Below are 113,195 nucleotides of genomic sequence, written 5' to 3'. Positions count from 1 at the left end.
TGCAGAAATCCGAAGCCTTTCTCCAACTCCCCGGGGATCAGCCCACGCAGCGACACGTCGTTGACCAGGCCCACGAGCTGGATGTGGCCCGACGCCTGCGACGGCGTGGCGGCCATCGGCACGTCATCGGTGATCACCACCACCTCGGCCTCAAGGTCGATACCGTAGTCTTCGCTCGTCACCACCACCGGATCGCGCGGCCCGAGGAAGCCGGCGCTGGTGGCCTGGTACATGAGCGGATCGACGTAGAACGACTCGGGCACCTTGGCCCCGCGGGCGCGGCGCACGCGCTCGACGTGCGGCAGGTAGGCGCTGCCGTCGACGAACTCGAACGCGCGCGGGAGCGGCGCGGCCAGGTGAGTGACGTCCAGGGCGAACGCGCCGTCGGCACGGCCGTCGTTGAGGTCTTCGGACAGGGCATTGAGCCGCGGCGCCACCGCGTGCCAGTCATCGAGCGCGGCCTGCATCGTGGCGGCGATGCCGGTGGCCTTCACGGCGCGGGTGAGATCGCGACTGACGACCACCAGGGTGCCGTCGCGACCGCCTTCCTTAAGCGAAGCGAGTTTCATGGGTTTCCTTTTCGCTCAGCCGGCGGGATCGAAGTGCTTCTTCAGATCGCGCCAGCATTCGTAATAGTTGCCCTGCAATGCCGTCGAGGCCAGCGCCTGGCGGCTGGGCCGGATGACCTTGCGGGTCTCGAACATGAACGCCATGGTACCCGTGATGTGGTCGGGCTTCGTGACATCCGCGTGCGAGGCCTTCTGGAAACTCGCCGCGTCGGGGCCATGCCCGCTCATGCAGTTGTGCAGGCTCGAACCACCGGGCACGAAACCGCCGGCCTTGGCGTCGTAGGCGCCATGGATCAGGCCCATGAATTCGCTGGCGACGTTGCGATGGAAATACGGCGGACGGAACGTGTGCTCGGCCACCAGCCAGCGCGGCGGGAAAATCACGAAGTCCATGTTGGCCACGCCCGGCGTATCGCTGGCCGAGGTCAGCACGGTGAAGATCGACGGATCCGGATGGTCCACCGCGATCGAGCCGATCGTGTTGAACCGGCGCAGGTCGTATTTATAGGGCGCGTAATTGCCGTGCCAGCCGACCACGTCCAGCGGCGAATGGCCGATGCGCGCCTGCCAGAGCGTGCCCTGGAACTTGGCCACCAGGGTGAAATCGCCCTCGAGATCTTCGTAGGCCGCCCGCGGCGTGAGGAAGTCACGCGGATGGGCCAGGCCGTTCGCACCGATCGGGCCGAGGTCCGGCAGGTGCATCGGCGCGCCGAAGTTCTCCGCGACGTAGCCGCGGGCTTCGCCGTCGGGCAGCTCCACGAGAAAACGCACGCCGCGCGGCACCACCGCGATCTCCATCGGCTCGACGTCGACCACGCCGAGTTCGGTGCGAATGCGCAGGCGGCCCTGCTGCGGAACGATCAGCAGTTCGCCGTCGGCGTCGTAGAGGTAACGCCCTTGCATCGACCGGTTGGCGAGGTACTGGTGGATGCCGACGCCCGCCTGCTCCGCCGGTCCGCCGTTGCCACCCATGGTGTAGAGGCCATCGAGGAAATCCGTCGGCGCCGCCGGCATCGGCAGCGGATCCCAGCGCAGCTGGTTCGGCGTGGCCGGCGCCTCGTCGAAGCGGTTGTGCCACGTGGCATGCGCCATCTCGTCGAACGGCGAGTGCTGCGCGGCCGGGCGAATGCGATAGAGCCAGCTGCGCAGGTTGCGGTGGCGCGGCGCGGTAAACGCGCTGCCGCTCAACTGCTCGGCGTAAAGGCCCTTGCCCACGCGTTGTGGCGAGTTCTGGCCCGTGGGCAGCACTCCCGCCACCGCCTCGGTAGCGAATTCGTTGCCGAAACCGGTCTGGTATCCGTGGGTATCGTCGGTGTGGCTCATCGTGAGGGTCCTGATGACGATGGTTGCCTGCGATCGAGGGAGCGCGCCGGTGGCGATGGACAGGCCATCGCACGGGGCGCCCCCTCCAACGGGATCAGAGGACGCCGCGGCGCATCTGGTCGCGCTCGATCGACTCGAACAGCGCCTGGAAGTTGCCGTTGCCGAAGCCCTCGTTGCCCTTGCGCTGGATGATCTCGAAGAAGATCGGACCGATGTTGTTCTGCGTGAAGATCTGCAGCAACAGCTTGGTCTTGGTTTCCGGATCGGCGTCGATCAGCAGCTTGTTCTTGCGCAGGCGCGGCACGTCCTCGCCGTGGTTCGGAATGCGCTCGTCGATCACCTCGAAGTAGGTGTCCGGCGTATCGAGGAAGGCGACGCCCTGCTCACGCATGGCTTCGACCGTCTCGTAGATCGTGTCGGTGAAAAGGGCGATGTGCTGGATGCCCTCACCCTTGTATTCGTTGAGATATTCGTTGATCTGCGACTTCTCGTCGGACGACTCGTTGAGCGGGATGCGCACCAGGCCGTCCGGCGCCGTCATCGCCTTGGACACGAGGCCCGTCTTCGCGCCCTTAATGTCGAAGTAGCGGATCTCGCGGAAGTTGAACAGTCGCTCGTAGTAATCCGACCACTTCTGCATGTTGCCGAAGTAGAGGTTGTGCGTGAGGTGGTCGATGAAGGTCAGGCCGAACCCCTTCGGACGACGGTCCACGCCCGGCAGGAAGTCGTACTCGGCTTCGAAGCAGTCGCCCTTGGGGCCGTAGGTGTCGATGAGATAGAGGCAGGCGTCGCCGATGCCCTTGATGGTCGGCACGTCCAGCGCGAGCGTATCGGTGAAGTGTTCGATCTTCTCGGCGCCGTTGCCCATCGCGGTCGCCTGCACGTCGGCGGCCGGGCGGTTGAAGCGGATGGCGAAACCGCAGGCGCAGGGGCCGTGCTTGGCGGCGAAATCCGCCGCGAACGAGTTCGGCTCTTCATTCACGAGGAAATTGCAGTCGCCCTGGCGGTAGAGCGAGATGCGCTTGGTCTTGTGCGTCGCCACGCGGGTGAAACCGAGGCGGGGGAACAGGTCGTGCAGCAGCGTCGCGTCCGGCGCGGCGAATTCCACGAATTCGAAGCCATCGACCCCCTGGGGATTCTCGAAGGTGGTGACTTCCATACCGATGTTGGGCTGGGCGCTCATGGGCGATACTCCTGGCAGGCGTGGGCGCGGCTTGCGCCGTGTACCCCGACCTTATAGTTTCACCTGTAACCAATTGCAAGGACTGGCGCAGCATCATGTCCCACGAAACCGTCCCCGCCCACGCCCCGCTCGACCTCGAAAGGTTCCTGCCCTATCGGCTGTCCATCCTGTCGAACACGGTCAGCCAGAGCATCGCGGCGGACTACCAGGACCGCTTCGAACTCAGCATGACGGAGTGGCGCGTGATGACGATCCTCGCCCGGTTCCCCGAGATTTCCGCCCGTGAGGTCGTCGACCGGTCGCGCATGGACAAGGTGGCAGTCAGCCGCGCGGTGGCGCGCCTGGTGGACGCCGGCCGGGTCGACCGGGGCATCCACGGCTCGGACAAGCGCCGCTCGGTGCTGAAACTCTCCGACGCCGGCTGGGCCATCCACGACGAAGTCGCCCCCCGCGCCCGGCAGCACGAGCGGGACGTGCTGGAGAAGCTCGATGAGGAGGAGCGGGTTTGGCTGGACCGGATTCTGGATAAGTTGATGGGGTAAGCGGGGGATGGGGGGATGGGAAGTGGGGGCGCCCCCCCCATCCCCCAAAAATCACTTGATCCCGTGCATCAACCGATTGATCAACGGCGCGATCAGGAACAACACGATCCCCGCGCCCACCAGTAGCTCGAAGCTGAAGGTGAAGCCGGAGAGGGCGGAGGCGACGGTCATGCCGTTTTCGCCACTGATGTGGCCGGCGAGCAGCCCCGAGAGATTGTTGCCGATGGCGGTGGAGAGGAACCAGCCACCCATCGCCAGGCCCACCACGCGCAGGGGTGCCAGCTTGGTCACCATCGACAGGCCGATCGGCGACAGGCATAGCTCACCGATGGTCTGCGCCACGTAGCAGGCCGCCAGCGGCCAGAACGGGATGAGGCCGCGGCCATCGACCAGGCTCTTCAGGGCATACATCAGCACCAGGAAGCCCAGCGCGTTGAAGATCAGGCCCAGGCCGAACTTGCGCGGGATCGAGGGCTCCTTGCGGAACCGCGCCAGGAAGGCCCAGGCCAACGCCACGATCGGGGCGAAGACGAGGATCGCCGCCGAATTCACCGACTGGAACCAGCCGGTGGGGAATTCCCAACCGAACATCTGCCGGTCGACGATATTCTGGGCCAGGAAGTTGAACGAACTGCCCGCCTGCTCGAAGAACATCCAGAACAGCACGTTGAAGGCAAACAGCAGCAGCATCGCGATGACGCGATGGATCTGGATGCGATCGTGGCGCACGGCCTCGATCACCAGCATCGCCGCCACGCCGATGAAGAGGATGCCAAGCAGCCAGGCGATGAAGATCGCGCCGGCCTGGGCCATGAGCAGGTAAACCAGCGGGATGGCGACGAGGATACCGACCCCTACGGCGACGAGGCTCTTGCCGCCGTGCCGCTCGGGCGGCGGCAGTCCCACGCCCTTGAGCTGCTTGCGACCGATGAGAAACCAGACAAAGCAGATCGCCATGCCGATGCCGGTGGACAGGAACACCGCGCGGTAGTTCTGCTGCAACGGCGTGTTGGTCATCACCGAGGCGATCCAGCCGGTGACCAGCGGGGCGAGGAAGCCGCCCATGTTGATGCCCATGTAGAAGATGGTGAAGCCGCGGTCGCGACGTTCGTCGCCCACCGGGTAGATCTGCCCCACCAACGACGAGATGTTGGGCTTGAACAGGCCGTTGCCGACGATCACCGTCGCCAGGCCGGCGAGGAACACGTCGCGCTCGGGCACCATCACCATGAACAGGCCCGCGCCCATCACCACGGCGCCCAGCAGGATCGAGCGCTGGTAGCCGAGTACGCGGTCGGCGACGTACCCGCCGAAAATGGCCGACGCGTACACCAACGCCAGGTAGGCGCCGTAGGTGCGGCTGGCATACCCCTGGCCGGAGGCGTCGCCGGAGAAGAACTCCGCCACGATGTAGAGCGTGAGCGCCCAGCGCATGCCGTAGAAGGCGAAGCGCTCCCAGAACTCGGTCATGAACAGCATCCACAGCGGACGCGGATGGCCCAGGGTCTGCGGGTAATCGGGCACGGCCCGGGCGTCGGCTGGGGCGGTCATGGCGTTCCTCGTGGTGCGTGAAGCGGCGTCGAGATGCGTGTGTGTAACCGCCTACGCCTTATCCGTCAAATCTCACGAACCCAGGATCGTCCTGACTTCGATCAGTTCGGGGAAGAAACTCTGCTCGATCGCCTTGCGCAGGAAGGCCACGCCGGACGAGCCCCCGGTGCCCTCGCGGAAGCCGATGATGCGCTCGACGGTCTTCATGTGGCGGAAGCGCCAGAGCTGGAAGGATTCCTCGATGTCCACCAGCAATTCGCTGAGGTGGTACTCCGGCCAGAACGTTGACGTATTTTCGTAGATGCGCCGCAGCAACGGCAGCAGGCCGGGCTGCGATTGCCATGGCTGGGAGACGTCGCGCGCCAGGATCGACGCCGGCACGGCATGCCCGCGGCGCGCGAGGTAGCGCAGGTATTCGTCGTAGAGGCCGGGCGCCTGCCATACCGCGTGCAGCCTGGCATGCGCCACGGGATCGTGCTCGAACACCTGCAACATGCCCGCGTGCTTGTTGCCGAGCATGAACTCCACGATGCGGTATTGCAGCGACTGGAACCCCGACGACGGCCCCAGCACGTCGCGGAACTGCAGGTATTCGGCCGGCGTGAGCGTTTCGAGCACGCCCCACTGTTCGTAGAGCTGGCGCTGGATCTGCTTGACCCGGGCCAGCACCTTCTGCGCGTTCTGCAGGTCGTCGCGACGCAGGAAGGCGAGCGCGGCGTCAAGCTCGTGGATCATCAGCTTCAGCCACAGCTCGGAGGTCTGGTGCTGGATGATGAACAGCATCTCGTCGTGGTGCGGCGGCTGGCTCAGGGGCGACTGCGCCGACAACAGCCGGTCGAGCCGCAGGTAGCCGCCATAGGTGATTCGCCCATCCAGGTCGGTGTGGATACCCGATTCGAGATCGCGCTGGGGAGGGGTCATGGGGGATTTCACGGTAAGGGGTTGACAATCGGCTAAGCCGCGACGTGGCGCGGTTTCGCCGCTGGGACGGGCGCTTTCATGCTGCGCCGTACCTTGTCGGGTGATAATACCCCTGTTATCTAGTCCGGCTCGCAAGACCCCAAAAGCCGTGTCGCGCCCCGCTGGATGGGCCTGGCCGCTTCCCCCTTTGCGTGTCGTTTCTAATCATCCCCTGGGAGCGAGTCGTGTCCATCGCCGCCAAGTTCGAAATCGAATACCTGCAATACCTTGACCAGGACGGCAAGGAAACCGGCAAGGAAATGCCCGCCTTCGCCAAGGATCTCGACCACATGGTCGAGCTCTACAAGCTCATGGTGTCCACCCGCGTGTTCGACACCAAGTCGATCGCCCTGCAGCGCACCGGCAAGCTCGGCACCTATGCCTCCTGCCTCGGCCACGAAGCCGCGCACGTGGGTATCGGCAGCGCGATGCGCCGCGAGGATTCGCTGGCGGTGTCCTACCGCGAGTACGGCGCCCAGCTGTATCGCGGCGTGAAGCCGCGCGAGGTCTACACCTACTGGGGCGGCGACGAGCGCGGCAACGATTTCGCCGAGGCGCCCGCCCACGACTTCGCCTGGTGCGTGCCGATCGGCACCCAGTGCCTGCACGCGGCCGGTTCGGCGCTGGCGTTCAAGATCCGCAACGAGCCGCGCGTGGCCGTGTGCACGATCGGCGACGGCGGTTCGTCCAAGGGCGACTTCTACGGCGCGATCAACGTCGCCGGCGCACAGAACCTGCCGCTGGTCGCCGTCATCGTGAACAACCAGTGGGCGATCTCGGTGCCGCGCCGCATCCAGAGCGGCTCGGGCACGCTGGCCCAGAAGGGCATCGCGGCCGGCCTGTTCTGCATCCAGGTCGACGGCAACGACATCATCGCCGTGCGCAAGGCCATGGAAGACGCGCTCGAGCGCGCCCGCTCCGGCCAGGGCGGCTCGGTGATCGAGGCGGTCACCTACCGCCTCGGCGACCACACCACCGCCGACGACGCTCGCCGCTACCGCGGCGAGCAGGAAGTGAAAGACGCCTGGGCGCGCGATCCCGTGCCGCGCCTGCGCAAGTGGCTCGAAGCGCAGGGCAAGTGGGACGATGCCAAGGAAGAGGCCTGGAGGGCCGAGTGCGACGATTGGATGGACAACGAAGTGAACGCCTACCTGGAATCGAAAGTGCAGCCGGCCACGGCGATGTTCGATTACCTGTATGCCGAACTGCCGGCCGACCTTGAAAAGCAGCGCGAACTCGTCGCCTCGCTCGATCGCAAGTAAGGATTCCTTCCCATGGCACAGATCACTCTTATCGAAGCGGTGACCCAGGCGCTCGCCTACGAAATGCGCAACGACGACCGCGTCGTGGTGCTGGGCGAGGACGTCGGCGTCAACGGCGGCGTCTTCCGCGCCACCCAGGGCCTGCAGGAACAGTTCGGCGAGATGCGCGTCATCGACACGCCGCTGGACGAAGGCACCATTGCCGGTCTCACCGTGGGCCTGGCCGCGCAGGGCATGCGCCCGGTCGCCGAGGCCCAGTTCGAAGGCTTCATCTACCCGATGATGGAGCACATCGCCTGCCACGCCGCGCGCATGCGCAACCGCACCCGCGGCCGCATCACCGTGCCGGCCGTGTGGCGCGCCCCGTGGGGCGGCGGCATCCGTGCGCCGGAGCACCACTCCGAAGCGAACGAACACCTGTTCACCAACATCCCGGGCCTTCGCGTGGTGCTGCCCTCCTCGCCCGCCCGCGCCTACGGCCTGTTGCTGGCCGCCATCCGCGATCCGGATCCGGTCATCTTCTTCGAGCCCAAGCGCATCTATCGCCAATACAAGGAAGAGGTGCCCGACGACGGCGAGGCGCTGCCGCTCGACGTGTGCTTCGTGCTGCGCGACGGCACCGACGTCACCCTGGTCACCTGGGGTGCGCAGGTCAAGGAGTGCCTCGAAGCCGCCGACGCGCTGGCCGAGAAGGGCATCAGCGCCGAGGTGATCGACGTCGCCACGCTCACGCCGCTGGACTTCGACACCATCGCCGAATCGGTCACCAAGACCGGCCGCTGCGTCATCGTCCACGAAGCCCCGAAGACCGCCGGCTTCGGCGCCGAGATCGCCGCCCGCCTGTCCGAGGAATGCCTCTACAGCCTGCTGGCACCGGTCGAGCGCGTCACCGGTTTCGATACCCATATCCCCCTGTTCCGCCTGGAAATGAAATACCTGCCCAGCGTCGAACGCATCGTCGAAGCCGCCGAGCGCACGCTCGCGGCGTCCTGAGGACACACCATGGCCGACATCAAAACCTTCTACCTGCCCGACCTCGGTGAGGGCCTTCCCGACGCGACCGTCGTGGAATGGCACGTCAAGGAAGGCGACACCATCAAGCTCGACGCCCCGCTGGTGTCGATGGAAACCGCGAAGGCCGTCGTCGACGTGCCCTCGCCCTACTCCGGCACCGTGAAGAAACTGCACGGCGCCGCCGGCGACATCATCGAGACCGGCGCCGCGCTGGCCGATTTCGAGATCGACCCGAACGCGCGCCAGCGCGCCGAAGCCGAGTCCACCGGTCATCACCACGGCCCGAAGAAGGGCGTGGGCAGCCCCGCCGCCGACGACGCCAGCAAGGTCGTCGCGTCCGACGACGGCGGCGAGATCGACCCGCCCAAGGCCGACCGCGAAGACGAAGGTACCGTCGTGGGCGCGATGGTCAGCGGCAATGCCGTGCACACCGAGCAGGTCTCCAGCGCCGGCGGCGTCAAGGCCGTGCCGGCCGTGCGCGCCGCCGCCAAGAAGCTCAAGGTCGACCTCTCCCGCGTGCAGCCGACCGGTGCCGGTGGCGTCATCACCATGCAGGACGTCAAGAACGCCGCCGCCAACGGCAGCGCCATCGCGGGTGCCGCCCCGGCGGCGCGTCCGGCCGCCGCGCAGCACCTGGCCCCGACCCTGCCCGAGCCGGGCCCGGCGCCGCAGCGCACCGCCGTTTCGCTCGCCGGCAAGCCCGTGCGCACCGCCCCTCCGGGCGCGGAGACGATGGGTCAGCCGGAGCAGCTCAAGGGCGTCCGCCGCAACATGGCCCGCGTGATGGCCGAAGCCCACGCCAACGTGGTGCCCACGACCATCGTCGACGACGCCGACCTGCACGCCTGGATCGGCAAGCAGGACATCACCGCGCGCCTGATCCGCGCGATCGTTGCCGCCTGCAAGGCGGTGCCGGCGCTCAACGCGTGGTTCGACGGCAAGAATCTCACCCGCACGCTGCATCCGCACGTGGACATCGGTATCGCGGTCGACACCGACGACGGCCTGTTCGTGCCGGCCCTGCGCAACGCCGACGTGCTCGACGGCGCGGGCATCCGTGCAGCGATCAAGCGCCTGCGCACCTCGGTGGAAGATCGCAGCATCCCGGCCTCGGAGCTCTCCGGCTACACCATCAGCCTGAGCAACTTCGGCATGTTCGCCGGCCGTTACGCCACCCCGGTGGTCGTGCCGCCGACCGTCGCGATCATCGGCGCGGGCAAGCTCAGCCACGACGTGGTCGCCGTGATGGGTGGCATCGAAGTGCATCGCCGCATGCCGCTGTCGCTCACCTTCGACCATCGCGCCGCCACCGGCGGGGAAGCCGCGCGCTTCCTCAAGGCGATGATCGACGACCTGGGTCTGCCGCAGTAAGAAAGGATTCCCCCACGTGCCCGTCGCACGTGGGGGAACCGTCGCATCGGCGGAAGGGGTGTGCCCAAGGCGAGGCAGCCGGTGCTATCGCCGGGTCGCAAGACTGTGACCGCAGGCACGGACCTGCACCGGTGCGACGTCACGGAGAGGCCGCGGTGTATCCTTTCCGCCATGCTCAATAACGACACCCTCCGTAGCATTCGCTACATGCTCGACCTCGGCGACGTGCACGTCGTCGACATCCTCGGCCTCACTGGCTTGAAGACCACCCGCGACGAGGTGGCCGCGTGGCTCGCGAAAGACGACGAGCCCGGCTTCGCGCCCATGTCCGACGCGGTGATGGCGCATTTCCTGGACGGCCTGATCGTGCATCGTCGTGGCCGCGACGAGAGCCAGCCGCCGCGGCCGGTCGAGACGCGAATCAACAACAACGTCGTGCTGAAGAAACTCCGCGTCGCCTTCGAGCTGAAGGAAGACGACATCCTGGCGATCATGCAGGAGGCGGGCTTTCGCGTATCCAAGGGCGAGATCAACGCCCTCTTCCGCCAGCCCAGGCACAGCAACTACCGCGCCTGCGGCGATCAGTTCCTGCGTAACTTCCTCAAAGGCCTGACGGCGCGCCTGCGCGGTCGGTGAGGCGGCCGGCATGGCTCCGAGGATGGCCATGGCCGCGTTCGCCTGAGCCATCCTGAGGATTCGCGGATAGGATCCCCTCCCATTCGACGCAGGCAAGCGCGGGTTCCGATCTCCCACCGACCGAAGGAGCGGGACCCGATCGCCTTACCGGCCGAAGCGGCGACGCCAGACAACCCAGCGCACGATCAGCGCCAGCGCCAGCACCACGAGAAACGCGCCATACCCGTAAAGCGCCGGCACCACCTGCTGCCAGATCGCACCGCTTTTCGGCCCGAAGGCGTCCGCCGCAGGCAGCGCCACCGCGTCATACCCCAGCAGCGCGGCCTGCACCGACGCCACCACGGCGCCGATCAACGCCAGGACGTCGAAGCCCCGGCGCGCCAGTGTCCTGGGCAACGTCTTCGGATAGGCCCAATAGGCCCAGCCCAGCACCACGAGCCAGGGGCCCAGCAGCAACAGGGCGAGGTAGCGCACGTCAGGCGTCCTGGGCGGCCGCCAGGTCGGCGAGTGCGCCGCGCAGGCGCATCACCGCCGCCGCGCGCGCAACGTCGTCCGGATAGCGCGCTCCGCGCGCGACGATCTCGCCGTCCGCGCGCATCACCACGTGATCGTCGAGCGACTCGATGACGGCGGCACCGCCGCCCATCGTCGACAGGCGCTGGCGCAACGCGCCGGCCGCCTTGGGATCCGCGAACGGTTCGGACAGCAGCAACTCTTCGCCGTCGGCCGCGAAGAGGCGAAAGCGGAACCGACCGTCGTCATCGCGGAAGCTGGCGAACCGCGGCGGCTTCGCCTTGGTGGCGATGACGGCGGCGACCGACTCGGCCTTGGCCTGAGGGCGGTAGCTGCGCAGGCCCACGGCCTCGCGCAACGTCTCCAGCAACGGCGCCGCGATGGCGCGCGCCTTCGCCGCGCCGGTATGCAGGATGTCTTCCATGTCGTCCGGACGAGCCATCAGCGCGTCGTAACGCTCGCGCATGGGTGCGATCTCGGATTCCAGCCGCTCGAACAGCACCTGCTTGGCCTCGCCCCAGCCGATGCCGCCGCGTAGCGCATCGGCGAAGGCCGCGGTTTCGGCCGGTGTCGCGAAGGCCTTGAAGATCGTGAAGAGCGCGGCGTCGTCGGTGTCCTTGGGCTCACCCGGCGCGCGCGAATCGGTGACGATTTTCATGATCGTCTCGCGCAACGCTTTCGCCCCACCCTCGAACAACGGGATGGTGTTGTCGTAGCTCTTGGACATCTTGCGCCCATCGAGGCCCGGCAGCGTGGCCACCTGCTCCTCAATGTGCGCCTCGGGCATCACGAAGAACTCGCGGCCATAGGTGTGGTTGAAGCGCTGGGCGATGTCGCGCGCCATCTCGATGTGCTGGATCTGGTCGCGCCCCACGGGCACCTTGTTGGCATTGAACGCCAGGATGTCGGCCGCCATCAGCACCGGATACATGTAGAGGCCCGCGGTGACGCCGGCATCGGGGTCTTCGTGGATCTCCAGGTTGCGATCGACGGCCGCCTTGTAGGCGTGGGCCCGATTGAGCAGGCCCTTGGCGGTGACGCAGGTCAGCAGCCACATCAACTCCGGCACCTCGGGGATGTCCGACTGCCGGTAGAACGTGGCGGTGTTCGGATCGAGCCCGCCGGCCAGCCAGGTGGCCGTGATCTGCAGGCGCGACGCCTCGACGCGGGCCGCGTCGTCGCTCTTGATCAGGGCGTGGTAGTCGGCCATGAAATAAAAGGCATCGACCTGGGGATCCTTGCTGGCCAGGATGGCCGGGCGGATCGCACCGACGTAGTTGCCGAGGTGCGGCGTACCGGTGGTGGTGATGCCGGTGAGGACACGGGTGTGCATGGGAACCTGGGCGTGCTGACGGGTAACCGGTCGAGTGTAGCCCGCGTGAGGGTGCGGGAGCGACCCGGGGGTGTGACGAGGGTCCCGGCGGCCCCGCGTCATCCCCCTGTCGGTTTTCGCGCGCAGGGCGCGCGACCGGTCAACGCATCAGGGTGGACTTGCCGAAAAGCGATTCCACCAGCTCCACGGCGAGCTTGGCGGTCTGGTTGCGCTTGTCGTAGGCCGGATTCAGTTCGACGATGTCGAGCGAGCCGACCCGGCCGGTGTCGGCGATCATCTCCATCACCAGCTGGGCCTCACGATAGTTCGGGCCGCCACGCACGGTGGTGCCCACGCCGGGGGCGATCGACGGGTCGAGGAAGTCCACGTCGAAGCTGACGTGCAGGTGGGTGTCCTCGTCGACACCCGCCAGGGCCTCTTCCATGGCCGCCTTGATGCCGATCTCGTCGATGTAGCGCATATCGTAGATATCGACGCCGACTTCATGCACGAGGCGCTTTTCGCCCTCGTCCACCGAACGGATACCGATCTGGCGGAAGACGTCCGGCGTGGTCGCGGGCACGTGGCCGCCGATGTGGGTCAGCACGTCCGGGCCGTGACCGCACAGGCAGGCGACCGGCATGCCGTGGATGTTGCCCGAGGGCGTGATGGCACTGGTGTTGAAGTCCGCGTGGGCATCGAGCCACAGCACGCGCAGCTTCTTGCCGCTCTCCCGGCAATGCCGCGCCACCGCCGAAATCGAGCCGATGGCCAGGCAATGGTCGCCACCGAGCATGATCGGCAGGTGCCCATGGGCGAGTTCGGCGTGAATCGCCTCGTGCACCGAGGTGTTCCACGCGACCGCCGCGTCGAGATGACGGTAGCCGTCCTTCGGCGGTTGCCACGGGTTGAGCGGCCCGACGAGATTGCCGCGGTCGACCACGTGCATGCCGCGCGCGGTCAGGCGCTCGGCGAGTTTCGCCACGCGCAGGGCCTCCGGGCCCATGGAGCTGCCGCGATGACCGGCGCCGATATCGGTAGGGACGCCCACGAGGGCGACCGAGCGGGTGGTAGGACTCATGGATAGGACTCAGGGTGAGGGATGTTCCGCGACCAGCGGCCGGCCATCGGCGCGCCAGCCATCGGCGCTGCCGTCGAGCAGGCGCACGCGGGTGTAACCCAGGGATTGCAGGGTATCGCGAGCCCGCGCGGCACGCTTGCCCGACTTGCAGTAAACGACCACCTCGCGGTCGCGCGGTATGTCCAGCACGCCGTGGCGGGCGGCGACCTCGTCGACCGGCAGGTTCAACGCACCGGCCAGGTGGCCCTGGGCGTATTCCGTCGGCGTTCGCACGTCGAGCAACAACGGCGCCTGCCGCGAGGCCATGCGCGCGGCGAGGGCCTCGCGGGACACGTCCTGCGCCCCCGTGCAGAGCGGCAGGCCGAGCAGGACGAACGACAGCAGAGCGTAGAGCCGGGTCATCCGGTCAGTTTACACCGCCCCTGGAAACGGCCACGTTGCAGTGCCGCAGTGGCGTGTCCTCCACGGATGCGGACGCTTGCTTCAACGAAAGGCCGGACCGATGCGCCAACCCGCCTCGAAGACGCGACCGTGGAACCGTTCGTGTTCGATCGGTGTATATGCGCTTGGCGGTCGCGCGGGGGTTGGTGCCGACACCCGGATTCGAACTGGGGACCTACCGCTTACAAGGCGGTTGCTCTACCAACTGAGCTATGCCGGCGAAGGCGGGGAGTCTATCAGAAGCAGCCCGTGGTTCGGGTCGTGATACCCGGGGCGCGCACGGCGCGGCGGACGTCGGCACCGCTGTCTTCGGGCACCACCACGTCGAGCCACCAGACCGGCACGGTTTCCGTGCGTTCGCTCATGCGCGCGGGGAAGCCCGCGGCCACCACCTCGTCGCGGCGCTTGCGCGCGTTGGCGGGGTCGTGGAACAGGCCCAGCGACACCGAGTTGGGCAGGTCGCCCTGGGCACCGACCACGAAGTAATCCTTGATGCCCTTGGCCTCCAGCCGGCGGGCCTGGGCCACGGCCTGGTCGCGGCTGGCCTGCGACGGCAGGTAGACGCGCCAGCCGTGCGACTCGGTGGTCTGCTCCTGGCGCTGGCGGGCGCGCACCGTGCGGGATGCCAGTGCCGTGCGCGCCGCGCGCAGGTCGACCTGGCTGGCGAACGGTCCGACCGCCAGGCAGCGGTAGCTGCGTTGCGGCGGCGGCGGCGTGGGAGCCGGCGGTGGGGTGGGCGTGCTCGCGGGACGGGCGGGCGTCGCCGGCGTGACCGCGGCGACCTTGGCCGACGCGCTGGCGGACGGCGCCACGGCCGGCGCAGACGCGGCCGGTGCCGGCGCCGTGGTGGCGTGGGCGGGCAGCTCGGCAAGCAGCTTCAGCGCGGGCACGCCTTTGTCGACGGGGTCGACCGCGTGCGTGCCCGTGTCGCCGAGCAGCAGCCAGGCGGCCACGGCGATGTTGAGCGCGATGAGCAGAACGAACAGCAAACGCAGCAGCATGGGGGCCTTGGATCGTCCGGAAGGGCCTGCGCGCGTTCCCCTGTAAGAACCGGCAGCGACCGGATTCTAGGAGAAATCGTCCGTCTGCGGCTGCGACCGCGCCCACACGGCCAACCCACGCAGCACCGCGTCGGGCACGGGGACGACCCGGTGCTCGAGCAGGGGCGCCAGCACGTCGGCGTCGCCACCGCCCAGGGTCACGGTCGGCGCGCCACCGAGCATGGGCGCCGAGCGGGTGGCAAAGCGGTCGATGAGCGCGGCCGAAGCCTGCCAGCACCCGGACGCCAGGCCGTCGGCGGTGTTGTCGGCGAGGTCGCGCACGGCACCGGGATGGTCCGGCCGCACCTGGGCGGTGGCGCCGAGGATCGACTGCTGCATCAACACCGGACCCGGCGCGATCCAGCCCCCGAGGTGGTGCCCGTTCGCATCGAGGGCGTCGAGCGTCAGTGCCGTGCCCACGCTCGCCAGCACGCAGGGCGCGCGTCCTTCCGCCCGGGCATCGACCATGGCGAGGAAGCGATCGATGCCGAGCCGGTGGGGCTCCGCATAGGCATTGGTGACGCCGCAGGCGCGCGCGGGCGTGCGGACCCAGCACGGCGCCATGCCAAAGGCGCGTTCCGCCGCCGCCGAGACGGCGCGCTCGCGCGCGGCATCGACGACAGAGGCGCCGACGATACGGGTGGGCCGGGGTCCGTCCGCCCACCGCCGGGCCAGTTCGCCGGCGATGTCGGCATCCCACGCGAACGCACCACGATGGATAAGGGCACCGTCGTCACACATCGCAAATTTGAGCCGGGTGTTGCCCAGGTCGAGCAGGAGGATCATGCGGCCCCGCTCCGGCGCACCGAGACCTCGGCGCTGTCGACCGTGACCTGGCTGCCGTCGGCGCGACGCACGCGCAGGGCGCCCCGGGCATCCACGCCCTCGCCCACGGCCTCGTATTCGCCGCGTGGATCGAGGATGCGCAGCGACTGGCCGCGCAGAAGGTCGTGGGCGGCGTATTCCTGTGCGAACGCGGCGAACCCGTGGCGCTCGAAGGTGAGCAGGCCCTCGGTCAGCGCGGCCACCACGGCGGCGGCGGCCCGGTTGCGATCGGGCGGCAAGCCGCCGGTCAACTCGGCCAGGTCGGTCACCGGCTGGCCCGCGCGCTCATGCACGCTGTCCGGCAAGCGGATGTTGAGGCCCACCCCGATCACGGCGGCGCATGGGCCGGAATATTCCCCGGAGAGTTCCACCAGGATGCCGGCGAGCTTCGCGTTGCCGGCGAGCACGTCGTTGGGCCATTTGAGCCCGGCGGTGCGGATGCCGAGGTCGTCGAGCGCGCGCATGAGCATCACACCCACGGCCAGCGACAGCCCCGAGAGCGATGCGAAGCCCGCGTGGAAACGCTTGAGGACCGAAAGGTAAAGGTTCATGCCCGGCGGCGACAGCCAGGGGCGGCCGCGCCGACCGCGCCCGGCCGACTGCGTTTCGGCCATCACGAACGCGAGGTCGTCGAGCACGGGATGCTGCCGTGCCAGTTCGCTGGACGTGGAATCGATCTCCCAGTGCACGTCGAGCATACCCAGGGACGAGGACACGCCCGCCGGCAGGTGTTCGCGAATGCGGTCGGCCTCGAGCAACTGGATCGGCCATGGGAGACGATACCCGCCGCCCACCTTCGCCTCGACCGGCAGGCCCTTCAGGCGCAATGTCTCGATCTGTTTCCAGACGGCGGCACGGGTCACCCCGGCGTGGCGGGCGAGCATGGCGCCGGACACGGGCTCACCGCCGGCCAGGGCTTGCAGGAGATGGCGTGCGAGCATGGATGCCGGAGTTACCCGTCAGGCGGCCGCGGCCGGGAAGGAGGGGGAGCGGGACATCCGTCCATTCTAGGGCAGCGGCGGCCTTTTCGCCCGGCGGCGGTCCGGGGCCAGGTCCCACCCTCCTCCAGCACTGGCACCGGCGTGACAATTCTGCGAGGATCGGACGTCGCCCGACGCATACCGTCAGGCCATGGGGTAAACCGATGAACGCCAGACCCTACATCTTCGGATGTCTGTGCCTCGTCGGTGCCAACGGCACCGCCGCCGCTTCCGACATCGACTTCACCCGTCTGCTCATCGTGGGCGGCGGTGCGACGACGTCGTCGTCGTTCGAAGGCGGCGGCTCGGCACGGGACGCGTCCTCCGGCGGGCGGGATCCGTCGGGCGGCGATGGCATGCCCTCCACGTCATCCCGCCGCGCCACGGCGCCCTCGCACGGTGGCGGTTCGTCCTCGCCGTCTTCGCCGGCGGGCATTGGCGACGGCCCCCGTGACGACGCGGCACCCTCGCGCACGGCCTCGCCCAGCTGGCAGTCGCTGCTGCCGGGCTCGATGCTCTGAACCGTTCCGGCGGTCGTTCTTGGGCCTGATCGATTCCCTGCTCGCGCGCTTTCGCGCGCCCGCGCCGCCGATCGACGATGCCCTCTGGCGGCATGCGCTCGAGCGTGTGCCGCTGGCCCGCGCCCTGGACGAGCCGCGCCGCCTTTATCTCCGTCGCCTGGCCGGCGATTTCCTGCACACCAAGCGGTTCCACGCCATGGGCGGTGCGGAGCTCGACGACGTCTGGCGCCTGGCGATCGCGATGCAGGCCAGCCTGCCCGCCCTGCCCCATGGGCCGGCAGCGTTTCGGGGCTGGACGAACATCCTCGTCTACCCCGGCGAATTCAACGTGCGTCGCAGCCATTACGACGCGCGCAGCGGCGTGGTGACCGACAGCGAAGACACGCTGATCGGCGAGGCGTGGGATCGCGGTCCGATGGTGCTCTCGCTGGCCGACGTGGCGCTCGACCTCGAGGCGCCGTGGGACGGCTTCAACGTGGTCGTGCACGAAATGGCCCACAAACTCGACATGCTGGCCGGCGCGGCCAACGGCGTACCGCCGCTGCCTCGATCAATGAACCGGCGCGAGTGGATCCAGACGATGCAGGCGGCGTTCGATGCGCTCGTCAAAGCGGTGGAGCGAGGCCGGTCGACCCTGATCGATCCGTATGCCGCGGAAGCGCCGGAAGAGTTTTTCGCGGTGACGAGCGAGATGCATTTTTCGACGCCGCGGACGTTGCGCGACGCGGCACCGAAGGTCGCCGCGCTGCTCGACGCGTTTTATGGCCCACCACCGATACCGGCCGGTTGAGGCGGTAGCCTCGCAGAGGCTTGGGAAAGGTAACGCGGTGACCTCGCACGATCACCCCGCGGCCTCACTCGCCCGACCCTGGCCTGAGGGTTCGCGGATACGATCCGCTCCCACCAAGGCGCGCTCCAACGGATGCCGCTTAGCCGGGGGGCAGCACCACGCGGAAACGCGCGCCGCCGAGTTCTTCGGAATGGTCCACGTGCAGTTCGCCCTGGTAGGCGTTGACGATGTCCTGCACGATCGACAGGCCGATGCCGTGGCCCTGCACGCGTTCGTCGCCGCGTACACCACGCTGGAGCACCTTCTCGATCTTGTCGTCGGCGATACCGGGGCCGTCGTCTTCGACGATGAACTCCAGCCCGTTGCGGCCCTTGCCCTTGCCCGTGCTGCGCACGGTGAGCAGCACCCTGTGCGAGGCCCACTTGAACGCGTTTTCGACGAGGTTGCCCATCAGCTCCAGCAGGTCGCCCTGCTCGCCCGGGAAGGACACGCCATCCTCGAGTTCGAACTCACATAGCACGTTCTTCGCGGCGTAGACCTTCTCCAGGCTCTGCACCAGGTCTTCGGCGTGCCCCGCGATGGGCTCTTCGGAGGCGATCGTGCGCCGTCCCGACGTCGCCGCGCGCGAGAGCTGGTAGGCCACGATCTCGTCCATCTTGCGCACCTGGTCGAGGATGTCGTTGCGCAGCGTCTGCGCGTCGGCATGGGTTTCCAGCTGCGAGCGCACCACCGCCAGGGGCGTCTTGAGGCTGTGCGCCAGGTCGGCCAGCGTGTCGCGGTAGCGCGTGCGCTGTTCACGCTCGCTATCGATGAAGGCGTTGAGCCGGCGGGTGAGCACGTTCAGCTCGATCGGGTAAGGCCCGTCGAGGTGGTCCCGCGATCCGCGCTCGATATGGGCCAGGTCGCTCGACACCCGGCGCAGTGGCAGCAGGCTCCATCGCAGCAGGAACAACTGCAGCAGCATGAGCATCATCCCCAGCATCGCCAGCCAGAGGAACTGCGTGCGGCGGTAGGTCGCCACCAGCCGCTCGAACTGGTCTTCGGTCTGCGCCACCACGAAGGTCAACGGCACGCTGCGCCGCTCGGTGCTGTCCAGCGACACGCCGTAGCTGAACACATAGAGCTTTCCGCTGCGCGTCTCCACCGGCTCGAACGAGGTACGGCCCGGGGGCAACGTGCGGATGAAGTCGAAGTCACGACCCAGCGCCGACGACGACTGCCAATGGAAGCCGTCGTCACCGACGATGATGGCGTAGAGCCCGGAGCCCAGCCGCGAAAAGTCGGGGCTGGGCTGGGTGTCCGGCACCGTGACCTTGCCCGCACGCGTGATGTCCGTGCCGGTGATGTAGGCGATGGCGTAGTTGTGCAGGCGATCGTGCATCGCCGACAGCTCGGACGCGTAGTTGGCCTTGTTCTGCGCCAGCCCCGTCAGGCCAAGGAAAGCCGCCAGCGCGAAGCCCGTGGCGAGGGCGGCACGGGCGGCCAGCGAGAGGGGGCGGCGTTTGGTGGGCGAAGCGGTGTCCATTGCCTCGAACTTACCGCGTCCAGCTTAACGGCGTCGTACGCCGGGTCGCCGGACGGGGCGATGTCAGTCCTCGTCCGCCTCGTTGCGCGGGATGGCAAACCGGTAGCCGCGACCGCGAACGGTCTCGATCGGCTTGAGCGTGCTTTCCGGATCGAGCTTGCGGCGCAGGCGACCGATGAAGACTTCGAGCACGTTCGAATCGCGGTCGAAATCCTGCTGATAGATGTGCTCGGTGAGGTCGGCCTTGGAGACCAGCTCGCCCGCATGCAGCATCAAGTATTCCAGCACCTTGTATTCGTAGCTGGTGAGATCAACCTGGCGACCCTCGACGGTCACCGTCTGCGCGGTGGTGTCGAGCTTGATCGGGCCGCAGGCCAGCACCGGCTTGGACCAGCCACTGGCGCGACGCACCAGGGCATTGATGCGGGCGAGCAGTTCTTCCACGTGGAAGGGCTTCACCAGATAATCGTCGGCGCCGTGCTTGAGGCCTTCGACCTTGTCCTGCCAGCTGCCGCGGGCGGTGAGGATCAGGATCGGGTAGCGCTGGCCGTGCTCGCGCAGGGCCTTGACCAGGTCCATACCCGACAGCTTGGGCAAGCCCAGGTCGATGATCGCGAGGTCGAACGGCACTTCGCGACCCAGGTAAAGGCCTTCTTCGCCATCCTGGGCGGCATCGACGGCGAAACCGTCGCGCTTCAGGCGCGCGGCGAGGGTCTCGCGCAGCGGTGCCTCGTCCTCAACGAGCAGGATACGCATCAATGTCTCTCCTTGTTGTCCCCGGCACTGAAGTCCAGGGGCTTGGCGGTTTCTGTGCGCACTGGCACGACCTTTACGTGGCCGTCCAGGGTCAGCACCTTCACCCGGTATTCGGTGATCCGGCCGCGCTCGACGAGCCGCGTATCCGCCGACAGCACCATTCCCCCGGTCTCCTTCTGCACCTTGCTCACCGCTTGCTCCAGGGTCATGGACGACGTCTGGAAAGCGGGGGCGGCGAAGGGTGCGGCAAGGCAGAGCGCGAAAATTAACGGACGGAACGTGATTTTCATGTCTGGCACGGACTGCGGCTTACATGCGGCAATTCCGCCGATCATGCCCAGCCCCGCCCCGCCCGAAGCTGAACGGATTCAGGCTGCCTGCCGAAAGGGTGCCAGGGCCGATGCGATGAGGGACCAGTCCGCCCCGGGCAGGTGGGCGCCCTCGGAAAGCAGCCGGCGGAAGCCCCGCGCGCCCTGCTCGCCCTGGAACAACCCAAGGATGTGGCGGGTGATGTGCTTGAGCTGGGTGCCGCGGGCCAGTTCGGCCTCCACGTAGATACGCATGCGCTCGAGCACCTCGCGCCGGCCCGGCAGGGGCGTGCCGTAGAGGTCGGCCTCGAGTTGGGCGAGCACGTAGGGATCGTGGTACGCGGCACGCCCCAGCATGACCCCGTCCACGTGGGCAAGGTGAGCGCGAACGGACTCCACCGTGGTGATGCCGCCGTTGATCACGATGGTCAGTTCGGGAAACTCGCGCTTGAGGCGGTAGACCCGGTCGTAGTCCAGCGGCGGGATCTCACGGTTTTCCTTCGGGCTCAGTCCCTGCAACCACGCCTTGCGCGCGTGCACCACCAGGGAGCGCACCCCGGCCTCGACCATCGCCTCGGTGAAACGCTGCAGGTCGGCGTAGGCGTCCTGGTCGTCGACCCCGATCCGGCACTTCACCGTCACCGGTACGTCGACCGCACCCGCCATCGCCCGCACGCATTCGCCGACCAGGGCGGGCTCCCGCATCAGGCACGCGCCGAAACGCCCCGACTGCACGCGGTCGGATGGGCAACCCACATTGAGGTTGATCTCGTCATACCCCGCCCGCGCGCCCATCGCCGCAGCCGTCGCCAGCTCCGCCGGATCGCTGCCGCCAAGCTGAAGCGCCACGGGATGTTCCTCGTGGCTATGTTCGAGCAGGCGCACCTGCCCACCCCGCACCAGCGCCGCGCTGGTCACCATTTCGGTGTAGAGGCGGGCATGGGGCGACAGCAGCCGGTGGAAATAGCGGCAGTGGCGGTCGGTCCAGTCGAGCATGGGCGCGACGGTGAGACGGAAGTCGGAGGGTGCCGTGGGTTGCATGGGCCTATTTTAGCCACCCTCAGGCGTCACGCCGAAACCGAGACCTTGAATCGCATGCCGCGTGCCGGGGGAGGCCACGTCGACGGTGCCCGTGCCGTTTCCTTGGACGCTTTTCGGCAACGTTTGTCAGTATTCCCTCATATCTCGTAAGAAAACACTGACTTGCCACAACGGCATTACCTTACATCGGTGATTTCCGACCGCTGCTAACGTCGATCAGGCACGGTCTTCGTGCTTACTGAAGGGGTACCCGATGACGACGACGTTGAAGTCCTCCGCGATGGTGGCAGTGCTTGTTGGCGTTGGCGGTCTGATGGGGAGCGGTGCGGCGATGGCCACTCGCCCAGGTGGCACGTACGTAAACAACACCTATTATTCAGACGCCACGAAGACGCAAATCGTCGGCGTGCGGAATTACGACTGCGCCGGGCGACTGACTCAGTGGGGCACCCAGACCAACTACCAGTCGTTCAACGGTGGCGAGTGCGATGCGGGCGCGCCTGGCGCGCAGCTGGACCCCATTGAGATCATCAAGGTCTGCCCGGTGACTTACGATCCCTACCCGGTTGTCACTTGTTGATCGACGTCGCTTCCGGATGGGCGCGAGGGCGCGCCCATCCTCACAGCTCAAACATGCGCCGCCCTCGGTCGGCGGATCGCCGTCCGGCCCGCCAGGCCAGCGCGCGAGGGTGAGACAGACGTTGCAGGTGCCAAGGTTTGCAAAAGCTAGCCTACCACCGGCTTTTCCCGCCGCTGTGCCATACGTAAATAGAACGCCATCACGCCAAGGCTTGCGCTGCTTCCCGTAGCCATCCAGAACATATAGACGAAGACCATGGGTCTTTGGCATCGAACAAGACTGGCATCGAGGGAAAACGCCCCTTCACACGCGGCGTACGATAGCGAGAACCCGCTCATTGCAGATACCCATGAGAAGGTCGCGGCAACGGCGAAGCATGCCGCCCCGAGAACCAACCACCCCTCAATCCATCGACGTTTTTTCATAGCGTTCCTTACGCCAGCGCTGTTCACCATCGCGATACGCATAACGGTATCGATCCAAGACGTCATAACGTGCCGTTAGGTCGGGACGTTGCCGTCGCCGCTTGCCAGGCAACCGAAGTCTTCAGGCTTCATCGGCTTCAATGTCGGTTCGAGCTTTCTGACGTAAAGACGATCGTTTGGCTCACGACGGCGCCGGGCCTTTCGACCGTCCTGCTGAAAGAAAGGGCCAAGGGTATCGCGAAGCCAGCCTCGCTTTCCGTTGCTCGTAGCGCCCTGTTCATTCGTCTCCCGGCATCCCCGTCATATGCAACACGCCCCAGCCGTGGCCGTCGAGGTCGACGAAGCTATGCGAGTACATGAAGCCGAGGTCCTCCGGTTCGTCATAGGTGGTGCCGCCGGCGGCCAGCGCACGGGCGACGATCGCGTCGACCTCCTCACGGGTGTCCAAACCGATCGAGACCAGAACTTCCACCGCCTGATTCGTGTCGCAGACGGCCTTGGGCGTAAAGTCGCGGAACCGCTCGTGAATCAGCAGCATGACGTAGATCGTGTCGCTGACGATGAAGCAGGCGCCGTCGTCGTTCGACATCTTCGGGTGATAGGTAAACCCCACGGCGTTGAAGAACGCGATGGACTTCGCCAGGTCGGCGACCGGCAGGGTGATGAAAACTTGCTTGCTCACACGTGTCTCCCCGGGTGCGGCAGGTGGTGTCGATCGGTGGAATCCCTGCCACCGATGGTAGCGCGGGACGGGCACGGCGCATGCCGCGGTGCGGCACGACCGGACCCTGCTGACAGCACGGTGTCAGCAGCCCGTGGCTACCGTTGCGCCCCCTTTGCGTGGAAACCACGATGAAACTCGCCTCCGTCCGCTTCGTTGTCCGCGATATCGCCACCATGGCCAGCTTCTATGCCCGTATCACCGAAGGCGAGGCGCAGTTTCTGGCCCCCGTCTTTGCCGAAATCGTCACCCGCGGCGCCACGATTGCCCTGGGGACGACGCAGACCGTGGCGCTTTTCAAAGAGGGCAGTGCCGAGCCGGCCGCCAACCGGACGGCGATCATCGAGTTGCAGGTCGACGATGTCGATGCGACCTTCGCCAGAGTGAGCACCTTCGCCGAGGCGGTACACGAACCCAAGGTCATGCCATGGGGAAATCGCACCGCGCAGGTCCGCGATCCGGAGGGCAACCTCGTGAGCTTCTACACCCCGGTCACCGATGCGGCACGGGCCCGGTTCGATCGCTGAGGGCCTTCGTCGTCCGGCGGGTCATCGGGTCGCCTCCCGGGAAGGAAGCCGCCATCTATCGCGTCGGCGGCGGCACCGCGCCGCCTGCAACGCACGACCGTAGCCATTAGAATGCCGCCCCCCGACCCGATCCGTCCGCGTCCCCATGCATATCGTCGTCAACGAAGAACTCAAGGCCTACATCGACCCGCTCACGCCCGACGAGTACGACGCGCTCGAGCGAAGCCTGCTCGCCGAAGGCTGCCGCGACGCGCTGGTGCTCTGGGGCGACACGCTCGTGGACGGCCACAACCGCTACGGCATCTGCCGCAAGCACGGTATCCCGTTCAACACAGTGCAGAACGAACGCTTCCAGTCGATGGACGACGTGCACCTGTGGATGATCGAGCAGCATCTGGGGCGGCGCAGCGTCTCGGACTTCCAGCGCGGCGTGCTCGCGCTGCGCAAGCGCGAGATCCTCGCCGGACGCCGCGCCGCGGCCGAACCGGAGGCCGACGACAGCGTGCCGTTCGACACCACCGGTGCCGAACCGGCCAGGCCCCGGGCGCCGCGCCCCCACGCGGCGGAAAGCCGCAAGGACATCGCCCGCGAGGCGCGGATCAGCTCCAACCAGGTCGGCATGATCGAAAAGATCCGCAAGGAAGCCGCGCCCGAAGTGGTGGCCGCGGTGAAGTCGGGCACCCTGTCGATCAGCGCCGCCGCGGCGGTCGCCAGCCTGCCCGAGGACGAGCAGCGCGCGGCCGCGTCGGCCGGCGACGACGAACTCAAGCAGGCGGCCAAGCGCGTGCGCGAATCCAAGCGCAAGCCGCGCGAGAAGCCCACCGACGAGGTGAAGGCGCTGCGCGAGCAGGTCGCCGACCTCGAGGCCGAAAACCGCAACCTGCGCCGTGAGATCGATGCCCTGAAGGCCCGCTTGGGCGAGGCGCCCAGCGGCGGTGACGACGACGCCGACGCAGTCTGAGGAACTTCCCCGGTCCCGGCCCGCTCCAAGGCGGGTACACCGGACGCGGCCTCGCGCGTTCCCCGTTGCATCACCGGAGTCCGTCATGAAGCCCTTGCCCGTCCTCGCCGCCCTCCTCCTCGCGTCTACCGGCGCCGCGGCCCAGGACGCGTCACGCCCGCTCAACCTCCGGCTGCCGCCGGACTACGTGCCCGCGCCGTCGTCCACCGCCGCCGCACCGGCGGCCACGGCGGGTGCCAGCGGGAGCGGCGCCGGCCGGGACAACGTCGCGGTCACGCCCTCGCGCCCGAAAGACCCGCCCGGCACCTACTACGGCGACACCAGCGGGCGCATGGAGGACACCGCGTTCGCGGACGACACGCCCCGCTGCGACGATGCCACCTACAACAAGCCGCAGATGCACGGCAGCGTCAGCACGGGCGTCATGAGCGGCAGCCGGGGCAGCAGCGGCAGTTACCAGGCCGGTACGGTCAGCCTGAGCCAGGCCTTCGGCAGCTGTGACCATCCCACCGGCGGCATCAGCATCTCCGTCGGCGGCGGCACCGGTCGCTTCAATCCGGGTCGTCCGTAACCGTCTCGAACACCGCTACCCGGTCGGCCCGCACGCCGCCGTCATGGCGTAGCCACGCCTGCCGGGCGAAGGTGGCCGAACACGGCCCCAGCGTCACGATGCGCAGGGCCCGACGCCGGGCCGCCCGCGCGAGGGCATCGACGACCTCCGCAAGCACACGGCCGACGAAGGGCGTGAATAGGTAAACGACGTCCACATCGTCCAGGCGAGCCTCTCGCGCGTCGGCGCAATGGAACGACACCCGGTCCAGGCCCAGCCCACGCGCCGCGCGCACGGCGCTGGCGACGTAGGCCGGCTCCCGCTCCACGCCGATCGCGCGGCAGCCCGTGAGGATCGACGCCAGCATCGGTACGTGACCCATCCCGGCGCCAAGGTCGAGCACGGTGTCATCGACGCCGATCCGCGCACGGCGCACGCAGTCGACGATGTGGCGCGCCGGGGTCGGCTGGTAGAAGACCATCTCCGGCGGCGGCGCGGGATGCTCGGGCTCGGGCTCGTCGAGTGCCAGCACGCCGGCCAGCAACGCATCGAGCGCGTCGTAGTGCGCACCATTCGCAGGCGCCGCGTCCAGCCACGGCGCGAGCGCCGCCGCGCCGTCGCCGGCCGCGATGGCACGGCGCAGGCGCGCGAACAGACGCGCGTCGAGGGCCTCTATCTCGACCAGAAACGGGGCTGCGCGGCGACAGGCGGCATCGGCGGGATCGGGCGGCAGCAGCAAGTCGAGGCGATCCGCGAGCGCCGCGCGCTCGACAAAGGCATCGGGATGGCGCCATCCGTCGTGGCGGGTCAGCGCATCGAAGACGGCGACCAGGCGAGCGGGCGTCATCACGCGGGACTCAGCGGGCCAAGCCCATCTCGCGGACGAAGTCCAGCGTGTCGTCGATCACACGGGCGGCGGCGCGTGAGCGTTCGGGCGAGGCGAGCACGTGGGCAGCCTGGCGATACGACGCCCAACGCTTGCGTTGGTCCGGCGTACCGAGCCAGCCGAACGCCTCGCGCATGGCGGCCACCGACGTCAGCGTGTCGCGATCGCCCTCGCCGCCGTCCCACGCGCCCATGAAGACGGGGCACGCGATCCGCGCCAGCCGTTCGGGGCGCATCCGCTCGTCGAACAGGCGGGCGAGCGCGCGAACCCCGTCGGTATGCACGGCCTGCGACCAGTAACGCCACTGGAAGTCGGTCCGCTCACCCTCCACGGCGATCGCGCCGGTCATCGCCACGGCGGCGGCGAGCTGGGCGGGATCGTGCACGCGGATTCCGGGCGACCACGTCGCCACGCCGGCGACCGCCTCGCCGCGCCGCGCGGCGAGATCCAGCGCCAGCGTGCCGCCCATCGAGGTACCGACCAGCACCACGCGCTCGCCGAGCCGCAGGCCGATATCCAGCGCGCCGTCGGCATCGGCCGTCCAGCGTTCGGCGGTGCTTCCGGCCATGGCCGAGGGATCGTCGCTGCCGTGCCCGCGAAGACGCGCCAGATACAGATGGGCGCCGCACGCCTCGGCGATGGCGCGATGACCTGGCGCGCCCTCGGCCTGGCTGGCGGTGAACCCGTGCAGATAGACCACGGCCAATGGCCGCCGGTCGCGCGCACCGGGGGCGAAGACGACGCGTGCTTCGTTGTCGGGCTTCAGACCGGGGCTGGCGTGTTCACGCGCGGCGATGTCGTGGGCCAGGTCGTCCAGCGCGCTCACGCGTGGGTGCCTTCGGAGGCCACCGGTGCCGTGCGCTGTCGCGACGCAAACGTGCGCACCGAGCGCGACAGCGCGTCGAGCTCGGCGTGGGCGGCGCGCAGGTCGCCGCCGGCATCCACCAGCACCGAGAGGTCGTCGCAGACGCGGTTGCCGCCAGGCAGCCCCAGGTTGCCGAGCACGTTGCGCAGCGCGTGGATCGCCTCCGACGCGGCCGCGATGTCCCGCGACAGCATCGCCAGGCGCAGTGCCTCGATCTGGCTGTCGGTGGCGCGGGCGCAGAGGTCGACGAACCGGGCGAAGTCGTCGGCGCTGGCGAGCGCCCGCATGTCATCGAGCGGCGATTTGCCCGGTGGCGTACCCGCCGCGACTTCAGGCACCGACTGGCATGCGCGCGCGGCGTTTTCCAGCAGGCGTTCGCCCGCCACCGACTCAATCACGTCGAGCAAGCGCTGCGCGGCGATCGGCTTGGTCAGGTAGGCGCGGGCGCCGGCCTTGAAGGCGATGCGGACCGCGTCGTGGCTCGAGTCGGCGCTCAGCATCACGATGGGCGGGACCTCGGCGGTGCGCCGCGCGACGTCGATCCGTCCGAGCACGTCCCAGCCCGAGCTGCCGGGCATGTGCAGGTCCATGAAGATCACGTCGAAGGTTTCCGAGCCGAGGCGCGCCAGGGCCTCGTCGCCGCCGGCGCAGAACGTCGCCAGGTGACCGGCGCGTTCGAGGATGCGGCCGACGATCTCGCGATTGGTGGCGTTATCGTCGACGACGAGGCAGCGCTGCGGCGCGACGCGCCCACGGTGGTCGTCGAGCAGGTCGACCAGCGGCATGTCGGCCATGCTGCGCACGCCGACCGCCGCACGCGGCAGCGGAAAGCGCCAGGTAAACACGCTGCCGCCGAGCGGATTGTCGGCCACCTCCAGGCTGCCGCCCATCTGCTCGGAGACGTTGCGCACGATGTACAGGCCCAGGCCGACGCCCTCCTGCCGGCGGCTCTCGCCCGCGCTCACCTGGTGGAACGGATCGAAGATGCGCGCTTTGTCGGTGTCGGCGATGCCGATGCCGGTGTCCGTCACGGTGCAGATCACGGTGGGATCGCGCACCGGGCCGCTATCGGACAACTCCACGCGCACGTCGACGCAGCCCCCGGGCGGCGTGAACTTCACGGCGTTGGAAGCAAGATTGGACAGCACCTGCTCGATGCGTCCCGGGTCGCCCGTGAACACCCCTTCGACCGTGGCATCGCGCGCGAGCGTGAAGGCCAGGCGCTTTTCCGTCGCGTGGGGACGGCACACGGCGCCAACCGTGCCCAGCACCTCGTCGAACGTGAACGGCTGGTGGCGCAGGTTGAACCGGCCGCCGGCGAAGGAGGCCACGTCGAGCACGGCGTTGACCCGGTGCAGCAGCGCGTTGGCGTTGGACGCGAGCAGCGACATGAGGCGCCGCTGATCGTCGTTCATCACCTGCGTATCGATCAGCGATGCCGCATGGATCACGGTGCTCAGCGGCGTGCGCATCTCATGGCTCATCATCGAGATGAAGCGGTGCTGCGCCTCGCGCGACGCGATCGCCTCGGACGACACCTCGCGCAGGGCATCGACGAGCCGGTAGAGCGTCATCGGCAGCACGATCACCAACGCGAGGGCATACAACGCGTAGGCGGGCCGGCTCGCCCAATAGCCGTCTGGCGCACTCACCGCCAGCACGAGCACCGACGCCACCACGCTCGCCGCAAAGGCCCGGCGGCTGTAGCGCACGCCGACGGCCACCGACATGAAGGGCAGCACGGCGGTCAGCGTGATGACCAGCATGAACGCCGCCTTGAGCAGCATCGCCACGATCACGTAGTTGGCCGCGATGCCCACCGCGTCCACCTGTGCCCGCTGGCGCAACCACGACGAGGCGCGTACGCAGAGCATCCACAGGGTGGCCAGGAGAAACATGCCGGTGGCGAGCGGAAACACGCGATGGGCTTCGGTCGCCATGGGCGAGGGGCCGTGCAGCCAGGCGGCGGTCCAGACCACGACGAAGCCCAGGATCACCGCACGCGTCAGGGAAACGCGGTATTCGCGAAAACTGGCGACGATGCGGTCGATGCGCGGATTGCGTAACCGCTCGGCGGCTTCGCTGAGCATCACCGGTTCGGCGCGTCTGCCGCCACCGCGATCGATCTTCATGCCCTACGTTTCCGACCCTGCCCCCGATAAGCGCCTAGTCTAGTTTCTTGGGAAACGGTGGCAACCCCGACTTTTGGCGGCCACGCCGCTCGGCACGTTTGGCGTGGCTTTGCCACGATCCAAACGGTATCCGTGGAAGTCACGTCGGTCGTCCGGCATGACGTGCGAATTTCCTTTCGATCCCCGGGTCGCCGCAGGGTCGATTTCGTGCGAACGCACATGAGGCGAATGGGCATAAATCCCTTGTTTCTTGCTGCAAAGCGCCATCCCTGCCGGGGTATTTGCTTATGCGCATCATCTTTCGAAACGGTCTGGACATCCCCTTCCGCCTCCTGTAATTCTTGCGACTGGCTTCATTTGGATCGAGACAAATGAGCCGCGACGGAGCGCGAATCCAGGGTCGGTGGCTTCGTCGGGGAGAGGCGGACCATCGCGGTCCAGGGCGCGCGACGGGTGTCACGGGCACAACCTTTTTCCGGGGATTCCATGAACAACCTGAGCCTTTCGCGGCGGTGCGCTCTCGCGCTCGCCATCTGCACCTCGCTGGCCGGCATCGGCGCCGTCCACGCGCAGTCCACCACGGGCGGCCTCAACGGCAGCGTGCCCGCCGGCGGCAACGAAACCATCGTGATCGAGAGCGGCACCGGCTTCCGTCGCGAGGTGCCGGTCGACGCGCGCGGCCGCTACGCCGCCTCGCAGCTTCCGCTGGGTACCTACACGGTCACCCTGATGCGCGATGGCGCCGTGGTCGACACGCGCAAGGACGTCACCCTGCGCGTGGGCGCCAGCACCGACGTCTCCTTCGCGGCACCCGCGGCCGAGGCCGGCGACGCCACCCGCCTCAGTGGCGTGACCGTCACCGGTACCGCCCTGCCCGGCATCGACGTCACCAGCGTCGACTCGCGCACGGTGGTCACCGCCGAACAGCTCGCCAAGCTGCCGCTGGGACGCAGCGCCGAAGCCATCGCGCGACTGGCCCCCGGCGTGGTGAACAACGGCGCCAATTTCCAGAGCGACACGGGGCGCTCGGTGGCGAGCTTCGGCGGTGCGGCCGCCAACGAGAACGCGTATTACGTCAACGGGTTCAACACCACCGATCCACTCAACGCGCTCGGTGGCCTGCAGTTGCCCTACGGCGCCATCGACCAGCAGGAGGTCTATACCGGCGGCTACAGCGCGCAGTACGGTCGCTCCGACGGCGGCGTGATCAGCCAGGTAGGCAAGCGTGGCACCAACCAGTGGCACTTCGGTGCCCAGGTGCTGTGGGAGCCGGCATTCGCCCGCGCGCGCGGCAACGATCTCTACTACTACGCCACCCCGGCGTCCGCGCCCGCGGGCGACCTCTACCAGCCGCGCAGCGAAAACCGCCAGTGGACCACCACCGTCAGCGCCTACGCGGGCGGTCCGCTCATCAAGGACAAGCTGTTCTTCTTCGTGGCTGGCGAGTTCGAGAAGCAGGGTCGCCAGGCGGTGAACGACGTGGGGAGCAACACGCCCGCGCAGAGCACCGACTACCGCTCACCGCGCTGGTACGGCAAGCTCGACTGGAACATCGACGACAGCAACATCCTCGAACTGACCGGTGCCTCGGACAAACGCGAGATCTCCGGCACGCGCTACGACTACGACTTCGTCAACCGCCGCCGCCTGGGCGAGATCGGCGGATACAACAACAGCAAAACCGGCGGCGACCTCTACCTCGCCAAGTACACCGGCTACATCACCGACAACCTGACCGTCAGCGCGCTCTACGGCAAGATGGACTCGCGCAACTACGATCAGCCGGCGAACTACGACCCCACCCTGGCACGCATCGGCAATCCCACGCAGGAAAACCCGGCACTGACCGGCGGCACGGCGATCCGCAACAACCAGGTGGGCGACATCAGCTCGCCCGACCGCGGCAACACCTCGACCAACTTCCGCCTCGACGTCGCTTACGTGCTGGGCGACCACACGCTCTCGGTGGGCATCGACAACGTGAAGTCGCGCGTCGAAGACTTCGGCACGTCGCGCCCGGGCCCGGGCTACGTGTGGAACTACGGCCACACGAGCAACCCCGACCTGCCCATCTCCGACGACGCCGGCCGCAACTTCGTGCCGGCACCGGCGCTTTTCCCGAACGGGCAGACCGGTTACTACGTGGCCAAGGACATCGCCAGCAGCCTGGTGACGGTGCGGTCCGAGCAGCGTGCGCAATACGTCGAAGACAAGTGGCAGGTCAACGACCGCTGGCTGCTGTCGATCGGCCTGCGCAACGACCAGTTCACCGATTACAACCCCTTCGGCGAGGCCTTCATCCGCCAGACCCGGCCGCAATGGGCGCCGCGCATCGGCGCGTCGTGGGACGTCAACGGCGACGGGTCGTTCAAGGTGTTCGCCAACGCGGGCCGTTATTACCTGGGCCTGCCGCTCAACCCGGCCACGGGCGCCGCCGCCGGCTACATCGCCACGCAGCAGTATTTCACCTACGCGGGCATCGATCCGGCGACCGGCGCGCCTACCGGCCTCACGCAGATGAGTGACGTGGTGTCGGGCAACAATTCGTACGGCATCCCCCCCGACCCGCGCACGGTCGCCGGCAAGGGCCTGAAGGCGGAACACCAGGACGAATTCATCGTGGGCTTCGACAAGGCCTTCGGCGAAAACTGGGTCTACGGCGCCAAGTTCACCCGCCGCCTGCTGCGCACGGTGATCGACGACTTCTGCGACGTGGGACTGGTGACCGACAAGGCCCTGGCCGAAGGGCACACGATCGGCAGCAGCAACAGCTGTTACCTGATCAACGGCGGCTCCGCCAACACCTTTACGCTGATCGACGACGCGGGCCAGCCCTACGACGTGACGCTGAGCCGCGACGAGATGCATTTCCCGAAGGCCAAGCGCAACTACTACGCGCTGGAGGCGTTCCTCGAGCACAGCTTCGACGGCGTGTGGTACGGCAAGTTCGATTACGTGTTTTCGCGCTCGTACGGCAACACCGAGGGCCAGGCCCGCACCGATACGCGGCAGTCCGGCTCCGCCGGCAGCGTGGACTGGGACAACCAGTACGTCATGGCCTACGCCAACGGCGTGCTCGGCAACGACCACACCCATGTGTTCAAGGCCTACGGCTATTGGCAGTTCGCCCCGGAATGGCAGCTCTCCGGCAATCTCCAGGCCAGCTCCGGCGCGCCGGAAATCTGTCTCGGCTATTACGGCGCGACGCACAGCAACCCGGAGTCGTACGGCAGCACCTATCACTTCTGCGACGGCGAGCCGTCGCCGCCGGGCTCGCAGGGCCGCCTGCCGTGGACGTTCCAGCTCGACCTGGGCGTGACCTGGCGTCCGGGCTGGGCCGACCAGAAACTGGCGTTCTCGGCGAACGTGTTCAACGTGCTCAACCAGAAGCGCGCGACGTACCGCTATCCGTCGAGCGAAGACGGTCCGCGCACGCCGAATCCGATCTACCGCCTGCCGCTGTACACCCAGGATCCCCGCTACGCCCGCCTGGCGGTCACCTACGACTTCTGAGCGAACGCACGCATCCCGGTTTCCCTGCGTGACTTGCGCCCCCTTCCGCCCCGGCCGTCTCCCCGACCGGGGACGCGACGGAACGGGGCGCCCTTTTTTGATTCGTCGCGGAAGTGCGGGGGATGCCGCATGGATGCAGGCCCGAGCCTTCGGTGTCCACCCTCGAGGCGAGGTCCGCCCAAGGGAGCGGCCGCAGGCCAATGCGGTGCGTCGCGTCGACGAATCGTTCATGCGCTCGACTCACGCCCGCGACAGGGGCGATGTCGCCCGCACGGACAAGGCGTCTATCGACGCGCCTTACCGGACCTCGCCCGACGCGGCCACCACGCGCTCGATGTAGCCAAGGACGTCGCCGATGCCGATGTCGAACACGCCCGCGTCGCCGTTGTCGTACGCCTGGCGCCATACCGCGTAGCCGTCGCGCCAGCTTTCGTCCGCGTCGGCGGCGCCGGCCGGTTCGAGCAGGCTGGCGTCGAGCGCGGCGCGGGACACGGCGGCATGATGCATCGCCGGCTGCAGGCCACCGGGAACGCGATGGTTGCGCAGCTTCACGCCGAGGATGGACACGTGGAACACGTCGCCGTCCTCGGGCTCATGGTCGACACGACGGATCGCCACCCGGGAGTCGTCTTCGCCGGGACGGGTGCGGTAGGTCCAGGACTGGCCCGGAGCGTAATCGGGACGAGGCATGCCGCGCGCCATGGGTAAGGGGCCCCGATCTTAGACCAGCGCGGCACGGCTGTCCGGCGGCGCGGCACGCAATGCCGTATCCTAAGCGCCCTGAGCCGGCACCCACCCAAGGGTGCGGCGAACGCGAGGCGCGCGGCCTGGCCGGCCGCTTCCCCAGCCGAATCAGAGGTTTTCCGCCACGCGCGGAGGCCGTGGCCCTTTCGTTTTCGAGGTTCAAGCACACATGGTGGCACTGGCGACCGAGCACGTCATCGACGTGCACCACTGGAACGACACGCTTTTCAGCTTCCGCACCACACGCGACCCGGGCTTCCGGTTCGAGAGCGGGCATTTCGTGATGATCGGCCTCGAAGTCGACGGCCGGCCGCTGATGCGCGCGTATTCCATCGCGAGCGCGCACTACGAGGAACACCTGGAGTTCTTCAGCATCAAGGTGCCCGACGGCCCGCTCACCTCGCGCCTGCAGCACCTCAAGCCCGGCGACCCGGTGATCGTCAGCCGCAAGCCCACCGGCACCCTCGTGCTCAACGACCTCAAGCCGGGCAAGCGGCTTTACCTGCTTGGCACGGGTACGGGGCTGGCGCCGTTCCTGTCGATCATCCGCGACCCGGAAACCTACGAGCGGTTCGACCGCATCGTGCTCGCCCACGGCGTGCGCCACGTGGATGACCTGGCGTATTCACAGTACATCGAGCACGAGCTGCCCCACCACGAATACCTGGGCGAACTGGTGCGCGAGAAGCTCATCTACTACCCGACGGTCACGCGCGAGGCCTTCCGCAACCGGGGCCGCATCACCGATGCGATCGCCGATGGCGAGATGGCCCGTGTCACCGGCCTGCCGCAGCTGAACCCGGCGGAAGACCGCGTGATGTTGTGCGGCAGCCCGTCGATGCTCGAGGACATCTGCGTGCTGCTCGACGGCGAGGGTTTCCAGGCGTCGCCTCGCACGCGCGAGCCGGGCGACTACGTGATCGAGCGAGCGTTCGTCGAGAAGTGAGCGTGCGCGGCGTCAGCCGATCGCCGATACGGTGTTTCGCCTACCGAAGAGGGGGCCGACCGTGTCGGCAATCCGGCGTGCCATCACGCTCACGGTCTCTCTCACCCCAACACCGCAGAGGCACTATCGCCGGATACGCCCCTGCCCTTCGTTGTCCCAATAACCGAACACCTTGCGGGCGATGAGCTTGTAGAGACGCTTGCCCGTGGCGCGCCACAGGCGTGAATGCGGCGCCGGCCGGGCGAGGATCGCCCGCTGCCGCCTGGAAAGCGCGTCGGCGGCGTACGTCCGCTTGTGCTTGAGCAGGTGGCGCAGGTCCTCGCGCGCCAGCAGGCGAAACAAGCCACCACGCCGGCCGCGCGTCCAGGCGATCTGAAAATCGACCAACCCCGGCGTACCGTCGTCGCGCACCAGCCAGTTGGGCTCCTTGGCCAGGTCGTTATGCACGATGCCGCGCCGGTGCAACACCGCGAGCAGGCGCAAGGCCTGCCGGTAATAAGCGACATCGCGCGGCTGGCCCTGCTGCATCGGCAGGCCCGCCATATAGCTGCGTTCGAGCACGCGGCCGTTCCACGCGAGCAGGCGGGGCACGCCGTCGATGCCGTCCAGCCGCCTCAAGGCCCGGGCTTCGCGGGCCGCCGCACGTCGCGCGAACGCGCGCGCCCACCAGCGCGCCGCGCCGATGTCACGGCGGATCAACACCACGCCACCACGCTCCACGCGTTCGATCCGGCCCAGTTCGTCGGCCTTGAGCAGGGTGACGTTTTCCGTCGACGCGTCTTGCACGGTATTCCTTCGATTCGTTGACATGGGCCGCGGCGCGATGCCGCTACGCTAAGATGCCAGGCTGGCAGGGAGATGATCCGACATGTTGACGCGACACATCCTGCAGCTGGCATTGGTCACCGTCGGGCTCGCCGCCTGCCGTAACGATGCCGGCCAGGACGGCCGCTCGCCGCCGCCCGCCCCGGCAAGCACCGACAAGGATACCCAATCGGACGCGCAAGGCCTCTACACGGTGGAGCTCTCGTTACCCGCCTTGCCCGCGCACGCCGATCCGCTACACGAGGCGATCGGACGCTTCGTGGCGCGGCAGAAGCAGGCGTTCCTGGCCGGGCTCGACGCGCCGGGTGCCCGCGAGCAGGCCCGCCAGATGCCGTGGGACCTCGACCTTGGCATCGCCGTGGCCTCTCGCACCGACCGCTTCATCAACGTGCAGGTCGACGGCTCGTCGTTCACCGGTGGCGCGCACCCGATGCCCATCCTCGACAGCTTCACCTACGACACGCAGGCCCGCCGTATGGTGAGCCTGGGCGATCTGTTCACCGATCCGCACGCGGCGGAACGCGTCTTCGCGGCCGAGGCACGGCGCCAGCTGATCGGCGCGCTCGACGACGACGACGACCCGCTCGCCTCCGACATGCGACAGATCGACCTGGGGACCGAGCCCGGCAAGGACCACTACCGTGTCTTCAGCCTGTTGACCGGCCCGGACGACAAGGTGCACGGACTCACCTTCATCTTTTCGCCCGACCAGGTGGCGGCGTATGCCGCCGGCCCCCAGGCCATCGACGTCCCCAGCGAGGCCTTCCTGGCCCTGCTCAAGCCTGAATACCGCGAGGCCTTCCGCTGATGGACATCGCCCTGTACCTGCTCGCCGCCGCCCTCGTGGTCGGCGGCATCGCCGGCGCCATCCTGCCCGCCTTGCCGGGAATTCCGATGATCTTCGGCGGCATCTGGCTGGCCGCCGCCGTCGACGACTACCGCCACCTCGGCGTGGGCTGGCTCGTGGCGATCGGTGCCGTCGGCGCCCTGGGCGTCGCCGTCGATTTCGTGTCCGCCTCGTTGGGCGCGAAGAAGATCGGCGCCAGCCCGCGCGCGTTGTGGGGTGCGGGGGTGGGCACGTTCGTGGGCATGTTCTTCGGGCTGCCGGGCCTGTTGCTCGGCCCGTTCGCCGGCGCGGTGCTGGGCGAGCTTTGGTCGGGCAAGAGCATCCTGCGTTCGGCCCACGTTGGCGTGAGCACGTGGTTCGGCATGCTCGTCGGCGTGATCGCGAAAGCGGTGATTTCGTTCCTGATGATCGGGATGGCGGCGCTGGCCCTGCTCTTTGCCTGACCTGCCGAAAGGGCCATTGGCGACACCCTCGCTTGCGGCTAGTCTCCGGGGCACTTCCTGGGGAGACAACGCATGTTCCGACGACTCACCCTCGCGGCCACCGCGACCTTCGCGGTCGGCGCCGCGCACGCCGACACCGCGCCGCCGGCGTGGATCGCCCGCAGCAACGCCGACGCGCAGATCCTGCTCGACATCACCGCCCGCTACAGCCCCGAATCGGCCACCGACATTGGCGTGAAGGGCTTCGACGAGAAGACCGCCGACCTCAGCGCCGGCGCCGACGAGCGCCAGCGGGCCGACCTGGTGGCCGCGCGAAAGACCTACGAAGCGCGATTGGCCGACGAAAAAGATCCTAACGTGCACCAGGATCTGCAGATCCTCATCCGGCAGATCGATTCGAGCATCAAGGGCATCGACCTCAACCGGAAATACCTGCTCCCCTGGTACGACGCCGGGCAGATGATCTTCAGCGGCGAATTCTCCCTGCTCAACGCCGAGAGCACGCCGGAACAGAACAAAGCGGCGCTCGGCCGCCTGAAGTGCTATGTAGGCATCGCGCCCGGCTGCAAGGCCCTGGTGGACGAAGCCCGCGCACGCACCACCGAGAAACTCGGCGACAAGGCCCTGCTGGGGCCGGTGAAGGCCGACGTCGAACAGAAGCTGGGCAATACCCAGCGTTACGTCGACGGCATCCGCAAGCTCTTCGCCGAGAAGAAGATCACCGGGGGCGACGAGGCGCTGAACACGCTCGACACGCAACTGAAGGCGTACAACGCCTGGGTGAAGACCACGGTGCTGCCCCGCGCGCGCACCGACTTCCGCCTGCCCGAGCCGCTCTATGCCTACAACCTCGAACAGGTCGGCCTGGACATCGCCCCGCGCGACCTCATCGCCCGTGCCGAACTCGAGTTCATGGAAACCACCTACGCGCTGCAATCGCTTGCGCCCGTGGTGGCCAAGGCCGAGGGGTTGCCCGACGGCGACTACCGCGACGTGCTCAAGGCGCTGAAGAAAAAGCAGCTGCCCAAGGACAAGGTGGTGCCGACGTACGAAGCCGTGATCGGCAAGATCGAGGACATCATCCGCACCCAGCGCATCGCCGAGCTGCCCAAGCGCCAGCTCGCGATGCGCCTGGCCTCGGAAGCGGAAAACGCCCGCACGCCCGCGCCGCACATGGATCCGCCGCCCTTCGTCAACAACACCGGGCAGCGCGGCACGTTCGTGCTCACCACCGGCAACCCGCCGGCCAACGGCGACCGCTCGCAGGTGTACGACGACTTCACCTTCGAAGCCGCCGCCTGGACGCTCACCGCGCACGAAGGCCGCCCCGGCCACGAGCTGCAGTTCGCCGCGATGGTGGAACAGGGCGTGTCGCTCACCCGCAGCCTGTTCGCGTTCAACAGCGTCAACGTCGAAGGCTGGGCGCTCTACGCCGAGGCGGAAATGGTGCCCTACGAGCCGCCGGCAGGGCAGTTCGTGGCGTTGCAGTTCCGCCTGCTGCGCGCGGCTCGCGCCTTCCTCGACCCGATGCTCAACCTGGGCATGATCACCCGCGATCGCGCCCACCAGATCCTCGTGCACGACGTAGGGCTCTCCGAGCCGATGGCGCGCCAGGAACTGGACCGCTACACGATGAACTCGCCGGGCCAGGCCACCGCGTATTTCTACGGCTACCTGCGCATCCTGCAGCTGCGCGCGGAAACGCAGATCGCGCTTGGCGACCGCTTCGACCGCAAGGCGTTCAACGATTTCCTGATCGCCCAGGGCCTGCTGCCGCCCGACCTGCTGGCCGAAGCCGTGCGTAGCCGGTTCATCCCGTCGCAGCTGAAGAAGTAGCCCCGTCCATCGGCGCCGGGGCATTGACCTTGCCCCGGCGCCGGTGTTCCATGCGGGGCATGACCCTCGAACTGCTCCTGCATGTGCCCCGCCTGCCCCTCCAGGGCGCGGGCCTTCGCGCGGCGCTGGCCATGGCCACCCGCATCGACGCCCGGCTCGACGCCATGCACGTGGTCGACCTGCCCGCGGCGGCGTTCACGGTGCCCGAGGCGGTGCCGATGCAGCTGGACGCCGTGCGCCAGCGGGTGGGCGATGCCCGCGCCGTCGGCGAGGCGTGGACGGCCCTGCTCGGGTCGCACGGACTGAACGGCAAGTGGCGCGTCGCCAACGGCGACACCGTCACGTTGTTGTCCCACGCATCGGCCGGTTACGACCTCGTGGTGATGGAGCGGTCGTCCACCATGCGCGGCGATGCGCCGATCGGCTTCGGCGTGGTGTCGCGCACGGTGTTCGCCTCCAGCCGCGGGGTGCTCGTGGTGCCGGAGAACGCGCCGGTACAAAGCCTGGGCAGGCACGTGCTGGTGGCATGGAGCGGCAGCCGCGAATCGGCGCTCGCCGTGCGTTCGTCTCTACCCCTGTTGCGTCGTGCCGAACGGGTCACCGTCATCGACGGCAGCCGCGACGAAGACATCGACACGTGCTCGCTACCCGATGTCGATATCTGTCACTGGCTCGAGAGCCACGGCGTCACCGCACAGATCCGCCGCCTCGACGAAGGCGCGCGCGCCGCCCCGGGGCCGGCGCTGCTCGATACCGCGCATGCGGAACACGCCGACCTGATCGTCATGGGCGCCTGGGGCCGTTCGCGGTTGTCGGAGATGGTGCTGGGCGGGACGACGCGCTATCTGTTCATGCAGTCGGACGTGCCGATGCTGGTAGCGCATTGATCCCTCACGGTTGACCGCTCGCCGGATCGTTTCCCGACATCATCCGCACGATGCGGGCCGGAGGGTCCGCGGATACGACCCGCTTCCACCTTGGCTTTCGCACCTGTCGTCCTGACGGTTCGCGACCGGGGGCGAGCGACGCCGTACGCTCGTCGACACGGTGCTTGCACGCCGCCGCGATTTGAGCCTAATCTGAAATCGGACCTGAACACGATCCCCGCCGGTTCCCCACCGGACGTGTTCGGCCAGCCAAGGCATCACCTTCCCCCCACGTTGCAGGAGGTGGCTCATGTCGTTCGCTCGTCCGTCGTCCCCGTCCGGGTTTCATCCCGACACCGTCCGCATCGTCGCCATGAGCGCGACGATCGCCCTCAACACCGCCGCGCTCGTCGCCGTGATGCGTCCCATGGTGGCGCAGATCGTCACCGCGACGCCTGTGATCCAGGCCATCCACCTCATCGATCATCCGGTCGAACCCAAACCGATCCCACCACCACCGATCGACCTGAAGCCGGTACCCGTGGCTCACCATGTGCCGACGGCGACCGCCCGACCGCAGCCCGTGGCGCATCCCGCCGCCGTACCTACCAACGAAGGCAGCGCACCGATGACGGTGCCGATGGCGACCGATACGCCGACCGCGGCACCCGCCGTCGAGGCCGCGCCGGTGGAGGCGAAACTCGCCTACGTTGCCGCGCCGGCGCCGGCGTACCCGCGAGCCGCGATGCAACGACACCTGCAGGGTACGGTGACGCTGCGCGTGCTGGTCGACGAGACCGGCAAACCCGTGCAGGTGGACATCGAACGGAGCAGCGGCCACACCCTGCTCGATACCGCGGCACGCGACCAGGTGCTGGCCGCGTGGCGATTCCAGCCCGCCCAGGCCGGCGGCCACGCGGTGCGCGCCTGGGCGCGTATCCCCGTGACCTTCGACCTGCGGACGATCTGACCTTTTTCGCCGGCGTCAGCGCGACGCCGGCATCACCACCACGTCGGGCTTGCGGTGGCCGCGGGCGATGGCCCAGACGATCAACGCCAGCAACGCGACCGGCAACAGCACGGGCAGCAGCGCCAGCGCCACCACCGGCGCCACCAGCAGCATCGCCAGGCCACCGACCAGTGCGCCGACGACGCTGCCGACCACGCTGAACACGCCGCCGACGATACCGAAGACCAGCTTCAACACGGCCCCCAGAAGCGCGAACACCATCCAGAAGCCAAGGGCGAGTACGACGAGCGAAGAAAGGACGATCATGGCGAGACTCTCCGTTGAGCGGACCGCCGACCGGGCGGTTCGTAGCCTTGGATGCGCGTCCGGGGTGAAGGGTTTAAGCCCGTCGCGCCATACGGGTGTTACGAGGCCTTAACGGCGCTCATGGTCCACTCCCCGCCAGTCGATTCATGGGGCCGGACCCCTCCCCGCATGGGCAAGCGTTCTTCCATCATCCCGAGCCTTTGCGATGTCGTTTTCGACATGGCGCGGCCCGAACACCCGGACCTGGCCTCGATGGGCCGGGACATCGGCCGCATGCTGCACGCGCGCCACGACGAGGTGATCGCCTCGCTCGGCGCGCTGCGCGAGCGTCGCCGCGGCTTCGAGCGATGGATGCTCGCCGAGCGCGCGAAGCCGGCCGTGAGCATCCTTGTCATGACCTGGCCGCCGGGCTACGCGACGCCGGTTCACGACCACGCCGGCCTGTGGGGCCTGGAAGCGACCATCGCCGGCGCGCTGGAAGTGGAATCGTTCGACAAGGGCGACGCCGAGCACACCTTGCGCAGCGGCGGACGCACCTGGCTGGGGCCGGGCGACGCCACATGGTTCGACGCCGGTGAGGTGCACGCCCATCGCTGCCGCAACCTCTCCCGTCACGACACGGCGCTCACCCTTCACGTCTACGGTGGCGATCTGGCACAGTACCTCGCATACGAGCAGCCCGGCCCGTCCGAGCACTGGATCGCGCGGCCGAGGCAATCGATCATCGCGGGACGCCTGACGGCCTGACGGTCTCACGGCCCTCCCCCCCACCTACCCCGGGCGAAGGACCAACCCATGTTTCAAAAAGTCGCCATCATCGGCGGTGGCGCGGCAGCGGCGACGCTGGTCAGCGAATTGCTCGAGCGGCGCACCCCCCGGCCGCTTCACCTGGACTGGTACGCGGGCGGCCCGGAGGCCGGGCGCGGCATCGCCTATGGCACGCCCTCGCAGCGCCACCTGCTCAACGTGCGCGCCGCGTCGATGGGCATGTTCGTGAGTCGTCCCGGCGGCTTCCTCGAATACGCGCAGTCGCTCGATCCGTCGGTCAAGGGTTCCGATTTCCTGCCGCGCCGTCTTTACGGCGATTTCTTGCGGTCGCGCGTCGAGAAGGCGCTGGCCAATGCCCACACCTTCGGCCACGACGTCAACGTCGTGCCGTTCACCGCCGATTCGCTGGTGCCGTCGCGCGAGGGCATCACGATCGGTTACGGCGAGAACGACGAGAACCACGCCGACGCCGCCGTGCTCGCGATCGGCTCGCTGCCGCCGCGACCCCTGCCCGGCGTGCACGATGCCGCCATCGCCAGCGGGCGCTACATCACCGACCCGTGGCCTTACCTCGCCGCCGCCGAACCGGATACCCGCCCGCTGCGCGTGCTGGTGATCGGGCTCGGTCTCACCGCGGTCGATGTGCTGCTCGAACTGTCCGAGCGCTGGCCTAACGCGCGCTTCACCGCGTTGTCGCGGCACGGCAAGCTGCCCGAGCCGCATCTGGCGGCCGTGTCCGCGCCCTCGGAAAACGGTGACGAACTCGTGGAGTCGCTGCGCGACGATCCCAACGTGCGTGTGTGGCTGCACAAGCTGCGTGACGCGGTGGCCCACGCGGACGACTGGCGTACGGTCATCGACGGCATGCGTCCCTACACCCAGTCGCTATGGGGCGACCTGCCCGAGGCGGAGCGGGCGCGTTTCCTGCGCCATGCCCGCTGGGCCTGGGAACGGGCCCGCCATCGCATGCCGCCCCAGGTGACCGCGTCGGTCGTCGCGCTGGAAAAAGCCGAGCGGCTGGTACGCCGGCGTGGGCGCATGCGCTCGGTGGCCCTGTCGCCGGAAGGGCATCTCGATGTCGTCCGCGCCATGCCCGGCGGCAACACGGTGACCGACGCGTTCGATGTCGTCGTGCAGACCGTGGGCCTCAACACCGACACGCAGCGCACAGAGCACCGGCTCGTGCGCCAGCTCGTGGTCGATCACCTCGTCAAGCCCGACCCGCTGGGCCTGGGCTTCGCGGCGCAAGCCGACGGCCACCTGCTCGATGCCGAGGGCAAGCCTCGCGCGAACCTGTTCGCCATCGGCAGCCTGTTGCGCGGGGCGCTGTGGGAATCCACGGCAATCCCCGAGATCCGCAAGCAGGCGCAATCGGTGGCGAACATGCTGGTGGCGTCGAAATAACCGCGCGCGTCGCACCGGCGCCGCCGGTGCGACGGGATGTCCGCCGGGTCAGAACCCTTCGAGCACGACCTTGCCGATGGTACGGCCGCTTTCCAGCGCCTGGTGCGCACGCCACAGGTGAGCCGCGTCGATCGTGCCCAGGTGCTCGCGCAGGGTCGTGCGCACGACGCCCGCGTCCACCAGGTTCGCCACCTCGTCGAGGATGCGGCCTTGCTCGCCCATGTCTTCCGTGCGGAACATCGATCGTGTGTACATGAACTCCCAGTGCAACGAGAGGCTCTTGCGCTTGAGCAGGCGGATGTCGATCGAATCGTCCGGATCGTCGATCAGGCCGAGCTTGCCCTGCGGCTTGAGCACGTCGACGAGCGCGGCGAAGTGTTGCTCGGTGCGCGTGAGGGACAGCACGTAATCGACGCCGTCCGGGGCCACGGCGCGAACCTCGGCATCGAGCGGCCGCGAATGATCCACCACGTGATGCGCGCCCATGTCGGTCACCCACTGGCGGGTCGACTCGCGCGAGGCGGTGCCGATGACGGTCAGGCCGGTGAGCTTGCGCGCCAGCTGCACCGCGATCGAGCCCACGCCGCCGGCCGCACCCACCACCAGCAAGGTGCCGGGGCGCCCTTGCGTGCCGAAGGGAATCCCCATGCGCTGGAACATCAGCTCCCATGCGGTGATCGCCGTGAGCGGCATGGCCGCGGCCTCGGCCATGCCCAGCGTCGACGGCTTGCGACCGACGAGGCGCTCGTCCACGACCTGCCGCTCCGCGTTGGCGCCGGGCCGTTCGAGCTCGCCCGCGTACCACACGCTATCGCCGGGCTTGAAGCGGCTCACCTCGGCACCGACCGCGAGTACCTTGCCCGCCGCATCCCAGCCCAGCACGCTCCGGGTCTCGCCAGCCGCCTTGCGCTGGCGGATCTTGGTATCCACCGGGTTGACCGATATCGCATCCACCCGCACCAGCAGGTCGCGCGGACCGGGGGTCGGGTCGGGCCACGTGGCATCGGCGAGGCTGCGCGGGTCGTCGGCGGGATGGGAGGGAACGTGGACGACGGCTTTCATGGGTGTCTCCGGTCAGGCGTGCGAGGGAAGGGATACGGGGGAACGGCGCTCGAGCGCCACGCTGGCGACGGTAGCGAGCAGGCCCGCCACGGTCACCGCGGCGCCGGCCAGGCTCACCGCCGGCAGGCCGAGGCCCGCGGCGATCACCACGCCGCCGAGCCACGCGCCGCCCGCGTTGCCGAGGTTGAACGCGGCGATGTTCAGGGTGGAGGCGAGGTTCGGCGCGTCGCCGGCCACGTGTACCACGCGCGACTGCAACGGCGCGACCGTGGCGAACGAAGCGATGCCCCAGACGAACACGGTGGCGATCGCCGCGACGGTGTCGTGCATCGTCCAGGCGAACAGCGCCATCAACGCCGCCAGCGCCACGAGGATCCCCATGAGCGACGGCATCAGGCGCCAGTCGGCCAGGCGCCCGCCGAGCAGGTTGCCCAGCGTGGTGCCCACGCCAAACAGCACCAGCACCGCGCCGGTCCACTGCGGACTCACGTGCGACTGCGTCTGGAGGATGGGAGCGATGTAGGTGAATACGGTGAACACGCCGCCGAAGCCCAGCACGGTCATGCCCAGCGCGATCAGCGCCTGCGGCTCGCGCAGCACGCGCAACTCGCGTCGCATGTCCGGGGCGCGCAGGTTCGGCAGGGCGGGCACGAAGCGCATCACGGCGAGCCCGGCCAGCACGCCCAGGCCGGTCACCGCCCAGAACGTCGCGCGCCAGCCCGCCCACTGGCCGAGAAAGGTGCCGAACGGCACGCCGAGTACGTTCGCGAGCGTCAGGCCGGTGAACATCAGCGCGATGGCGCGGGCCCGCTGGCCCGGCGGCACGAGGTGGGCCGCCACCACCGCGCCGATGCCGAAGAAGGAGCCATGGCAGAACGCCGCGACGACGCGGGCGACCATCAGCACGCCGTAGGTGGGGGCGATGGCGCAGAGCAGGTTGCCCACGATGAACAGGCCCAGAAGCAGGAGCAGCGCGCGCTTGCGCTCGATCCGCGCGGTGAGCGCGGCCAGCAACGGCGCGCCCACGGCCACGCCCAGGGCATAGCCGGACACCAGCATGCCCGCCGAGGGGATGCTCACGCGCAGGTCGGCCGCCACCTCCGGCAGCAGGCCCATGATCACGAACTCGGTGGTGCCGATGGCGAAGGCGGCCACCGCCAATGCCAGCAGGGGCAGACGGAACGACGACGGACTCATAGGATAGGCTCGACGAAAACGGATGCCGCGTATTTTCCCGCCCCGGTCCGCCCGCAAAAACGTCTCTCCGCGACAAACACTGTTGCCGTAAAAACGAAGATCGGAGCCTGTGCCACGTGATCCTCTCGATGATCGCCCTCGCCGCGGTGGGATTCCACGTCGCCGGCATCTTCGCCGCGATGCACGCGGTGATGCACACGCGCACGTCCCAGGGCGCCTTCGCCTGGTCGCTGGGCCTGGTGTTCCTGCCCTATCTCTCGCTGGTGCCCTACCTTTTCCTGGGCTCGAGCCACTTCCGCGGTTACGTCGACCTTCACCGGCAACGCCAGGCCCGGTTCTTCATGCTGCACGACGAAGCCAGCCAGCCGCCGCAAGGCGCGGCGGTGCTCACCCCCGAAACGGTCGACGACCCGCGCTACGCGCCCATCGGCCGCATGCTCAAGACCGCCATGCACGGCGGCCACGCGCTCACCCTGCTGGTCGACGGGCATGCCGCGTTCGACGCCATGCTGGCGGCGATCGCGCGCGCGGAGCATTACGTGCTCGTGCAGTTCTTCATCATCCACGACGACACCCTCGGCGGGCGCCTGCGCGACGCGCTGCTCGAACGCGCCGCCGCGGGCGTGCGGGTGTGCCTGCTCTACGACGGCATCGGCAGCCACGCCCTGCCCGACCGCTTCGTCGAGCGCCTGCGCGACGGCGGCGTCGAAGCCCGTCCGTTCGCCACGCGGCGCTGGCGCAACCGCTTCCAGCTCAACTTCCGCAACCATCGCAAGGTGCTGGTGGTGGACGGTACGCACGGCTTCGTCGGGGGCCTCAACGCGGGCGACGAATACCTCGGCGCCGACCCCGCGCTCTCGCCGTGGCGGGACACGCACCTGGGCATCGAGGGCCCGGCCGTGGCCGACCTGCAGCGCGCCTTCGCCGAAGACTGGTACTGGGTCACGGGTGAACGGCCGCCATCGCTGGCGCCGCTGGATCGGTGCGGCCGCGCCGCCAGCATGATCGTCGCCACCGGCCCCGCCGACCGCCAGGAAAGCTGCTCGCTGTTCTTCACCCAGGCGATCACCGCCGCGACGAAACGCCTGTGGATCACCACGCCTTACTTCGTGCCCGACGCCGCGGTGTTCGGCGCGCTGCGGCTGGCGGTGTTCCGCGGCGTGGACGTGCGCATCCTGATCCCCGACCGGCCCGACCACCGCACGGTGTTCATGGCTTCCACGCTCTATGCGCACGAGGCCACCGTGGCGGGCATCCGCATGTTCCGTTTCCACGACGGCTTCACGCACCAGAAGGTGATGCTGATCGACGACGACACCGCCGTGGTCGGCAGCATGAATCTGGACAACCGCAGTTTCCGCCTGAATTTCGAGATCGCCGCGGTCAACGTCGATGCGACGTTCGCGAGCGAGGTCGAGGCCATGCTCACCGCCGACTTCGCCCGCAGCGACGAGATCAATCCCAACGACTACCGCCGCCTGCCTTATCTCTCGCGCGTGGCCCTGCACGTGGCCCGCCTGTTCGATCCCGTGCTATGACTGCGACCCGACCTTCCAGGAATCCGCCGATGCTGCGTACGCTCGCCTTTCTCGCCGCCACCGCCATGACCGGCACCTCGCTCGCCGCGACATCGGGTTTCGTCGCACGCGACGTCACCGTGCACGGCAAGAGCTACCACTACCAGGTATTCGTCCCGGCCAGCCTCGAAGGCCATCCGGCGGTCGTGCTGTTCCTGCATGGCAGCGGCGAGCGCGGCTCGGACAACCGCCAGCAGCTGACCCAGGGCTTGCCGCACTGGCTCGAGGACCATCCCGATTTCCCCGCCGTGGTGGTCGTGCCGCAGGTGCCCGACGACCAGGAATGGACCGACCGCCAGAACGTCGACATGGCGATGGCCGCACTCGAGCAGGCGGTGACGGAATTCCACGGTGACCGTCACCGCCTCTACCTCACCGGCCTGTCGATGGGCGGCTACGGCGCGTGGCAGCTGGCCGCCACCCACCCGAACACCTTCGCGGCCGCGGCGATCGTATGCGGCGGCGTCACCCCGTTGTCGGACGAGCGCCAGCTTTACGTGCACGGGGTGCCGGACGGCGCCGACGCGTTCGCCTGGACGGCGAAGGCGATCGGCAAGCTGCCCGTGTGGATCTTCCACGGCAGCGACGACACCTCGGTGCCCACCGAGCAGTCGCGACGCATGCATGCCGAACTGGCCAAGCGCCACGATGAGGTCAAGTACACCGAATACCCCGGCGTGGGGCACGGCTCTTGGATCAACGCTTACGCCGAACCGGACCTGTGGACCTGGATGTTCCGCCACAAGCGCTGACGCGAGCCACCCCAGGGCGCGGGGCGTTCACTCGCCCCGCAGGTGGCCCATCAACCGCTTGAAACCGCCGGAGAACACGGCCCAGCCGATGGCCGCGCCCAGCAGGCCGCCCAGCAGTTCGAACAGCACGCGGAGGCCGATCGCGTCCGGGTCGTGCACGGTGGCGAGCTTGAGCCGGATCATGGTGGGCGACTGCATCGGCACCACGTTGAAGTAGAACAGGTTCCAGATGTCCTGGCCGCCGGCCACGATCACGGTGAGCACGTAGGCCACGGCAAGCTCCTTGCCGTGGCTCCACCCGCCGCCCTTGCCGAAAAGGGCGCGCACCAGCAGGTAAAGCAGGATGCCGACGACGAGCGCGATGCCACCGGCCTCGAGCGCGCCGGCCAGGCCATAGTCCATCCAGCTGCGGTCGTAGGGCATCGGGTAGGGGCTCGTGATGGATCAGGCGGGCATTATGCCCGGCCGAAGCGCAGGTAAAGCGATACCGACAGCACCGCGCCCGCGATCGAGGCCACGGCCGCCATCAAGAAGATGCCCGGGTAGTCGAAGCGACCGGCCACCCACCCGCCGAGCGGGCCGGTGACACCCAGCGCCACGTCGAGGAACACCGAATAGGCGCCCAGTGCCGCGCCGCGATTGTGCATGCTCACCCGACTGACCGCTTCCACGCCCAGCGACGGAAACACCAGGGCGAAGCCCGCGCCGGTGAGGGCCGCGCCGCCGAGTGCGAGTTCGGGCGTGCCACCCAGCCAGAGCAGGAGCAAACCAAGGCATTCGAGGGTCAGTGAGGCGATGGCCACGCGGTAGCCGCCGAAACGGTCGATGGCGTTGCCGAACACCAGCCGCATGCCGATGAAGCAGCCGCCGAAGACCGACAGCGACATCGCGGCGCCGTCCCAGCCGCGACTGGCGTAGTAAAGCGCCACGAAGGTCGACAGCGAACCGAAACCGATCGAGCCGAGCGCCAGGCCCGCACCGTAGGGCATCACGCGCGAAAGCACGCTACGGAACGACAGGCGCTCGCCGTGGGTCGGCGGCACGTGCCGCTTCCACAACGCGAACGGCAACACCAGCGCCCCAAGCGCGAAGGTCACCACGCCCAGCGCGATGAAGCCGTGGTGCGCCGCGAGCGTCACGCCCAGCGGCGCGCCGAGTGCGATGCCACCGTAGGTGGCGATGCCGTTCCAGGAAATCACCCGCGCGGTGTGTTCGCCGCCGATGCCCGCGATACCCCAGGCGATGCAGCCGGTGCCGACCCAGCTTTCGGCGAAACCCAGGCCGAAGCGACTCAGGATAATCAGCGCCAGGGAAAGCACCGGCGTCTTCGGCACGAGGGCGGCCAGGGCGAGGAACAACCCCGCGATGGCAAACACGATGAGCCCCGCGACCACCGCCCGCTTCGGCCCCATCGCATCGGCCATGCGCCCCGCGTGCGGTCGGCTCAGCAGCGTGGCGGCGTATTGCACGCTGACCGCGAGGCCCGCCAGCACGGTGGAGTAACCCAGGCCGCCATGGACGAAGCCCGGCAGTACCGCGAGCGGGATGCCGATACCGAGATAGCAGACGAAGGTGAAGACGACGGCCGAAAGGATGCGTGCCGTGATGGCGAAGCGCCTTCCGCGATGGGGGACGAGGGATGGGAGCGACATGACCCACGCATTATACCGGAGGGCTGCTGCACTGCGGCATCGCGCCGCATGAAGGCTTTTTTATCCCGTACCTGCGGCAGAGACGGCGTCACTCGCCCCGTTGCCACCCTGAGGGTTCGCGGACTCGGTCCACTACCCCGTTCACCGCGTTCTACAAAGCGACGGGGTGGCCGGTTTGCAACGACTCCCGCATCGCGACGGCGATTCGGGTCGCTTCCACCGCATCCTCCATCGTCAGGTCGAACGGCGTGTCGTCGAGCACGGCATCGACGAAATGCGTCGCCTGCGCGACGAACGCCGGTGCGAACCGCTCGTAGAACGACGGCAGCACCGTGTTCCTCACGCCACCCGCATCGGCGATCTCGACGCGGTTGGCGCGGGGATTCCGCCCGATGCTGAGCTTGCCCGCCGTACCGGTGACGTCGGTGTGCGTGTCGTGTCCGTGCGCCTGCGTGCGCGAGGCGTGGAACATCGCCCGGCGCCCGCCCTCGAACTCGACGATGGCGATACCGTTGTCGACGTCGCCGAGCGCTTCCAGGGGCGGATACATCGCCACCGTGCCGGAGGCGAACACCTTCAGCGCCTTCGGCCGGCCCAGCAGCCAACGGGCGAGGTCCACGTCGTGAACGCTGCAATCGAGGAAGATGCCGCCGCTGGTCGGCGCGAAGGCGAGAAACGCGCCCGTGGGATCAGCGAGGTCCGCCGTCTGCGAATACACCAGGAACGGCCGGCCGATGCCGCCCGCTTCGATATGCCGGAACGCATCACGATAGCTCTCGTCGAAACGGCGCACGAACCCCACCATCGCGCGCCGGTGCGACCGGGCCGCATGGGCCGCCGCGCGACGGCATTCGTCCAGGTCCAGCGACAGCGGCTTCTCGCAGAACACATGCTTGCCTGCGTCGAGGGCCTGGGCGATCTGCGCCGGATGCAGCGACGTCGGCGTCACCAGGAACACCGCATCGATGGCCGGATCGGCGAGCATCGCCTCGTACCGCTCGTGGATCGCCGGCAAGCCGAGGGTGTCGCGCACCCACGCACGCTCCGCCTCCACCGGGCTGCAGGCCGCCACCAGCTCGGCGCGCGGTACCGCGCGCGCCAGGTTCATCGCATACCGCTGCCCCAGGCGACCCAGACCGGCCAGCCCGATACGAAGCTTGCTCATGTCATCGTCCTCAGATGCTCACCGCCACCGCCTGCCCTTCACGCCACGACCGCGCCGCCGCCTCGGCCAGTTCCAGCGCCTTGATGCCGTCGGCGATCGTCGTGCGCACCGGGGTGCCCGCCGTCAGCGCATCGAAGAAATGGGCGATCTCGGCGGCGTAGGCGTCGCGGTAGCGTTGCAGGAAGAAGTGTTCCGGCAGATCGTGGGCGATGTTCGCCGCGGTGTGCGACACCACCTGGGTCGGCGCGACGTTGCCGGCCTGGAGCATGCCCTGGCTGCCGTGCACCTCGAAGCGCTGGTCATACCCGTACGCCGCGCGCCGCGAGGTGTTGATCTGGCAGAGCCGGCCCTTGCGTGTGCGGATGGTGACGGCGGTGGTGTCGATGTCGCCCGCGTCCGCGATGGCCGGATCGGTCAGGCAGCTGCCGGCCGCGTGCACGCTCACCGCCTCGTCGTCGAGGATCCAGCGGAAGATGTCGAAGTCGTGGATCAGCATGTCCTTGAAGATGCCGCCGGAACTCTGGATATAGCTCACCGGCGGCGCGCCCGGGTCGCGGCTGGTGACCACCAGCACTTCGGGCGAACCGATCTCGCCATCATCCAGGCGTTTCTTCAGCGACGAGAAGGTGGGGTCGAAGCGACGCTGGAACGCGATCATGCAGGTGACCCCGGCCTTCTCGACCGCCGCCTGGCAGGCGCGCGCACGCTCGACGTCGAGATCGACCGGCTTTTCGCAGAAGATCGCTTTGCCCGCCGCCGCCGCGCGGTGGATCAGGTCCGCATGCGTGTCGGTGCTGGAGCCGATCACCACGGCACCGACGGCCGGATCGTTCAGCGCCTCGTCGATGCCCGCGACCGTCGCGCCGTGCGCGTCGGCCAGGGCCTGCGCCGAAGGCCCATGCACGTCGACCACGTAGCGCAGGCGTGCCTGCGGATGGCGGGCCACGTTGGCCGCGTGGATCTTGCCGATGCGACCGGCACCGAAAACGGCAACTTCAATCATCGTATTCTCCTCGGGGAACGGTTTCTTCAACGGTCAGTTCAAGCGTGTAGGCCAGCGCGACGAACAGCGCCTGGCACAGGCACATGGTGCTGGTGAGCCCACGGAAGGCGAACGCGCTGCCCTCTTTCACCTTGAGCAGCACATCCGCGTGGCGCGAGAGCGGCCCCAGGTCGCTCTCGGTGATGGCCAGCACGCTCGCGCGATGCTGCTGGGCCACGCGCATGGCGTAGAGGGTTTCCTTGCCGAACGGCGGAAAGCTGATCGCGATCAGCGCGTCGCCCTTGCCCATGCTGCGCAGCTGCTCGCGATACATGCCACCGAGCCCGCTGACCAGGTGCACGCGCTTGGGCGTGTGCTGCAGGGCATAAGCGATGTACGTGGCGATCGCGAACGAGCGGCGCACGCCGATCACGTAGATGTTCTCCGCAGCGGCGAGCAGTTCCACGGCTTTCTGGAAGCGGGCCTCATCCAGCTCGCCGGCCAGTTCGTCCAGGCCGGCGCGGCTGGCGTCGATGAAGCGCGAGGCGATTTCCACCGGGCGCATCTCGCCCGCGCGGTCGATGACGTTGCGGATGCGCTGCTGGTAGCTGCGCGCCGGCGTGGCCTGCGCGGTCCACGCGTCGCGGAACACCGCCTGCATCTCGCTGAAACCCGAATAGCCGAAGCGCTGGGCGAAGCGGACCACGGCCGACGCGTGCACCCCCGAGCCCTCGGCGATCTCGCCCACCCGCTGCAGCATGATCGAACCGCGGTGCTGCTCGAGATACCGCGCCACGCCCTGGAGCTGGCGCGGCAGGGATTCGAACTCGTCGGCGATGCGCTGCATGAGCGCGTCGGCTTCGCTGGTGGGCGCCATGAGCGGCTCCGTCGGGACAGGACGACGGGCATTGAACCAGCGATGGAACATTTTTTCCATTTATTTCCATGCTGCAATGCAAATTGCAACCGACGTGGCGGCGGGCCATGCTCGACCCGCTTCTGGCCCATCCCGGCCGCAAGGCCCCATCGCGTTCGACATCCTCACCTGGAGGCTTCATGCGATCCACCACCGTCCTCGCCTCGCTGGCCGCCGCCCTTGCCCTGGGTCTGGGGCTGGCCGCCCCCGCCGCGCGCGCCGCCGCCGGCGACCGCTATGTCCTGGTCACCCACGCCGCCGATTCCGACTCGTGGTGGAACACGATCAAGAACGCCATCAAACAGGCCGGCGACGACTACGGCGTGGCCGTGGACTACCGCGGCTCGGGCAACGGCGACCTCAGCGAGATGGCCCGCCAGCTCGAATCGGCCGCCGCGCGCAACTACAAGGGCGTGGCCTTCGACATCGCCAGCTACGCGGTACTGAAGGCTCCGGCCGCCAAGGTCGCGGCCAAGGGCATCCCCATCGTCACCATCAACTCGGGCACCCCCGAGGAGAGCAAGAAGCTCGGCGCGATCATGCACATCGGCCAGGGCGAATACGACGCCGGCAAGGCCGCGGGTGAACGCGCCAAGGCCGCCGGCAAGCACAGCTTCGTCTGCGTGAACCACTACGCCACCAACAACGCGTCGTTCGAGCGCTGCCAGGGCTTCGCCGACGCGCTGGGCATCAAGGACTGGCGGCAGACCTCGATGATCGACACCGGCATGGACCCCACGGTGGTATCGAGCAAGCTCAGTGCCTACCTGCGTTCGCACCCGAAGACCGAGGCCATCCTCGCGCTCGGTCCCAACGCGGCCGAACCGGCGATCAAGGTGGTGGAAGATCTGCACCTGAAGGGCTCGATCTACTTTGGCACCTTCGACCTCTCGCCCGCGATCATCGCCGGCATCAAGTCGGGCACCATCCAGTACGCCATCGACCAGCAGCCCTACCTGCAGGGCTACATGGCCATCGCCGCCCTGGTGATCGCCAACGAGCAGAAGACGAAAGACCCCGCGACGATCATCGCCGCTCTCAAGGCCAACCCGAAGTTCCAGGCCCGCCTGAAGCAGTACGACCTCAAGCCCGTCTATACGGCCACCGGCGTCAGCTCCGGGCCGGCCTTCGTCACCAAGGACAACGTCGCCACCGTCGAGAAGTACGCGGGCCAGTACCGCTGATCGGGAAACCATCTCATGAGCGCCATCCAACAGAGCGTCAGCCACATGATCCAGCGCCAGCAAGCGGACGAACGCGTACGGAAGATCTCTCCATGGCGGGTTCTCCTCGACCGTCCCGAACTGGGCTCCATCGCGGGCACCGTGCTCGTGTTCGCGTTTTTCGGCTTCTTCGCCGGCGATTCGGGCATGTTCGCCCTCGACGGCATCATCAACTGGGCCAAGGTCGCCGGCTACCTCGGCATCCTCGCCGTGGGCGCCTGCCTGTTGATGATCGCGGGCGAGTTCGATCTCTCCATGGGCTCGATGATCGGTTTCGCCGGCGTCGCGGTGGCCATCCCGCCGATGTACTTCGGCTGGCCGCTGTGGGCGGCGGTGCTGTTCGCCTTCGCCGCCTGCATGGCGCTGGGGGCGCTGAACGGGTACCTGGTGGTGCGCACCAGGCTGCCCTCGTTCATCGTCACGCTGGCCTTCATGTTCATCCTGCGCGGCCTGACCCTGGTGCTGTCCACCACGTTCGCCAATAGCACCATCGTCAGTGGCGTGGGCGACAAGTTCACCGAAGCGCCGTTCGTGCAGGCCCTGTTCTCGGGCACCACGCTGCATGGCCTGTTCGTGTTCCTCGCCGGCCACGGCATCGTCGATCGCTTCCCGAACGGACAACCGGTGGTCGACGGCATCCCCAAGGTGCTGCTTTGGTGGGCGGCGATCGCCCTGGTCTGCGGCTTCACCCTGGCCCGTACCCGTTTCGGCAACTGGATCTACACCGTGGGTGGCGACGCCAACGCGGCCAAGAACGTCGGCGTGCCCGTGCGCCGCGTGAAGATCTCGCTCTTCGTATTGACCGCGTTCTGCGCCTGCCTGTTCGGCGTGCTCCAGGTGGCCGAATTCGGCTCGGCGGCCTCCGACCGCGGCCTGCAGAAGGAGTTCGAGGCGATCATCGCCGTGGTCATCGGCGGCACGCTGCTCACCGGCGGTTTCGGCTCGGTGATAGGCGCCTGCTTCGGCGCCGTCATCTTCGGCGTGGTGCAGATCGGCATCTCGTACACCAACATCGACTCGGACTGGTATCGCGTGTTCCTCGGCGGGATGCTGCTGATCGCGGTGCTGTTCAACCACTACATCCGCAGCCGCGCCTCCAGCGGCAAGTGAGCATCCCCATGGCCGACGATTACATCCTCGAACTCGACGACGTCAGCAAGTATTTCGGCACGGTGATCGCGCTGCGGGGGGTGACCCTTCGCCTGAAGCGCGGCGAGGTCCACTGCCTGCTCGGCGACAACGGCGCGGGCAAGTCCACCCTCATCAAGACGCTGGCCGGCGTGCACGCGCCCAGCAGCGGCCAGTATCGCGTCGACGGCCAGCCCGTGTACTTCCGTTCGCCACGCGAGGCGCTCGACCGCGGCATCGCCACGGTCTACCAGGATCTCGCCCTGGTACCCCTGATGAGCGTGGCACGCAACTTCTTCGCCGGGCGCGAACCGCGACGCAAGCTGTTCGGGGTGATTCCCGTCATCGACATGAAGTACGCCAATGACACGGCCCGCGAGAAGCTGGCCGAGATGGGTATCTTCGTGCGCGATGCCGGCCAGGCCGTGGGCACGATGTCCGGCGGCGAGCGCCAGTGCCTGGCGATCGCGCGGGCGATCCACTTCGGCGCCAAGGTGCTGATCCTCGACGAGCCGACGGCGGCACTGGGCGTCAAGCAGTCGTGCAACGTACTCAAGCTGATCCACAAGGCACGCGAGCGCGGCATCTCGGTGATCTTCATCACCCACAACGTGCACCACGCCTACCCCATCGCCGACAGCTTCACGCTGCTCAACCGCGGCCAGTCGATGGGCACGTTCGCCAAGGCCGACATTTCCAAGGAGGCCGTGCTGGACATGATGGCCGGCGGCACCGAAATACAGAACCTCGTCGACGAACTCGAAGGCCGCGCGGCCTGATCCGGAAGCCATCCCTCATGCGCAGTCCCCTGCCCCGTTCCTCCTCCCGCCCCGTCGACGTCGCCTGCCTGGGTCGCCTCGCGGTGGATCTCTACGCCCAGCAGATCGGCGCGCGCCTCGAAGACGTGACCAGCTTCGCCAAGTACCTGGGCGGTTCGTCGGCCAACGTGGCCTTCGGCACCGCGCGCCTGGGCCTGCGTTCGGCCATGATCGCCCGCGTGGGCGACGACCACATGGGCCGCTTCCTCGTCGAAACGCTCGCCGCCGAGGGCTGCGACGTCAGCCAGGTCACGCCCGATGTGGAGCATCTCACGGCGCTGGCGATCCTCGGCATCAAGGATCGCGAGACGTTTCCCCTGCTGTTCTATCGCGAGAACTGCGCCGACATGGCGCTCACCGCCGACGACATCGACGAGCCGTTCATCGCCGGCTGCCGCGCGCTGGCGATCACCGGCACGCACCTCTCCCAGCCCGGGGTACACGCCGCCAGCCGGCGCGCGCTCGAACTGGCGCGTCGCCACGACGTGCGCACGGTGCTCGACATCGATTACCGCCCCGTGCTCTGGGGACTCACCGGACGCGCGGACGGCGAACGCCGTTTCATCGCCGACGGCAACGTCACCCGCCACCTCCAGGGTGTCCTTCCCCTGTTCGACCTCATCGTCGGCACCGAGGAAGAGTTTCATATCGCCGGCGGCAGCGAACACCTCATCAATGCCCTGCGCGCGGTTCGCGCTTTGACCGACGCCACCCTCATCGTCAAGCGCGGACCGATGGGATGCAGCGTGATCGACGGCCCGGTACCCGACGCGATCGACGAGGCGCCGACCTACCGCGGCACCCGGGTCGAGGTGCTCAACGTGCTCGGCGCGGGCGATGCCTTTCTCGCCGGCTTCCTCAGCGGCTGGCTGCGCGATGCGTCGATCGCGCAGGCCTGCGCGTACGCCAATGCGTGCGGCGCCCTCGTGGTGTCCCGCCACGGCTGTGCCCCGGCCATGCCAGGCCGGGCGGAACTCGACGCGTTCCTCGCCCGTGCGGACGGCCTCACCCGACCCGATCTCGATGGCGAACTCTCGCACCTGCATCGCGTGGCGGTGCCGCGTCGGGCGTGGGACTCGCTTTACGTGTTCGCCTTCGACCACCGCACCCCGTTCTTCGAACTCGTTCGCCAGACCGGTGCCGACGAAGCCCGCCTTCCGCACCTGAAAACCCTGCTCGTCGAGGCGGTGGCCGCGACCGAGCGCGCGAACGGGCTGCACGGCCATATCGGGATCCTGGCCGACGACCGCTATGGCCAGGATGCGCTCAACGCCGCAAGCGGACGCGGCTGGTGGATCGGCCGCCCCGTGGAGGTCTCCGGCTCCAACCCGCTGGAATTCGAGCGCGGGCGCTCCATCGGCAGCCAGCTGGTGAGCTGGCCCAGGGAGCATGTCATCAAGTGCCTGGTCGCGTTCGACCCCGACGCGCCGGCGCTCCAGCGCGTGGAACAGGAAACCCAGCTGCGCTCGCTCTATGACGCGGCGATGCTGAGCGGTCACGAACTGCTGCTGGAAGTGATCCCGCCCGGCTGCACCGATCTGACCCGTCGTGACGCACTGACCCTGCGGGCGCTCAAGCGCATCTACAACCTGGGTATCCGCCCGCAATGGTGGAAACTGTGCCCGCTCGGGCGCGACACGTGGCAGGCCGTCGACGCGCTCATCGCCGAACGCGACCCGCATTGCCGGGGCGTGCTGCTGCTCGGCCTCAACGCCAGCGTCGAGGCCCTCGCCGACGGCTTCGCCGCCGCCGCGGCCAGCCGCACCTGTCGCGGTTTCGCCGTGGGCCGCACCCTGTTCGTCGAGCCCGCCAGCGCGTGGCTTCGCGGCACGATCGACGACGCGACCTTCGTCGCCCAGGCCCAGGGCGCGTTCGAGGCGATGATCGCGCTGTGGCGCGACACGCAGCGCACGCCGATCGACGAAGGAGTCGTCGCATGAGCGACACCGTCCGCCTCACCTGCGCGCAGGCGCTGGTCCGCTACCTCGCCGCGCTGCGGGCCCGCGATGCAGACGCCGAAAGCGCGCAGCCGCTGTTCGGCGGCGTGTTCGCGATTTTCGGCCACGGCAACGTGGCCGGCCTGGGCGAAGCGTTGTACGACGCGCGCCACGAACTGCCCACCTATCGCGCGCACAACGAACAGGCGATGGCGCATACCGCCATCGCGTACGCCAAGGCGAGCATGCGCCGACGGATGATGGCCGTCACGACATCGATCGGCCCCGGCGCCACGAATCTCGTGACGGCGGCCGCGCTGGCCCATGTCAACCGCCTGCCCGTGCTGCTCCTGCCCGGTGACGTGTTCGTTTCGCGCGCGCCGGACCCGGTGCTGCAACAGCTGGAAGACTTCGCCGACGGCACCGTGTCGGTCAACGACTGTCTGCGCCCGGTGTCGCGCTATTTCGATCGCATCGTTCGCCCCGAGCAGTTGCTCACCGCGTTGCCACGGGCCATCCGCGCCCTCACAGACCCGGCACTGTGCGGCCCGGTGACCCTGGCCTTGCCGCAGGACGTGCAGACGGAGGCATACGATTATCCCGCGTCGTTTTTTGCGCCCCGCGAGATCGTCTTCCGTGCGCCGATCCCCACCGACGACGAGCTGATGCTCGCCCTCGACGCCATCGAGGCGTCCCAGCGCCCGGTGATCGTCGCCGGGGGTGGCGCGTTGTATGCCAAGGCCACGCCCGAACTGCTCGCCTTCGCCGACCGCCACGGCGTGCCGGTGTGCGAAACCCAGGCCGGCAAGGGCGCCATGCCGTGGAACCACCCGCTGCAACTCGGCCCCGCCGGGGTCTGCGGCTCCACCGCCGCCAATGCGATCCTTCGCGACGCCGACCTGGTGATCGCCGTGGGTACCCGGCTGCAGGATTTCACGACCGGTTCCAATGCGCTGTTCCGCCATGTGCCGATCCTCTCGATCAACGTGAACACGTTCGACACGCTCAAGGGCGACGGCGTGGAAGTGATCGGCGATGCCGCCCAGGTGCTGGACGACCTGAGCTTCGGTCTCGAGGGCTGGGCCGCGCCGGACGCGTGGACCGAGCGCGCCCGCGAGGCCGCGCGCGCCTGGGTCGACACCGTCTCGCGGATCACCGGGCAGCGCCACGCGCCCCTGGGCCGCCGGCCCTACGACGGTGAAGTGATCGGCGCGGTGCAACGCTCGTCCACCACCTCGGCCATGCGCGACATCGTCGTGTGCGCCGCGGGTACGCTGCCGGCCGAACTGGAAAAGCTCTGGCGCACCGAAACCGCCGGCGGCTACCACATGGAATACGGTTACTCGTGCATGGGATATGAGATCGCGGGCGGCCTGGGGGTGAAGATGGCCCACCCTGATCGCGAGGTGATCGTGATGGTAGGCGACGGCAGCTACCTCATGATGAATTCCGAGCTCGCCACCTCGGTGATGCTCGACGCCAAGCTGATCGTGGTGCTGCTCGACAACCGCGGCTACGGCTGCATCAACCGGTTGCAGCAGGCGACCGGCGGCGCGCCGTTCAACAACCTGTTCGACGATTGCGTGCAGGGACGCCATGGCGCTCCCCGCGTCGATTTCGCGGCCCACGCGCGCGCTCTCGGTGCCATCGCCGAACACGTGGCCGACATCGCCGGGCTCGAAGCGGCGCTCGAGCGGGCCCGGGCAGCCGATCGCACCTATCTCGTCTGCATCGATACCGACCCCGCGCGCACCACCGACGATGGCGGGGCGTGGTGGGAGGTGGCGGTGCCGGAAGTCTCCCCGCGAACGGCCGTGCGCGAGGCGCGCGCGGCCTACGAAACCGCCATGGCCGACCGCAAGACCGGAAAACCCTCCCCATGAAGAACGACCCCATCCGTATCGGCATCAACCCCATTTCGTGGAGCAACGACGACCTGCCGTCGCTGGGCGGCGAGACACCGCTCTCCACGGCGCTCAGCGAAGGCAAGGCCATCGGCTACGAAGGCTTCGAACTGGGCAACAAGTTTCCCAAGGACCCCACGCAACTGCGCGAGCTCATGGCCGGTTACGGCCTCGACGTGGTCTCGGGCTGGTATTCGGGCCGCGTCGCCGCACGCCCGGCGGCGGAGGAACGCGAGGCGGTGGCGGGGCACCTGCGATTGCTCGCGGAAAACGGGTGCAACGTCATGGTCTACGGCGAGGTCGCCGATGCGATCCAGGGTGAGGCGGTGCCGCTGTACAAGCGCCCGCGCTTCCGCGACGACGACGCGTGGAAGCGATACGGCGAGCGGCTTACCGAGTTCGCGCGCTTCACGCTCTCGCACGGCGTGCGGCTGGCCTACCACCACCACATGGGTGCCTACGTGGAAGCGCCCGACGACGTCGACCGCCTGATGGCCCACACCGGCGACGAGGTGGGACTGCTCTTCGACAGCGGGCATACGTTCTTCGGCGGCGGCGACCCGCTGGCGGTGCTCGACCGCCACATCGCGCGCATCTGCCACGTGCACTGCAAGGACGTGCGCCCCGAGATCGTGCGGCTCGCACGCAACCGCCACTGGACCTTCCTCGAGTCGGTACTCAACGGCGCCTTCACGGTGCCGGGCGATGGCGTGATCGATTTCGCCGCCATCGTCGAACGGCTCAAGCACCACGGCTACCAGGGCTGGCTGGTCGTGGAGGCCGAGCAGGATCCCACCGTGGCGCCGAGTTTCGACTACGCCCAGAAGGGCTATCGCACGCTGCGCGCGCTGCTCGACCACGATACGGTCAGGGAGGTCGCATGAGCCTGCTCGTGAAGGCCGCCGCCGAGGGCGAGGCCATCGTCACCGTCACGCCGCAATCGGCGAACTGGAAACACGTCGGCTTCGCCGCCCGGCGCCTGCCGGCCGGCGAGCGTCGCACGCTGGCGCTGCCGGCCGATCGCGAAGGCTGCCTCGTGGTGCTGACCGGCACCGTCGACGTGCGCATCGGCGAGCGGTCGTGGTCCGCCGTCGGCGATCGTACGAGCGTGTTCGACGAACGCTCGCCGCATGCGATCTACGCGCCGCCCGGCAGCCTCTTCGAGATCACCGCATCGACGGATGCCGAACTGGCCCTTGCCAGCGCCCCCGCGACCGGCCGCTTCGAGGCGCGCCTGATCGACCCGGCGGGCATGAAGCGCTCGGTGCGCGGTACGGGCGCGAACACGCGCTACGTGTGCGACATCCTCCCGGAGACCGAGCCGGCCGAATCCTTGCTGGTCGTGGAGGTGCTCACGCCCGCCGGGCACTCATCGAGCTATCCGCCCCACAAACACGACACCGACGCCGTGCCGGACGAGAGCGTGCTGGAAGAAACCTACTACCACCGCATCGATCCGCCGCAGGGCTTCGCCTTCCAGCGTGTCTACACCGACGAGCGCGACATCGACGAATCGATGGCGGTCGGCGACCACGACGTGGTGATGGTGCCGCGCGGCTATCACCCGGTGGTCATGCCGCACGGTTACCGCGGCTATTACCTCAACGTGATGGCCGGCCCGCGCCGCGCCTGGCATTTCCGCAACGACCCCGCCCACGAATGGATGATCGCGCGCTGAGCGCGTGACCCGGAGCCCTCACATGTCCGCCCAACCTTCCAACACCCCGCTGCCTCGTGTCGTCCACAGGGTGGCCGGCCAGCCCTACGACGGCGCGCCGCATGGCCATGCCCCCGTGTACGACCCGGCGCATGGCCACGTCAGTGCCGAGGTGGCGCTCGCGTCGGTCGCCGACGTGGATGCGGGCGTGCGCGCCGCGCACGCTGCCTTTCCCGCCTGGTCGCAGACGCCGCCCCTGCGCCGCGCCCGCGTGATGTTCCGCTTCAAGGAGCTGATCGAACGCGACATGGACCGCCTCGCCCGCGTGATCGTCGCCGAACATGGCAAGGTACTCTCCGACGCCAAGGGCGAACTCGTGCGTGGCCTGGAAGTGGTGGAATACGCCTGCGGCATCCCCGAGCTGCTCAAGGGCGAATACACCGAACAGATCGCCAACGGCATCGATGCCTGGACCGTGCGCCAGGCGCTCGGCGTCTGCGCGGGCATCACGCCGTTCAACTTCCCGGCGATGGTGCCGATGTGGATGTTTCCCATGGCCATCGCCTGCGGCAACACCTTCGTGCTGAAGCCGTCCGAACGCGATCCCTCGCTCGCGGTGGAGCTTGCGTCGTTACTGAAAGAAGCCGGCCTGCCCGACGGCGTGTTCAACGTGATCCACGGTGACAAGGTCGCCGTCGACGCCCTGCTCGACCATCCGCTCGTGCGCGCGGTCAGCTTCGTCGGCTCCACGCCCATCGCTGAATACATCTACGCGCGTGGCACCGCGAACGGCAAGCGCGTACAGGCCCTGGGCGGGGCGAAGAATCACATGGTGGTGATGCCCGACGCCGAACTGGACAAGGTCGCCGACGCGCTGATCGGTGCGGGCTACGGTGCGGCAGGCGAACGCTGCATGGCGATTTCGGTGGCGGTCGCGGTCGGCGATGCGACGGCCGACGCGCTCGTGGCGAAGCTCAAGCCGCGCGTGGAAGCCCTGCGCATCGGCCACGGGCTCGACGAGACGGTGGAGATGGGCCCCGTCGTCACCGGTGCGCATCGCGACCGCATCACCGGCTACATCGACGATGGCGTGGCATCGGGCGCCGAGCTCGTCGTAGACGGCCGCGGCCATCGCGTCGCCGGCTGCGAGCAGGGGTTTTTCGTCGGCGGCACGCTCTTTGACCGGGTCACGCCGGATATGCGCATCTACAAGGAAGAAATTTTCGGGCCAGTGCTCTGCGTCGTGCGAGTACCCGATTTCGGCACGGCGCTTGAATTGGTCAACGCGCACGAATACGGCAACGGCACGTCGATATTCACGCGCGACGGCTATATCGCCCGCGAGTTCGGCCATCGCGTGCAAGTGGGTATGGTCGGCATCAATGTGCCCATTCCCGTACCCATGGCGTTCCACAGTTTCGGCGGATGGAAGAAGAGCCTGATGGGAGACCATCACGCCCACGGCCCGGAATCCGTGCGCTTCTACACAAAACAGAAGGCCATTACACAGCGCTGGCTGAACCTCACCGAAAGCGTCGGCGCCGAGTTTGCAATGCCCACCCATTAGCATGACAAAATGCGTCGGTTGTGCGTACCGAAAACCTTGTGCGTCGCAACTTAAATAATCAGAACGTCATAACGCAAAAGCGTAATTTTTCACTTCAGGGAGAAGGGTCGATGCGCATTCAGTTCAAAACGCGTCCTCTTGCCGGTCTCGTGCTCGCGTGCCTGGGCTTCGCCGCTGGCGCCGCTCACGCACAGGACGCCTCCGGCAGCAAATACCTCTTCGGCGATTGGGGCGGCGAACGCACCCGGCTGGCCGAGAAGGGCATCACGTTCGACTTCGGCTACGGCTTCGAAGCCGCACACAACTACAGCGGCGGCGATCGCGAGATCACCCGCTACACCGACCAGTGGAAGTTCGGCGCGAGTTTCGATCTGGACAAGCTGTGGAACTGGCAGGGCGCCAAGTTCAACATCATGATCACCGACCGCAACGGCCACGACATCGGCGCCGACGCGAACATCGGCAACAACCAGCTCATCCAGGAAGTCTACGGCCGCGGCCAGACCTGGCACCTCACCATCTTCCAGCTCGAGCAGAAGTTCTTCAACGACCGCCTGACGTGGAAGATCGGCCGTATGCCGGTCGGCGAGGACATCAACCAGTTCTCGTGCGACTTCATGAACCTCTCGTTCTGCGGCGCGCAACCCGGCAACATCGTGGGCGACTACTGGGTGAACTGGCCGACCAGTCAGTGGGCGACGGTGCTGAAGTTCGCCACCACGCAAGACACCTTCGTGCAGCTGGCGGCCTACCAGGTCAACCCGAAGTACGTCGACGACTCCTACGCGCGCCACAACGGCCTGAAGCCGAACTTCCCCAGCGGCACCACCGGCTGGCTGCTTCCGCTCGAGTTCGGCTGGAAGCCCACGGTCAACGGCCTGCCGGGTTCGTACCGCGCGGGCGTCTGGTACAACACCTCCAAGGGCAATGACGTCTTCTACGACGTCAACCACGAGCCGCGCGCGCTCACCGGCGACGAGCCGCTGCAGCGCACGTCGCGTCGCGGTGCGTGGATCACCTTCCAGCAGCAGGTGACCGGTGAGGCCGGTGGCAAGGGCACTAACCTGTTCCTGAACATCGCCTCGGCCGATCACCAGACCTCGCCCACCAATAACCAGATCTCGCTGGGCATGGAGTACAAGGGCATCTTCGATCGCCCGAACGACTTCGTGGGCGCGGCGCTCGGCTTCACCCACGCCAACGGCGACGTGGCGAAGTACCAGCGTCTCTACAACGCCACCCATCCGGGCCAGGAAGGCCTGGTGAAGGACGGCTACGAGAAAGTGGCCGAAGTGTTCTACAGCTGGTCGCCGATCCCCTCGATCGCCCTGCGTCCGAACCTGCAATACATCAAGGATCCGGGCGGCATCAAGGAAAAGGACAACGCGTTCATCCTCGGCCTGAAGGCGAGCGTGGCGTTCTGACGGTCTAGCGCCGAGGGGCCCTCGCCCGTACGCGGGCGGGGCCCTTTCGGCGCATCGCCAAGGATGGACTGCCCGGATATGCTTGCCCGCTGAACGACAACGAGCACCCGGCATGATCGAACTGGTCGGTTTCGACGGCGACGATACCCTCTGGCACAGCCAGGAATACTACGACCGCGCACAGGATGCCTTCGAAGCCATCCTCGGCCGGTACATCGACCTGGCCAGCGACGGCCTCCGCGAGCGACTGCTCGCCACCGAACGCGGCAATATCGGCCTGTTCGGCTACGGCGCCAAGGGCATGACCCTCTCCATGATCGAGTCGGCCATCGAGCTGACCGACGGGCGCATCGACGCCCGCGACATCCACCGCATCGTACGCCTGGGCAAAGAGGTGCTTTCCCATCCGGTCGAGCTGCTGCCCGGCATCCGCGACGCGGTCGAACGCGTGGCCCGGACGCATCGGGTGGTGCTCATCACCAAGGGCGATCTCTTCCATCAGGAGAGCAAGGTCGCACGCTGTGGCCTGGCCGACGTGTTCCACCGCATCGAGATCGTCTCGGAGAAGGATCCTCCCGCCTACACGCGGCTGTTCCGCGAACTGGCGGTACCCCCCGAGCGCTTCGCGATGGTCGGCAATTCGTTGAAATCCGACATCGCGCCGGTCGTCGACCTGGGCGGCTGGGGCGTCTACATGCCTTACCACAGCACGTGGGCCCATGAAGTGGTCACCGGCTTCACCATGACCGAGCGGGTGGTCGAGGTACTCGGCGCGGACGCCATCCCGGATGCCATCGCCCGGATGGGTTGATTCAGCGTTTCCACGTTTCTTTCGCGCCGCCACGCCCACCCTGTGCGCCGTAACGACGGAGGCACACGATGGACCATCGCATCCGCCTCGGCTGGCAGGTGATACGCACCACCTCGAAGGGGTTCAGCGACGACGAGCTGATGACCCGCGCCGCGGCCCTGGCTTTCTACTCGGCGCTGTCCTTCGCGCCGCTGCTGGTGCTGCTGCTGTGGGTGGTCGCATCCCTGCGCCCCGAATGGCAGGCCCAGCTCGTCGACAGCCTGAACGGGCTGGTCGGCCAACGTGCCTCCGACGCCGTGCGGCTGGTGATCGAAAACGCCAAGCAGCGACCCAACGTCGGCAGCATGGCGGGCGTGATCGGCCTGGGCGTGACCCTCATCGGTGCCTCTGCGGTATTCGCCCAGTTGCAGGGCGCGCTCAACCGGGTGTGGGGCCTGCAGCCGCGCCCCGGCAACACGCGGCACGCGATCCTGGGCTGGCTGCGGGCCCGGCTGCATGCGCTGGGCCTGCTGCTGTCGCTGGCCTTCCTGCTGGTGATCTCGCTGTCGGCCAGCGCGCTGATCGCCGTGTTCGTGCGCGGCGGCACCACCGGCTGGCATGCGCTGGAAACCGTGATCTCGCTGGCCGTCTTCGTGGTGATCTTCGGCGCGATCTACAAGGTGCTGCCCGACGCGATCATCGAGTGGCGCGACGCCGCCATCGGTGCCTCGCTGACCGCCCTGCTCTTCGTGGTCGGCAAGGTCGCCATCGGCATCTATCTCGAACGCAGCAACGTCGGCGGGCCCTACGGGCCGGCCGGCGGCGTGGTGGTGCTACTGGTGTGGGTCTACTACTCGGCGCTCATCCTGCTGCTCGGCGCCGAGCTGACCGAAGCGGTGGCCGAAGCCCGGGGCACGCCCATCCAGCCGCGCGCGTATGCCATGTCCATCAAGCCATCCCCCCTTGACCCAGCCATCACGACGGCGGGGGTATCCCTGAAACGAAAATCCGAGGAGGACACCCGATGAAAACCCACCTTTTCGCAATCGCCGCCCTTGTCCTGGCGACCGGCGCGGTGGTCGACACCCCCGTGCAGGCCCAGGCGCGCCGTAGCCAGCACCAGGTCTGCCGCGACGTGCAGGTCAAGCACATCAATTCGAAGGACGACAACCGCCTGATCGGTACCGGCGTCGGCGCCGTCGCGGGCGGCCTGCTCGGTAACCAGGTCGGCGGCGGCAAGGGCAAGACGCTCGCCACGGTGGCAGGTGCGGTCGGCGGCGGCTACGTCGGCAACCGCGTCCAGAAGAACCACCAGGACCAGAACGCCACCTACGAGACCCGGCGCGAATGCCACTGGGTGAACGACTGACGTAAGCATCCGGACGCCGGGACGGTCTTAGAGGGAGTTACCCCCTTTGCGGAGGCTTTCATGAGTACCGATCCCGAGCGTCGCCGGTTTCTCGGCGTCCTGGCCGTCACGACGGCCAGTGCCGTTTCCCTCCCCTTCGTGTTGCGCGCGACCCGGCCTGCCGTGGCCGCCGACGCGCCGCCGCCCGCCCAGGGCGGAAGCGTCACCATCGACGAATTCGCACCCGACAAGAAGCCGCTGGGCAGCCGCACGGAGCCACGCGTCGTCATGACCGACGAGGCGTGGCGGGCGAAGCTCGGTGCGCGCTCGTATGACGTGATGCGCCATGACGGGACGGAGCGGGCGTACTCGGGGCCCGGATGGAACCGCCACGATAACGGCATCTACCGGTGCCTGGGCTGCGACACGGCCCTGTACGACTCGGCGACCAAGTTCGATTCCGGCACGGGCTGGCCTAGCTTCTGGCAGCCGATATCCCGAAAGAACATCGTGCAGACCGACGACCGCAGCCTGGCGATCGAAGACCGCACGGCGGTAAGTTGCGCACGATGCGGCTCGCACCTGGGACACGTGTTCGATGACGGCCCCGATCCGACAGGCCTGCGGTATTGCATGAACGCCGTGGCGATGCGTTTCGTCCCGGTCCCTGGGGTCCACATCACGTTGTAGGCGCGCCCCGCGCGCGATCCGGCGCAAGCCGACATGGCTCCGATACGGTCCGCTCCCACCCCGACAGTCGTTACCGTAGGGCTGGAAGCGAATCGCATCGGCGAGCCGGCATCGTGCCGGCGACGGTGTCGTTCGCACCGTCGCCGCGCTGAGGGTTCGCGGAGGCGGCCCCGCTCCCACTCGATTCAGGCAAGGTACGCGGCGATCAACGATCGACGGGCGCGAAGGCGAATTCCTTCGGCGGCGTGTCGCCCTTCAGGTAACGCACGAAGTAATCCCAACGACGACGGGTCATGTACGGCGTGGCCGCACCGTAGCCGTGATGCGCGTTGGGGATCATGACCAGGTCGAAATCCTTGTTGGCTTTGATCAGTGCATCCACCACGAGCAACGTCTCGTACGGCGGGACATTGTCGTCCGAAGTGCCGTGCGCCAGCATCAGGTGGCCCTTGAGGCCTCCCACCCATTTCTGGTTGGCCTGATCGTCATAGTTCGACGTGCCGTCCTTGTTCTTCACCAACAGGCCCTGCCACTTCTCCGCCCAGTCGTCTTCGTAGTTGCGGTTGTCGTGGTTGCCCGACTCGGAGATACCCACCTTGAACACGTCCGGATAACGGAACATCGCCGTCGCCGTGGCGTTACCGCCGCCGGAATGCCCCCAGATACCGACGCGATCGCCGTCGAGCCAACGGTGTTCCTTCACCAGCTGTTTCACCGCGGCCACCTGGTCGGGCAGCGTGTTGTCGCCGATATTCTTGAAGTACGCATCGTGGAACGCCTTCGAGCGCCACGGCGTGCCCATGCCGTCGACCGCGACCACCACGAAGCCGAGTTCGGCCAGCGCCTGGTTATCGCCATGCGAGGGGATGAAGCTGCGCGTACGCACCGAACCGGTCTGCGGACCCGGGTAGATGTAGACCACCAGCGGATACGTCTTCGACGGGTCGAAATGCGACGGCTTGAACATCTGCCCGTAGAGGTCGGTCTTGCCGTCACGCGCCTTGACCGTGAACGCGGTCGGCGCGACCCAGCCGGCGGCCTTCAGGCGCGAGATGTCGGCACGGGCGATCTCCTTGACCGTCGCGCCGGTGTCGCTGCGACGGACCACCGCCACGGGCGGCGTATCGATCGTCGAATACGAATCGAAGAAATACGTGCCGTCCTTCGACATCGAGACGGTGTGGTCGGAGGTCTCCGGCGTCAGCAGCGTCAGGTTGCTCCCGTCGAAGTTCACCTTGTAGAACGACTGGTAATACGGATCGACGCCCTTCTCACGCCCTACGCCCCGGAACCAGATGGTTTTGGTCTTCGGATCGATGTGCAGCACCTGGGTGACGTTCCAGTCGCCCTTGGTGATCGCGTGCTCGAGCTTGCCGGTCTTGAGGCTGTACATGTACAGGTGGCCCCAGTTGCTCCGCTCGGAGAACCAGATCACCTCGTCGGTCTCGGGCACGTATTGCCAGTTGGCCATCTCGTTGCCGCCCTCGAAGTACGTCTTCGCCTTCTCGTCGAAGACGGTGCGCACCTCGCCGGTCTCCGGATTGGCCACGCGGAACCACTCCTGCGTGTGGTCGCGCGCGGTGGAGACGAAGGCCACGCTCTTGCCGTCGGCCGACCAGCGTACGTCGTCCCATACGCCCGGGCTGCACGACACGTCGTCACAGATGGTCGAACGGTGCTGGTCGGGCGGCATCTTGAACCGCACCACTTTCTTCGTCGGCACGTCGATGACCACGCGCTCGATCATGGTCACGTCCTTGTCGCCCGGCAGCGGGTATTTCCACGTGTCCACGTTGGGGTGGCCCACGTTGACGCTCACCAGCGTCATCTCGCCGGTCTTGCGCTGGTCCTGCTGAAACGTGGCGATCTTCTTCGAATCAGGCGACCAGACCAGGATGGCCTCGTCGGTGTGCTTCCAGCCAGCGTTGTCGGTGGCGTAGCCGTAGTCCTTCACGCCATCGGTGGTCAGCTGGGTTTCGGCACCGGTGGCGACGTCGCGCACCCAGAGGTTCCAGTCACGGATGAAGGCTTCGGACGTGCCGTCGGGCGACTTCAGGCCCGGCTCTTCGCCGTACGGCTTGCCGTTGGGGTCTTTCTTGACCGCGGCCAGCTCGCACTTGCCGATCGCCTTGTCGCAGGTGTAGCGCTTGCCGCCGGCGGTGACGTCCAGGCCATCGTCCGGCCGCACCGTGAACGCCGTGACGGGAATCTTCGCCGACTCGACCTTCTTGCCCGTGACCGACGACAGCGCGGCCGCCAGCTTGTCGCGGTCGAACGAGGGCGAGGCCTGCCCGGTGGCGGCATCGACGGTGATGAACTGGTCGCCGTTGGCATCGTGGTCGCGATACCAGAAGTGGCTGTCGTCGATCCACGTCACACGCTGCACGGCGTGGTCGACCAGCGGCATCGTCTTGTTCGCGAGCATCGACTCGGCGCGACGGTAATCGTCGACGCCGGTCTGCGCGGCGACCGATCCGGTCAGGGCGAGGAGGACGGCGCCAGCGAGCGCCGGGTGGAGTCTGGACATTGCAAATCCCCGTGGCTTAACCGCGGCACGGACGTGCCGCTAACCGCACGAGGCTAGCCCCCGGGCGGGGGCCGGGCGTATGCCAGAGGTCACGGGTGGGGCGACGAAGCCCGCCGGAGGCGGAACCGGCGCCCTTCCCGTTCGGTGAGTTTCAGGGCCAGCCGGTCGGGCAGCAGCTTGAACAGCGCCTTGATCACGCGGTTGACCCGCCCGTTGACGTAGACGATCTCGCCCGCTTCCACCGCATCCAGGCCCTGCCGGGCCACGGTGGGTGCGTCCATCCACAGGAACGACGGCATGTTGGATACCAGCTGCCGGGCCCCGTTGACGTCGTGGAATTCCGAATAGGTGAAGCCCGGGCACAACGCCGTCACGTGCACGCCCGTGCCGAGCGTCTCCAGCGCCAGCGACTGCGAAAAGCGGATGAGGTACGCCTTGGACGCGCCATAGAGCGTGTGCCCCGCCGATCCCGGCACGAGGCCGGCGAGCGACGCGACGTTGACGATGCGGCCGTAGCCGCGGGCCTTCATCCCGGGCAACAGGCGCCAGATGAGTTCGGTGGGCGCGGTCATCATCACCTGCATGAAGGCGGCGTGGGTCGACCAGGGCTGCTCGTCCAGGTAATCGGTGACGCCGTAGCCGGCGTTGTTGACCAGCACGTCGATATGCAGGCCCTGCGAGGCCAGCGCCGCGACGAGCGCCTCGGGACCATCCGGCCGGGCGAGGTCCAGCGGCGCGACCACCGCCTCGATCGCGTGCCGGTCGCGCAGTTCCGCGGCGATGGCTTCAAGGCGATCGGCACGCCGCGCGGTCAGCACAAGGTCGAAACCGCGCCGCGCGAGTTCGCGCGCGAAGGCTTCGCCGATGCCCGCGGACGCGCCGGTGACCAGTGCCCTTCGATTGGATGCCATGCCTGCCTCCCGTGATGAACGTATCGCCGAGTATGCACCCGGCGTAGATGAACGAATGAATGACGTGGTGATGCCTACCACGGGGTATTCACGCCTTCGTGCCGCCTCCGGACGCGATGCTGGTGTCATCCACAACGGCCAGGAGCCACGACCATGACGAACACGACCGACCACGACATCAAGGTGCTCAACGGCCTGATCGAGACCACGATCGACAGCGCCGAAGGTTACGGCGAAGCCGCCAAGGACGCTCACAACACGCGTTACGCCGCGGCGTTCCAGCAGCGCGCTTCGGAGCGTCGTCAGGTGACGCAGCGCCTCCAGCAGCAGGTCGCGTCGCTCGGCGGCAAGCCGGAAGACGACGGTACCGTGCTGGCGAAGGCGCATCGCATGTTCGTCGAGCTGCGCGCCAAGATCAGCTCGAAGGACGACACCGTCATCGTCGATGAAGTCGAGCGCGGCGAGGACCACATCAAGGCCAAATACGAAGACGCCCTGAAGGATACCGACCTGAGCGCCGGCACCCGTTCGCTCGTCCAGGAGGCGTACACCTCGGTCAAGAGCGGCCACGACCAGATGCGCGACCTCAAGCACGCCCTGCACGGCACGAACTGAGTCGGCACGGTGTGATCAGGCGGGCCCCGACGGGGCCCGCTTTTTTTTCCTGTCGTTTGACCGGGCAAGGCAACATTGCCATGGCCCATGCCGGTATCCATGGCCCGCTAGTCGGTGTTCGCGAGCACCCTTCCGATGCAGCGCCCTCGCGACAAACGATCGCATCGCGGTGGGTCCCGGCCTGCGCCGGGACGACGGTGGGAGCGTCGCACCGGCGCAGACAGGTGCTCAGGAGGAGACCTCCAGGAAAGCGAAGCATAAAAAAACGGAGCCTCGCGGCTCCGTTTTGCATGGCGACACCGGGTGGCGATTACTGCCCGCCCTGGTCCTCGGCCATCAGCGCGTTGATCTTGTCCTTGTGCGCTTCGTAGAAGGCGACGTTCTTCTGGTTCACCTTCGACTGGTCGACGTACTGGGCCATCTGCGGATTCTTCTTCGCTTCGGAAGCGATGGCGGCGTTGGTGACGGCCAGATTCGCGAGCAGGAATTCGCGCGGCGTGAAACCGTTGGCCTTGATCAGCGGCTCGATGCGCGGGTCCGAATCCGTGATCTGCTTGGCCAGATCGTCGAGCGAGTGAATCTTTGAAAAATCGGTCTGGGCATTCTTCGGCTCGATGCCCTGCTTCTTGGCCTCCTGCGACACCTTCACGATGCGGTTGAACACGTCGTCGGTGAGGGTGTAGGTCTGAATCGCCTGCTTATCGGACGCGGGGATCTGCGACGCCGGGTTGGGCGCGGCCGGAGCGGCCTGTTGGGCGAACGCGGCGGGGGCCAGGGCCAGCAGCGAGGCGGCGAGGATATAACGGAACTTCACGGGCTTCTCCTTGGGTTTCGGTCCGTGCTGGACGGCCGCCAGCATAAAACGGCAGATGTTAGGCAGGTGTCTGCCCGGTCAGCGGGATTTCAGGTTGCCGGGCCACGTTCCAGCCCATTGCGTTGTAGAGGTGGTAGCGTGCCACGCCGATGTATTCGTGCAACGCGAAGTCGGCGAAGAAGATGTTTTCCGACGACGGCAGCCAGTCGTAGCGTGCGGTCACGTAATCGCCGCGTACCGGCTCGGCGGGGATGCCGAAATGGGCGAAGTACAACAGCGATCGTTTCAGGTGCACCGCCGACGATACCAGCACGACCTTGTCCGCCCCGAAGCTCATCAGCAACGGCCGGCTGAACTGCGCATTCTGGAAGGTGTTAAGGCTGCGCGATTCGAGGATGAGGTCGTCCCGGGGCACGCCCAGGCGGTCCAGCGTCACCGCGTAGACGTCGGCTTCGGCTTTTTTCAGCTTCATGGCGTCGCCGCCGCTGACTTCCACCTTGCACACCGCCCCGGTGGCCTTGCACGACCGATAAAGTTGCGCCGCTTCGAGGATGCGCCCGTTGGCGTAAAGACTCGGCTCGATCACCCCGACGCCGGTGCGCACCGTGCCGGCGCCGAGCAACACGATGGCGTTGCGATGGCCCCATGCCGCCACGTCGGGCGGAAAACCCGATTGCAGTCGATCGAGCAGCAGGCCGGTGAGCGGGCCGCAGCCGGCGATGAAGAGCCAGGCGAAGGCGACGAGGGTCATCGCGGCACCGGCGCCACGGCGGCGACGCCAGGACAGCAGCAGGCCGGTGACCAGAAGCAGAAGGAAGAAAGGAAGGATCATGGGCGCGGAGCGTAGCAAAGCCGGTGGACGGCCGTGCTACCGCCACGGTCGTCCACCGGCCCGCGCCCGTGCGGTCAGCCGAACAGCTTCGCCGCGATCTCGGCGATGTGCTTGCCCTGGAAGCGGGCGCCATCCAGGTCGGTCGCGCTGGGCATGCGCGAGCCGTCGCCGCCGGCGAGGGTGCTGGCACCATACGGCGTGCCACCCTTGACCTCGTCCACGCCCATCTGGCCCTGGAACGAATACGGCAGGCCCACCGGGATCAGGCCCAGGTGCATCAGGTTGGTGATGACCGAGAACAACGTGGTTTCCTGGCCGCCATGCTGGCTGGCCGTGGAAACGAACGCGCCGCCCACCTTGCCGTTGAGCGCGCCCTTGGCCCACAGGCCGCCGGTGCGGTCGAAGAAGCTGGCCATCTGCGACGGCATGCGGCCATACCGCGTGGGCACGCCGACGATGATCGCGTCGTAGTTCACCAGGTCGTCGACCTGGGCCTCGGGGTGGGCGTGGTCGCTGATGAAGCCCGCGGCCTTGGCCACCTCGGGCGGCGCGGTCTCGGGCACGCGCTTGATGTCGACCTGCGCGCCGGCGGCGCGGGCGCCCTCGGCTTCGGCCTCGGCCATCTTCACGATGTGCCCGTAGGAGGAGTAATAAAGCACCAGCACCTTTGCCATCGTCGTCTCCGGGGTTGCTGCAGGGGTGGGATGATGCCCCTACTATGCCCGCTCAGGCCGTGCTCGCCTCGTGCACAGGCGCGAACGGTGCGTTCCATCCACAGGACTCCCATGATCGAAGAGGCGATCCAGCCCGAACGCGAGGAGCGGCTCAGCGCCGAGCGCGCCTACGAGCTTTACTGGGCGGACGTGCTCGACGGCGACGCCACGTTCCTCTGCACGGGCAACGGATGCACGGCGCGGCTGATCTGCGCCTGCCTGGACAAGCCCGAGCAGAACCTGCGTATCCGGCCGTATTTCCGCTCCCGCCGCCTCGACGACCACGCGCCCACCTGTGAGGTGGCCCATGGCAAGGCCGGCGCGGCGCGGGAGAAAGGCCCCGACGTCTTCGACGCCGAACGTCCGCGCGACCACTTCCGCGAGCGCGTGCTATCCGCCGCGCCGCGCGCCCGGACGAGCGCACCCGCGGCACCCCGCGCCAGCCGGTACTACCGGCTGTCGTCGCTGGTGCAGAAGTTCCTGGAGCATCGCCGCGACGGCGACCTGGACACCGCCACCGTCGACATGGGCGGCGAAACGCTCACCTACGCCGGCCTCTTCCGCAACGTCTACCGGCAAAAAGTGGCCGATCTCACCGGCACGCGTGCGATCTGGTGGGGCACCGCGTCCCTCCGGGCGACCCGCGAAGGCGGCTACTACCTGCGCTTTTCGCGCGCGTTCCGCCACGACGACGCCGACCTGCATCCCACCGTGACGCTCACGGCCCGCGACATCGAGGCCTACCCCGTGCGGCGCCTGCTGCGCGCGCGGCTGGACAAGCTCATCGCCGAAGGCGGCCGCTGCGTCGCCTTCCTCTGGGCCAGACCGTGGATGCCGAAAGACGCCGAATCGCCGTTCGTCCGCTTCTACGTCGACAACCTCGACCACATCGACGTGCGCGGGATGGAGATCCTCGAAGAACTGCAACAGACCTCGAGGGTGCGTTAACGGGACGTGCCGCCGGTCACACTTCGGCGACACGGCCTAACCCTTTCGGGGGTAGGGACCGGTCCTTGCGTGCGCAATGCTTCGATCCTGTCCCATTCGCCGGAGGATCGGCCGATGTATCGCATCGACAGCCCCTGTCCCGATTCCGAGTGCCGTCCCGCCACGGTCATCGTCGATCTCTCGCAACGCTCCGCCGCCATCGAGCCCGGGGATCTCCCCGGCACCGAAAACCTGGTGGCGAAGCTGCGCGGTCGCGCCTCGCTCACCGAGATCGCGCTCGACGATGCGATGAACGACCTGTTGCTGGTCTACCGCGCGGCCCGGGCAGCCGACGGGGAGAACGCCGGGGCCATCCTGTTCCGTCGGCGGGACGCGGCACGGCCGGGCGCCGACGATCCGCCCGCCGCCGTGCGCACCCTGGCCGGCCTCTTGTTCGAAAACCTCCGCGCGGAGATGCCCAACACGCCGTTGCTCGCCCACGTGGCCCTGGCGCTGCGCGCCATCGTGCCGGGCTCCCCGCCCGTGACCGTGCCCGTGGCCGCCCGTGGAGCGCTTGCCAGTTGGCAGGAGCGCCGGGCGGTCACGTTCATGGAAGACCGTCTGGACCAGTCCTTTCCCGTCGCCGCCGTCGCGAAGGCCTGCGGTCTGTCGGTCAATCATTTTTCCCGGGCCTTCCGGCGCAGCACCGGCAAGCCGCCCCATCGCTGGCTGCTCGACCGGCGGGTGGAACGTGCCCAGTCGCTCCTGCGCAGCACCGACATGTCGCTGGCCGACGTGGCCCTGGCCTGCGGTTTCGCCGAACAAAGCCACTTCACCCGCGTGTTTACCCGCACCGTGGGACGACCGCCCGGGGCGTGGCGCCGAACGGCGGAGTGACCACCGGTCGCCGCGAGCGCGGCCCTTTCGTCCCGCCGAGCGCGGCGGACTTCCACGCTTCCCGGACACGCATCGATCATGGTCGACCGCGACGCCCGCCCGGCCACGTACCTGGCCCTGGGCCGTAACCTCCTGCGTACCGGCTCGCGCCTGCGCGATGCCGTCGGCCGCCGCACGCAGCGCGAGTTCGGCATCACCGCCCTGCAAGGCGACATGCTGCTCCTGCTCGCCGGCCGGCAAAGCATGATCTGCGCCGAACTGGCCGCGGCCTGCGGCGTCAATGCGAGCACGGTGACCCATGCCGTCGACGCGGCCATCGGCCGCGGCCTCATGCGGCGCGACCGGAATGTCGGCGACCGCCGCCTGGTCGATATCGCGATCACGCCCGAGGGTGTCGCCGTGGCGGCGCGGATGGAGACATTGCTCGCCGAGGTGGCCGCGGACGCCGTCCACGGCATGAGCCCGGCGGAGATCACCCGGTTCGCCGCCGGGGTGGCCCGGGTCGGGCGCAACCTGGCGGCGCCGTGAATCAGGCCCGCCGGGCGAGGATCAGATGCAGGCCGAACAGGGTAAAGACCACCCCCGCGCCGCCGTCGATCCACCGGGCGGCGCGCACGTAGCCCCGGCGCATCGCCGGCATCGCGAAGATCGCCGCCACCAGGCCGAACCACAGCACGGTTTCGGCCGTTACCAGCGCCCACAGGCCCCATCGGGCCGACGAGGCTACGCCGTCGCCGAGAAAGGCCGAGAAGATCGACGCAAAATAGATCGCCGCCTTGGGATTGGCGAGATTGGTCGCCAGCCCGCGCAGGAGGGCCCGGCCGGGGCTGGAATCGCGCACGTCCACCTCGGGCACCGCGTCAGCCGGGCTGGCCTTCCACGCCGCCCGGAGCATCTGCAGGCCCATCCAGCCGAGGTAGAGCCCACCCGCGATCGCGATGCCGCGTTCCAGCCAGGCCAGGCGATGCAGCAGCAGTTGCAGCCCGAGCAAGGCCAGCGCGGCCCAGACCGCGACGCCCAGGGCGATGCCGGTCACCCCGGCCATGGCCTCGCGTCGCGAGCGGCTCGCCGCCAGCTGCGAGACGAAGAAGAAATCCGGGCCGGGCGTCGCCAGGGCGACCAGTTGGACCACGGCGATGGTCAGGAACAGATGCATGAGGGTGCGGCACCGGGCAAAGGTCGATTAGGCGCCCGGGGGGCCGCATGGCGCAAGGCGCGGCGTACCGATGGCGCGGCGCGCCTTGCCCCCCGGCCCGGCCTACCGTAACCTCCCGTTTTTTAAAGCGGTCACGGGGCTTCCCCCGGCCTTCGCAAGGGGTAAGTCACGATGCTGGGTCTTCTGGGCCATGTTCTGTTTGGCCTGTTCGGTTTGGCGGTGCTCGTCGCCATCGCCTTCTGCTTCTCCAACAACAAGCGCGTGGTCGACTGGAAACTCGTCGCCACGGGCGTCGGCCTGCAGATCGTCTTCGCCGCCATCGTGCTGAAGGTGCCGCTGGGTCGCGACGTGTTCGACGCCATCGCCACCGGCTTCGTGCACCTGCTCGACTACGTCGACGTCGGGTCGCGCTTCATCTTCGGCAGCCTGCTCGACAGTTCGAAGTTCGGCGTGATCTTCGCCGTGAAGGTGCTGCCCACCATCGTCTTCTTCGCCGCCCTCACCGGCGTGCTCTATCACCTGGGCGTGATGCAGCAGATCGTCAAGGGCATGGCGTGGGTCATCACCAAGGTGATGCGCGTGTCCGGCGCGGAGACCACCAGCGTCTGCGCCAGCGTGTTCATCGGCCAGACCGAGGCACCGCTGACCATCAAGCCCTACATCGAGCGGATGACCCAGGCCGAGCTGATGACCGTCATGATCGGCGGCATGGCGCACATCGCCGGTTCGGTGATGGCCGCCTACGTGGCGATGCTCGGCGGCGACGACCCGGCGCAGCGCATGTTTTACGCCAAGCACCTGCTCACCGCGAGCGTGATGGCGGCCCCGGCCACGATGGTGCTGGCGAAGATCCTCGTGCCGGAAACCAGCGAGCCGCTGACCCGCGGCACGGTGAAGATCGAGGTGGAGAAGACCACCGCCAATGTGATCGACGCTGCCGCCACCGGCGCGGGCGACGGCCTGAAACTGGCGATGAACGTCGGCGCGATGCTGCTGGCCTTCATCGCGCTGATTGCGCTGATCAACGGTCCCGTGCAGTGGCTGGGCACCGTCGGCGGCGACCACAGCCTCAACGCATGGCTGAGCGCGCACGCGGGCCATACGGTATCGCTGAGCCTGGAAACGGTGTTCGGCTGGGTGCTGGCGCCCATCGCGTGGTTGATCGGCGTGCCCTGGCAGGATGCCACCCTGGTCGGCAGCTTCATCGGCGAGAAGGTGGTGATCAACGAATTCGTCGCCTACGCCGACCTCGCCCGCCACCTGCCGGAGCTTCTTCCGGAGAGCCGCTTGATCGCCACGTACGCGCTGTGCGGCTTCGCCAACTTCTCGTCCATCGCGATCCAGATCGGCGGCATCGGCGGCCTCGCCCCCAACCGTCGCGGCGACCTCGCCCGCCTGGGCCTGCGCGCCGTACTCGGCGGCTCCATCGCCACCTTCATGACGGCGACCATCGCGGGCGTTCTCGAGCGGTTCTGACCGCTCGGTTCGCCCTGCGTATCCGGGGCGCGGCTATCGCGAGCGCCCTTTTCGATGTAGCGCTCTCGCGACAACCGACCGCACCGCGGTGGGTCCCGGCCTGCGCCGGGACGACGGGTGGGGGAGTCGCACTGGCGCAGGCCGGTCTTGGCGAGCACCTTCCGATGCAACACCGATCGCATCGCCACCGCCGACCCACAAAAAAGCCCCGCCAGCCGAAGGCTGGCGGGGCTTATCATCGCAAGCGATCAGCCGTTGGCCTTGAGCCACGCCTCCACGGCCGGCAGGCGCTCCTTACGCACCTGCAGGCGATACTTGATGCCCGCGATCACGCTGTCGGCGGCGCGGCGCGAGGTCGGGGCGATGTACTTCTGCGAGAACGCCTCGATCTTGCCGATCGTCGCCTCATCGGTCGACGAACGCGCCAGCATCGGGTAGTAGCGCGCCGACGAGGTGGAATCGACGAAGGTGTCGACCTTGTCCTTGTGCGCCGTGGCGAACTCGAACGCCATGTCCGGATGCCGGCTCGCGACCGCCGCGATGATCTGCGAGCTGTTGGTCGCGCCCGGCTCGTCGGTGAGCGCCAGGTCCAGCGCACGCTTGGCCAGCGCGTCGTCACGCACCGCGCCGAGCAGCAGATAGAGGCGATCCTTCACCAGCGGGGTCTTCTCCGCCTTCGCCTGCGCGCGCAGCTTGTCCCAGGTGGCGGCATCGGCGTTGTACGCAACCACGCCCAGGATCACCTTGCGCAGTTCGGCCGGCATGTCGTCGCTTTGGTACCGACGACGCGCCTCGGCGATCACCTTCGCGTCGCCCATCGTGCCAAGGGTGCCGATCAGCTGTGAACGCAACAGCGCGACCGTCGACGGCTCGTCGGCCTTCGCCGTCCAGCCGATCTCGTCGAGCTTGGGCGACAGCCTTGCCACCGCGTACTTGCGCAACGCCGCCTGGCCGGCCGCGTCACCGTCGAAATAGCCGTCCAGACCGCTGAGGTCACCAGCCACGCTCTGCCACAACACCGGCGAGGCGTCCTTCGGCGTGGCCTTGATCAGGTCGAGCAGGTCGGAGGCGGGCTGCAGGCCCGCCATGCCCAGCGCCCAGGTATCGGCGAACACGCCGAGCTGGTCGATCGGCGCGAGCTTGGCGAAGCTTCCCTTCACGGCCGCGAACGCATCGGTGCCGTAGGCGGTGCGGAAGTACGCCGTTTGCCCGGCGTTGACGATCACCGGGCCGCAACCGGCCAGCGTCATCGAACCCTGCCCGTTCTCCAGCAGCGTCGACGACGGTTTGCCGTCGAGCGTCTTGGCGATCACCGGCACGTGCCAACGCAGCGGCGTCTTGTTCGGACGGTCGCGGGTGAACTCGCCCTGGCTCAGCGCCAGCGTGGTGCTGCCGTTGGCGCACGACACCGACGTCACGCGCACCAGCGGGATACCCGGCTGCAGCGTGAAGTCATGCGCGATGGTGGTCACCGGCTTGCCGGCGGCCGCATCGATCTCTTTCCACAGGTCGTCCGAGCGCGTGTTGGAGTACGCATGCGCCTTGATGTAGCGCTGCACGCCCTTGCGCCATGCATCGGGGCCGACATAGGCCTCGAGCATGCGGATCACCGACTCGCCCTTGGCATACGTGATGCTGTCGAACGCCTGGCTCGCCTGCTCCACGGTTTCCACGTGCTGCACCACCGGGTGGGTGGTGGCGACCGAATCCTGGCTCATCGCGGCTTCGCGGATACCCACGGCGTCCAGCTCGGTGTGCCACTCCGGATGCAGGCGCTCGGTGGTGCGCGAGGCCAGCCAAGAGGCGAAGCCTTCGTTGAGCCAGAGGTCATCCCACCAGCTCATCGTCACCAGGTCGCCGAACCACTGGTGCGCCATCTCGTGCGCAGCGGTGTTGAACACCTCCTGCTTGTCGCCCACCGTCGAGAACGAGGGATCGAGCAGCAGCGCATACTCGAACGTGTAGATCGCACCCCAGTTTTCCATCGCCGAGAAGAACTGGCTCTGGCCGGGCGAGGCCACGTTGTCGAGCTTGGGCAGCGGGTACGGCACGCCGAAATACGTGTTGTATTCCTGCAGCACGGCCTTGCCGCTGTCGAGGGTGAACTTCGCCTGCGAGATCTTGCCCTTCTGGGTGATCACGCCGATCTCCACGCCATCGGACATCGTCGTGGCGCGCTCGAAATCGCCCAGGCCGAAGAACAGCAGATAGGTGGACATTTTCGGGGTGGGCTCAAAGCTCACCTCGGTCAGGCCGTTGCCCAGGTCCTTCTTCGACGCGGCCGGCATGTTGCTCACCGCCATCTGGCCCGTGGGCACGGTGGCCTTGAGGGTGAACGTCGCCTTGTACGCCGGCTCGTCCCACGACGGGATGAAGCGGCGGGCGTCGGAGTTTTCAAACTGCGTGTAGAGCGCGCGCTTCTTGCCGTCGTGCTCGGTGTCGTAGTCGATCGCGAACAGGCCGTTGGCCTGGGTACCGATCTTGCCGGTGTAATCCAGTGACAGGCGATAGGTGCCCGGCGTGAGTGCGCGGTCGAAGGCCACCGTGACGGTCTGCGCCTTGTCGTCGACCGTCACCTTGGGCGTCGCCGCCGCGCCCTTGCCCTTGACCGGCGTCAGCGACGCCTTGCCGAAGGTCATGTCCAGCGCGTTGAGCACGATCGACGAGGTCGGCTTGGCGATCTCCAGCTCGATCGACACCTGGCCGTCGAAGCTGAGCTTGTCGGCATGCGGCACGATCGACACGTCGTAATGCGTGGGACGCACGCCGCGCGGCAGCTGGGTGGTGGCTTCGACGGGCGCCGCGACGGGCGCGGCGATGGCGGCGGTAGAGAGACCGGCAAGCGCGAAAGCGATCGCACGGACGAGAGAGGTACGCATTGGGTGGAGCCCCCGGGAGGATTTGTCCCGCGATGGTCCGCTTGCGACGGGGCGCGGAGAAGCGCCGGAAGTCATGGGTGCACGGCGACGAAGCGGGCACCCAAGTGCACGTTCTTACGATCCCCTAAAGAATCGACCCCAAAGAACCGCCCCCACCCATCCCCTCGATAATGCCAGCGCAGACCACCCCGTCGCCCCTACCGCACGCCGGCCCTGGCGCCCCCACTTCCCATCCCCCATCCCCCAACGTTCAACCGATCTTCCACCACGGCCGCGGGTCCAGCTTCCGCATCGCCTTCAAATGCCCCTTGCTCGCCGCCTTGCGATACCACGCCTTGGCCATGGCCAGGCTACGCGTGACGCCATCGCCACGCTCGTGCATGGCGCCCAGTTCGTACTGGGCATCGGCGTGGTCCTGGTTGGCGGCCTGGCGATAGAGGCGCAGCACCTCATCGACCTGCCGCGGCACGCCGCGGGCGCCATCGATCATCTGCGCGAGGAGGAATTGCGCCCCCGCGTGGTCGCGGGCGGCGGCGAGCGCGAGCCAGCGCACCGCCTCCGGGTCGTTGCGCGCCACGCCGTCGCCGGTCGCCAGGCGCTGGCCCAGTTCGTACTGCGCCGCGGCGTCCTGCGGCCCCAGCGTCGCCGGCACCGCCTCGGGCATCGTCTCGAGGGCGACGAGGCGCTGGCGGGCCTCGCTATCGCCCTGCGCGGCCGCCTGGCTCAGCCAGCGGTGCGCGTGCGAGCGGTCCACCGGCAGGCCGCCGCTGCCCTCCATGTACATCTTGCCGAGCGCGAACTGGGCGCTGGCGTTACCCATCTCCGCCGCGCGCTGGTAGTTGAGGGCACCCAGGCGGGCGCTACGCGCCACGCCGATGCCGTCGCAATACATGTGCGCCACGCTGCACAGCGCGTCGGCGTAGCCGCGCGCGGTCGGCTCGCCGCGTTCCACGGCCTTGCTGTAGAAAGCGAAGGCCATCTCGGCATCCCGCCGGACGCCACGACCGAAGTAATACGACACGCCCAGGTTCACGCACGCCTGGACATGCCCCTGGTCGGCCGCCATGCCCCACCAGTGTAGCGCCTGGGCGCGACTGGCTTCCACGCCCTGGCCGCGGGCGTAAAGCGTGCCCAGCGCGCACTGTGCCTCGGCAAAGCCGGCATCGGCCGCCTTGCGATACCAGCTGACCGCCTCCGCGAAATCCTGGGGCACGCCGTCGCCATCGACGTAATACGCGGCCAGGCGACACTGCCCGTCGGGATGCCCCTGTTCGGCGGCACGGCGAAACCAGTGCGCCGCACGCTGGCGGTCGCGGGCGACGCGCTCGCCCGTGTCATACGCCTCGCCCACCCGGAACTGGGCATGGGCATCGCCGAGCTGGGCGTCGCGTTCGAGCCCGCCAAACTCGCGCAGGTCGTCCATCGCGGCGGCGAAATGCTCGTCCGCCAGCGGCCCCCTGACCTCGACCATCGCCCCGCCCCCCGCGTGTGATAGCGCGCATCATAGGCGTTCGCGAGGCGCGTGGACATGGCTTTTCGGCGGCCACCGACGCGATCGCGGCACGTCGGTGCCCGCCCCGACGCACCGATGATCCGGCCCGCCTCGTCGCTGGCCCCGGCAAGGGCCACCGGACGGGGCGACCTAGCCGAGCATGCGCCGCACGCGTCCGAGCAGGCCGTCGATCTCGAACGGCTTGAGGATCATGTCCATGTCGCGGCCGAGGAAGCGCGAACGGTCCACCGCGTTTTCCGCGTAGCCGGTCATGAAGATCACCGGCAGCGTCGGTCGCCAGGCCCTCGCCACTTCGGCCAGGTCGCGGCCGTTGAGACCCGGCATGCCGATATCGGTCAGGAGCAGGTGGAAGGCGTCGTCGCCGCGCAGCAGGCGCAACGCCTCGTCGGTATCGCCGGTGGCCACGCAGTCGTAGCCGGCGTCGCGCAGCACTTCGGCTGCCATCATCCGCAGCGACGCGGTGTCTTCGACCAGCAGGATGCGCTCGCCGCGCCCGCCTTCGATCGCATCGACGGGGGGCTCGGGCGCATCGACCGGCGCGCCACTGGCCGGCAGCAGCAGCGACACGTGCGTGCCGTCGCCGGGCGCGCTGCGAATGCGCGCGTGACCACCGGACTGCCGCGCGAAACCGTAGATCATCGACAGGCCCAGGCCCGTGCCCTGGCCGAGCGGCTTGGTGGTGAAGAACGGCTCGAACACCTTGTCGATCACCTCGGGCGGAATGCCCGCGCCGTCGTCGTCGACGGAAAGCATCAGATAGTCGCCCGCAGCGAGTTCGTCCCCGCCGGGCATGCTCACCCGCGACGTGCTCACGCGGATATGACCGCCGTCGGGCATCGCGTCGCGCGCGTTGATCACGAGGTTGATCACGGCGTTTTCGAGCTGGTTGGCGTCGACGCTCGCTACCGCGGGCGCGGCGTCCAGGTCGAGATCGAGCCCGATGCGCTCGCCCAGCGTGCGCCGGAGCATGTCTTCCAGCGACCGCACGCGCTCGTTGATGTCGGTGGGCCGAGTGTCCAGCGGCTGTTGCCGGGCGAAGGCGAGCAGGCGGTGCACCAGCGCGGCGGCACGGCGCGCCGAACCGAGCGCGGCGTCGATGAACCGTTGCACGCGTTCGGGGTGGCCGCTCTCGATCTGCCGGTTCACCAGGTCGATGCCGGTGATGATGCTGGTCAACAGGTTGTTGAAGTCATGGGCGATGCCGCCGGTGAGCTTGCCCAGCGCATCCATCTTCTGCGCCTGGAGCAGTTGCGACTCGGTGCGCTCGCGCTCGGCGATCTCGATCGCCAGCTGCGTCGTGGCGGTGTCGATGCGTTCAAGGTGATCCCGCTCGCGACGACGTTGTTCGGTAACGTCTTCGACGAAGACCAGGCCGGCACCGTCGCGGTAAGGCGTGATACGCCACTCCGTCTCGCGCACGCCCAGCACCGACTGCATGCCGAGCATGCCGTGCCAACGCCGCCGCGCCCGCACGGCGGCACGCATCTGGGCCAGGGCCTCGTCCTGGCCGGCGGTGAAACAGGCCGGCAGCGCCCCTTCGCACGCCGCCTGGCCGACGAGCCGGCGAAACGCGTCGTTCGCCTCCAGGACGGTCAGTTCGCCGTCGACCACGCCGATGGGCGCGGCGATGTGAACGAAGATCTCGCGGAACCGTGCTTCGGATTCGCGCAACGCCTCTTCGGTGGCACGCACGCGCAGCAGGGTACGCATGGTCGCCAGCAGCACGTCCGGATCGACGGGGTGGATCAGGTAAGCGTCCGCGCCGTTGTCCAGGCCGGTGATGAGGTCGCCGGTGTCGATCGACGCCGCCGACACGTGCACGACCGGCAACAGCTGCGTCTCGGGGGCGTCGCGCAGGCGGCGCACCACGTCGAAGCCGCTCATGTCCGGCAGGTTCACGTCGAGGATCAGCCCGGCGATGTCGTGCTCGGCCAGCATCGCGAGGCCTTCGGTGCCGGTGCCCGCCTCCAGGGCTTCGTAGCCATGACGTTCCATCGTCCGCCGCATCGCATAGCGCGTGGCGGCGTTGTCGTCGACGATGAGCAGCCGTTTACCCCTGGGCATCGGTCACCTCTTGCGGGGGAAGGGTCAGCGGCAGCACGACGTGGAACGTGGACCCCTGGCCGAGGCGGCTCTGAAGTCCCACGTCGCCACCGAGCAGGCGGGCGAACTGGCGGCACAGCGACAGGCCGAGCCCGGTGCCGCGCACGCGCTTCTGCAAGGGCGAATCGACCTGGGTGAAGTCCTCGAAGATCACCTGCTGCAGTTCCGGCGGCACGCCGATGCCGGTGTCTTTCACCGAGAAGCACACGCGGTCGTCGCCCTGCAGGTGCGCGGATACGCGCACTTCGCCGCGCGGCGTGAACTTCAGCGCGTTGGAGATGAAGTTGCGCAGGATCTGCGCCAGCTTCTTGTCGTCGGTGTAAAGCCGCGGCATGCCCCGGGGTTCTTCGAACACGAGGTCGGTCTGCCCGGACTCCACGATGGGGCGAAACATCCCTCGCAGCGCGGAGAAAAGGTCCATCAACTCGAACCATTCGGGCGAGATCGTGATGCGGCCGGCCTCGATCTTGGCCAGGTCGAGCAGGTCGTCCACCATGTCGCTCAGCTCGCGCGCGGCGCCGGCGACGAAGTCGACCTGGCGGCGCTGCTCGCCCGTGAGCGGGCCGTCCATTTCATCGGTGAGCAGCCGCGTCATGCTGAGGATGGACCCCAACGGCGTGCGGAACTCGTGACTCATGTACGACAGGAAGCGGCTTTTCAGCTCCGAGGCTTCGCGCAGCTGCGCGGCCTGGTTGTCCAGCTCGGCGTAGAGCGCGAGCACGCCCTGGTTGGTCTCGTCCAGCTCGGCGCGCAGGGCCTCGTTCTCAGCCCGCAGCGCCTCGATGTCGCTCATGCGCGATCCTCCAGCGTGATGGCCAGCACCGTGACGTCGTCGCGGCCCCGGTTGAAGTCCCGGTACAGCAGGGCGGCGATGACCGCGGGATGGCGGGTCACCAGGCCCGGATAGTCATGCAGGCTCCAGCGCGATTGCAGGCCGTCGCTGTGCATGAGCAGCACTTTGCCGGCGGTGGCCTTGAAATCGAACGCCTGCACGCGACGTGCGGCCGTACCCACGATGCCGGGGTGCGAGGCCAGGCCCCGGGAGCCGTCGCGATCGTGCAGGCTGCCCGAGATGTTGCCGATGCCACAGTAACGCAGCGCATCGCCGGCATGGCGGGCAAGCACCACCGCGCCACCCCGGGTCGGGGCCATGGCGGTGCCGAGGCGGCCCATGAGGTCGACGGGATCCCCGTCGGGCGCTTCCACGTAAGCACCCACGCACGCGGCGGCGGCCACGTGCGCGGCGTGGCCGTGGCCGAGACCATCCACCAGCGCCACGCAGGTCGCGTCGCCCGCGAAGGCGAGCGCCCAGCCATCGCCGCACGCCGGCTCGTCGGCGAGGCCCTGCTGGGTCACGCCAAAGCGAATATCCGCATGAGTGACGCCGCGCGGATACATTCGCGCCAGCACCACCGAACCACGATGATCGGCGTAGGCATCCATCACCTGCGACTGGCGACGGATCGCCCCGAGCCCTTCGCCACGCGAACCGGCCGTGGAGTAACCGTCGGGCAGGCACGTGGTCATGTCGAAGCCCCGGCCGCGGTCCACCGCGGTCACCGACACACCCATCGCCCCGTGGCCCGGTACGATGGCCACGTGGATCTCCCCACCCTGCGCATGGCGCAGCACGTTACCGGCCAGCTCGGTGGCGACGAGCGCCACGCGGCCTGCATCGGCTTCGTCGAAACCGATCTGCTCCGCCACCTGCTTCGCCACGCGCCGGACCTGGCCGACCTGCGTGCCGTCCTCCACGGCCACGATGAGCGTCGGCTCGCCGGCGTGGGTCAGCTCCATTTGCAGATCGTCACGCGGGTACCGTTGCCGGGCGCGCTCTCGAGCGAAAATTCGTCGACCAGGCGCCGGGCGCCGGTAAGGCCCAGGCCCAGCCCACCACCGGAAGTCCAGCCGTCGGTCATCGCCAGTTTCATGTCGGGGATGCCGGGGCCTTCGTCGCGGAACACGAGGCGGACGCCCTTGCGGATGCCTTCTTCGACCACTTCCCAGTCCATGTCGCCGCCACCGCCGTAGATCACGGTGTTGCGGGCGAGTTCGCTCGCGGCGGTCACCAGCTTGGTCTGGTCGACCAGGCGCAGGCCACTGGACACGGCCAGCTTGCGCACCTGCTGGCGCGCGAGCACCACGTCCTGCTCGGTGCGGACCGGATGCGAACCGCTGGAGGCGGCGGTCATTGGGTCTGCACGCGTTCGCGTAGCAGGTTCATGCCCCGCTCCACGTCCAGCGCCGTGAGCACGCCGGGCATGGTCAGGCCCAGTTCGACCAGGGTGATCGCGACGGCGGGCTGCATGCCCACCACCACGGTTTCGGCGTCCATGATCTTCGACAGGCCGGAGATCGTGCTGATCATGCGGCCGATGAAGGAATCGACGATGTCCAGCGCGGAAATATCGAGGAGGACGCCACGTGCCGAGGTACGGCTGATGCGTTCGGAGAGATCGTCCTGCAGGGCCAGCGCGAGCTGGTCGTGCATGTCGACCTGGATGGTGACGAGCAGGAACTCGCCCATGCGCAGGATGGGGATGCGGTCCATGGAATCAGCCCGCCTTGCCCACCGCGTAACCCGACCGCTTCAGCGCCAGCGCGAGCGCATCGGCGAGGTTGGCCTTGGTGACGATGCCCTGCAGGTCCAGGCCCAGGTGCACGATGGTCTGGGCGATCTGCGGGCGCACGCCGCTGATGATGGCATCGGCACCCATGAGGCGGATGGCCGTCACCGTCTTGAGCAGGTGCTGGGCGACGAGCGTATCCACCGTGGGCACGCCCGTGATGTCGATGATGGCGATTTCCGAGCCGGTCTCGACGATGCGCTGGAGCAGGGACTCCATCACCACCTGGGTGCGCTGGGAATCGAGCGTGCCGATCATCGGCAGCGCCAGCACGCCGTCCCACAGCTTGACCACCGGGGTGGACAGCTCGAGCAGTTCTTCCTGCTGGCGGGCGATGACTTCTTCGCGCGACTTCTGGAAGGTGCGGATCGTATGCATGCCGAGCGCGTCGAGCAGCTCGGACACGGCCCAGAGCTGGGCGGCGAGCGCTTCGGCGTTATCGGCGTACTCTTTCTGCAACAGTTCGAACAGCGGGCGCTTCAGCGAAAAGATGAAGCTGGCGGTGTGCTGCGAGTCGAAGCCGAGCTGCGCGCGGCTGCGCGAGAGCTTTTCGAGGAAAGCGCGCGTTTCGCTCCATTCGTTGCTGGCCAGCGATGCGGCATCGCCGGTGCTCGAGCCGACGACGACCAGACGCAGGAATTCACGGGTCTGCGCATCGAATTCGGCGTGCGAAATGCGCATGTCGCGAGAGGCGCCCGAGTGCTCCAGGTTCGCGGACCAACTGGCAAGCAGCGGGGCTTCGTTCCGGCGGATGGCGTCGATGGTGCGCTGGCTGAGCTCGGACATAAGACCCCCTGGAAAACGCTATGATGCGTGGACTCGTGGCGCAATGGAATAGCGCTTGCCACAGCGGGTTTTTGACGCATTCTTCACGCGTCAATGGTTAATTCCCCACCCCCGATTTACCGTCCCGGAACACCATGGCCACGATCCTCCTAGTCGAAGACGACGACACCATTCGCGAACTCACCGCCATGATCCTGGAGGGCGAGGGTCACGACGTGCATGCGGCGGCCAACGGCGACGCGGCGGAAACCTGGCTGCAGACGCAGACCCCCGCCGTGCTGTTCACCGACCTGCGCATGCCGGGCACGCTGAGCGGTCGGGACCTCGCCGAGCGCCATCGCGATATCCCCGTGCTGGTGACCTCGGGCGAAGCGCGCGAGCAGCACGACTGGCTGACCCCAGGCATGGAGTACCTCTCCAAGCCCTATGACCGCAAGACGCTGATCGCCGCCCTCGCCCGCGTCATGGGCTGATCCCCGCCAGGTCCTCATGACCCGTCGCGTGCGGCGGGGCGTGCGTGTGCGCGTCCTTGCCGGTTCGGCGGCGCCCCCGTATGTTCTCGGCTTCGCCACGTCCTACGGATCGTTTGCCATGTCCCTTCCGCCCGACCAGGCCGAACATCTCCGGCGCAGCCTTTCCAACCGCCACCTCCAGCTCATCGCCATCGGCGGCGCGATCGGCACGGGCTTGTTCATGGGCTCGGGCAAGACGATCAGCCTGGCCGGGCCGTCGATCCTGCTGGTCTACCTCATCATCGGGGTGATGCTGTTCTTCGTGATGCGCGCGATGGGCGAGCTGCTGCTGTCCAACCTCCAGTACAAGTCGTTCATCGATTTCTCGACCGACCTGCTCGGCCCCTGGGCGGGGTTCTTCTGCGGCTGGACGTACTGGTTCTGCTGGATCATCACGGCCATCGCCGACGTGATCGCCATCGCCTCGTACGCGCAGTACTGGTTTCCCGGGCTGGCGCCGTGGATTCCGGCCTTGCTGTGCGTCGGCCTGCTGCTCGCCCTCAACCTGACCACGGTGCGGCTGTTCGGCGAGCTGGAGTTCTGGTTTGCCTTGATCAAGATCGTGGCGATCTGCGCCTTGATCGTCACCGGTTTCGGCATGATCGCCTGGCACTTCCGCTCGCCGGACGGGCACGTGGCCTCGCTGACCCACCTGTGGGACGACGGCGGGTTCTTCCCCATGGGCCTCGGCGGATTTTTCGCGGGATTCCAGATCGCGGTGTTCGCCTTCGTGGGCATTGAGCTGGTGGGAACGACGGCGGCGGAAACGGCCGATCCGACGCGCAACCTGCCCAAGGCGATCAACTCGATCCCGGTGCGGATCATCCTGTTCTACGTGTTCTCGCTGATCGTGATCATGTCGGTCACGCCATGGCGCCAGGTGCTGCCGGGCAAGAGTCCGTTCGTGGAACTGTTCGTGCTGGCGGGCATCCCGGCGGCGGCGAGCCTGATCAACTTCGTGGTGCTCACCTCGGCCACCTCCTCGGCCAACAGCGGCATCTTCTCCACCAGCCGCATGATGTACGGCCTGGCGCAGGAGGATCACGCCCCTGCCGCGTTCCGTCGCCTGTCGCGGGCGGCGGTGCCGTCGAACGGCCTGCTCTTCTCGTGCCTGTGCCTGCTGGGCGGGGCGATGCTGGTGTACCTGATCCCGAACCTGGTCACGGCCTTTACGCTGGTCACGACGCTGTCGGCGATCCTGTTCATGTTCGTGTGGTCGCTGATCCTCTGCGCATACATCGTTTACCGGAAGAAGCGCCCGGAACTGCACGCGGCGTCGCTCTACCGGATGCCCGGCGGCGTGGCGATGTGCTGGGTGTGCCTGGCGTTCTTCGCATTCGTGCTGGTACTGCTGTCGCTGCAGACCGACACCCGCCAGGCGCTGATCGCCAGCCCGGCCTGGTTCGCCCTGCTGGGCATCGGTTATGCGCTGCGTCGGCGCAAGGCCTGAGCGATCGGGCAGGACGCGCGTCGGTCGGCATCGTGTTCGCTAGCGAAAGGGCGGGCGCCGAGGAATGCCAACCGGCCCAACAACCGGGCGGCGGCACCTATCGCCGAAGCATGCGCCAGCACGCCTACGCAGCGGCGGCCGCGCGGAGGGCGGCGACCAGGCGGTCAGGTTCGTCGGGGCCGAGCAGCACGGGCTTGCCGTTGGCGAGCCTGACCACCACGCCGCGCTCGCGGTTTCGCGCGTAGACCCGCACCGAACCCAACCGCCGCGACCAGTACCACCCATGGAAGGCGAAAAAACCGCCGTTGCCGAACAACCGCACCAGCCCCCGGAATGCCTCGTCGTCCTGCACCACCGTGGCGCCGCGCAAGTCGAACGTCGTGCGCCCGACCTGGCGCCGCACGATCAACGCATGGCCCTGGACCTCGTAACGCAACGGCGACAGCGCATACGCCAGCGCCAGCACCACGAGCAGCAGCCCCCCGATCGGCATCGCCGCCACGTCGTTGACCCGGGCGGACAGGAACAGGATGACCCCGAGGCAAACCAGGATCGTCGTCAGACCGACCCACCGCGCGGTGGCGGACATGCGTGTCGCAAAGGTCTGCATCGATGACGCCTCGGTGGTCGCGGGGGCCCGCGCGGCGCGGAGTCTACTCCGGTTGGCGCTGGCGCGCCGGGCCACGCGACAACCGATAGCCAAATTCGGCCAGCTCGTCATTTTCGTGAAGCCGTTCGTAGGAAAGTCGTTATAGTCGCCGGATGCCTCCGGTCCTAGCCGGAGTGCCACAGGGGAAGGCCATGGAAGTCGTTTCGGGCACCCGCGGGCGCCGCACTGGGGTCATCACGCCGGGCACGCCGCGATGAGCGGCTTCAAGCCCGTCAGGCACCGCTACGACGATGCCCTCACGCGCGTGTCCTGGCAGGATTTCGAACGGCTCGTCGCCGATCACTTCCGGGACGCCGGTTACCGAGTCGAACACCGGGGCACCGGCGAAGGCCAGCGCCGCACCGACGGCGGCATCGACCTGCTCCTGCATCGCGCCCCGGAAACCATCCTCGTGCAGTGCAAGCACTGGACGGCGTTCCAGGTGCCCCATAACGCGGTGCACGAACTGATCGGCGTGATGCACACCGCGTCGGCCACCGGCGCCATCGTGGTCACCTCCGGCGAATTCACCAAGGCCGCCATCGAAGCCGCGGCGAAGTTCCGCCACGTGCGGCTCATCGACGGTCGCGCGGTGCGCGCCATGCTGGGCCCGCTGGGCGAGCCTCTGCCGCCCCTGCCCACCTGGGTGGAGGTGCGTCAGCACCGCCGGCCGCCGCCGCCGTCACCCCGCTCGCACCTGGTCGCCGCCGGTGCCGCCATCGCCGTCATGGGAGCCGCGCTGCTGGGGCTTTACGCCTACTACCTGCAGGAAATCGAGGAGGCGCGACAGATGGCGATGCGCGGCATGGCGACGTCCGCCGTGACCGTGGTGCGACCGCCGCCGGTCGTCGCTTCCCCGCATCCCGCGCCGCCCACCGCGGCGGCGATCGGCGCGACGGAGGTGCCGCGCGCCACGCACCTGTCCCGGCGCGAGGCGTCCGAGTGGGCCCGGCAGAACGCGGCCTCGATGAAGATCCTCGAACGCACCACGCCCGAACTGCGCTGAGGCGTTACAGATCCGCGCGCGGCGTCGGCGGCACCGCCGAAGTAAACAGCAGGCGCCCGCGGCGAGTCTCGACGTAGACGGACGCCACGGGCTGCAGGTGGCCGTCCTTCAGGCGCCACGCCGACACTACCCAGTCGTCGTTCGCCCGCCAGCCGACGTGGCCATGACCGATCAGGCCCATCAGGGTCTCGCCACGGAAGACGATAGGAAACGGCGTCGCCTCGCTGTCGTAGACGCTCATGCGGCCGCCCGTCATCGTCGTACCGAAGTCGGGCAGTTCGGGAAAGCCGTCGTCGCCCTGCCCGTTCAGCGGTCCGCCCTTGGCCCGCGCTGCCACCACCGCGGCGTCGTACGCGGTCTTGTCGGCGTCCTTGGGCAAGCGGTCGATGGTGCCCGCCTGCGGGCGCTGGTCGTATCGGGACACCAGGGGCATGACCTGCGTGACGAACGCGTCGCACGGGCTCTGCCTGGGCGCGCAGGCCGAACCGATCGGCGCCAGCGCGTGGTCGAAACGCAGCGACAGCTCCAACGCGGGGCCGAAGCGCTTGCCATCCCAACGACTGGCGGCGAGCGTCACGTCGTCGCGCGAGGCCACGTCCATGCGTAGCGCGGCGACATCCTGGCCGATGCGCGCCAACTCGTGATCCGAGCCGCAATCGGTGCCCCACACCGCGGGCATGGCGACACCGGTGGCCTGCTTGCCATCGAGCCGGTACGGCACCTCGGTGTAGCACGCGGCGGAGCCGTCGATGCTGTACACCGAGCCCACCGGCGCACTGGCGAGCACACGCGCCACGAGGGTCTCGCCGTCGTCCGGCAACGCCTTGCGCAAGGCCGCGTCGGGCTGGAACGGCAGTTTCGACACGCTATCGACGCGTTGGTCGGTCGCCAGCGTGATCGTGCCCGCCTTGGCGAGCGCCTCGATGACGTTGTCCGGGCCGGACGACAGCCTCGCCACGCCGGTGGCCAAGGCGTCGAGCGGGCGCGACGGCGGCACGCCGAGGCCCTTGAGCTGGTCGATGCGGCGCGTGTACAGCGTTTTCAGCACGCCGGTCAGCGCGTCTTTCGCCGCGCCGGTGGAAAACGTCCATGCGATGTCGTCCCGCGTGGCGAGCCAGTGGCGCTGGTCGAGGCGCAGGTCGTCCGCCTGCGCGGGATGCCGCTTCAGGGCATCGCGGAAGGCATCGCCCAGCGCGCTGTCCAGCGACGACAGCGCCGGCGTCGCGCAGACCGCCTTCTCGCCCGCGCTGGATGCCTTGCCGCAGTCGAATCCCGCGGCCGTCGCGATGCCGGGTACCAGCATCGCGACGACCCATGCGCTGACCTGCTTCATGCCGTGCTCCGTGAGAGATAACGGCGCCGATGATGACGCCGCGCCCTCAGAACATCCAGTTGAGGCTTAACCGCGCCGACTGATCCCTCGCGTGACGCGCGAACTGGCCGGTGTATGCCGCGTCGACGGTGACCGCGGTCCACGGCGTAAAACGCAGGCCGACGTTCGCCACACCGGCGTTTGCCGCGATCGGCGTGCCGGCCACCACGAACGCGTCGCCGCCTGCGTCGAAGCGCTGACGACTAAGCATCCCGGTATCACCCCACGCGTGCTGCCAGCCCAGGCTGCCGAAGACACCGACGACGCCGTCGGCGGAAAGATCCCAACGGCCGCGCAGGCCGGCCGTGCCGAACGTCTGCGCCGTGGTCTCGCCGGCCACGTCGAGCGCGGCGGGACCGCCCCGCTCGCGCGCGGCGTCGGTGCGCAATTGCTGCCGCGCGAGATTGACGAAGGGATCGATCGACCCGTGCGCCAGCCGGATGTCATACGCCGCCTCGACGAAGGCCTGTGCCGAGCGCGCCCGCTGGCTGGCTTCGAGTCGCCCGGCCAATCCCGTGACGTCCACCGTGCGGTGCGTGTCGATGTCGCGGCGGCTGTAGAGCGCACCCGCCTGCCAGAGCACGTCGCCCAGGCGGCCACCGCCGTAAAGCGCGGCCGTGCGCGTGACACCCTGTGCATCGTCGCCACCGGCGGAGGCCGACACATGGCCCGTGCCCAGCGCGACGCCGATCCGCGCGTCGCTACCTACACCGGTGTCCGCACCGACGATCACGCCACCGCCGTTGGCGCGCAGGCGCGATGCGTTGCCGTCGCCGTCGTGGTCGCCCCAGTGCCCCCAGGTCGCGGCCCACGCGCCAGCGGCGGCATCCGCGCCCTGGGCATACGACGCGACCAGATGCTGATTGATCGCGTCGCGCTGGTAGCGGTCGTCGTCGGCCAGGGCACCACGCAGGTTGGCGTGGATCTCGCCCGAGAGGTTGTCGAACGCGTGACGCGCACCGGCGGCATCCAGCGCCACCACCGCGTCATAGATCGACGCGCCGGCCCCCGCCGCTTCGATCCCACCGCCGGCGGCGCGCTGGTTGCGCGTCACCCCCACGGCGGGAAACGCCACCGGGTTGCGGCTCAGCACGAGGTTCACCGTGGTGGCGGTGTACGCCAGCGTCGGCGTGAGGAAGGCGAGGTTGCTAGACACCCCGGCAAACGTACCGTTGATGCCTCCCGCGGCGGACAGAATGGTGTACGTGTTCATCGCCGTCCACCGCGTGCCCGTGCCCAGGCTCACCACCGAACCGCCGCCGAGCCGTGCGACGCCGTCGACGACGAGACGGTCGCTTTGACCGGCATCGTTGACGTCCACCGCATAGAGCGAACCGGCGGCCATCTGAAGGTCGCCGTGGAAGGCCAGCCGCGCGATCGAGCCGCTGCCGCCCGGGGAGACCGTGGCACCGGACGCGACGCTCGCCGAGCCCGCCGCGCCACTACCGGTAAGCTGCGTGCCGCTGGCCATCGCGAGCGAGCCGCCGAGCGTGCCGTCCAGTTGCAGGATGCCCGCCTCGATGACGCTCGTGCCGGTCACGGCCGCGCTGTTGCCCGTCAGGTGGAGCATGCCGTTGCCCAGCTTGTTGAAGCCGCCCTCGCCGGACATCGTGCCCGCGTAGGTCACGTCGTCCGAACGATCGAGCACCAGCGCACCGTGGTTGACGATGCTGGCGGGCAAGGTGCCCTGCACGCCGCCATCGCCGACGGTCAGCGTACCCGCGGCGATCGTGGTCAGGCCGCCGTAGGCCGCGTTGCCCAGCAGCACGAGGTTGCCGCTGCCGGCCTTGGTGAGGTTGCCCGTGGTAGCGCCATCGGCGATGGTGCCGGCGGCGACGACCCGGCCGTCGACGTCCACCGTGACCTGGCCGGCCAGGGTGAGCGGATTCAGGAGCGGGCGGCTCTGCTGCGGCACCGCCAGCGCCAGCGTGGTGCCATCGTGCAGCGCCACCGCGCCGGCGCCCAGTGCCCCGCCGTCGGTGACACGCAACGTGCCCGCTTCCACGTCCGTTCCGCCGCTGTACGTGCCGCCCGCGGTGAGCGCCAGCGTGCCGGTACCGGTCTTGCGCAGGGTGCCGGACACAAGGACGCCCGTTGTCGCGTCATCCGTGACGTTGCCTTCCAGGGTCAGCGTGTCGGTACCGTTGACGGCAAGCGTGGCGTTGCCGGCGAGCAGCAGCGGATTCGACAACGCGATGCCATCGGCGCCGGCTTCGAACGTCGCCCCGTCGCGCACGCCCAGCGCCCCGTTGCCCATGGCGGCGGCGGCGCCGATGCGGAGCGTGCCGCCGTCGACGAACGTGTTGCCGCTGATCGATTGCGCGGCATCGATCTCCAGCGTACCGGCACCGCGTTTCGTCAGCTGTCCGACGCCCGTGATGGGGCCGTTCCAGCGGAACGTGTTATTCGCGTCGGCGATGTCGATGCCGCCGCTCGAGAACAGCTCCAGTGCGCGCGACGTCGCGTCGTAGGCGGTGCCGGTGATGCGCAGCGTGCCGCCCTGGAGTACCACGTGGCCACTCGCGTCACCGAGGTTGCGGTCGTCGGCCACGGCGAGCGTACCGCCCTGAATCATCGTACCGCCGGTGTAGAGGTTGTCGCCGCCGAGCACGAGCGTGCCCGCGTCGGTCTTGGTCAGGCCCTGGTTGCCCGTGAGCACCGAGCCGAGGGTGGCGACGTAGCCGGCGCTGCTCGCGCTGCCATCGCCCACGCGAACGGTCGGGGCGAGGCCGCCCGACACCAGCGCCAGCGGATCGCCCGACACCTGGTAGCCGTCGCTCAGGAACTGCATGCCGCTGGCGGTCACCGCGCCGGCGCTGCCGTCCACGGTGACCTGGCCCGACGCACCGCCGAACACGGCGAAGCCCGGCTGCGGCGTCATCGCCGCGGTAAGGCTGCCCTGCGCATCCGTCCACACCGGGGAGGTCACGCTCCACGTGCCGCTGCCGCCGCCCATCTGCGTGGCGTTGGCCGCACCGTTGGCGTTCCAATAGTTCAGCGTGGTGTTGGTGGTGTCGACGAGGTTGATGCGCCGGTCGCCGGTCAGCGTCACCAGCTGCAGGCTCTGGCCGACCGGCGTGCTGCCGAGCGCGATACCGCCGTGGGTTAGCGCGAGCGTCCCGGTGTAAGAAAACAGGTTGTAGACGCCCGGCCCCATGCCGCCGGCGTCAACGACGTTCACCATGACACCGCCCAGCGCCAGGTTGCCGTTCACCGCCACCGTGTCGCCCACGCCCGAGGCGCCGAGTTCGGCGGTGATCGAGGTGCCCTGGGCCAGGCTCACGTCACCGTCGACCGACAGCGTGCCGATGGAGTTGCCTGGCGAAAGCACCGAGCCGGTAGCCATCGTGACGTTGCCGACGATCCGGCCGTGGCCGCCGAGCGATGCACCGGCCGCGACGTCGACCGGCCCCGCCAGCGTCGCGGCGCTGCCAGCCACGCTGCCGACGACCAACTCGCCGCCCAGCACCTGGGTGCGGCCCTGGAAGGCGGAGCCGTCGCCGTCGAACAACAATTTGCCCGCGCCGCGCTGCACGAGCAGGCCCGAGCCACCGAGAGCCTCGGTGAAGCGCGCCGTGTCGCTGCGGTTAAACGCAAGCGTGCCCTGGTCGATCACATCCGCGGTCAGCGCACCGAGGGTGCCGCCGTTGCCGACGTTGAGCACCGTGCCCGCGGCGACGTTCGCGACGGTGTTCGCGGTCACGCTGCCGGTGATCGTGGCGCCCTGGCTCGCGGCGAGATCGAACGTACCCACCTGTACGTTGCCGTTGAAGGTCACCGGCACGCTATCGGTGAGCGAGAACGTCGATGCGGCGACGTTGCCGACGGTGCCGATGGCGTTGCCGGCCTGGGTCAGAGTCACGTTTCCCGGGGTGGAGACGGTGAGCTGCGGCGCCACGATCGCCCCGCCGGTCTGCTGGATGGCCGCCGTGGACGACAACGACACCGTACCCGACGCGGTGAGCGAGCCGGCAAGCGGCAGGCTGCCCGTAGCCTGCAGGGTCAGGTTGCGCGCGGCGAGCGCGCCGGGCGCCATCGCGCCCGTCAGCTGGATATCGCCCTGCGTGGATACGCTCGACGGCAGCGTGATCGTGCCCTGGCTGGCAAGCACGAGGTCGCCGGAGGCACCGAGCGACAGCGAGCCGATCGCGAGATTGGTGCGCGAGGCGATATCGACGTTGTTGGCCTGGATCTGCAACGGCCCGCCGAAGGTGTTGCCGGCGCCGATGAGGTAAAGGCTGCCGGCGGTGGCATAGGCGCTGCCGTTGGCGACGGTGAAATCGCCGTTCTGCGCGATGTCGCCCGTGGCGCTCAGGGAGAGCGTTCCGGCGTTCACCGCACCGATCGCGAGCGTGTTCGCGTTGACGGTCACCGTCGAGAGCGCGCCTGTCGCGCCGAGTGCACCGCCGAACGTCACCGCGCCCGTGGGAGCGTTCACGGTGAGCGCGTGCGCACCGCCCTGGCTGTCGATCGTCGTATCGAAGCCGATCGACGACGCCGAACTGGCGAAGGTCGTGTCCTGGTTGACGCGCACCGGGCCACCGTAGTGCTGGCTCCCGGTCGTCTGCATCGTGCCGTTGAACACATTCAGCTGGCCGGGCCCAAGGACGTTGACCTGGCCGGTGAGATTGATTCCCCGGAGATTGAAGGCGCCGCTGCCGCTGCTGACGACGTTGCCGCTGCCGGTGATGGCGCCGCCCATATCCAGGGCCTGCGTGCGCGTGAGGGTCAGCGTGGCATCGCCGCCATCGAGGGTCGCGCCGTAGAGCGCCGACGCCGCGCTGGAGACGACCGTTGCCGTGGCCCCCGAGGCGAGTTCGAGCACGCCCTGCACCACGGATCCGGATGCAAGCATCAACACGCTGTTCTGGCCGTTGAAGACCACCGACGGCGCATAGTCGGTGGCCCCGATGCCGCCGGACAGGGTGCCGCCGTTGGTGATGACGGCGTTGGACTGGGTCACGATGCCCGCGCCGGCCGCGCCGCCGCCGGTGGCGTCGCCCCCCTGGATCGTGCCGGCGTTGGTCACCGTGAGGTTCGTGCCGAGCGCGCGGATACCCGCGCCGGAGGCGCCGTCCAAACCATTGCCGACCACGCCCTGTGACACGCCGCCCGCGCCACCCATGCCGCCGCGGATCAGGCTGGTGCGGTCACCGACGAGGATGTTCGCGTTGACGCCCAGCACGAGCACGCCGTCGCCACCGCCACCGCCACCGCCGCCCCACGTGGGCGCCGCGCTGGTCGATTGGCCACCCTGGCCACCCTGGCCGCCCGTGAGGCTCGACGAGGCGCCGAGGGTCAGTTGCTGGCTGCCGCCGCCGGCCATGATCATGGCCGCCCCACCGCCGCCGCCACCGGCCCCACCGGTGCCGGAGTCCGGCGTGCCGCCGGTGCCGCCCGCGCCACCGATGAAGACGCTGCCCGTACCGGTGGCGAGGTCGCCCATCCCGTCGTAGGCCGCTCCACCGCCGCCGCCGCCGCTGGGCACCCGCAAACTGGCGGTGCCGTCACCGCCCCGGCCGCCGACGATGGCGCCGTTGACGTTGGTGCCAGTGCCGCCGCCCGCCCCGCCCGACGGACCGGCCGAACCATCCGCGTCGATACCCGTGGCGCCCGTGCCGCCGTTGCCGGCCGACGACGATCCACCGGCGATGTCGACGTGCGTGCCGGCGATGTTCATCGCCGAACCGCCCTGTCCATTGCCCTGGCCGCCGTTGGCGGCGCGGTCGCTGGTGGTGGTGCCACCGGCCGCGCCGCACTGCTGGCAGACCTGTGCCGCGCTGGGCGCGGCGAGCGCCAGGAGGCCGCAGGCCATGAGGGCGAGCGCGAACCGGCTCGGCCGGGGACGCGATGACGTGCCGGCGGCGGCGGACGTGACAGCCGACGAGGCAAGTTCGGACGCGACCTGGACGACGCGCAGCGCGCGGTTCCATACCAGACGGTATGTGCGGTTCATCGAGTATTCCCCTGGACATATGGTTTGCCGGCCCCACCCTCTCCGGTGCCGCCGAATGGTAACGCGACCTCGCGCGGGATATGTCCACGCACGTTCGTGCGATCATGTGGCATGAACGCTTTCGACCAGCTCGCCCTCTCCCCCGCCCTGCTCGCCGCCGTCGCATCGCTCGGCTACGACACCATGACGCCCGTGCAGGCCGAGAGCCTGCCGCCGATCCTCGCCGGCCGCGACGTCATGGCCGAGGCGCGCACGGGCAGCGGCAAGACCGCCGCGTTCGGGCTGGGCCTGCTGCAACGGCTCGATCCCGACGTGATCCGCCTGCAGGCGCTGGTGCTCTGTCCTACACGCGAACTGGCCGACCAGGTGGCCAAGTCGATCCGCCGCCTCGCCACGAATATCCCCAACGTCAAGCTGCTCACGCTGTGCGGCGGCATGCCGCTCGGGCCGCAGCTCGCCTCGCTGGAGCACGACCCGCACATCGTCGTGGGCACGCCCGGGCGCGTGCAGGAGCACCTCAAGCGCGGGAGCCTGCACGGCGGGGGCATCGCCACGTTCGTGCTCGACGAAGCCGACCGCATGCTCGACATGGGCTTCGGCGAAGCGATCGACGACATCGTCAAGCGCATCGCCAAGCATCACCAGACGCTGCTGTTCTCGGCAACCTATCCCGACGAGATCCGCGCCGTGAGCGCGCGCATGCAGAACGATCCGGTGATCGTCACCATCGCCGAACCGCATACCGAGGCCACGATCGAACAACGCGTGGTCGAGGTGGAGCCAGCGGCGAAGACCGCGGTGCTGTCGCGCATCCTCGCGCACGAAAAGTCCGAATCCACGCTGGTGTTCTGCAACATGCGCAAGGATGTCGACGACCTCGCCGCCGAACTCGATCAACTCGGTTTTTCCGCGCTCGCCCTGCACGGCGACCTCGACCAGCGCGACCGCGACGAGGCCCTCGTGCGCTTCGCCAACCGCAGCTGCAACGTGCTCGTGGCTACCGACGTGGCGGCACGCGGCCTCGACATCGCCGGCCTGCCGTTGGTGGTGAGTTACGACGTGGCGCACGATCCCGACACGCACACGCATCGCAGCGGCCGCACCGGTCGCGCAGGCGCGGCGGGTCTGGCCATCACGCTGGCCGGCTCGCGCGAACTCACTCGCCTTCGCGCGATCGAAGAGCGCATGGGCGCGCCGATGCCGCGCTATCCGGCCAAGCCCGGCGACGGCCGCAAGGTGCTCAACCTCGCGCCCAACAAGACCCTGGTGATCGACGCGGGCCGCAAGGACAAACTTCGTCCCGGCGACATCGTCGGCGCACTGACCGGCGACGCCGGCTTGAAAGCCGACGACGTGGGCAAGATCGACGTCTTCGCCACGCGTTCGTACGTCGCGATTCGCCGCGATCTCGCCGGGAAGGCACTGGCGCGGTTGCGCGAGGGCAAGATCAAGGGCCGTTCGTTTCGCGTGCGGCCGTTGGGCTGATTCCGTCGAGCGATCCCACCCGCCGCATCCGGTGGACCTGTGCAGGAACGACAGCCCCTCATCCTTGCCAGACACCGTCGCACCGGCGCAGGCCGGTGCCTACAGCCTCGGTAGTCGGTTATCGCGAGCACCCTTCCGATGTAGCGCTCTCGCGACAACCGACCGCATCGCGATGCGTCCCGGCCTGCGCCGGGACGACGGGGTGAGGTGATCGCGAGCACCCGCCGACGTGGCGCTCTTGCGACAACCGACGGCTCCGCGATGGACCACGGGCTAAGCCGGCGCGGCCGGATGAGGTGACATGAACGTACACCCTTGGCAGGACACCGCCCAAAATCCCCTGTAAGCCGAACCCTGACCACATCGAAGGCGATGGCCCTTCACCAAATGAGGCCCGTGACGATTCCGGGCTTGCACCCACCTTCGTCACCATGACGCCCCCGATCGACATGGATCCGTCATGGCCCCACGCTTCGTCCTCGTGCTGCTGTTCGCGTTAGCGTCCTCGGCATCGCACGCCAGCTTCTTCTACCGGATGGATACCCGCCCGCCCGAGGAGATCTTCCAGCACGGCTTCGCGCCGAGCGGCCGACACCCCAGCGTCTTCCAGCACGTCGTCGGCCAGACCTGCCAGCCCGGCGCCCGCACGACCGGTTTCGTCGCGGTGTCGGCCAACGAGTCGTTCGCCATCGCCTGGGGACGTGAAAATCAACCCGAAGGGTCAACTTTCTACGTCTACCGCATCCGATCCAGCGAGCATTTCTACAATGCGGCTCAAAGCCTTTTTTACGCGCGCCGCCAAACCAACGAGATGGCCTACGAAATGGCTGGCTGGATCTTCCTGGCCGAAGCCGAATGGATCACGCCCCGACCGATTCCTCCCGTCGACGTGGTCGAAGCGGCCCAATACGTCAGCCGCGGGCGCCATGCGGCACCCGGCCGGGTCGCGACCTACATCCCCGCGGGCGTGAATGCCACCCCCGGCCCGCTTAACCACTCGCCCTTCGTCTGGGACTACGGCATCGACACGCAGGATGCGCCCCCCGCCTTCAATCCGCTGTGTCCCGCCGTGTGCTTCGGCACGGACACCCTCGCACGGCAACGGCGAGGGGCGTCGACGTGGTACGACGTTCCCGACGACGCCGTCGACGACGCGCGCCGCAAAGCCGATCGCATCCTGGACTGCGTCGGCCGCACGGCATCCGCCGCCCTGGGCATCGACCTCTTTCCCGCGCCGAGTTCCCCACCGCCAAAGACCGAACTGTAAAGACCGCCCTCGCTTATCCCTTCAAGGACGAACCATGCCCTGTCGCCTATGGCTCCTGCTTTTGTTGCTCCTTCCGCTTGCCGCGCATGCGCACTTCTTCTACCGCATGGACACCCGTCCGCCGCACGAGGTGTTTCGCGACGGCTTTACTGCCCGTGGCGACAATCCCAGCGTGTTCGAACACGTGGTGGGTTTCACCTGCCAACCCGGCAACCCCACCACCGCGTTCGTCGCCGTCACCGCCGACGAGCGCTTCGCGATTGACTGGGGCCGCCAGAATGAGGCGGTCGGCACGCACTTTTACGTTTATCGCCTGCGGGCCAGCGACCACTTCCATAACGCCGCGCAAAGCCTTTTCCACGCCAGTCGCCAGACCCACGACGACATCTACGACGTCACCGCGTGGACCTACCTCGCCGAAAGCGAATGGGTGACGCGGCATCCCGTGCCAGCCACCGACATCATCGAGGCGACCGAATACATCAGCCGGGGGCGCCAACAGGCTCCCGAACGACTGCGACACTATGAGCACCTCGGCGCCTCGAACCTCCCCGGCTCGATCAACCCTGCCCCGTTCGTCTGGGATTACGGCCGGGATCTCATCGAACCCGCCCCTGCCACCAACCCGCTCTGTCCCACCACATGCTTCGGCTTTAGCTCGTGGCACTCGCGCGGCAAGCGGTCGATAGCGCCGTGGTCCGTCGACGCCAACGACGCCCGACGCATCTACGACAACCTGCTGCTATGCGTCGGCATGACCGCCTCTGCCGTGCTCGGGATCGACGACCTGCTAACGCCATGGTCAGCGGCCGGCCGAACGGAGCTGTAGTGTCCCTCGTCCATCGTATCGGTTCCCACAGCTTGCGTTGGGGGCTTCTCAGTCTGTTCCTCGTGGCCTGCACAGCGCGGGCAAATTTTCTCTACCGGGCCGACACCCGCCCGCCCAGCGACGTGTTCCAGAACGGGTTCACCCCGTGGGGCGACAACACCAGTCTCTTCCTCCACGTGGTCGGTCTTACCTGTCAGCCGGGCGACCAGACCACCGGCTTCGTCGCCACGACGCGGAGTGAACCCTTCGCCATCGGCTGGGGACGCAACCACCAGTCCAACGGGACGCACTTCTATGTGTACCGCATCCGTGCCGGACCCCAGTTTTTCAATGCCGCGCGCAGCCTGTTCCACGCCGCGGACCGTTCGGGCGACAGCACCTACGAATACACGGGCTGGACCTACCTCGCGGAGAACGAATGGGTGTCGCACCGGCCGATAGCCGCGGGAGACATTATCGACGCCGTGGAATACATCAGCCGCGGACGCGATACGCCACCCGAACGCGGCCTGGAATTCGCCAACCCACGAACGCAGGACACACCCGGCACACTCAGCCGCGCGCCTTACGAGTGGAACTACCAGGGCGACACGATGGACGGCGCCGGCCCATCGAGCCTGGTCTGCGCCAGTACCTGCTTTTCTTCCCAACACCACGCGTTGAAAAAACGGGACGCACGCGATCCGGACGATCCCGAACGCTGGCATGAGACGAGCCGAAACATCGAGGCCTGCCGAGCCTGGGTTCGCGCCACGACCGCGCTACTGCTGCGTATCGTCGACGAAAGCCAACGGAACGAACCACGGTGAGGTCACGTTTTTTCCATCAAGGAATCGCCATGCACGGATGCCATCATCACCTCGCACGAATCGCCCTGCTCACCCTGATCGTCCTGCCGACGCACGTCACCGCGCAACACAACGCGCGCCCGTCCGACAGCAACACAGTGAATACGCCCGTGTATCGCGCGACGTCTTCCGGCGGCTTTCGCTGCGGCCATCGCGTGGTCACGCTGTGGAGTGGCGTCGGCGGTAGCCAATACGCTGCGTTTTCCGACGACCGTATCTGGTATACCGTCACCGAGCCCTCGATGGTGCCACTGCTCTACACCGCTTATACCCTCGGCAAAAAGGTGTGCTACCAGACCAAGGGCGGCCCACGCGACAACATCGCGATCAATGTGCTGTTTCTCGACCCTTCGTCCTGACCTGACACCACCGGCGGGAATTGAGCGACGACATCCGAGGCCCTGCGGCTGCCGCTCCAGGGGTGCTTCAACGACGCGCGTGCATTCCTGTCCGCACGCGCGCTCGCTCCTGGCCCCCTCAGCGCGTCCAGCGCAGGCTGCTTTCGTCGGGACAATCGCACTTGCCATGATGTTCCGCTGACACGCGGGCTGGTTCGCGGCGACGATTTGCGATTGATCTCACATCGCGTGTCATGCGCCCGCGGGTACCGCACCGTGCCATGCGGCGTGTTTACTGCCCCGCGTAGCGCGATGCCAAACGAGTATTTACACTGGCGTTCGACAACCCACGCGAGCGTTTCTCCAGCGCCTCACCAGGAGCTCCACATGTTTCATCGACCACGGACGACCCCACCACGCCGCATCCGCCACGGCGACGTCACGCATCACCGGCGCCGCTAGGCGCCCATCCCTCACGTCACGACGTGCCCCCCGCCCTCGCTTTCTGTGAGGGTGATCCCCCGTTGCGCCCCGCTTTTACGAGTTCGAACGTGAAACCACCCGTGTTACGCCTGCGCCCGATCGGCGCACTTGTCCTGGCATGCCTCGCGCTCAACGGCTGCACTCCATCGACGCCCCGTGATTTCGGTGGCTTCTGGAAGCCCGTCAATCGCTTCGACCGTAAGGTCAACGAAGTGCCGCTCGCCACGCCCTACGTCTACTACGCCTCGAGCACCGACGGCACGCTCAAGCGCCTGCTCACGCGCTGGAGCCGGGACACCGACACCACGCTGTCCTACCGACTGCGCTCGGATTTCACCCTGCCCAAGGCCGCGGGCCGCATTCATTCGTCCGAGGCACGCGACGCCACCACGCAACTCAACGCCATCTACACCGCGCAGGGCATCCGCGTGGCGTTCGAAGGCGCGCAGCTGATCGTTGAAGAGGCCCACGCCGACACCGCCGATGGAGCGCAGGTGCCATGACACGATCGACCCGACTCACCGTCGCCCTTGTCGCCGGCATCGCCCTCGCCGACGCCGCCCACGCGACCTCCGCCGAGCACCCGGCCATCGTCACCTACGACTACGCCGAGGGCAGCATCTACACCGTGCGCACGGGCCTGGGTATCGCCACGCAGATCGAACTCAGCCCCACCGAGCAGATCCTCGACTACAGCACTGGTTTCAGCGCGGGCTGGGACATCACCCGCCGCAACAACGTGTTCTACGTCAAGCCGAAGAACGTCGACGTCGACACCAACCTCATGATCCGCACCACCACGCATGCCTACATCTTCGAGATGAAGGTGGTCGCCACCGACTGGAAGACGCTCGACCAGGCCCGCCGCGCGGGCGTGCACTACAAGGTCGCCTTCACCTACCCGGCTGACGCGAACCTTTTATCGCCCGTCACGAAAACCGACGACGCCCCGCTGCTCGACACCTCGCTGGTCAAGGGCCGCGATTACCACTTCGACTACGACTACGCCACATCCCGGCGCGCAGCGACGTGGCTCGTCCCCAGCCACGTCCATGACGATGGACGCTTCACGTACATAAGCATGCCCGATCTGAAGGCCTTCCCCACGGGCAACTTTCCCACGGTGTACATGCGCCAGAGCCCCCACGGCACGGACGCCATCGTCAACACCACGGTCGAGGGCAACACCATCGCGGTGCATGGCACCTATCCCTACCTCGTGATCCGCCACGAGGCCAACGTCGTCGGCCTGCGAAGGAACACCCGGAAGTGAACGCACCTCTTTCCCCCGACACCCCGGGCCGCGACGCGGCTTCGGACGAACCGGCGCTGTTCAACCCCTACGTCGCGTCAGCGCAAGCGCCGACGTCGACCCCGGACACCCACGACCTCGATGGCGCCGCCCCGAACCTGACGCCGTTCGAGGCGCGGCGCCTCAACCGGCGTGCCCTTGGCCTCGCCGCCAGCATCGTCGCGATGCTTGGGACGGTAGGCGCGTGGATGATCTACAAGCCCGACGCGCCCGCGGCGCCCGCCCGTCCCCGCGAGGAGGTGGTGTCGGTGCCCAAGGCAATGATCGGCGGCAACGAACGCATCGCCCTGCCCAGCCCGACGCCGTCGGCGGCACAACCGATCGCGCTGCGCGCGACAGCGCCATCGCCCTACATGGCCGGTGACTTTCTCGGCGAGCCTGAATCCGTCGCGCCCCGCGAGCCCACGCTCGTCGAACGCCGCATCGCGGCCGCCAGCCAGGGCACGACCGGAGTCGCCGACGGCGTCAGCGTCGCGCCTGCGGCACCGCCGGGCTATCCGCCCTATCTACTGGATCCTTCGGCCGCGCCGGCCGGACCCACCCTGAGCGCGACCGGCAACCTGGCGTACACCGCGAAAGACCTCGCGAACGTCTCCAGCGCCACGCCGCTCGTACGGCCCGACACGCTCATGCTCCGCGGCACAGTGATCCGCTGCACCCTCGAAACGCGCATCGTCACGGACATTCCCGGCTTCACGTCCTGCTCGGTCACCGAGCCGATCTACTCGTTCACCGGCAAGCGTCTGCTCCTGCCCAAGGGCTCGAAGGTGCAGGGCAAATACGCCATGGAACCGAACGGCCCGCGCGTGGCCGTGATCTGGGACCGCATCGTCACACCCACCGGCATCGACGTGAACATGGCGAGCCCCGGCATCGACACCCTCGGCGGCGCAGGACACCCCGGTCACTACAGCGCCCATTGGGGAAGCCGGATCGGTTCCGCATTGATGCTCAGCCTGTTCAGCGACGCCTTCAAATATGCCGCCGCCAAGCATGGCCCGGTGCAGACCGAGATCAGCAACGGCGTCATCACCCAGAGCCCGTTCGAGAGCAACACCGCCGAGACGATCCAGTCGCTCGCGCGTAGCGCCATCGCCCGAAGCGCGAACCGGCCCGCCACCGTCACGATCCATCAGGGTGCGGTGCTGGCGATCTACGTCGCCCGGGATGTCGACTTCTCGGGTGTTCTGGCGCGCTATTGATACCGGATGACGACTCATGAGTTTCCCCGCCCCTCCGACGAAAGCCGTCTCCTTACGGCGTCGCACCCGATACTCACCGGCTCTGTTCGTGGTGATGCTGTACGGCATGGTCGCCATGCCCGCGCAGGGCTTTTTCGCCGTCGTCACGAACCCAACGGCGCTCTTCCAGTCCGCCACCCAGTTCGCCGAACAACTAGCGCAGTGGCAAGAGACCATTGAGCACTACCAGAAGACCCTCCAGCACTACGCTGACCAGGCCCAGTTCTGGACAACACAGATCAACAAGCTAAGGCAACTCCGCTTTGCGACCTTCGCCGCCAGGCATACGTTCAGTCGGATCCCCGAGGATTTCGGAGTAGACGTGGAGTGCCCTGGTGCGGCATCCGGCGGAGGATTGGGCAACGTTCTCAATAGTGCCCTTAGCACATTGACACCAAACATCGATGGAGACGTCCTCGCACAGCAACGTGACCTGTGCGTGCAGATCGTTCGGGCAAAAAATGCCAAATACAACTACACCGTCGACTACCTCGACTTCGTGAAAGAGAAAACGGACGAAATACTCCGGGTACAGAACAACCTCATCACGAAGATCGGCACGTCACTGGGAAACACGCAGGGCGTCACACAGCAACTGACGGAGTTCGGCAAGACGCTTGACGTCGCACGCTCCAGCTGGGAGTCCAACATGCAGCAGACGGACATTCACATCAACATGCTCATGACGATGCAGGGCAGCTTGTCCCGCCGCGCTCTACAGGGATCGCCCTCGCCCCTGGGCTCACTCGTGAACACCGTTGCGCTCAAAGCCGCACTGAAACGATAGGCATCTAAGGACCGACACATGGGCGATCTCACCAGCTACGTCTACTTCAAGCTCATTTACGACTATCTCAACCAAGACATTCACGACTTCGGCCGCGAACTGATGGGCCGAACGTCCACGTGGGCAAGTGCCATCGCGCTCACCCTGGTGACGTTGTGGATCTTCTTCCAGGGATTTCGCATCGTAAGCGGCCAGTCACGTGAACCCATGATGGCCTCCGTTCTCCATATGGGACGTATCGCCGTCATCGTCAGCGCGGCGAGCACCATGACGGTGACGGGGTTCAACCTGCATACGTTCCTGACGGTCGACCTGGACAAGGAAATCCACGGTCTGTTCACCGGCAAGTCCAATCGGAGTACCGCCGACGCGATCGACGAAAATCTCGCATGGACACAGCTGGCGCTCAGCACCATCAGTGCTGTCCAGGTGATACCCAATGATGCGGAAATGCTTTCCACCAAGCAGCGTACCGCCTGGTTTGCCGCGTTCGGCAGCGCCAGCCCGCCGATGGCGGCGGCAGCGATGCTTCTTCTCTACCAGTTCGCCATCGCGTTGTTCATCGGCCTTGGCCCGCTCTTCATCCTGTGCCTGATCTTCGACCAGACCAAAGACCTATTCCGAAAGTGGCTCCTCTACGGCATCGGCACCATCTTCTCCATGGCACTGCTGAGCGTGGTCAGCAGCATGGTTCTTGGCCTGACGCTCCGCGTCAGCGCCGCCATGTGGGGCGCAAAAATAGTCAACAAGATACTGGGCACGGACGCGGAGGGCCTCACCAACACGGCAATGCAACAAGGCGGCATCGGTCTGCTTCTCACCGTCCTGATCGTCTCCGTCCCACCGATGGCGGCCATGTTCTTCCAAGGCACCCTGGGAAGTTTCACCAGCCACAACCCATTTGGCGCGGAAGGCAAGAGCCGATCCGGAGGGGACGCAAATGCCGCCCGCTCGCCCGCCGCGGGTCAACACAGTGACGCAGCAGCCACCGGGTTGTCCGACTCTGTTTTCGGCCCTGGAGGATCCCCGCAGCGCATGACAGGTGTCCAGCAGCCGGTGCAAGCGGACGAAATCAAGACGGGCTCCGTCTCCACAAGGCACACGTAACAACGACCACCCCTAACCCGCCATCCTTCAAGGAGCCCATCGATGCCCCACCTGAGACCCTTTCGCTGCCACGCCGGACGACTACGTCGCGCCATGACGGGGCTTTCCGTGCTTTCCCTAGCCGCCTGCACGGGACCGTTCATCGCATCCGAAGCGAACTCGTCAGGTAAGAGGACAGTAACCACATCGAAATCAACGGATATTTCCGCAGACGACTCGACGCGTTTATGCGAAAAGAACTTCGATGACAAGACCAACGCCGTCGGCGGCACGAGTTCGATTTATGCCAGCTGGACGCTCACACCCTCTCGCGATACGGGAAGGGAAGCGCTGGGACGCCTCGGCGTGTTCGTATCCATGATGCCTGATGCGCAGTTGGTCTCCGAGGAATACCACGGCGCCCGCTCCGCCATGGACATCCGTATCTCCAGTGCGACGCTGATGCACCCGATGAGCATCGGTTTCGAAAGCATACCGGACCTTCGCCCGTTGTCGGTCCGCGTGGAATACGATGCCGATCTGGGGGCCACGTCGTTCGTGCTTCGCTCGCTGGCTAAGCAGCAAGGTGAGCGCCAGAGGCTCCGCTTCCTGGCGTGCACGATGCTTTCGATCGTAGGTAACGCCGGCCTGCCCACAGCCCCCGGCAAGCCCTACAAACGGCCGCGTATCGTCAATCCGTTCAAGAGAAATCCCCAGCCCGATCCCGCGCTCAACCGACTTAAGGACAGGAGCCTGGACATGCTCCTGTCGCGTGCCCTGGATGCAGGAAAGTCGATAGTGATCATGCCAACCGTTCAGATGGACGGAAAGTACACCGAGGGATACAAACAGCTCCGCGAGGAACGCCTGGTCAATTACTGGCTCGACCTCATGGGAACGGTCACCTGGCGACGCGCCGGCACCGAGCCGAGAACGCTAGCCGTGGGAAATACCACGAGCCTCAAGGAGCGAGGGCTGTCTGGAGACCTCTACAACTATCCGGGCGGCAAGAAATCGACGTATCGATTTTTCATCGTCGATCCGGGTACCTACGAACTCACGGGCGTGAGTACGGATTTGCGTCGCTCGCCCATGCCGGACATGACTGGAACGTCCTGGTCCGACAAGAGCGCGGCCTTGGGTACGATGTCGCTCAAGGCCACCAAGGACACGGAATACTACAGCGCGACCGAATGGCAGGACGCCAAGTTCATCACCCAGAGTTACCCCACGACGTACTGCAGCCTTGTCTTCACGAACGGCCAATGTGCCCGGCAGTCGTGGACGTCTGAGAGCATCACCCATCAGACCCAGGCCGCGGGCTTTGCCGAGGTTACGCGGGACAGGGAGGTCGACGGTCTAAGACTGTCCATGGCACTGACCAAGCCCTTTGCGTCCTTCACCATTGCACCAGGGGACGTCGCGGTGATGGATGGGTTCGTCCTCGATGGCGCCGCCGGATCGATCTATACCGACGCCTGCAAACAATCCGAAGACGACATCGCCGTATGCGCCATGCGATCCCTGAAGCTCTTTCGCGTAGCACCGGCCATGCCGCATATCGAAGAATGGCGACAGAGCGGCATGCTGGGAACCGTCGCCGCGGGGCTTATGGCGAAGGCCCGCGCCGTCCCGGTGTCCATTCACCCCGCGGCCACCGTGAGCCCGGAAAAGCCCGGCACCTATGAGGCCGGTTGGGCACAGCGCTATACCCTCAAGAGCCCGCGTTAGAATCATCACGCGGACCGCCGTCACGCCCTGTGTTCGCCTGTATGGCGCTCCAGGTGCATCGGGGAGATACGACGGACAGCCTTGAAGGCTGTCCGTTCTCGGCAGGGGTAACCACCGCCGTAACGCGACGCCTTACGGCCCTTGAGGTAATGGCCCCTCCCTCAGTTGTTCGTGCGGTTGTGCTTGCTGGCGATCCAAAGCGCCGGATCACCCGGCGACTGCCTGCGTGGACGCCGTCGCCGCCCGCGAGGTTGTCGATCTCATCCGAAGCCACCCCATCAAAACATCGCCTCCAACGCCGTCGCCCGTCGCGCCGCCTCGTTCACCTCGCAATGAACCGTCTCCGCCGACACCTTCGACGGCGACGGCGGGCGACAATGCGTCAACCGATGAGCACGCCACCGGCGTTGGTCGTTCTCCACGCCTTGCCGCTTCGCGTCAACCAACCTCGCTACAATCCGCTCGAACATCACGCCGACGCGGCGATCCTGGTACGCCAACTCCCGCCTGGCGCAGAAAAGACGATCGCCCGGTGATTCGCTTTGGCGAAGGCACAAGGCATACGCCGAACGCAACCCACGGTTTTTTGTATCTGGCAGTTGCGTCGTGACGATGTCCCATAGAACACCCTCAAGCACCGTCGCTCGCCTGGCCGTCTCGTGGGTCATGCAGACCCGACGTTCCGGCTCGATCGGAGCACCCGGCTTGCGCTGGTCGCACGTGGCGTCACGGCGTTCACGCCACTGGACTTGCTCCTCACGCAACGTCGCGCGGTCCGACCGTCCCACGTAGAGCATCACGTCGCGATAGTTCAGGTCGAGCCGCGCCCTTTGATAGGCGTCCTCCGCCCGCAGGCACGCGTCGCTGCCCGCCCGGGCATCGCCAACGGCGTCGAAACACGCCGCATACGATGGCCGCAGGCCGACCGCTGCGTGGCGGTCCATGCCCTCGGTGGCATCGCCCATGGCGGGAACGGCCGACATCAGCACGCCGACCGACAGTTTTTGAACGCAGCGTCGTATCACGCGATCCACTCCTCGTCAGCACCGCCGCAACGAGAACACACGCTTCCGTCCGGCAGAGCGGATGGTAAGAATCGCATCGGCATGCCGTTGCACAAATCCGCCCCTGACGTCTCGACAGCGATCAATGATGTGCACTGGGTCACCGTCCCGGCGTGACGCGCGCCGACTGGGCTTATAACGCAGCATGCGGAATCGGCAGTCACGCCGCTTGGCGATGAAGCAGGCAGTTCTGGTCATAGCCGAATCCGAGCTGGCGCCAGGCACGCAAAGCGCTGGACCCACCAAGGCGTTTCCGGAAACAACGACGCGCTGAAGCCCTCGTCCGCAGACATAGGGGGAGGACGAACGCGCGCGCTGGCGGCCGGGCGTGAGGCCACCGCTATTCCGCCGCATGCGGATTCCGCGCGAGCCGAGCCACCGCCGCGCGGTCCCAACACATCCGCGCATTCGCCTCGGCCGCACACAACACGCCCAGATGGGTCAGCTCACCGAGGGCCTCCAGCCCCAACGACAGCCGGGCACAATCCAGGCTATCGGCTTCATGCACCAGGTCCGCCAACAGCTGCGACAGGCCGCGCGCGTATTGCAGCCATTCGGTCGCCTGATTCAACAACGCCTGGGTGGTCGCGTCCTCATTGAAAGAGAAGCACTCGCCCGGGTTCAACACACGCTCGCTCGACAGTGACACGGTTCGTTCCTTGAGAAATGCCGCACCACGAATCCAGGTGCGGCATGCCGCGTCGTGCGACATGCCGCGGATCACACGGACTCGCGGGTTCCTCCGGCCGCCCGTGACCGGGCGCCGGACGGCTGATTGACGAAGTGGATGCGGCGTCCGCGTTTCTTACCAGCGCACGGGAGCACGCCGGGTCGAAACGGCCCGAAAGCAGCGGGTGGTAACGGTGCGCCGCGGTTCTTCAACCGCGCCTGCGCTAGAGGCAGACAGCCCGGTTTCCGAGAGGGATGCCGCCTGGGGGATTCGGCGGGCGAGCGGGTGCCGTATGATCGGGGGTAGCCACGATTGACTCCTGTGAAGTTGGTTGTGGTTAGCGGGCCAGGGGCGCTGCAACGCTTCTGGCTCGCGACTTCTCACCGCTTTGAGCGATGGTTGCCTGCGATGCGTGTTCGACGTCGGCGCGGGCAACAGATGGAACGTAGCAAATCGACGGAAGGCTGTCTGTAGTCGCGGCAGGCATCCTTCGCAAATCATCCGCTTCGGATGCGCGAACGAATCACGGAAAGTCCTGCATGTCGTACAGAGCGGCCGGCTTCGCGCACGCTCGCGCATCACTCAAGGTCTCGAAGCATTCGAGTTCCGGATACATCTCACGGAAATTGTGTAATGACCCAGCACATCCTGCACAGGTCAGGCCGCTAACGCATACGCCTAGGCGGGTGTTTTCATCTTCAGCGCCTGGTGCGGTCGCTGGTGGTTGTAAAAGTGGATGCAATCGCTGATTGTACTTTGGCTGGATAAGCCAGCTCATTCTTGCATAGGACTATGCCAATGTTTTCTGCTGTGTTGATTCTTTGGCTTGTTGCGATCGTCGAGCTAGTGATCGGCGTCGGCTTACTGACTGTGGTTCTCTATCCACTGCAGAAGGCGGCCTGGCCTATCCAGCGTAAGAAAGCGATGTTCGTTGCCCTGGGCGTCGTGTTCGTTTCACCGGCAATTGCACCCGCCGGCACACTTTCAGTAATGCCGCTTCCGCTCGGTGCTTTACTGGCATTTATACGCTCCCTCACGGATGTCGCGTTCCTGCTCAAAACATTGTGGTTTATCCTGCCATCAATGCTTATAACAGGGTTTGTATGCCGGTACGTGGCGCATCGCCTTTTTTCAACGCGAGTTGCGACAGCTTAGAAATCACGGTGTGGCTGGAAGTGGACCGCACAGCTTTTCGTAGACACTCAGGAGCCGGTTTTGGACTGCCCCGGGAATCGTAAGCACTTCCCGCCTATGATTTGAGCATAGGAGGAGGTCCCATGAGCACCCAACGTTTTACCCCTGAATTTAAAGAAGAAGCCGTACGCCAGGTGATTGACCGGAAGTATTCGGTCGCCGAGGTGTCGGCCCGTCTTGGCGTCTCGGCGCACAGCCTCTATAAGTGGGTCAAGGCGGTGGCTCCGGATAAGACGGAAAAGCAGGCGAGCGAACTGCTGGAGGCCAAGAGCGAGCTACTGCGTTTGCGTGCTCAACTGCGGCGCGTCGAGGAGGAGCGCGACATTCTAAAAAAAGCCGCACGGTACTTTGCCAAGGAACCCGAGTGAAGTACCGCTTCATCAACGATCACCGGCACGAATTTCGGATTGCCACAATGTGCCGGGTGCTACGCGTTACCCGTGGGGGCTACTACCAGTGGGTGCATAAGCCCATGTCCGATCGAGATACCGAAGACCGGCGTCTGCTGGAGGTGATCAAGGATTCGTATGTCGCCAGCGAGGGCGTTTACGGAGCCCGTCGGGTGTTCTGCGACCTGCGCGAAGCGGGTGAGATCTGCGGCAAGCATCGGGTAGCCAAGATCATGCGAAACCACCGGATCAAAGCCATTCGCGGCTATAAAAAGCCGCGCCATATCGTGGGCCGTCCCTCG

The 113,195-nt window shown here is 67.6% G+C and carries 106 protein-coding genes, 1 tRNA gene and 1 pseudogene (1 of these 108 running past the window's edge); 56 read left to right on the top strand and 52 right to left on the bottom strand.

Annotated elements, in window-relative coordinates; genetic code table 11:
* The 3 genes from PI246_RS00540 to hppD form a co-directional block, all read right to left on the bottom strand.
* Positions 1-569, bottom strand: partial view of a fumarylacetoacetate hydrolase family protein gene (locus PI246_RS00540; protein ID WP_320549336.1) — the 5' portion only. It extends 412 nt beyond the left edge of the window; only the first 569 of its 981 coding nucleotides appear in the window; it begins with the start codon at positions 567-569; its stop codon lies off the left edge, out of view.
* A 15-nt stretch (positions 570-584) separates the two neighbouring features.
* On the bottom strand, positions 585-1,892 hold the full coding sequence (hmgA, locus tag PI246_RS00535) for a homogentisate 1,2-dioxygenase (protein ID WP_320549335.1): 1,308 nt from the start codon (positions 1,890-1,892) through the stop codon (positions 585-587).
* A 94-nt stretch (positions 1,893-1,986) separates the two neighbouring features.
* Complete coding sequence (hppD, locus tag PI246_RS00530; RefSeq protein WP_320549334.1) at positions 1,987-3,075, bottom strand: 4-hydroxyphenylpyruvate dioxygenase; 1,089 nt, start codon at positions 3,073-3,075, stop codon at positions 1,987-1,989.
* A 95-nt stretch (positions 3,076-3,170) separates the two neighbouring features.
* On the opposite strand from hppD, the gene PI246_RS00525 reads away from it, so the two are divergent.
* Positions 3,171-3,617 (top strand): MarR family winged helix-turn-helix transcriptional regulator, encoded by a 447-nt coding sequence (locus PI246_RS00525; protein ID WP_320549333.1) that lies wholly within the window; start codon positions 3,171-3,173, stop codon positions 3,615-3,617.
* 51 nt (positions 3,618-3,668) lie between these two features.
* Here the strand turns inward: PI246_RS00525 and PI246_RS00520 are convergent, their stop codons facing one another.
* Both PI246_RS00520 and PI246_RS00515 read right to left on the bottom strand, forming a co-directional pair.
* Positions 3,669-5,168: a peptide MFS transporter gene (locus tag PI246_RS00520; RefSeq protein ID WP_320549332.1), complete on the bottom strand. Its 1,500-nt coding sequence runs from the start codon at positions 5,166-5,168 to the stop codon at positions 3,669-3,671.
* Between the two features lie 72 nt (positions 5,169-5,240).
* On the bottom strand, positions 5,241-6,089 hold the full coding sequence (locus PI246_RS00515) for a tryptophan 2,3-dioxygenase (RefSeq protein ID WP_320549331.1): 849 nt from the start codon (positions 6,087-6,089) through the stop codon (positions 5,241-5,243).
* Between the two features lie 224 nt (positions 6,090-6,313).
* Between PI246_RS00515 and pdhA the strand changes: the two genes are divergently transcribed.
* From pdhA to PI246_RS00495, 4 genes are all read left to right on the top strand, one after another.
* A complete protein-coding gene (pdhA, locus tag PI246_RS00510) occupies positions 6,314-7,390 on the top strand; it encodes a pyruvate dehydrogenase (acetyl-transferring) E1 component subunit alpha (protein WP_320549330.1) in 1,077 nt (358 codons plus the stop codon).
* A gap of 12 nt (positions 7,391-7,402) precedes the next feature.
* Positions 7,403-8,383: an alpha-ketoacid dehydrogenase subunit beta gene (locus PI246_RS00505; RefSeq protein ID WP_320549329.1), complete on the top strand. Its 981-nt coding sequence runs from the start codon at positions 7,403-7,405 to the stop codon at positions 8,381-8,383.
* A 9-nt stretch (positions 8,384-8,392) separates the two neighbouring features.
* On the top strand, positions 8,393-9,775 hold the full coding sequence (locus tag PI246_RS00500; protein ID WP_320549328.1) for a dihydrolipoamide acetyltransferase family protein: 1,383 nt from the start codon (positions 8,393-8,395) through the stop codon (positions 9,773-9,775).
* 171 nt (positions 9,776-9,946) lie between these two features.
* Positions 9,947-10,411 carry a YehS family protein gene (locus PI246_RS00495; protein WP_320549327.1) on the top strand — a complete coding sequence of 155 codons (465 nt, stop codon included), beginning with the start codon at positions 9,947-9,949 and terminating at the stop codon, positions 10,409-10,411.
* A gap of 144 nt (positions 10,412-10,555) precedes the next feature.
* Here the strand turns inward: PI246_RS00495 and PI246_RS00490 are convergent, their stop codons facing one another.
* The 8 genes from PI246_RS00490 to PI246_RS00455 all read right to left on the bottom strand — a co-directional run bounded on the left by PI246_RS00490 (position 10,556) and on the right by PI246_RS00455 (position 16,564).
* The gene (locus PI246_RS00490; RefSeq protein WP_320549326.1) at positions 10,556-10,885 is read right to left on the bottom strand and encodes a hypothetical protein; all 330 of its coding nucleotides are present in this window, start codon (positions 10,883-10,885) and stop codon (positions 10,556-10,558) included.
* 1 nt (position 10,886) lies between these two features.
* Positions 10,887-12,257 (bottom strand): tryptophan--tRNA ligase, encoded by a 1,371-nt coding sequence (locus tag PI246_RS00485; protein WP_320549325.1) that lies wholly within the window; start codon positions 12,255-12,257, stop codon positions 10,887-10,889.
* A 139-nt stretch (positions 12,258-12,396) separates the two neighbouring features.
* A complete protein-coding gene (rocF, locus tag PI246_RS00480) occupies positions 12,397-13,317 on the bottom strand; it encodes an arginase (protein WP_320549324.1) in 921 nt (306 codons plus the stop codon).
* A gap of 9 nt (positions 13,318-13,326) precedes the next feature.
* The gene (locus tag PI246_RS00475) at positions 13,327-13,719 is read right to left on the bottom strand and encodes a rhodanese-like domain-containing protein (protein WP_320549323.1); all 393 of its coding nucleotides are present in this window, start codon (positions 13,717-13,719) and stop codon (positions 13,327-13,329) included.
* A gap of 183 nt (positions 13,720-13,902) precedes the next feature.
* Positions 13,903-13,978, bottom strand: a tRNA-Thr gene (locus PI246_RS00470).
* Between the two features lie 16 nt (positions 13,979-13,994).
* Positions 13,995-14,759, bottom strand: coding sequence for an SPOR domain-containing protein (locus PI246_RS00465; RefSeq protein WP_320549322.1), 765 nt, complete (start codon positions 14,757-14,759; stop codon positions 13,995-13,997).
* Between the two features lie 66 nt (positions 14,760-14,825).
* A complete protein-coding gene (locus PI246_RS00460; RefSeq protein ID WP_320549321.1) occupies positions 14,826-15,584 on the bottom strand; it encodes a type III pantothenate kinase in 759 nt (252 codons plus the stop codon).
* Positions 15,581-16,564: a biotin--[acetyl-CoA-carboxylase] ligase gene (locus PI246_RS00455; RefSeq protein WP_320549320.1), complete on the bottom strand. Its 984-nt coding sequence runs from the start codon at positions 16,562-16,564 to the stop codon at positions 15,581-15,583. The genes PI246_RS00460 and PI246_RS00455 overlap by 4 nt, the downstream gene beginning before the upstream one ends.
* Before the next feature lie 203 nt (positions 16,565-16,767).
* On the opposite strand from PI246_RS00455, the gene PI246_RS00450 reads away from it, so the two are divergent.
* Together PI246_RS00450 and PI246_RS00445 are read left to right on the top strand one after the other, a co-directional pair.
* Positions 16,768-17,124, top strand: a complete 357-nt coding sequence (locus PI246_RS00450) for a hypothetical protein (RefSeq protein ID WP_320549319.1) — start codon at positions 16,768-16,770, stop codon at positions 17,122-17,124.
* 19 nt (positions 17,125-17,143) lie between these two features.
* Positions 17,144-17,914: a M90 family metallopeptidase gene (locus tag PI246_RS00445; RefSeq protein ID WP_320549318.1), complete on the top strand. Its 771-nt coding sequence runs from the start codon at positions 17,144-17,146 to the stop codon at positions 17,912-17,914.
* A 139-nt stretch (positions 17,915-18,053) separates the two neighbouring features.
* Here the strand turns inward: PI246_RS00445 and PI246_RS00440 are convergent, their stop codons facing one another.
* The 4 genes from PI246_RS00440 to dusA form a co-directional block, all read right to left on the bottom strand.
* The gene (locus PI246_RS00440) at positions 18,054-19,439 is read right to left on the bottom strand and encodes an ATP-binding protein (RefSeq protein WP_320549317.1); all 1,386 of its coding nucleotides are present in this window, start codon (positions 19,437-19,439) and stop codon (positions 18,054-18,056) included.
* Between the two features lie 63 nt (positions 19,440-19,502).
* Positions 19,503-20,195 (bottom strand): response regulator transcription factor, encoded by a 693-nt coding sequence (locus PI246_RS00435; RefSeq protein WP_144914935.1) that lies wholly within the window; start codon positions 20,193-20,195, stop codon positions 19,503-19,505.
* Positions 20,195-20,485, bottom strand: coding sequence for a hypothetical protein (locus tag PI246_RS00430; protein WP_320549316.1), 291 nt, complete (start codon positions 20,483-20,485; stop codon positions 20,195-20,197). Before PI246_RS00430 ends, PI246_RS00435 begins: the two co-directional genes overlap by 1 nt.
* A 78-nt stretch (positions 20,486-20,563) precedes the next feature.
* Positions 20,564-21,544 (bottom strand): tRNA dihydrouridine(20/20a) synthase DusA, encoded by a 981-nt coding sequence (dusA, locus tag PI246_RS00425; RefSeq protein ID WP_320549315.1) that lies wholly within the window; start codon positions 21,542-21,544, stop codon positions 20,564-20,566.
* Positions 21,545-21,797: 253 nt separating this feature from the next.
* On the opposite strand from dusA, the gene PI246_RS00420 reads away from it, so the two are divergent.
* The gene (locus PI246_RS00420) at positions 21,798-22,124 is read left to right on the top strand and encodes a DUF6289 family protein (RefSeq protein WP_320549314.1); all 327 of its coding nucleotides are present in this window, start codon (positions 21,798-21,800) and stop codon (positions 22,122-22,124) included.
* A 146-nt stretch (positions 22,125-22,270) separates the two neighbouring features.
* Here the strand turns inward: PI246_RS00420 and PI246_RS00415 are convergent, their stop codons facing one another.
* Together PI246_RS00415 and PI246_RS00410 are read right to left on the bottom strand one after the other, a co-directional pair.
* Positions 22,271-22,549, bottom strand: coding sequence for a hypothetical protein (locus tag PI246_RS00415; protein ID WP_320549313.1), 279 nt, complete (start codon positions 22,547-22,549; stop codon positions 22,271-22,273).
* 277 nt (positions 22,550-22,826) lie between these two features.
* Positions 22,827-23,231 carry a VOC family protein gene (locus PI246_RS00410; protein ID WP_320549312.1) on the bottom strand — a complete coding sequence of 135 codons (405 nt, stop codon included), beginning with the start codon at positions 23,229-23,231 and terminating at the stop codon, positions 22,827-22,829.
* Positions 23,232-23,389: 158 nt separating this feature from the next.
* Here PI246_RS00410 and PI246_RS00405 point away from each other — a divergent pair, with 158 nt between their 5' ends.
* The 3 genes from PI246_RS00405 (at position 23,390) to PI246_RS00395 (ending at position 25,329) form a co-directional block, all read left to right on the top strand.
* The gene (locus PI246_RS00405) at positions 23,390-23,797 is read left to right on the top strand and encodes a VOC family protein (RefSeq protein WP_320549311.1); all 408 of its coding nucleotides are present in this window, start codon (positions 23,390-23,392) and stop codon (positions 23,795-23,797) included.
* A gap of 145 nt (positions 23,798-23,942) precedes the next feature.
* Positions 23,943-24,758: a plasmid replication/partition related protein gene (locus tag PI246_RS00400; RefSeq protein WP_320549310.1), complete on the top strand. Its 816-nt coding sequence runs from the start codon at positions 23,943-23,945 to the stop codon at positions 24,756-24,758.
* An 85-nt stretch (positions 24,759-24,843) separates the two neighbouring features.
* Positions 24,844-25,329 (top strand): hypothetical protein, encoded by a 486-nt coding sequence (locus PI246_RS00395; protein WP_320549309.1) that lies wholly within the window; start codon positions 24,844-24,846, stop codon positions 25,327-25,329.
* On the opposite strand, the gene PI246_RS00390 is transcribed toward PI246_RS00395, so the two are convergent.
* The 3 genes from PI246_RS00390 to PI246_RS00380 are packed head-to-tail and all read right to left on the bottom strand — an operon-like array spanning position 25,310 to position 29,191.
* Positions 25,310-26,155: a class I SAM-dependent methyltransferase gene (locus PI246_RS00390; protein WP_320549308.1), complete on the bottom strand. Its 846-nt coding sequence runs from the start codon at positions 26,153-26,155 to the stop codon at positions 25,310-25,312. The two genes, PI246_RS00395 and PI246_RS00390, sit on opposite strands and share 20 nt — an antisense overlap.
* A gap of 10 nt (positions 26,156-26,165) precedes the next feature.
* Positions 26,166-27,020, bottom strand: coding sequence for an alpha/beta hydrolase (locus tag PI246_RS00385; protein ID WP_320549307.1), 855 nt, complete (start codon positions 27,018-27,020; stop codon positions 26,166-26,168).
* Positions 27,017-29,191 (bottom strand): hybrid sensor histidine kinase/response regulator, encoded by a 2,175-nt coding sequence (locus PI246_RS00380; RefSeq protein WP_320549306.1) that lies wholly within the window; start codon positions 29,189-29,191, stop codon positions 27,017-27,019. The genes PI246_RS00385 and PI246_RS00380 overlap by 4 nt, the downstream gene beginning before the upstream one ends.
* A gap of 486 nt (positions 29,192-29,677) precedes the next feature.
* Here PI246_RS00380 and PI246_RS00375 point away from each other — a divergent pair, with 486 nt between their 5' ends.
* On the top strand, positions 29,678-32,704 hold the full coding sequence (locus PI246_RS00375) for a TonB-dependent receptor (protein ID WP_320549305.1): 3,027 nt from the start codon (positions 29,678-29,680) through the stop codon (positions 32,702-32,704).
* A gap of 297 nt (positions 32,705-33,001) precedes the next feature.
* Here PI246_RS00375 and PI246_RS00370 read toward each other — a convergent pair whose 3' ends face one another.
* A complete protein-coding gene (locus PI246_RS00370) occupies positions 33,002-33,394 on the bottom strand; it encodes a hypothetical protein (protein ID WP_320549304.1) in 393 nt (130 codons plus the stop codon).
* A gap of 223 nt (positions 33,395-33,617) precedes the next feature.
* On the opposite strand from PI246_RS00370, the gene PI246_RS00365 reads away from it, so the two are divergent.
* Positions 33,618-34,394 carry a ferredoxin--NADP reductase gene (locus tag PI246_RS00365; protein WP_320549303.1) on the top strand — a complete coding sequence of 259 codons (777 nt, stop codon included), beginning with the start codon at positions 33,618-33,620 and terminating at the stop codon, positions 34,392-34,394.
* A gap of 123 nt (positions 34,395-34,517) precedes the next feature.
* Here the strand turns inward: PI246_RS00365 and PI246_RS00360 are convergent, their stop codons facing one another.
* Positions 34,518-35,180, bottom strand: coding sequence for an RIO1 family regulatory kinase/ATPase domain-containing protein (locus tag PI246_RS00360; RefSeq protein WP_320549302.1), 663 nt, complete (start codon positions 35,178-35,180; stop codon positions 34,518-34,520).
* An 82-nt stretch (positions 35,181-35,262) separates the two neighbouring features.
* Between PI246_RS00360 and PI246_RS00355 the strand changes: the two genes are divergently transcribed.
* The 5 genes from PI246_RS00355 to PI246_RS00335 all read left to right on the top strand — a co-directional run bounded on the left by PI246_RS00355 (position 35,263) and on the right by PI246_RS00335 (position 40,181).
* On the top strand, positions 35,263-36,027 hold the full coding sequence (locus PI246_RS00355; RefSeq protein WP_320549301.1) for a DUF3298 and DUF4163 domain-containing protein: 765 nt from the start codon (positions 35,263-35,265) through the stop codon (positions 36,025-36,027).
* Positions 36,027-36,509: a DUF456 domain-containing protein gene (locus PI246_RS00350; protein ID WP_320549300.1), complete on the top strand. Its 483-nt coding sequence runs from the start codon at positions 36,027-36,029 to the stop codon at positions 36,507-36,509. The genes PI246_RS00355 and PI246_RS00350 overlap by 1 nt, the downstream gene beginning before the upstream one ends.
* Before the next feature lie 72 nt (positions 36,510-36,581).
* Positions 36,582-38,345, top strand: a complete 1,764-nt coding sequence (locus tag PI246_RS00345) for a DUF885 domain-containing protein (RefSeq protein ID WP_320549299.1) — start codon at positions 36,582-36,584, stop codon at positions 38,343-38,345.
* Between the two features lie 59 nt (positions 38,346-38,404).
* Positions 38,405-39,232, top strand: a complete 828-nt coding sequence (locus PI246_RS00340; RefSeq protein ID WP_320549298.1) for a universal stress protein — start codon at positions 38,405-38,407, stop codon at positions 39,230-39,232.
* 289 nt (positions 39,233-39,521) lie between these two features.
* The gene (locus PI246_RS00335; protein ID WP_320549297.1) at positions 39,522-40,181 is read left to right on the top strand and encodes an energy transducer TonB; all 660 of its coding nucleotides are present in this window, start codon (positions 39,522-39,524) and stop codon (positions 40,179-40,181) included.
* A gap of 15 nt (positions 40,182-40,196) precedes the next feature.
* Here PI246_RS00335 and PI246_RS00330 read toward each other — a convergent pair whose 3' ends face one another.
* Positions 40,197-40,487 (bottom strand): hypothetical protein, encoded by a 291-nt coding sequence (locus PI246_RS00330; protein ID WP_320549296.1) that lies wholly within the window; start codon positions 40,485-40,487, stop codon positions 40,197-40,199.
* Positions 40,488-40,655: 168 nt separating this feature from the next.
* On the opposite strand from PI246_RS00330, the gene PI246_RS00325 reads away from it, so the two are divergent.
* The gene (locus PI246_RS00325) at positions 40,656-41,234 is read left to right on the top strand and encodes a cysteine dioxygenase (RefSeq protein WP_320549295.1); all 579 of its coding nucleotides are present in this window, start codon (positions 40,656-40,658) and stop codon (positions 41,232-41,234) included.
* A 48-nt stretch (positions 41,235-41,282) separates the two neighbouring features.
* Positions 41,283-42,659: an FAD/NAD(P)-binding protein gene (locus PI246_RS00320; RefSeq protein ID WP_320549294.1), complete on the top strand. Its 1,377-nt coding sequence runs from the start codon at positions 41,283-41,285 to the stop codon at positions 42,657-42,659.
* Between the two features lie 48 nt (positions 42,660-42,707).
* Here PI246_RS00320 and PI246_RS00315 read toward each other — a convergent pair whose 3' ends face one another.
* Positions 42,708-43,721, bottom strand: a complete 1,014-nt coding sequence (locus PI246_RS00315; protein WP_320549293.1) for a zinc-binding alcohol dehydrogenase family protein — start codon at positions 43,719-43,721, stop codon at positions 42,708-42,710.
* A gap of 12 nt (positions 43,722-43,733) precedes the next feature.
* On the bottom strand, positions 43,734-44,918 hold the full coding sequence (locus tag PI246_RS00310; RefSeq protein ID WP_320549292.1) for an MFS transporter: 1,185 nt from the start codon (positions 44,916-44,918) through the stop codon (positions 43,734-43,736).
* Positions 44,919-45,034: 116 nt separating this feature from the next.
* Here PI246_RS00310 and cls point away from each other — a divergent pair, with 116 nt between their 5' ends.
* Positions 45,035-46,456 carry a cardiolipin synthase gene (cls, locus tag PI246_RS00305; RefSeq protein WP_320549291.1) on the top strand — a complete coding sequence of 474 codons (1,422 nt, stop codon included), beginning with the start codon at positions 45,035-45,037 and terminating at the stop codon, positions 46,454-46,456.
* 29 nt (positions 46,457-46,485) lie between these two features.
* On the top strand, positions 46,486-47,247 hold the full coding sequence (locus PI246_RS00300; protein WP_320549290.1) for a carboxylesterase family protein: 762 nt from the start codon (positions 46,486-46,488) through the stop codon (positions 47,245-47,247).
* A 27-nt stretch (positions 47,248-47,274) separates the two neighbouring features.
* Here PI246_RS00300 and PI246_RS00295 read toward each other — a convergent pair whose 3' ends face one another.
* The 5 genes from PI246_RS00295 to PI246_RS00275 form a co-directional block, all read right to left on the bottom strand.
* Positions 47,275-47,670 carry a hypothetical protein gene (locus PI246_RS00295; RefSeq protein ID WP_320549289.1) on the bottom strand — a complete coding sequence of 132 codons (396 nt, stop codon included), beginning with the start codon at positions 47,668-47,670 and terminating at the stop codon, positions 47,275-47,277.
* A 32-nt stretch (positions 47,671-47,702) separates the two neighbouring features.
* Positions 47,703-48,899, bottom strand: coding sequence for an MFS transporter (locus tag PI246_RS00290; protein WP_320549288.1), 1,197 nt, complete (start codon positions 48,897-48,899; stop codon positions 47,703-47,705).
* Between the two features lie 151 nt (positions 48,900-49,050).
* The gene (locus PI246_RS00285; protein WP_320549287.1) at positions 49,051-50,064 is read right to left on the bottom strand and encodes a Gfo/Idh/MocA family oxidoreductase; all 1,014 of its coding nucleotides are present in this window, start codon (positions 50,062-50,064) and stop codon (positions 49,051-49,053) included.
* A 10-nt stretch (positions 50,065-50,074) separates the two neighbouring features.
* Positions 50,075-51,067, bottom strand: coding sequence for an inositol 2-dehydrogenase (gene iolG, locus PI246_RS00280; protein WP_320549286.1), 993 nt, complete (start codon positions 51,065-51,067; stop codon positions 50,075-50,077).
* Positions 51,060-51,923, bottom strand: a complete 864-nt coding sequence (locus PI246_RS00275; RefSeq protein ID WP_320549285.1) for a MurR/RpiR family transcriptional regulator — start codon at positions 51,921-51,923, stop codon at positions 51,060-51,062. Before PI246_RS00275 ends, iolG begins: the two co-directional genes overlap by 8 nt.
* Positions 51,924-52,102: 179 nt before the next feature.
* Here PI246_RS00275 and PI246_RS00270 point away from each other — a divergent pair, with 179 nt between their 5' ends.
* From PI246_RS00270 to msrB, 13 genes are all read left to right on the top strand, one after another.
* Positions 52,103-53,146 (top strand): sugar ABC transporter substrate-binding protein, encoded by a 1,044-nt coding sequence (locus tag PI246_RS00270; RefSeq protein WP_320549284.1) that lies wholly within the window; start codon positions 52,103-52,105, stop codon positions 53,144-53,146.
* Positions 53,147-53,161: 15 nt separating this feature from the next.
* Positions 53,162-54,295 carry an ABC transporter permease gene (locus tag PI246_RS00265; protein WP_320549283.1) on the top strand — a complete coding sequence of 378 codons (1,134 nt, stop codon included), beginning with the start codon at positions 53,162-53,164 and terminating at the stop codon, positions 54,293-54,295.
* A gap of 8 nt (positions 54,296-54,303) precedes the next feature.
* Positions 54,304-55,092 (top strand): ATP-binding cassette domain-containing protein, encoded by a 789-nt coding sequence (locus PI246_RS00260; protein WP_320549282.1) that lies wholly within the window; start codon positions 54,304-54,306, stop codon positions 55,090-55,092.
* Positions 55,093-55,109: 17 nt separating this feature from the next.
* Complete coding sequence (locus PI246_RS00255; protein WP_320549281.1) at positions 55,110-57,071, top strand: bifunctional 5-dehydro-2-deoxygluconokinase/5-dehydro-2-deoxyphosphogluconate aldolase; 1,962 nt, start codon at positions 55,110-55,112, stop codon at positions 57,069-57,071.
* Positions 57,068-58,951 carry a 3D-(3,5/4)-trihydroxycyclohexane-1,2-dione acylhydrolase (decyclizing) gene (gene iolD / locus PI246_RS00250; protein ID WP_320549280.1) on the top strand — a complete coding sequence of 628 codons (1,884 nt, stop codon included), beginning with the start codon at positions 57,068-57,070 and terminating at the stop codon, positions 58,949-58,951. Before PI246_RS00255 ends, iolD begins: the two co-directional genes overlap by 4 nt.
* Entirely contained in the window at positions 58,948-59,856 is a 909-nt protein-coding gene (iolE, locus tag PI246_RS00245; protein ID WP_320549279.1) for a myo-inosose-2 dehydratase, read from the top strand. The genes iolD and iolE overlap by 4 nt, the downstream gene beginning before the upstream one ends.
* Positions 59,853-60,650 (top strand): 5-deoxy-glucuronate isomerase, encoded by a 798-nt coding sequence (gene iolB, locus PI246_RS00240; RefSeq protein WP_320549278.1) that lies wholly within the window; start codon positions 59,853-59,855, stop codon positions 60,648-60,650. The genes iolE and iolB overlap by 4 nt, the downstream gene beginning before the upstream one ends.
* 22 nt (positions 60,651-60,672) lie before the next feature.
* The gene (locus PI246_RS00235; RefSeq protein WP_320549277.1) at positions 60,673-62,196 is read left to right on the top strand and encodes a CoA-acylating methylmalonate-semialdehyde dehydrogenase; all 1,524 of its coding nucleotides are present in this window, start codon (positions 60,673-60,675) and stop codon (positions 62,194-62,196) included.
* 110 nt (positions 62,197-62,306) lie between these two features.
* Positions 62,307-63,620 (top strand): carbohydrate porin, encoded by a 1,314-nt coding sequence (locus PI246_RS00230; protein ID WP_320549276.1) that lies wholly within the window; start codon positions 62,307-62,309, stop codon positions 63,618-63,620.
* A 112-nt stretch (positions 63,621-63,732) separates the two neighbouring features.
* Positions 63,733-64,431, top strand: a complete 699-nt coding sequence (locus PI246_RS00225) for an HAD family hydrolase (RefSeq protein WP_320549275.1) — start codon at positions 63,733-63,735, stop codon at positions 64,429-64,431.
* 68 nt (positions 64,432-64,499) lie between these two features.
* Positions 64,500-65,438, top strand: a complete 939-nt coding sequence (locus PI246_RS00220) for a YihY/virulence factor BrkB family protein (RefSeq protein WP_320549274.1) — start codon at positions 64,500-64,502, stop codon at positions 65,436-65,438.
* A complete protein-coding gene (locus tag PI246_RS00215) occupies positions 65,435-65,779 on the top strand; it encodes a glycine zipper 2TM domain-containing protein (protein ID WP_407069758.1) in 345 nt (114 codons plus the stop codon). The genes PI246_RS00220 and PI246_RS00215 overlap by 4 nt, the downstream gene beginning before the upstream one ends.
* 60 nt (positions 65,780-65,839) lie before the next feature.
* Positions 65,840-66,448, top strand: coding sequence for a peptide-methionine (R)-S-oxide reductase MsrB (msrB, locus tag PI246_RS00210; protein ID WP_320549273.1), 609 nt, complete (start codon positions 65,840-65,842; stop codon positions 66,446-66,448).
* A gap of 205 nt (positions 66,449-66,653) precedes the next feature.
* On the opposite strand, the gene PI246_RS00205 is transcribed toward msrB, so the two are convergent.
* On the bottom strand, positions 66,654-68,975 hold the full coding sequence (locus PI246_RS00205) for a S9 family peptidase (RefSeq protein WP_320549272.1): 2,322 nt from the start codon (positions 68,973-68,975) through the stop codon (positions 66,654-66,656).
* 89 nt (positions 68,976-69,064) lie between these two features.
* Positions 69,065-69,886: an SDR family NAD(P)-dependent oxidoreductase gene (locus PI246_RS00200; protein WP_320549271.1), complete on the bottom strand. Its 822-nt coding sequence runs from the start codon at positions 69,884-69,886 to the stop codon at positions 69,065-69,067.
* A gap of 153 nt (positions 69,887-70,039) precedes the next feature.
* On the opposite strand from PI246_RS00200, the gene PI246_RS00195 reads away from it, so the two are divergent.
* Positions 70,040-70,501 carry a PA2169 family four-helix-bundle protein gene (locus PI246_RS00195; protein WP_320549270.1) on the top strand — a complete coding sequence of 154 codons (462 nt, stop codon included), beginning with the start codon at positions 70,040-70,042 and terminating at the stop codon, positions 70,499-70,501.
* Positions 70,502-70,811: 310 nt separating this feature from the next.
* On the opposite strand, the gene PI246_RS00190 is transcribed toward PI246_RS00195, so the two are convergent.
* The 3 genes from PI246_RS00190 to wrbA form a co-directional block, all read right to left on the bottom strand.
* Positions 70,812-71,315 (bottom strand): hypothetical protein, encoded by a 504-nt coding sequence (locus PI246_RS00190; RefSeq protein ID WP_320549269.1) that lies wholly within the window; start codon positions 71,313-71,315, stop codon positions 70,812-70,814.
* Positions 71,316-71,373: 58 nt separating this feature from the next.
* On the bottom strand, positions 71,374-72,147 hold the full coding sequence (locus PI246_RS00185; RefSeq protein ID WP_320549268.1) for a YdcF family protein: 774 nt from the start codon (positions 72,145-72,147) through the stop codon (positions 71,374-71,376).
* 74 nt (positions 72,148-72,221) lie between these two features.
* Complete coding sequence (gene wrbA / locus PI246_RS00180; RefSeq protein ID WP_320549267.1) at positions 72,222-72,821, bottom strand: NAD(P)H:quinone oxidoreductase; 600 nt, start codon at positions 72,819-72,821, stop codon at positions 72,222-72,224.
* Positions 72,822-72,932: 111 nt separating this feature from the next.
* Between wrbA and PI246_RS00175 the strand changes: the two genes are divergently transcribed.
* The 3 genes from PI246_RS00175 (at position 72,933) to PI246_RS00165 (ending at position 75,212) form a co-directional block, all read left to right on the top strand.
* Positions 72,933-73,808 (top strand): hypothetical protein, encoded by an 876-nt coding sequence (locus PI246_RS00175; protein ID WP_320549266.1) that lies wholly within the window; start codon positions 72,933-72,935, stop codon positions 73,806-73,808.
* Positions 73,809-73,922: 114 nt separating this feature from the next.
* On the top strand, positions 73,923-74,684 hold the full coding sequence (locus PI246_RS00170) for an AraC family transcriptional regulator (protein WP_320549265.1): 762 nt from the start codon (positions 73,923-73,925) through the stop codon (positions 74,682-74,684).
* 78 nt (positions 74,685-74,762) lie between these two features.
* Positions 74,763-75,212: a MarR family winged helix-turn-helix transcriptional regulator gene (locus tag PI246_RS00165; protein ID WP_320549264.1), complete on the top strand. Its 450-nt coding sequence runs from the start codon at positions 74,763-74,765 to the stop codon at positions 75,210-75,212.
* 1 nt (position 75,213) lies between these two features.
* Here the strand turns inward: PI246_RS00165 and PI246_RS00160 are convergent, their stop codons facing one another.
* The gene (locus PI246_RS00160) at positions 75,214-75,840 is read right to left on the bottom strand and encodes a LysE family transporter (RefSeq protein WP_320549263.1); all 627 of its coding nucleotides are present in this window, start codon (positions 75,838-75,840) and stop codon (positions 75,214-75,216) included.
* A 171-nt stretch (positions 75,841-76,011) separates the two neighbouring features.
* Here PI246_RS00160 and PI246_RS00155 point away from each other — a divergent pair, with 171 nt between their 5' ends.
* Complete coding sequence (locus PI246_RS00155; protein ID WP_320549262.1) at positions 76,012-77,316, top strand: NupC/NupG family nucleoside CNT transporter; 1,305 nt, start codon at positions 76,012-76,014, stop codon at positions 77,314-77,316.
* A 248-nt stretch (positions 77,317-77,564) separates the two neighbouring features.
* On the opposite strand, the gene PI246_RS00150 is transcribed toward PI246_RS00155, so the two are convergent.
* From PI246_RS00150 to PI246_RS00115, 8 genes are all read right to left on the bottom strand, one after another.
* Positions 77,565-80,195, bottom strand: a complete 2,631-nt coding sequence (locus PI246_RS00150) for a M1 family metallopeptidase (protein WP_320549261.1) — start codon at positions 80,193-80,195, stop codon at positions 77,565-77,567.
* A gap of 250 nt (positions 80,196-80,445) precedes the next feature.
* A complete protein-coding gene (locus tag PI246_RS00145) occupies positions 80,446-81,666 on the bottom strand; it encodes a tetratricopeptide repeat protein (RefSeq protein WP_320549260.1) in 1,221 nt (406 codons plus the stop codon).
* Between the two features lie 171 nt (positions 81,667-81,837).
* Entirely contained in the window at positions 81,838-83,772 is a 1,935-nt protein-coding gene (locus tag PI246_RS00140; RefSeq protein ID WP_320549259.1) for a response regulator, read from the bottom strand.
* Positions 83,759-84,604 carry a sensor histidine kinase gene (locus PI246_RS00135; protein ID WP_320549258.1) on the bottom strand — a complete coding sequence of 282 codons (846 nt, stop codon included), beginning with the start codon at positions 84,602-84,604 and terminating at the stop codon, positions 83,759-83,761. The genes PI246_RS00140 and PI246_RS00135 overlap by 14 nt, the downstream gene beginning before the upstream one ends.
* On the bottom strand, positions 84,601-85,608 hold the full coding sequence (locus tag PI246_RS00130) for an ATP-binding protein (protein ID WP_320549257.1): 1,008 nt from the start codon (positions 85,606-85,608) through the stop codon (positions 84,601-84,603). The genes PI246_RS00135 and PI246_RS00130 overlap by 4 nt, the downstream gene beginning before the upstream one ends.
* A complete protein-coding gene (locus PI246_RS00125) occupies positions 85,599-86,003 on the bottom strand; it encodes an anti-sigma regulatory factor (protein ID WP_320549256.1) in 405 nt (134 codons plus the stop codon). Before PI246_RS00125 ends, PI246_RS00130 begins: the two co-directional genes overlap by 10 nt.
* Complete coding sequence (locus tag PI246_RS00120) at positions 86,000-86,362, bottom strand: STAS domain-containing protein (protein WP_320549255.1); 363 nt, start codon at positions 86,360-86,362, stop codon at positions 86,000-86,002. Before PI246_RS00120 ends, PI246_RS00125 begins: the two co-directional genes overlap by 4 nt.
* 4 nt (positions 86,363-86,366) lie before the next feature.
* On the bottom strand, positions 86,367-87,224 hold the full coding sequence (locus PI246_RS00115) for an STAS domain-containing protein (protein WP_320549254.1): 858 nt from the start codon (positions 87,222-87,224) through the stop codon (positions 86,367-86,369).
* Between the two features lie 134 nt (positions 87,225-87,358).
* Here PI246_RS00115 and PI246_RS00110 point away from each other — a divergent pair, with 134 nt between their 5' ends.
* Together PI246_RS00110 and cycA are read left to right on the top strand one after the other, a co-directional pair.
* A complete protein-coding gene (locus PI246_RS00110) occupies positions 87,359-87,697 on the top strand; it encodes a response regulator (protein ID WP_320549253.1) in 339 nt (112 codons plus the stop codon).
* 118 nt (positions 87,698-87,815) lie between these two features.
* On the top strand, positions 87,816-89,186 hold the full coding sequence (gene cycA, locus PI246_RS00105; RefSeq protein ID WP_320549252.1) for a D-serine/D-alanine/glycine transporter: 1,371 nt from the start codon (positions 87,816-87,818) through the stop codon (positions 89,184-89,186).
* Positions 89,187-89,310: 124 nt separating this feature from the next.
* On the opposite strand, the gene PI246_RS00100 is transcribed toward cycA, so the two are convergent.
* Positions 89,311-89,796, bottom strand: coding sequence for a PH domain-containing protein (locus tag PI246_RS00100; RefSeq protein WP_320549251.1), 486 nt, complete (start codon positions 89,794-89,796; stop codon positions 89,311-89,313).
* Between the two features lie 253 nt (positions 89,797-90,049).
* On the opposite strand from PI246_RS00100, the gene PI246_RS00095 reads away from it, so the two are divergent.
* Positions 90,050-90,841, top strand: coding sequence for a restriction endonuclease (locus PI246_RS00095; RefSeq protein WP_320549250.1), 792 nt, complete (start codon positions 90,050-90,052; stop codon positions 90,839-90,841).
* A 4-nt stretch (positions 90,842-90,845) separates the two neighbouring features.
* On the opposite strand, the gene PI246_RS00090 is transcribed toward PI246_RS00095, so the two are convergent.
* Together PI246_RS00090 and PI246_RS00085 are read right to left on the bottom strand one after the other, a co-directional pair.
* Positions 90,846-92,174 carry a lysozyme inhibitor LprI family protein gene (locus PI246_RS00090; protein WP_320549249.1) on the bottom strand — a complete coding sequence of 443 codons (1,329 nt, stop codon included), beginning with the start codon at positions 92,172-92,174 and terminating at the stop codon, positions 90,846-90,848.
* A gap of 46 nt (positions 92,175-92,220) precedes the next feature.
* Complete coding sequence (locus tag PI246_RS00085; protein WP_320549248.1) at positions 92,221-98,169, bottom strand: autotransporter outer membrane beta-barrel domain-containing protein; 5,949 nt, start codon at positions 98,167-98,169, stop codon at positions 92,221-92,223.
* A gap of 111 nt (positions 98,170-98,280) precedes the next feature.
* Here PI246_RS00085 and dbpA point away from each other — a divergent pair, with 111 nt between their 5' ends.
* The 11 genes from dbpA to PI246_RS00030 all read left to right on the top strand — a co-directional run bounded on the left by dbpA (position 98,281) and on the right by PI246_RS00030 (position 109,576).
* On the top strand, positions 98,281-99,654 hold the full coding sequence (gene dbpA, locus PI246_RS00080) for an ATP-dependent RNA helicase DbpA (protein ID WP_320549247.1): 1,374 nt from the start codon (positions 98,281-98,283) through the stop codon (positions 99,652-99,654).
* Between the two features lie 460 nt (positions 99,655-100,114).
* Entirely contained in the window at positions 100,115-100,921 is an 807-nt protein-coding gene (locus tag PI246_RS00075; RefSeq protein WP_320549246.1) for an enterotoxin A family protein, read from the top strand.
* Between the two features lie 34 nt (positions 100,922-100,955).
* The gene (locus PI246_RS00070) at positions 100,956-101,750 is read left to right on the top strand and encodes a hypothetical protein (RefSeq protein WP_320549245.1); all 795 of its coding nucleotides are present in this window, start codon (positions 100,956-100,958) and stop codon (positions 101,748-101,750) included.
* Complete coding sequence (locus tag PI246_RS00065) at positions 101,750-102,559, top strand: scabin-related ADP-ribosyltransferase (protein WP_320549244.1); 810 nt, start codon at positions 101,750-101,752, stop codon at positions 102,557-102,559. The genes PI246_RS00070 and PI246_RS00065 overlap by 1 nt, the downstream gene beginning before the upstream one ends.
* Positions 102,560-102,588: 29 nt before the next feature.
* Positions 102,589-102,957 (top strand): hypothetical protein, encoded by a 369-nt coding sequence (locus PI246_RS00060; protein WP_320549243.1) that lies wholly within the window; start codon positions 102,589-102,591, stop codon positions 102,955-102,957.
* Between the two features lie 530 nt (positions 102,958-103,487).
* Positions 103,488-103,922: a hypothetical protein gene (locus tag PI246_RS00055; protein ID WP_320549242.1), complete on the top strand. Its 435-nt coding sequence runs from the start codon at positions 103,488-103,490 to the stop codon at positions 103,920-103,922.
* Entirely contained in the window at positions 103,919-104,692 is a 774-nt protein-coding gene (locus tag PI246_RS00050) for a TrbG/VirB9 family P-type conjugative transfer protein (RefSeq protein WP_320549241.1), read from the top strand. Before PI246_RS00055 ends, PI246_RS00050 begins: the two co-directional genes overlap by 4 nt.
* Positions 104,689-105,933: a TrbI/VirB10 family protein gene (locus PI246_RS00045; protein WP_320549240.1), complete on the top strand. Its 1,245-nt coding sequence runs from the start codon at positions 104,689-104,691 to the stop codon at positions 105,931-105,933. The genes PI246_RS00050 and PI246_RS00045 overlap by 4 nt, the downstream gene beginning before the upstream one ends.
* A gap of 16 nt (positions 105,934-105,949) precedes the next feature.
* On the top strand, positions 105,950-106,759 hold the full coding sequence (locus PI246_RS00040; protein WP_320549239.1) for a hypothetical protein: 810 nt from the start codon (positions 105,950-105,952) through the stop codon (positions 106,757-106,759).
* Between the two features lie 18 nt (positions 106,760-106,777).
* Positions 106,778-107,866 carry a type IV secretion system protein gene (locus tag PI246_RS00035; protein ID WP_320549238.1) on the top strand — a complete coding sequence of 363 codons (1,089 nt, stop codon included), beginning with the start codon at positions 106,778-106,780 and terminating at the stop codon, positions 107,864-107,866.
* A gap of 42 nt (positions 107,867-107,908) precedes the next feature.
* On the top strand, positions 107,909-109,576 hold the full coding sequence (locus tag PI246_RS00030; RefSeq protein ID WP_320549237.1) for a hypothetical protein: 1,668 nt from the start codon (positions 107,909-107,911) through the stop codon (positions 109,574-109,576).
* A gap of 278 nt (positions 109,577-109,854) precedes the next feature.
* On the opposite strand, the gene PI246_RS00025 is transcribed toward PI246_RS00030, so the two are convergent.
* The 3 genes from PI246_RS00025 to PI246_RS00015 form a co-directional block, all read right to left on the bottom strand.
* On the bottom strand, positions 109,855-110,541 hold the full coding sequence (locus PI246_RS00025; RefSeq protein ID WP_320549236.1) for a lysozyme inhibitor LprI family protein: 687 nt from the start codon (positions 110,539-110,541) through the stop codon (positions 109,855-109,857).
* 439 nt (positions 110,542-110,980) lie between these two features.
* Complete coding sequence (locus tag PI246_RS00020) at positions 110,981-111,364, bottom strand: hypothetical protein (protein ID WP_320549235.1); 384 nt, start codon at positions 111,362-111,364, stop codon at positions 110,981-110,983.
* Between the two features lie 624 nt (positions 111,365-111,988).
* Entirely contained in the window at positions 111,989-112,060 is a 72-nt protein-coding gene (locus tag PI246_RS00015; RefSeq protein WP_320550219.1) for an integrase core domain-containing protein, read from the bottom strand.
* A gap of 48 nt (positions 112,061-112,108) precedes the next feature.
* On the opposite strand from PI246_RS00015, the gene PI246_RS00010 reads away from it, so the two are divergent.
* Both PI246_RS00010 and PI246_RS00005 read left to right on the top strand, forming a co-directional pair.
* On the top strand, positions 112,109-112,465 hold the full coding sequence (locus tag PI246_RS00010; RefSeq protein WP_320549234.1) for a hypothetical protein: 357 nt from the start codon (positions 112,109-112,111) through the stop codon (positions 112,463-112,465).
* A 122-nt stretch (positions 112,466-112,587) separates the two neighbouring features.
* Positions 112,588-113,195 (top strand): annotated as a pseudogene (locus tag PI246_RS00005) (transposase); the annotation flags it as partial.

This window comes from Luteibacter sahnii, from assembly GCF_034063545.1.
GTDB lineage: Bacteria > Pseudomonadota > Gammaproteobacteria > Xanthomonadales > Rhodanobacteraceae > Luteibacter > Luteibacter sahnii.
Note: the sequence above shows the minus strand (reverse complement) of the source record. Positions and strands in the feature narration are given on the sequence as shown.

Excerpts from the sequence above, each read along its gene's own strand:
- PI246_RS00390 (WP_320549308.1), bottom strand. The coding sequence starts at position 26,155 with ATGACGCCCGCTCGCCTGGTCGCCGTCTTCGATGCGCTGACCCGCCAC.
- PI246_RS00285 (WP_320549287.1), bottom strand. The coding sequence starts at position 50,064 with ATGAGCAAGCTTCGTATCGGGCTGGCCGGTCTGGGTCGCCTGGGGCAG.
- cycA (WP_320549252.1), top strand. The coding sequence starts at position 87,816 with ATGTCCCTTCCGCCCGACCAGGCCGAACATCTCCGGCGCAGCCTTTCC.
- PI246_RS00315 (WP_320549293.1), bottom strand. The coding sequence starts at position 43,721 with ATGAAAGCCGTCGTCCACGTTCCCTCCCATCCCGCCGACGACCCGCGC.
- rocF (WP_320549324.1), bottom strand. The coding sequence starts at position 13,317 with ATGAGTCCTACCACCCGCTCGGTCGCCCTCGTGGGCGTCCCTACCGAT.
- PI246_RS00145 (WP_320549260.1), bottom strand. The coding sequence starts at position 81,666 with ATGGTCGAGGTCAGGGGGCCGCTGGCGGACGAGCATTTCGCCGCCGCG.
- PI246_RS00505 (WP_320549329.1), top strand. The coding sequence starts at position 7,403 with ATGGCACAGATCACTCTTATCGAAGCGGTGACCCAGGCGCTCGCCTAC.
- PI246_RS00440 (WP_320549317.1), bottom strand. The coding sequence starts at position 19,439 with ATGGACACCGCTTCGCCCACCAAACGCCGCCCCCTCTCGCTGGCCGCC.
- PI246_RS00220 (WP_320549274.1), top strand. The coding sequence starts at position 64,500 with ATGGACCATCGCATCCGCCTCGGCTGGCAGGTGATACGCACCACCTCG.
- PI246_RS00435 (WP_144914935.1), bottom strand. The coding sequence starts at position 20,195 with ATGCGTATCCTGCTCGTTGAGGACGAGGCACCGCTGCGCGAGACCCTC.
- PI246_RS00380 (WP_320549306.1), bottom strand. The coding sequence starts at position 29,191 with ATGAAGATCGATCGCGGTGGCGGCAGACGCGCCGAACCGGTGATGCTC.
- dbpA (WP_320549247.1), top strand. The coding sequence starts at position 98,281 with ATGAACGCTTTCGACCAGCTCGCCCTCTCCCCCGCCCTGCTCGCCGCC.
- PI246_RS00500 (WP_320549328.1), top strand. The coding sequence starts at position 8,393 with ATGGCCGACATCAAAACCTTCTACCTGCCCGACCTCGGTGAGGGCCTT.
- PI246_RS00035 (WP_320549238.1), top strand. The coding sequence starts at position 106,778 with ATGGGCGATCTCACCAGCTACGTCTACTTCAAGCTCATTTACGACTAT.
- PI246_RS00235 (WP_320549277.1), top strand. The coding sequence starts at position 60,673 with ATGTCCGCCCAACCTTCCAACACCCCGCTGCCTCGTGTCGTCCACAGG.
- PI246_RS00115 (WP_320549254.1), bottom strand. The coding sequence starts at position 87,224 with ATGTCCGAGCTCAGCCAGCGCACCATCGACGCCATCCGCCGGAACGAA.
- PI246_RS00050 (WP_320549241.1), top strand. The coding sequence starts at position 103,919 with ATGACACGATCGACCCGACTCACCGTCGCCCTTGTCGCCGGCATCGCC.
- PI246_RS00400 (WP_320549310.1), top strand. The coding sequence starts at position 23,943 with ATGCATATCGTCGTCAACGAAGAACTCAAGGCCTACATCGACCCGCTC.
- PI246_RS00130 (WP_320549257.1), bottom strand. The coding sequence starts at position 85,608 with ATGGAGCTGACCCACGCCGGCGAGCCGACGCTCATCGTGGCCGTGGAG.
- PI246_RS00160 (WP_320549263.1), bottom strand. The coding sequence starts at position 75,840 with ATGCATCTGTTCCTGACCATCGCCGTGGTCCAACTGGTCGCCCTGGCG.
- iolD (WP_320549280.1), top strand. The coding sequence starts at position 57,068 with ATGAGCGACACCGTCCGCCTCACCTGCGCGCAGGCGCTGGTCCGCTAC.
- PI246_RS00465 (WP_320549322.1), bottom strand. The coding sequence starts at position 14,759 with ATGCTGCTGCGTTTGCTGTTCGTTCTGCTCATCGCGCTCAACATCGCC.
- PI246_RS00335 (WP_320549297.1), top strand. The coding sequence starts at position 39,522 with ATGTCGTTCGCTCGTCCGTCGTCCCCGTCCGGGTTTCATCCCGACACC.
- PI246_RS00310 (WP_320549292.1), bottom strand. The coding sequence starts at position 44,918 with ATGAGTCCGTCGTCGTTCCGTCTGCCCCTGCTGGCATTGGCGGTGGCC.
- PI246_RS00300 (WP_320549290.1), top strand. The coding sequence starts at position 46,486 with ATGCTGCGTACGCTCGCCTTTCTCGCCGCCACCGCCATGACCGGCACC.
- PI246_RS00150 (WP_320549261.1), bottom strand. The coding sequence starts at position 80,195 with ATGCGTACCTCTCTCGTCCGTGCGATCGCTTTCGCGCTTGCCGGTCTC.
- PI246_RS00255 (WP_320549281.1), top strand. The coding sequence starts at position 55,110 with ATGCGCAGTCCCCTGCCCCGTTCCTCCTCCCGCCCCGTCGACGTCGCC.
- PI246_RS00010 (WP_320549234.1), top strand. The coding sequence starts at position 112,109 with ATGTTTTCTGCTGTGTTGATTCTTTGGCTTGTTGCGATCGTCGAGCTA.
- PI246_RS00330 (WP_320549296.1), bottom strand. The coding sequence starts at position 40,487 with ATGATCGTCCTTTCTTCGCTCGTCGTACTCGCCCTTGGCTTCTGGATG.
- dusA (WP_320549315.1), bottom strand. The coding sequence starts at position 21,544 with ATGCAACCCACGGCACCCTCCGACTTCCGTCTCACCGTCGCGCCCATG.
- PI246_RS00175 (WP_320549266.1), top strand. The coding sequence starts at position 72,933 with ATGATCGAAGAGGCGATCCAGCCCGAACGCGAGGAGCGGCTCAGCGCC.
- PI246_RS00475 (WP_320549323.1), bottom strand. The coding sequence starts at position 13,719 with ATGACCCGGCTCTACGCTCTGCTGTCGTTCGTCCTGCTCGGCCTGCCG.
- PI246_RS00515 (WP_320549331.1), bottom strand. The coding sequence starts at position 6,089 with ATGACCCCTCCCCAGCGCGATCTCGAATCGGGTATCCACACCGACCTG.
- PI246_RS00060 (WP_320549243.1), top strand. The coding sequence starts at position 102,589 with ATGCACGGATGCCATCATCACCTCGCACGAATCGCCCTGCTCACCCTG.
- PI246_RS00200 (WP_320549271.1), bottom strand. The coding sequence starts at position 69,886 with ATGGCATCCAATCGAAGGGCACTGGTCACCGGCGCGTCCGCGGGCATC.
- hmgA (WP_320549335.1), bottom strand. The coding sequence starts at position 1,892 with ATGAGCCACACCGACGATACCCACGGATACCAGACCGGTTTCGGCAAC.
- PI246_RS00040 (WP_320549239.1), top strand. The coding sequence starts at position 105,950 with ATGAGTTTCCCCGCCCCTCCGACGAAAGCCGTCTCCTTACGGCGTCGC.
- PI246_RS00415 (WP_320549313.1), bottom strand. The coding sequence starts at position 22,549 with ATGAAAAAACGTCGATGGATTGAGGGGTGGTTGGTTCTCGGGGCGGCA.
- PI246_RS00320 (WP_320549294.1), top strand. The coding sequence starts at position 41,283 with ATGTTTCAAAAAGTCGCCATCATCGGCGGTGGCGCGGCAGCGGCGACG.
- hppD (WP_320549334.1), bottom strand. The coding sequence starts at position 3,075 with ATGAGCGCCCAGCCCAACATCGGTATGGAAGTCACCACCTTCGAGAAT.
- PI246_RS00155 (WP_320549262.1), top strand. The coding sequence starts at position 76,012 with ATGCTGGGTCTTCTGGGCCATGTTCTGTTTGGCCTGTTCGGTTTGGCG.
- PI246_RS00520 (WP_320549332.1), bottom strand. The coding sequence starts at position 5,168 with ATGACCGCCCCAGCCGACGCCCGGGCCGTGCCCGATTACCCGCAGACC.
- PI246_RS00230 (WP_320549276.1), top strand. The coding sequence starts at position 62,307 with ATGCGCATTCAGTTCAAAACGCGTCCTCTTGCCGGTCTCGTGCTCGCG.
- PI246_RS00090 (WP_320549249.1), bottom strand. The coding sequence starts at position 92,174 with ATGAAGCAGGTCAGCGCATGGGTCGTCGCGATGCTGGTACCCGGCATC.
- PI246_RS00085 (WP_320549248.1), bottom strand. The coding sequence starts at position 98,169 with ATGAACCGCACATACCGTCTGGTATGGAACCGCGCGCTGCGCGTCGTC.
- PI246_RS00030 (WP_320549237.1), top strand. The coding sequence starts at position 107,909 with ATGCCCCACCTGAGACCCTTTCGCTGCCACGCCGGACGACTACGTCGC.
- PI246_RS00325 (WP_320549295.1), top strand. The coding sequence starts at position 40,656 with ATGGGCAAGCGTTCTTCCATCATCCCGAGCCTTTGCGATGTCGTTTTC.
- PI246_RS00170 (WP_320549265.1), top strand. The coding sequence starts at position 73,923 with ATGTATCGCATCGACAGCCCCTGTCCCGATTCCGAGTGCCGTCCCGCC.
- PI246_RS00270 (WP_320549284.1), top strand. The coding sequence starts at position 52,103 with ATGCGATCCACCACCGTCCTCGCCTCGCTGGCCGCCGCCCTTGCCCTG.
- PI246_RS00185 (WP_320549268.1), bottom strand. The coding sequence starts at position 72,147 with ATGATCCTTCCTTTCTTCCTTCTGCTTCTGGTCACCGGCCTGCTGCTG.
- PI246_RS00495 (WP_320549327.1), top strand. The coding sequence starts at position 9,947 with ATGCTCAATAACGACACCCTCCGTAGCATTCGCTACATGCTCGACCTC.
- wrbA (WP_320549267.1), bottom strand. The coding sequence starts at position 72,821 with ATGGCAAAGGTGCTGGTGCTTTATTACTCCTCCTACGGGCACATCGTG.
- PI246_RS00345 (WP_320549299.1), top strand. The coding sequence starts at position 36,582 with ATGTTCCGACGACTCACCCTCGCGGCCACCGCGACCTTCGCGGTCGGC.
- PI246_RS00450 (WP_320549319.1), top strand. The coding sequence starts at position 16,768 with ATGAACGCCAGACCCTACATCTTCGGATGTCTGTGCCTCGTCGGTGCC.
- PI246_RS00110 (WP_320549253.1), top strand. The coding sequence starts at position 87,359 with ATGGCCACGATCCTCCTAGTCGAAGACGACGACACCATTCGCGAACTC.
- PI246_RS00370 (WP_320549304.1), bottom strand. The coding sequence starts at position 33,394 with ATGCCTCGTCCCGATTACGCTCCGGGCCAGTCCTGGACCTACCGCACC.
- PI246_RS00135 (WP_320549258.1), bottom strand. The coding sequence starts at position 84,604 with ATGAGCGACATCGAGGCGCTGCGGGCTGAGAACGAGGCCCTGCGCGCC.
- PI246_RS00340 (WP_320549298.1), top strand. The coding sequence starts at position 38,405 with ATGACCCTCGAACTGCTCCTGCATGTGCCCCGCCTGCCCCTCCAGGGC.
- PI246_RS00100 (WP_320549251.1), bottom strand. The coding sequence starts at position 89,796 with ATGCAGACCTTTGCGACACGCATGTCCGCCACCGCGCGGTGGGTCGGT.
- PI246_RS00265 (WP_320549283.1), top strand. The coding sequence starts at position 53,162 with ATGAGCGCCATCCAACAGAGCGTCAGCCACATGATCCAGCGCCAGCAA.
- PI246_RS00120 (WP_320549255.1), bottom strand. The coding sequence starts at position 86,362 with ATGGACCGCATCCCCATCCTGCGCATGGGCGAGTTCCTGCTCGTCACC.
- PI246_RS00140 (WP_320549259.1), bottom strand. The coding sequence starts at position 83,772 with ATGCCCAGGGGTAAACGGCTGCTCATCGTCGACGACAACGCCGCCACG.
- PI246_RS00420 (WP_320549314.1), top strand. The coding sequence starts at position 21,798 with ATGACGACGACGTTGAAGTCCTCCGCGATGGTGGCAGTGCTTGTTGGC.
- PI246_RS00365 (WP_320549303.1), top strand. The coding sequence starts at position 33,618 with ATGGTGGCACTGGCGACCGAGCACGTCATCGACGTGCACCACTGGAAC.
- PI246_RS00205 (WP_320549272.1), bottom strand. The coding sequence starts at position 68,975 with ATGTCCAGACTCCACCCGGCGCTCGCTGGCGCCGTCCTCCTCGCCCTG.
- PI246_RS00290 (WP_320549288.1), bottom strand. The coding sequence starts at position 48,899 with ATGTCGCTCCCATCCCTCGTCCCCCATCGCGGAAGGCGCTTCGCCATC.
- PI246_RS00375 (WP_320549305.1), top strand. The coding sequence starts at position 29,678 with ATGAACAACCTGAGCCTTTCGCGGCGGTGCGCTCTCGCGCTCGCCATC.
- PI246_RS00215 (WP_407069758.1), top strand. The coding sequence starts at position 65,435 with ATGAAAACCCACCTTTTCGCAATCGCCGCCCTTGTCCTGGCGACCGGC.
- msrB (WP_320549273.1), top strand. The coding sequence starts at position 65,840 with ATGAGTACCGATCCCGAGCGTCGCCGGTTTCTCGGCGTCCTGGCCGTC.
- PI246_RS00165 (WP_320549264.1), top strand. The coding sequence starts at position 74,763 with ATGGTCGACCGCGACGCCCGCCCGGCCACGTACCTGGCCCTGGGCCGT.
- PI246_RS00070 (WP_320549245.1), top strand. The coding sequence starts at position 100,956 with ATGCCCTGTCGCCTATGGCTCCTGCTTTTGTTGCTCCTTCCGCTTGCC.
- PI246_RS00195 (WP_320549270.1), top strand. The coding sequence starts at position 70,040 with ATGACGAACACGACCGACCACGACATCAAGGTGCTCAACGGCCTGATC.
- PI246_RS00430 (WP_320549316.1), bottom strand. The coding sequence starts at position 20,485 with ATGAAAATCACGTTCCGTCCGTTAATTTTCGCGCTCTGCCTTGCCGCA.
- PI246_RS00095 (WP_320549250.1), top strand. The coding sequence starts at position 90,050 with ATGAGCGGCTTCAAGCCCGTCAGGCACCGCTACGACGATGCCCTCACG.
- PI246_RS00295 (WP_320549289.1), bottom strand. The coding sequence starts at position 47,670 with ATGCCCTACGACCGCAGCTGGATGGACTATGGCCTGGCCGGCGCGCTC.
- PI246_RS00460 (WP_320549321.1), bottom strand. The coding sequence starts at position 15,584 with ATGATCCTCCTGCTCGACCTGGGCAACACCCGGCTCAAATTTGCGATG.
- PI246_RS00225 (WP_320549275.1), top strand. The coding sequence starts at position 63,733 with ATGATCGAACTGGTCGGTTTCGACGGCGACGATACCCTCTGGCACAGC.
- PI246_RS00395 (WP_320549309.1), top strand. The coding sequence starts at position 24,844 with ATGAAGCCCTTGCCCGTCCTCGCCGCCCTCCTCCTCGCGTCTACCGGC.
- PI246_RS00075 (WP_320549246.1), top strand. The coding sequence starts at position 100,115 with ATGGCCCCACGCTTCGTCCTCGTGCTGCTGTTCGCGTTAGCGTCCTCG.
- PI246_RS00350 (WP_320549300.1), top strand. The coding sequence starts at position 36,027 with ATGGACATCGCCCTGTACCTGCTCGCCGCCGCCCTCGTGGTCGGCGGC.
- PI246_RS00125 (WP_320549256.1), bottom strand. The coding sequence starts at position 86,003 with ATGACCGCCGCCTCCAGCGGTTCGCATCCGGTCCGCACCGAGCAGGAC.
- iolE (WP_320549279.1), top strand. The coding sequence starts at position 58,948 with ATGAAGAACGACCCCATCCGTATCGGCATCAACCCCATTTCGTGGAGC.
- PI246_RS00275 (WP_320549285.1), bottom strand. The coding sequence starts at position 51,923 with ATGGCGCCCACCAGCGAAGCCGACGCGCTCATGCAGCGCATCGCCGAC.
- iolB (WP_320549278.1), top strand. The coding sequence starts at position 59,853 with ATGAGCCTGCTCGTGAAGGCCGCCGCCGAGGGCGAGGCCATCGTCACC.
- PI246_RS00455 (WP_320549320.1), bottom strand. The coding sequence starts at position 16,564 with ATGCTCGCACGCCATCTCCTGCAAGCCCTGGCCGGCGGTGAGCCCGTG.
- PI246_RS00525 (WP_320549333.1), top strand. The coding sequence starts at position 3,171 with ATGTCCCACGAAACCGTCCCCGCCCACGCCCCGCTCGACCTCGAAAGG.
- PI246_RS00355 (WP_320549301.1), top strand. The coding sequence starts at position 35,263 with ATGTTGACGCGACACATCCTGCAGCTGGCATTGGTCACCGTCGGGCTC.
- PI246_RS00025 (WP_320549236.1), bottom strand. The coding sequence starts at position 110,541 with ATGGGCGATGCCACCGAGGGCATGGACCGCCACGCAGCGGTCGGCCTG.
- PI246_RS00485 (WP_320549325.1), bottom strand. The coding sequence starts at position 12,257 with ATGCACACCCGTGTCCTCACCGGCATCACCACCACCGGTACGCCGCAC.
- PI246_RS00260 (WP_320549282.1), top strand. The coding sequence starts at position 54,304 with ATGGCCGACGATTACATCCTCGAACTCGACGACGTCAGCAAGTATTTC.
- iolG (WP_320549286.1), bottom strand. The coding sequence starts at position 51,067 with ATGATTGAAGTTGCCGTTTTCGGTGCCGGTCGCATCGGCAAGATCCAC.